The 110,047-nt window shown below is 67.1% G+C and carries 114 protein-coding genes, 1 tRNA gene, 1 pseudogene, 1 riboswitch and 1 other annotated feature (1 of these 118 cut by a window edge); of the genes and pseudogenes, 68 read left to right on the top strand and 48 right to left on the bottom strand.

Going from position 1 to position 110,047, the window contains the following annotated elements; translation table 11 throughout:
• Window positions 1-89 precede the first annotated feature (89 nt).
• Window positions 90-1,604 carry a methyl-accepting chemotaxis protein gene (locus tag WC597_RS06575; RefSeq protein ID WP_372692521.1) on the bottom strand — a complete coding sequence of 505 codons (1,515 nt, stop codon included), beginning with the start codon at window positions 1,602-1,604 and terminating at the stop codon, window positions 90-92.
• Window positions 1,605-1,808: 204 nt separating this feature from the next.
• Here WC597_RS06575 and fliI point away from each other — a divergent pair, with 204 nt between their 5' ends.
• From fliI to WC597_RS06590, 3 genes are all read left to right on the top strand, one after another.
• On the top strand, window positions 1,809-3,152 hold the full coding sequence (fliI, locus tag WC597_RS06580; RefSeq protein ID WP_372692522.1) for a flagellar protein export ATPase FliI: 1,344 nt from the start codon (window positions 1,809-1,811) through the stop codon (window positions 3,150-3,152).
• A gap of 7 nt (window positions 3,153-3,159) precedes the next feature.
• The gene (locus WC597_RS06585) at window positions 3,160-3,570 is read left to right on the top strand and encodes a flagellar FliJ family protein (protein WP_159846005.1); all 411 of its coding nucleotides are present in this window, start codon (window positions 3,160-3,162) and stop codon (window positions 3,568-3,570) included.
• 182 nt (window positions 3,571-3,752) lie between these two features.
• Window positions 3,753-4,826: an endo-1,4-beta-xylanase gene (locus WC597_RS06590; RefSeq protein ID WP_372692524.1), complete on the top strand. Its 1,074-nt coding sequence runs from the start codon at window positions 3,753-3,755 to the stop codon at window positions 4,824-4,826.
• Window positions 4,827-4,906: 80 nt separating this feature from the next.
• Here WC597_RS06590 and WC597_RS06595 read toward each other — a convergent pair whose 3' ends face one another.
• Complete coding sequence (locus WC597_RS06595) at window positions 4,907-5,155, bottom strand: hypothetical protein (RefSeq protein ID WP_372692525.1); 249 nt, start codon at window positions 5,153-5,155, stop codon at window positions 4,907-4,909.
• Window positions 5,156-5,245: 90 nt separating this feature from the next.
• Complete coding sequence (locus tag WC597_RS06600; RefSeq protein WP_372692526.1) at window positions 5,246-5,446, bottom strand: hypothetical protein; 201 nt, start codon at window positions 5,444-5,446, stop codon at window positions 5,246-5,248.
• Between the two features lie 195 nt (window positions 5,447-5,641).
• On the opposite strand from WC597_RS06600, the gene WC597_RS06605 reads away from it, so the two are divergent.
• From WC597_RS06605 to WC597_RS06615, 3 genes are all read left to right on the top strand, one after another.
• Complete coding sequence (locus WC597_RS06605; RefSeq protein ID WP_372692527.1) at window positions 5,642-6,358, top strand: response regulator; 717 nt, start codon at window positions 5,642-5,644, stop codon at window positions 6,356-6,358.
• On the top strand, window positions 6,346-7,668 hold the full coding sequence (locus WC597_RS06610; protein WP_372692528.1) for an ATP-binding protein: 1,323 nt from the start codon (window positions 6,346-6,348) through the stop codon (window positions 7,666-7,668). The genes WC597_RS06605 and WC597_RS06610 overlap by 13 nt, the downstream gene beginning before the upstream one ends.
• An 85-nt stretch (window positions 7,669-7,753) precedes the next feature.
• Window positions 7,754-9,118 carry a serine hydrolase gene (locus tag WC597_RS06615; RefSeq protein WP_372692529.1) on the top strand — a complete coding sequence of 455 codons (1,365 nt, stop codon included), beginning with the start codon at window positions 7,754-7,756 and terminating at the stop codon, window positions 9,116-9,118.
• Window positions 9,119-9,302: 184 nt separating this feature from the next.
• Here WC597_RS06615 and WC597_RS06620 read toward each other — a convergent pair whose 3' ends face one another.
• A complete protein-coding gene (locus WC597_RS06620; protein WP_372692531.1) occupies window positions 9,303-9,686 on the bottom strand; it encodes a hypothetical protein in 384 nt (127 codons plus the stop codon).
• Window positions 9,687-9,865: 179 nt separating this feature from the next.
• Entirely contained in the window at window positions 9,866-10,567 is a 702-nt protein-coding gene (gene ctrA, locus WC597_RS06625) for a response regulator transcription factor CtrA (RefSeq protein WP_135193504.1), read from the bottom strand.
• A 381-nt stretch (window positions 10,568-10,948) separates the two neighbouring features.
• Here ctrA and WC597_RS06630 point away from each other — a divergent pair, with 381 nt between their 5' ends.
• The 3 genes from WC597_RS06630 to WC597_RS06640 all read left to right on the top strand — a co-directional run bounded on the left by WC597_RS06630 (window position 10,949) and on the right by WC597_RS06640 (window position 12,874).
• Window positions 10,949-11,305 (top strand): chromosomal replication initiator DnaA, encoded by a 357-nt coding sequence (locus WC597_RS06630; RefSeq protein WP_372692532.1) that lies wholly within the window; start codon window positions 10,949-10,951, stop codon window positions 11,303-11,305.
• On the top strand, window positions 11,302-12,012 hold the full coding sequence (locus tag WC597_RS06635; protein ID WP_372692533.1) for a DUF6456 domain-containing protein: 711 nt from the start codon (window positions 11,302-11,304) through the stop codon (window positions 12,010-12,012). Before WC597_RS06630 ends, WC597_RS06635 begins: the two co-directional genes overlap by 4 nt.
• A gap of 121 nt (window positions 12,013-12,133) precedes the next feature.
• Window positions 12,134-12,874, top strand: coding sequence for a hypothetical protein (locus WC597_RS06640; RefSeq protein WP_372692534.1), 741 nt, complete (start codon window positions 12,134-12,136; stop codon window positions 12,872-12,874).
• A 4-nt stretch (window positions 12,875-12,878) separates the two neighbouring features.
• Here WC597_RS06640 and WC597_RS06645 read toward each other — a convergent pair whose 3' ends face one another.
• Window positions 12,879-13,547, bottom strand: coding sequence for a hypothetical protein (locus tag WC597_RS06645; protein WP_372692535.1), 669 nt, complete (start codon window positions 13,545-13,547; stop codon window positions 12,879-12,881).
• 60 nt (window positions 13,548-13,607) lie between these two features.
• Window positions 13,608-14,054, bottom strand: a complete 447-nt coding sequence (locus tag WC597_RS06650) for a SufE family protein (protein ID WP_372692537.1) — start codon at window positions 14,052-14,054, stop codon at window positions 13,608-13,610.
• Between the two features lie 161 nt (window positions 14,055-14,215).
• Here WC597_RS06650 and WC597_RS06655 point away from each other — a divergent pair, with 161 nt between their 5' ends.
• The 4 genes from WC597_RS06655 (at window position 14,216) to WC597_RS06670 (ending at window position 17,336) form a co-directional block, all read left to right on the top strand.
• Complete coding sequence (locus tag WC597_RS06655) at window positions 14,216-15,907, top strand: ATP-binding protein (protein ID WP_372692538.1); 1,692 nt, start codon at window positions 14,216-14,218, stop codon at window positions 15,905-15,907.
• 73 nt (window positions 15,908-15,980) lie between these two features.
• Entirely contained in the window at window positions 15,981-16,502 is a 522-nt protein-coding gene (locus tag WC597_RS06660; protein WP_372692540.1) for a hypothetical protein, read from the top strand.
• A 166-nt stretch (window positions 16,503-16,668) separates the two neighbouring features.
• A complete protein-coding gene (locus WC597_RS06665) occupies window positions 16,669-16,965 on the top strand; it encodes an autorepressor SdpR family transcription factor (RefSeq protein WP_372692541.1) in 297 nt (98 codons plus the stop codon).
• Window positions 16,962-17,336 carry an ammonium transporter gene (locus WC597_RS06670; RefSeq protein ID WP_372692542.1) on the top strand — a complete coding sequence of 125 codons (375 nt, stop codon included), beginning with the start codon at window positions 16,962-16,964 and terminating at the stop codon, window positions 17,334-17,336. The genes WC597_RS06665 and WC597_RS06670 overlap by 4 nt, the downstream gene beginning before the upstream one ends.
• Here the strand turns inward: WC597_RS06670 and WC597_RS06675 are convergent.
• Window positions 17,333-18,193, bottom strand: coding sequence for a hypothetical protein (locus WC597_RS06675; RefSeq protein ID WP_372692543.1), 861 nt, complete (start codon window positions 18,191-18,193; stop codon window positions 17,333-17,335). The genes WC597_RS06670 and WC597_RS06675 overlap by 4 nt on opposite strands.
• A gap of 55 nt (window positions 18,194-18,248) precedes the next feature.
• Here WC597_RS06675 and WC597_RS06680 point away from each other — a divergent pair, with 55 nt between their 5' ends.
• The 3 genes from WC597_RS06680 to WC597_RS06690 all read left to right on the top strand — a co-directional run bounded on the left by WC597_RS06680 (window position 18,249) and on the right by WC597_RS06690 (window position 20,861).
• Window positions 18,249-18,578 carry a DUF1491 family protein gene (locus WC597_RS06680; protein WP_372692544.1) on the top strand — a complete coding sequence of 110 codons (330 nt, stop codon included), beginning with the start codon at window positions 18,249-18,251 and terminating at the stop codon, window positions 18,576-18,578.
• Window positions 18,579-18,751: 173 nt separating this feature from the next.
• Entirely contained in the window at window positions 18,752-19,951 is a 1,200-nt protein-coding gene (locus tag WC597_RS06685; protein ID WP_372692545.1) for a DNA cytosine methyltransferase, read from the top strand.
• On the top strand, window positions 19,941-20,861 hold the full coding sequence (locus tag WC597_RS06690) for a XamI family restriction endonuclease (protein ID WP_372692546.1): 921 nt from the start codon (window positions 19,941-19,943) through the stop codon (window positions 20,859-20,861). Before WC597_RS06685 ends, WC597_RS06690 begins: the two co-directional genes overlap by 11 nt.
• On the opposite strand, the gene lepA is transcribed toward WC597_RS06690, so the two are convergent.
• Window positions 20,858-22,666, bottom strand: a complete 1,809-nt coding sequence (lepA, locus tag WC597_RS06695) for a translation elongation factor 4 (protein WP_372692547.1) — start codon at window positions 22,664-22,666, stop codon at window positions 20,858-20,860. The genes WC597_RS06690 and lepA overlap by 4 nt on opposite strands.
• Before the next feature lie 196 nt (window positions 22,667-22,862).
• Here lepA and WC597_RS06700 point away from each other — a divergent pair, with 196 nt between their 5' ends.
• Both WC597_RS06700 and WC597_RS06705 read left to right on the top strand, forming a co-directional pair.
• A complete protein-coding gene (locus WC597_RS06700; RefSeq protein WP_372692549.1) occupies window positions 22,863-24,008 on the top strand; it encodes an efflux RND transporter periplasmic adaptor subunit in 1,146 nt (381 codons plus the stop codon).
• A 12-nt stretch (window positions 24,009-24,020) separates the two neighbouring features.
• Window positions 24,021-27,113, top strand: coding sequence for an efflux RND transporter permease subunit (locus WC597_RS06705; RefSeq protein WP_372692550.1), 3,093 nt, complete (start codon window positions 24,021-24,023; stop codon window positions 27,111-27,113).
• 216 nt (window positions 27,114-27,329) lie between these two features.
• Here WC597_RS06705 and WC597_RS06710 read toward each other — a convergent pair whose 3' ends face one another.
• The 3 genes from WC597_RS06710 to nhaA form a co-directional block, all read right to left on the bottom strand.
• Window positions 27,330-27,707 (bottom strand): hypothetical protein, encoded by a 378-nt coding sequence (locus WC597_RS06710; RefSeq protein ID WP_372692552.1) that lies wholly within the window; start codon window positions 27,705-27,707, stop codon window positions 27,330-27,332.
• Between the two features lie 178 nt (window positions 27,708-27,885).
• Window positions 27,886-30,537 (bottom strand): TonB-dependent receptor, encoded by a 2,652-nt coding sequence (locus tag WC597_RS06715; protein ID WP_372692553.1) that lies wholly within the window; start codon window positions 30,535-30,537, stop codon window positions 27,886-27,888.
• A 205-nt stretch (window positions 30,538-30,742) separates the two neighbouring features.
• Window positions 30,743-31,987 carry a Na+/H+ antiporter NhaA gene (gene nhaA, locus WC597_RS06720; protein ID WP_372692555.1) on the bottom strand — a complete coding sequence of 415 codons (1,245 nt, stop codon included), beginning with the start codon at window positions 31,985-31,987 and terminating at the stop codon, window positions 30,743-30,745.
• 373 nt (window positions 31,988-32,360) lie between these two features.
• On the opposite strand from nhaA, the gene WC597_RS06725 reads away from it, so the two are divergent.
• From WC597_RS06725 to WC597_RS06790, 14 genes are all read left to right on the top strand, one after another.
• A complete protein-coding gene (locus WC597_RS06725) occupies window positions 32,361-33,773 on the top strand; it encodes a protein adenylyltransferase SelO (protein WP_372692556.1) in 1,413 nt (470 codons plus the stop codon).
• A gap of 123 nt (window positions 33,774-33,896) precedes the next feature.
• Complete coding sequence (locus WC597_RS06730) at window positions 33,897-34,424, top strand: DUF2975 domain-containing protein (RefSeq protein ID WP_372692557.1); 528 nt, start codon at window positions 33,897-33,899, stop codon at window positions 34,422-34,424.
• 12 nt (window positions 34,425-34,436) lie between these two features.
• A complete protein-coding gene (locus tag WC597_RS06735; RefSeq protein ID WP_372692558.1) occupies window positions 34,437-34,655 on the top strand; it encodes a helix-turn-helix domain-containing protein in 219 nt (72 codons plus the stop codon).
• 97 nt (window positions 34,656-34,752) lie between these two features.
• Window positions 34,753-35,193 (top strand): hypothetical protein, encoded by a 441-nt coding sequence (locus WC597_RS06740; RefSeq protein ID WP_372692560.1) that lies wholly within the window; start codon window positions 34,753-34,755, stop codon window positions 35,191-35,193.
• The gene (locus tag WC597_RS06745) at window positions 35,190-35,387 is read left to right on the top strand and encodes a helix-turn-helix transcriptional regulator (RefSeq protein WP_372692561.1); all 198 of its coding nucleotides are present in this window, start codon (window positions 35,190-35,192) and stop codon (window positions 35,385-35,387) included. Before WC597_RS06740 ends, WC597_RS06745 begins: the two co-directional genes overlap by 4 nt.
• 57 nt (window positions 35,388-35,444) lie before the next feature.
• Window positions 35,445-36,416 carry a TraB/GumN family protein gene (locus tag WC597_RS06750; RefSeq protein ID WP_372692562.1) on the top strand — a complete coding sequence of 324 codons (972 nt, stop codon included), beginning with the start codon at window positions 35,445-35,447 and terminating at the stop codon, window positions 36,414-36,416.
• Between the two features lie 198 nt (window positions 36,417-36,614).
• Window positions 36,615-37,031 (top strand): DoxX family protein, encoded by a 417-nt coding sequence (locus WC597_RS06755; protein ID WP_372692563.1) that lies wholly within the window; start codon window positions 36,615-36,617, stop codon window positions 37,029-37,031.
• 354 nt (window positions 37,032-37,385) lie between these two features.
• Window positions 37,386-37,868 (top strand): MerR family DNA-binding transcriptional regulator, encoded by a 483-nt coding sequence (locus WC597_RS06760; protein WP_135193530.1) that lies wholly within the window; start codon window positions 37,386-37,388, stop codon window positions 37,866-37,868.
• A gap of 3 nt (window positions 37,869-37,871) precedes the next feature.
• Complete coding sequence (locus tag WC597_RS06765; RefSeq protein WP_372692564.1) at window positions 37,872-39,656, top strand: acyl-CoA dehydrogenase C-terminal domain-containing protein; 1,785 nt, start codon at window positions 37,872-37,874, stop codon at window positions 39,654-39,656.
• Window positions 39,657-39,839: 183 nt separating this feature from the next.
• Window positions 39,840-41,003, top strand: a complete 1,164-nt coding sequence (locus WC597_RS06770) for an acyl-CoA dehydrogenase family protein (protein WP_372692566.1) — start codon at window positions 39,840-39,842, stop codon at window positions 41,001-41,003.
• A 62-nt stretch (window positions 41,004-41,065) separates the two neighbouring features.
• A complete protein-coding gene (locus WC597_RS06775; protein WP_372692567.1) occupies window positions 41,066-41,311 on the top strand; it encodes a type II toxin-antitoxin system Phd/YefM family antitoxin in 246 nt (81 codons plus the stop codon).
• On the top strand, window positions 41,308-41,568 hold the full coding sequence (locus WC597_RS06780) for a Txe/YoeB family addiction module toxin (protein WP_372692568.1): 261 nt from the start codon (window positions 41,308-41,310) through the stop codon (window positions 41,566-41,568). Before WC597_RS06775 ends, WC597_RS06780 begins: the two co-directional genes overlap by 4 nt.
• A complete protein-coding gene (locus WC597_RS06785) occupies window positions 41,565-42,401 on the top strand; it encodes a 16S rRNA (uracil(1498)-N(3))-methyltransferase (RefSeq protein WP_372692569.1) in 837 nt (278 codons plus the stop codon). Before WC597_RS06780 ends, WC597_RS06785 begins: the two co-directional genes overlap by 4 nt.
• Before the next feature lie 134 nt (window positions 42,402-42,535).
• The gene (locus WC597_RS06790) at window positions 42,536-43,897 is read left to right on the top strand and encodes a glutamate--cysteine ligase (protein ID WP_372692571.1); all 1,362 of its coding nucleotides are present in this window, start codon (window positions 42,536-42,538) and stop codon (window positions 43,895-43,897) included.
• Here the strand turns inward: WC597_RS06790 and WC597_RS06795 are convergent.
• On the bottom strand, window positions 43,894-44,631 hold the full coding sequence (locus WC597_RS06795) for a hypothetical protein (protein WP_372692573.1): 738 nt from the start codon (window positions 44,629-44,631) through the stop codon (window positions 43,894-43,896). The two genes, WC597_RS06790 and WC597_RS06795, sit on opposite strands and share 4 nt — an antisense overlap.
• Window positions 44,632-44,742: 111 nt before the next feature.
• On the opposite strand from WC597_RS06795, the gene WC597_RS06800 reads away from it, so the two are divergent.
• From WC597_RS06800 to WC597_RS06830, 7 genes are all read left to right on the top strand, one after another.
• Window positions 44,743-46,314, top strand: a complete 1,572-nt coding sequence (locus WC597_RS06800; RefSeq protein ID WP_372692575.1) for an ATP-binding protein — start codon at window positions 44,743-44,745, stop codon at window positions 46,312-46,314.
• A gap of 55 nt (window positions 46,315-46,369) precedes the next feature.
• Window positions 46,370-46,624 carry a type II toxin-antitoxin system ParD family antitoxin gene (locus tag WC597_RS06805; protein ID WP_372692576.1) on the top strand — a complete coding sequence of 85 codons (255 nt, stop codon included), beginning with the start codon at window positions 46,370-46,372 and terminating at the stop codon, window positions 46,622-46,624.
• On the top strand, window positions 46,621-46,941 hold the full coding sequence (locus tag WC597_RS06810) for a type II toxin-antitoxin system RelE/ParE family toxin (RefSeq protein WP_372692577.1): 321 nt from the start codon (window positions 46,621-46,623) through the stop codon (window positions 46,939-46,941). The genes WC597_RS06805 and WC597_RS06810 overlap by 4 nt, the downstream gene beginning before the upstream one ends.
• Window positions 46,938-47,687, top strand: coding sequence for a DUF72 domain-containing protein (locus WC597_RS06815; protein WP_372692578.1), 750 nt, complete (start codon window positions 46,938-46,940; stop codon window positions 47,685-47,687). The genes WC597_RS06810 and WC597_RS06815 overlap by 4 nt, the downstream gene beginning before the upstream one ends.
• A 76-nt stretch (window positions 47,688-47,763) precedes the next feature.
• A complete protein-coding gene (locus WC597_RS06820; RefSeq protein WP_372692580.1) occupies window positions 47,764-48,825 on the top strand; it encodes an NAD(P)-dependent alcohol dehydrogenase in 1,062 nt (353 codons plus the stop codon).
• A gap of 130 nt (window positions 48,826-48,955) precedes the next feature.
• Window positions 48,956-49,681, top strand: a complete 726-nt coding sequence (phbB, locus tag WC597_RS06825; protein ID WP_372692581.1) for an acetoacetyl-CoA reductase — start codon at window positions 48,956-48,958, stop codon at window positions 49,679-49,681.
• Between the two features lie 99 nt (window positions 49,682-49,780).
• On the top strand, window positions 49,781-50,485 hold the full coding sequence (locus tag WC597_RS06830) for a DUF4908 domain-containing protein (RefSeq protein ID WP_372692739.1): 705 nt from the start codon (window positions 49,781-49,783) through the stop codon (window positions 50,483-50,485).
• 265 nt (window positions 50,486-50,750) lie between these two features.
• On the opposite strand, the gene gloB is transcribed toward WC597_RS06830, so the two are convergent.
• On the bottom strand, window positions 50,751-51,473 hold the full coding sequence (gene gloB / locus WC597_RS06835; RefSeq protein ID WP_372692583.1) for a hydroxyacylglutathione hydrolase: 723 nt from the start codon (window positions 51,471-51,473) through the stop codon (window positions 50,751-50,753).
• A gap of 46 nt (window positions 51,474-51,519) precedes the next feature.
• Here gloB and WC597_RS06840 point away from each other — a divergent pair, with 46 nt between their 5' ends.
• The 5 genes from WC597_RS06840 to WC597_RS06860 all read left to right on the top strand — a co-directional run bounded on the left by WC597_RS06840 (window position 51,520) and on the right by WC597_RS06860 (window position 56,183).
• A complete protein-coding gene (locus WC597_RS06840) occupies window positions 51,520-52,263 on the top strand; it encodes a methyltransferase domain-containing protein (RefSeq protein ID WP_372692584.1) in 744 nt (247 codons plus the stop codon).
• Window positions 52,264-52,323: 60 nt separating this feature from the next.
• Window positions 52,324-52,836, top strand: coding sequence for a histidine phosphatase family protein (locus tag WC597_RS06845; protein WP_372692585.1), 513 nt, complete (start codon window positions 52,324-52,326; stop codon window positions 52,834-52,836).
• Window positions 52,833-53,177, top strand: coding sequence for a DUF952 domain-containing protein (locus tag WC597_RS06850; protein ID WP_372692586.1), 345 nt, complete (start codon window positions 52,833-52,835; stop codon window positions 53,175-53,177). The genes WC597_RS06845 and WC597_RS06850 overlap by 4 nt, the downstream gene beginning before the upstream one ends.
• Entirely contained in the window at window positions 53,174-54,220 is a 1,047-nt protein-coding gene (locus WC597_RS06855) for a quinone-dependent dihydroorotate dehydrogenase (RefSeq protein WP_372692587.1), read from the top strand. The genes WC597_RS06850 and WC597_RS06855 overlap by 4 nt, the downstream gene beginning before the upstream one ends.
• 70 nt (window positions 54,221-54,290) lie before the next feature.
• Entirely contained in the window at window positions 54,291-56,183 is a 1,893-nt protein-coding gene (locus WC597_RS06860) for an ATP-binding protein (protein ID WP_372692588.1), read from the top strand.
• Here WC597_RS06860 and WC597_RS06865 read toward each other — a convergent pair.
• Both WC597_RS06865 and WC597_RS06870 read right to left on the bottom strand, forming a co-directional pair.
• Window positions 56,159-56,587 (bottom strand): very short patch repair endonuclease, encoded by a 429-nt coding sequence (locus tag WC597_RS06865; RefSeq protein ID WP_372692590.1) that lies wholly within the window; start codon window positions 56,585-56,587, stop codon window positions 56,159-56,161. The two genes, WC597_RS06860 and WC597_RS06865, sit on opposite strands and share 25 nt — an antisense overlap.
• Before the next feature lie 54 nt (window positions 56,588-56,641).
• On the bottom strand, window positions 56,642-57,127 hold the full coding sequence (locus WC597_RS06870) for a peroxiredoxin (RefSeq protein ID WP_372692591.1): 486 nt from the start codon (window positions 57,125-57,127) through the stop codon (window positions 56,642-56,644).
• Window positions 57,128-57,253: 126 nt separating this feature from the next.
• Between WC597_RS06870 and WC597_RS06875 the strand changes: the two genes are divergently transcribed.
• The gene (locus WC597_RS06875; protein WP_372692592.1) at window positions 57,254-57,823 is read left to right on the top strand and encodes a YqgE/AlgH family protein; all 570 of its coding nucleotides are present in this window, start codon (window positions 57,254-57,256) and stop codon (window positions 57,821-57,823) included.
• Window positions 57,824-57,847: 24 nt separating this feature from the next.
• On the opposite strand, the gene WC597_RS06880 is transcribed toward WC597_RS06875, so the two are convergent.
• The 5 genes from WC597_RS06880 to WC597_RS06900 all read right to left on the bottom strand — a co-directional run bounded on the left by WC597_RS06880 (window position 57,848) and on the right by WC597_RS06900 (window position 63,579).
• A complete protein-coding gene (locus WC597_RS06880) occupies window positions 57,848-58,684 on the bottom strand; it encodes an outer membrane protein (protein ID WP_372692593.1) in 837 nt (278 codons plus the stop codon).
• Window positions 58,685-58,821: 137 nt separating this feature from the next.
• Entirely contained in the window at window positions 58,822-60,522 is a 1,701-nt protein-coding gene (locus WC597_RS06885; RefSeq protein WP_372692594.1) for a bifunctional protein-serine/threonine kinase/phosphatase, read from the bottom strand.
• A 138-nt stretch (window positions 60,523-60,660) separates the two neighbouring features.
• Window positions 60,661-62,328: a bifunctional diguanylate cyclase/phosphodiesterase gene (locus WC597_RS06890; protein WP_159846184.1), complete on the bottom strand. Its 1,668-nt coding sequence runs from the start codon at window positions 62,326-62,328 to the stop codon at window positions 60,661-60,663.
• Between the two features lie 31 nt (window positions 62,329-62,359).
• On the bottom strand, window positions 62,360-62,938 hold the full coding sequence (locus WC597_RS06895; RefSeq protein WP_372692595.1) for a GNAT family N-acetyltransferase: 579 nt from the start codon (window positions 62,936-62,938) through the stop codon (window positions 62,360-62,362).
• Between the two features lie 35 nt (window positions 62,939-62,973).
• Window positions 62,974-63,579 (bottom strand): TetR/AcrR family transcriptional regulator, encoded by a 606-nt coding sequence (locus WC597_RS06900; RefSeq protein WP_372692596.1) that lies wholly within the window; start codon window positions 63,577-63,579, stop codon window positions 62,974-62,976.
• Window positions 63,580-63,626: 47 nt separating this feature from the next.
• Between WC597_RS06900 and WC597_RS06905 the strand changes: the two genes are divergently transcribed.
• The 4 genes from WC597_RS06905 (at window position 63,627) to WC597_RS06920 (ending at window position 68,998) form a co-directional block, all read left to right on the top strand.
• Window positions 63,627-64,463 carry a metal-dependent hydrolase gene (locus WC597_RS06905; RefSeq protein WP_372692597.1) on the top strand — a complete coding sequence of 279 codons (837 nt, stop codon included), beginning with the start codon at window positions 63,627-63,629 and terminating at the stop codon, window positions 64,461-64,463.
• Window positions 64,464-64,539: 76 nt separating this feature from the next.
• Window positions 64,540-66,030 carry a DUF1800 family protein gene (locus WC597_RS06910; protein ID WP_372692598.1) on the top strand — a complete coding sequence of 497 codons (1,491 nt, stop codon included), beginning with the start codon at window positions 64,540-64,542 and terminating at the stop codon, window positions 66,028-66,030.
• Window positions 66,027-67,220 carry a DUF1501 domain-containing protein gene (locus tag WC597_RS06915; protein WP_372692599.1) on the top strand — a complete coding sequence of 398 codons (1,194 nt, stop codon included), beginning with the start codon at window positions 66,027-66,029 and terminating at the stop codon, window positions 67,218-67,220. Before WC597_RS06910 ends, WC597_RS06915 begins: the two co-directional genes overlap by 4 nt.
• Window positions 67,221-67,395: 175 nt before the next feature.
• Window positions 67,396-67,459 (top strand) — a sequence feature (sul1 is cis-regulatory element that is thought to sense ions involved in sulfur or methionine metabolism; They are found in Alphaproteobacteria).
• A gap of 60 nt (window positions 67,460-67,519) precedes the next feature.
• Window positions 67,520-68,998, top strand: coding sequence for a SulP family inorganic anion transporter (locus WC597_RS06920; protein WP_372692740.1), 1,479 nt, complete (start codon window positions 67,520-67,522; stop codon window positions 68,996-68,998).
• A 7-nt stretch (window positions 68,999-69,005) separates the two neighbouring features.
• On the opposite strand, the gene WC597_RS06925 is transcribed toward WC597_RS06920, so the two are convergent.
• Complete coding sequence (locus WC597_RS06925; protein WP_372692600.1) at window positions 69,006-69,230, bottom strand: hypothetical protein; 225 nt, start codon at window positions 69,228-69,230, stop codon at window positions 69,006-69,008.
• A gap of 236 nt (window positions 69,231-69,466) precedes the next feature.
• On the opposite strand from WC597_RS06925, the gene WC597_RS06930 reads away from it, so the two are divergent.
• The gene (locus WC597_RS06930; protein ID WP_008260410.1) at window positions 69,467-69,679 is read left to right on the top strand and encodes a cold-shock protein; all 213 of its coding nucleotides are present in this window, start codon (window positions 69,467-69,469) and stop codon (window positions 69,677-69,679) included.
• Window positions 69,680-70,249: 570 nt separating this feature from the next.
• Here WC597_RS06930 and WC597_RS06935 read toward each other — a convergent pair.
• The 12 genes from WC597_RS06935 to coxB form a co-directional block, all read right to left on the bottom strand.
• Window positions 70,250-70,672, bottom strand: coding sequence for a BLUF domain-containing protein (locus WC597_RS06935; protein WP_372692602.1), 423 nt, complete (start codon window positions 70,670-70,672; stop codon window positions 70,250-70,252).
• A gap of 72 nt (window positions 70,673-70,744) precedes the next feature.
• A complete protein-coding gene (locus WC597_RS06940) occupies window positions 70,745-71,299 on the bottom strand; it encodes an NADPH-dependent FMN reductase (protein ID WP_372692603.1) in 555 nt (184 codons plus the stop codon).
• Between the two features lie 67 nt (window positions 71,300-71,366).
• A complete protein-coding gene (locus WC597_RS06945; protein WP_372692604.1) occupies window positions 71,367-72,581 on the bottom strand; it encodes a M16 family metallopeptidase in 1,215 nt (404 codons plus the stop codon).
• 50 nt (window positions 72,582-72,631) lie between these two features.
• The gene (locus tag WC597_RS06950; RefSeq protein WP_372692606.1) at window positions 72,632-73,333 is read right to left on the bottom strand and encodes an SURF1 family protein; all 702 of its coding nucleotides are present in this window, start codon (window positions 73,331-73,333) and stop codon (window positions 72,632-72,634) included.
• Window positions 73,330-73,878, bottom strand: a complete 549-nt coding sequence (locus WC597_RS06955; RefSeq protein ID WP_372692607.1) for a DUF983 domain-containing protein — start codon at window positions 73,876-73,878, stop codon at window positions 73,330-73,332. The genes WC597_RS06950 and WC597_RS06955 overlap by 4 nt, the downstream gene beginning before the upstream one ends.
• Window positions 73,875-74,783: a cytochrome c oxidase subunit 3 gene (locus WC597_RS06960; RefSeq protein ID WP_372692608.1), complete on the bottom strand. Its 909-nt coding sequence runs from the start codon at window positions 74,781-74,783 to the stop codon at window positions 73,875-73,877. Before WC597_RS06960 ends, WC597_RS06955 begins: the two co-directional genes overlap by 4 nt.
• Before the next feature lie 271 nt (window positions 74,784-75,054).
• Window positions 75,055-75,492 carry an NUDIX domain-containing protein gene (locus WC597_RS06965; RefSeq protein ID WP_372692609.1) on the bottom strand — a complete coding sequence of 146 codons (438 nt, stop codon included), beginning with the start codon at window positions 75,490-75,492 and terminating at the stop codon, window positions 75,055-75,057.
• Window positions 75,489-76,025 (bottom strand): cytochrome c oxidase assembly protein, encoded by a 537-nt coding sequence (locus WC597_RS06970; RefSeq protein WP_372692610.1) that lies wholly within the window; start codon window positions 76,023-76,025, stop codon window positions 75,489-75,491. Before WC597_RS06970 ends, WC597_RS06965 begins: the two co-directional genes overlap by 4 nt.
• Entirely contained in the window at window positions 76,022-76,195 is a 174-nt protein-coding gene (locus WC597_RS06975; protein ID WP_372692611.1) for a hypothetical protein, read from the bottom strand. Before WC597_RS06975 ends, WC597_RS06970 begins: the two co-directional genes overlap by 4 nt.
• 4 nt (window positions 76,196-76,199) lie before the next feature.
• The gene (cyoE, locus tag WC597_RS06980) at window positions 76,200-77,177 is read right to left on the bottom strand and encodes a heme o synthase (RefSeq protein ID WP_372692612.1); all 978 of its coding nucleotides are present in this window, start codon (window positions 77,175-77,177) and stop codon (window positions 76,200-76,202) included.
• 152 nt (window positions 77,178-77,329) lie between these two features.
• Entirely contained in the window at window positions 77,330-79,012 is a 1,683-nt protein-coding gene (gene ctaD, locus WC597_RS06985) for a cytochrome c oxidase subunit I (protein WP_372692614.1), read from the bottom strand.
• A gap of 15 nt (window positions 79,013-79,027) precedes the next feature.
• Complete coding sequence (gene coxB, locus WC597_RS06990) at window positions 79,028-80,026, bottom strand: cytochrome c oxidase subunit II (protein WP_372692615.1); 999 nt, start codon at window positions 80,024-80,026, stop codon at window positions 79,028-79,030.
• A gap of 254 nt (window positions 80,027-80,280) precedes the next feature.
• On the opposite strand from coxB, the gene WC597_RS06995 reads away from it, so the two are divergent.
• From WC597_RS06995 to WC597_RS07015, 5 genes are all read left to right on the top strand, one after another.
• A complete protein-coding gene (locus tag WC597_RS06995) occupies window positions 80,281-80,625 on the top strand; it encodes a PadR family transcriptional regulator (protein WP_159846234.1) in 345 nt (114 codons plus the stop codon).
• A complete protein-coding gene (locus WC597_RS07000) occupies window positions 80,622-81,236 on the top strand; it encodes a DUF1700 domain-containing protein (protein ID WP_372692616.1) in 615 nt (204 codons plus the stop codon). Before WC597_RS06995 ends, WC597_RS07000 begins: the two co-directional genes overlap by 4 nt.
• Window positions 81,233-82,015, top strand: coding sequence for a GIN domain-containing protein (locus WC597_RS07005; protein ID WP_372692617.1), 783 nt, complete (start codon window positions 81,233-81,235; stop codon window positions 82,013-82,015). The genes WC597_RS07000 and WC597_RS07005 overlap by 4 nt, the downstream gene beginning before the upstream one ends.
• Before the next feature lie 231 nt (window positions 82,016-82,246).
• Window positions 82,247-83,275 (top strand): UbiA family prenyltransferase, encoded by a 1,029-nt coding sequence (locus tag WC597_RS07010; RefSeq protein WP_372692618.1) that lies wholly within the window; start codon window positions 82,247-82,249, stop codon window positions 83,273-83,275.
• Between the two features lie 14 nt (window positions 83,276-83,289).
• Entirely contained in the window at window positions 83,290-84,117 is an 828-nt protein-coding gene (locus WC597_RS07015) for a DUF3298 domain-containing protein (protein ID WP_372692619.1), read from the top strand.
• Window positions 84,118-84,251: 134 nt separating this feature from the next.
• Here WC597_RS07015 and WC597_RS07020 read toward each other — a convergent pair whose 3' ends face one another.
• From WC597_RS07020 to WC597_RS07030, 3 genes are read right to left on the bottom strand one after another with little or no spacing between them, the layout of a single operon-like run.
• Window positions 84,252-85,202 carry an alpha/beta fold hydrolase gene (locus WC597_RS07020; RefSeq protein ID WP_372692620.1) on the bottom strand — a complete coding sequence of 317 codons (951 nt, stop codon included), beginning with the start codon at window positions 85,200-85,202 and terminating at the stop codon, window positions 84,252-84,254.
• Window positions 85,203-85,239: 37 nt separating this feature from the next.
• A complete protein-coding gene (locus WC597_RS07025; RefSeq protein ID WP_372692621.1) occupies window positions 85,240-85,440 on the bottom strand; it encodes a helix-turn-helix transcriptional regulator in 201 nt (66 codons plus the stop codon).
• The gene (locus tag WC597_RS07030; protein WP_372692622.1) at window positions 85,437-85,844 is read right to left on the bottom strand and encodes a hypothetical protein; all 408 of its coding nucleotides are present in this window, start codon (window positions 85,842-85,844) and stop codon (window positions 85,437-85,439) included. The genes WC597_RS07025 and WC597_RS07030 overlap by 4 nt, the downstream gene beginning before the upstream one ends.
• A gap of 127 nt (window positions 85,845-85,971) precedes the next feature.
• On the opposite strand from WC597_RS07030, the gene WC597_RS07035 reads away from it, so the two are divergent.
• Entirely contained in the window at window positions 85,972-86,622 is a 651-nt protein-coding gene (locus WC597_RS07035; protein ID WP_372692623.1) for a methyltransferase, read from the top strand.
• Here the strand turns inward: WC597_RS07035 and WC597_RS07040 are convergent.
• A complete protein-coding gene (locus WC597_RS07040) occupies window positions 86,619-87,182 on the bottom strand; it encodes a type 1 glutamine amidotransferase domain-containing protein (protein WP_372692624.1) in 564 nt (187 codons plus the stop codon). The two genes, WC597_RS07035 and WC597_RS07040, sit on opposite strands and share 4 nt — an antisense overlap.
• A gap of 106 nt (window positions 87,183-87,288) precedes the next feature.
• Between WC597_RS07040 and WC597_RS07045 the strand changes: the two genes are divergently transcribed.
• From WC597_RS07045 to WC597_RS07055, 3 genes and pseudogenes are all read left to right on the top strand, one after another.
• Window positions 87,289-87,678, top strand: coding sequence for a hypothetical protein (locus WC597_RS07045; RefSeq protein ID WP_372692625.1), 390 nt, complete (start codon window positions 87,289-87,291; stop codon window positions 87,676-87,678).
• A gap of 65 nt (window positions 87,679-87,743) precedes the next feature.
• Window positions 87,744-88,598 carry a neutral zinc metallopeptidase gene (locus WC597_RS07050; protein ID WP_372692626.1) on the top strand — a complete coding sequence of 285 codons (855 nt, stop codon included), beginning with the start codon at window positions 87,744-87,746 and terminating at the stop codon, window positions 88,596-88,598.
• 34 nt (window positions 88,599-88,632) lie between these two features.
• Window positions 88,633-89,163: pseudogene (locus WC597_RS07055) on the top strand (phosphoglucomutase, alpha-D-glucose phosphate-specific); the annotation flags it as partial.
• A gap of 107 nt (window positions 89,164-89,270) precedes the next feature.
• Here the strand turns inward: WC597_RS07055 and WC597_RS07060 are convergent.
• Window positions 89,271-90,059 (bottom strand): TSUP family transporter, encoded by a 789-nt coding sequence (locus WC597_RS07060; RefSeq protein ID WP_372692627.1) that lies wholly within the window; start codon window positions 90,057-90,059, stop codon window positions 89,271-89,273.
• Window positions 90,060-90,106: 47 nt separating this feature from the next.
• Window positions 90,107-91,066, bottom strand: coding sequence for a retropepsin-like aspartic protease (locus WC597_RS07065; RefSeq protein ID WP_372692628.1), 960 nt, complete (start codon window positions 91,064-91,066; stop codon window positions 90,107-90,109).
• A gap of 207 nt (window positions 91,067-91,273) precedes the next feature.
• Between WC597_RS07065 and thrC the strand changes: the two genes are divergently transcribed.
• Complete coding sequence (gene thrC / locus WC597_RS07070; protein WP_372692629.1) at window positions 91,274-92,680, top strand: threonine synthase; 1,407 nt, start codon at window positions 91,274-91,276, stop codon at window positions 92,678-92,680.
• A 6-nt stretch (window positions 92,681-92,686) separates the two neighbouring features.
• Here thrC and WC597_RS07075 read toward each other — a convergent pair whose 3' ends face one another.
• The 3 genes from WC597_RS07075 to WC597_RS07085 all read right to left on the bottom strand — a co-directional run bounded on the left by WC597_RS07075 (window position 92,687) and on the right by WC597_RS07085 (window position 96,164).
• Window positions 92,687-93,001 (bottom strand): CsbD family protein, encoded by a 315-nt coding sequence (locus WC597_RS07075; RefSeq protein ID WP_135194776.1) that lies wholly within the window; start codon window positions 92,999-93,001, stop codon window positions 92,687-92,689.
• 478 nt (window positions 93,002-93,479) lie between these two features.
• Entirely contained in the window at window positions 93,480-94,424 is a 945-nt protein-coding gene (thrB, locus tag WC597_RS07080; protein WP_372692630.1) for a homoserine kinase, read from the bottom strand.
• 3 nt (window positions 94,425-94,427) lie between these two features.
• Window positions 94,428-96,164, bottom strand: coding sequence for a homoserine dehydrogenase (locus tag WC597_RS07085; RefSeq protein WP_372692631.1), 1,737 nt, complete (start codon window positions 96,162-96,164; stop codon window positions 94,428-94,430).
• Window positions 96,165-96,580: 416 nt separating this feature from the next.
• Window positions 96,581-96,697: riboswitch (SAM riboswitch) on the top strand.
• A 75-nt stretch (window positions 96,698-96,772) separates the two neighbouring features.
• On the opposite strand from WC597_RS07085, the gene WC597_RS07090 reads away from it, so the two are divergent.
• From WC597_RS07090 to WC597_RS07110, 5 genes are all read left to right on the top strand, one after another.
• The gene (locus WC597_RS07090) at window positions 96,773-97,813 is read left to right on the top strand and encodes a homoserine O-succinyltransferase (RefSeq protein ID WP_372692632.1); all 1,041 of its coding nucleotides are present in this window, start codon (window positions 96,773-96,775) and stop codon (window positions 97,811-97,813) included.
• The gene (gene metB / locus WC597_RS07095; RefSeq protein ID WP_372692633.1) at window positions 97,810-99,003 is read left to right on the top strand and encodes a cystathionine gamma-synthase; all 1,194 of its coding nucleotides are present in this window, start codon (window positions 97,810-97,812) and stop codon (window positions 99,001-99,003) included. The genes WC597_RS07090 and metB overlap by 4 nt, the downstream gene beginning before the upstream one ends.
• A 52-nt stretch (window positions 99,004-99,055) precedes the next feature.
• A tRNA-Glu gene (locus WC597_RS07100) sits at window positions 99,056-99,130 on the top strand.
• Window positions 99,131-99,315: 185 nt separating this feature from the next.
• Window positions 99,316-100,170 (top strand): tetratricopeptide repeat protein, encoded by an 855-nt coding sequence (locus WC597_RS07105; protein ID WP_372692634.1) that lies wholly within the window; start codon window positions 99,316-99,318, stop codon window positions 100,168-100,170.
• A 239-nt stretch (window positions 100,171-100,409) separates the two neighbouring features.
• The gene (locus WC597_RS07110; RefSeq protein WP_372692635.1) at window positions 100,410-100,676 is read left to right on the top strand and encodes a hypothetical protein; all 267 of its coding nucleotides are present in this window, start codon (window positions 100,410-100,412) and stop codon (window positions 100,674-100,676) included.
• On the opposite strand, the gene WC597_RS07115 is transcribed toward WC597_RS07110, so the two are convergent.
• The 4 genes from WC597_RS07115 to WC597_RS07130 all read right to left on the bottom strand — a co-directional run bounded on the left by WC597_RS07115 (window position 100,677) and on the right by WC597_RS07130 (window position 106,159).
• A complete protein-coding gene (locus WC597_RS07115) occupies window positions 100,677-101,621 on the bottom strand; it encodes a hypothetical protein (protein ID WP_372692636.1) in 945 nt (314 codons plus the stop codon).
• 4 nt (window positions 101,622-101,625) lie between these two features.
• Window positions 101,626-102,786: a glutamine-hydrolyzing carbamoyl-phosphate synthase small subunit gene (gene carA / locus WC597_RS07120; RefSeq protein WP_372692637.1), complete on the bottom strand. Its 1,161-nt coding sequence runs from the start codon at window positions 102,784-102,786 to the stop codon at window positions 101,626-101,628.
• Window positions 102,787-102,882: 96 nt separating this feature from the next.
• Window positions 102,883-105,120, bottom strand: a complete 2,238-nt coding sequence (locus tag WC597_RS07125; protein ID WP_372692638.1) for a glycoside hydrolase family 3 N-terminal domain-containing protein — start codon at window positions 105,118-105,120, stop codon at window positions 102,883-102,885.
• Between the two features lie 259 nt (window positions 105,121-105,379).
• Window positions 105,380-106,159: a ZIP family metal transporter gene (locus tag WC597_RS07130; protein WP_372692639.1), complete on the bottom strand. Its 780-nt coding sequence runs from the start codon at window positions 106,157-106,159 to the stop codon at window positions 105,380-105,382.
• Between the two features lie 67 nt (window positions 106,160-106,226).
• On the opposite strand from WC597_RS07130, the gene proB reads away from it, so the two are divergent.
• From proB to WC597_RS07145, 3 genes are read left to right on the top strand one after another with little or no spacing between them, the layout of a single operon-like run.
• Entirely contained in the window at window positions 106,227-107,381 is a 1,155-nt protein-coding gene (proB, locus tag WC597_RS07135; RefSeq protein WP_372692641.1) for a glutamate 5-kinase, read from the top strand.
• Entirely contained in the window at window positions 107,378-108,640 is a 1,263-nt protein-coding gene (locus WC597_RS07140; RefSeq protein WP_372692642.1) for a glutamate-5-semialdehyde dehydrogenase, read from the top strand. The genes proB and WC597_RS07140 overlap by 4 nt, the downstream gene beginning before the upstream one ends.
• A 37-nt stretch (window positions 108,641-108,677) precedes the next feature.
• The gene (locus tag WC597_RS07145) at window positions 108,678-108,887 is read left to right on the top strand and encodes an AbrB/MazE/SpoVT family DNA-binding domain-containing protein (RefSeq protein ID WP_372692643.1); all 210 of its coding nucleotides are present in this window, start codon (window positions 108,678-108,680) and stop codon (window positions 108,885-108,887) included.
• 173 nt (window positions 108,888-109,060) lie between these two features.
• Here the strand turns inward: WC597_RS07145 and WC597_RS07150 are convergent, their stop codons facing one another.
• A protein-coding gene (locus WC597_RS07150; RefSeq protein ID WP_372692644.1) for a membrane-bound PQQ-dependent dehydrogenase, glucose/quinate/shikimate family crosses the window boundary here: on the bottom strand, window positions 109,061-110,047 show its 3' end. The gene runs 1,425 nt beyond the window's last position; the window shows 987 of its 2,412 coding nt (coding positions 1,426-2,412); its start codon lies beyond the right edge, outside the window; its stop codon occupies window positions 109,061-109,063.

Consider the following 110,047-nt stretch of genomic DNA (forward strand, 5'->3'; position numbering starts at 1 on the left):
GAACACCTGACCGGCCAGCAATGGCTCGCCATCGCCGCCATCGTCGCCGCCTCGGTCGGGGCCATCGCGATGACGCGAGCGGACCGGGTTCAGATCGAACCGGCCTGACCCTTATTCCGCTCATCCCACCCCGACGCTGATGTTGAAGCCCCACCCGCATAGGCGCGAATGCGGGCGCGTTCGCGGGCAAGGGGGACGGGGCCGGAACCCTGCGACAGGTCGTGGACCCGTGTCTGAACCTGCGCCTCGCCCGTGTCGAACCGTTCGACCAGTTGGGCCAGTTGCTCGGTCTCGGTCTTCAGGCTCATGGCGGCGGCCGTGGTTTCCTCGACCATCGCCGCGTTCTGTTGCGTGACCTGATCCATCTGATTGACGGCGCTGTTGACCTGGCTCAGACCCGTGGCCTGTTCCTGAGCCGAGGCGGCTATCTCGGAGATCAGGGCGTCCATTTCGGCGACCTTGACCGCGATGGCCGACAGGGCCGACCCGGTCTCGTTGACCAGGTTCACCCCTTGCGCCACCTCCTGGCCCGAGGTGGTGATCAGGGTCTTGATCTGTTTCGCGGCCTCCGCCGAGCGCTGGGCCAGGGCGCGCACTTCGGATGCGACCACCGCAAAACCCCGCCCCGCTTCGCCCGCCCGCGCCGCCTCGACCCCGGCGTTAAGGGCCAGCAGATTGGTCTGGAAGGCGATCTCGTCGATCACGCCGATGATGTCGCTGATCTGGGTCGAGCTGCGCTTGATGCCGTCCATCGCCGCGATGGCCTGGCGCACCACCTCGCCCGAGCGGTCGGCCTCGGCCCGTGCGCCCACCGCGGCCGATGAGGCCTGTTTGGCGCCGTCGGCGCTGCGTTTCACAGTCGCGGTGATCTGATCCAGCGCCGCCGCCGTCTCTTCCAGACTGGCGGCCTGCTGTTCGGTGCGGCGCGACAGGTCGTCGGACGCGCTGGAGATTTCGCCCACCCCGCCCCTCAGGCCCGACACGGCCCGCAGCGCCTGACCCAGGGTCTGGCGCAGGCTTTCGACGGCGGCGTTATAATCGTCGCGCACCCGGACATGCGCGCCCTGCACCGGCGCATCGATACGCGCCGTCAGGTCACCCGCCGACAGCCGCGCCAGGACGCCGGCCAAGGCCTCGACCAGCAGGTTCTGCGCCTGCTCCGCCTCGATCCGCTGGGTCTCGCGGCGCGCGGCCTCCTGTTCTTCGGCCGTGATGTCGATGGCCAGTTTGATGACTTTCGTCGGCCGTCCGTCGGGGCCGAAGACCGGGTTGTAGGAGGCCTGCAGCCAGACCTCGCGTCCCCCCTTGGCCAGACGCCGGAACTTGCGCGCCAGGAACTGACCGGCGTTCAACTCGCGCCAGAAGGCGGCGTAGTCGGGCGAAGCGGCCTCGGCCGGGTCCATGAACTGGCGGTGATGGGCGCCACGGATCTCGTCCAGACTGTAACCCATCGTGGTCAGCAGGTTTGGGTTGGCGTCGATGATCGTGCCGTCCAGGTTGAACTCGATCACCGCCTGGGAACGGCCGATGGCGGCCATCTTGCCATCCAGGTCAATCAGGCGATCCCGCGCCTGAGACTGGTCAAGCCGTCGTTTCGCAAACATGTCCCAACCCCGTCCCCCAGGCGGATGCCCGTTCAGGTTGCAATAGTAGCGCCCCGAATCGTTTCCGAAGTGTTTCGAGGCGGTCGAAAAGTCGCACGTACGACTACTCAGGGACTCTACGTTAAACCCAGGCGCGCGCGCCAACCTTCACCGCTCGTTAACCACGATGGCGCATCTCTGAACCCCTGTTCCTGGGGTCTTTTTTTGCGCAATCTCGTCGCCGCCGTCGAAGCGATCGATCCGCTGGTCGTGACCGGCAAGGTCGCGGGCGTGTCGGGCCTGCTGATCGAGTCGCGCGGCGGCCTGTCGCGTCTCGCCGTCGGCGCCCGGGCCGAGATCAGCCGGCGCGGCCACTCCCCCCTGCCGGCCGAGGTCGTCGGTTTCCGCGATTCCAAGGCCCTGCTGATGCCGTTCGGCCCGGTCGAGGGCGTGGCCCCCGGCGCCGACATCCGCATCATCGACCAGGCCGCCAGCGTGCGCCCCACCACCGCCTGGCTGGGCCGCATCATCGACGCCTTCGGCCAGCCGATCGACGGCAAGGGACCGCTGCCCCAGGGTCCTGCCCCCTATCCCCTGCGCGCCCCGCCCCCGCCGGCCCATTCGCGCGGCCGTGTCGGCGAGCGTCTGGACCTGGGCGTGCGGGCGATGGATGTCTTCACCACCACCTGCCGGGGCCAGCGCCTGGGCATCTTCGCCGGGTCGGGCGTGGGCAAGTCGGTGCTGCTGTCCATGCTGGCCAAACAGGCGACCTGCGACGCCGTCGTGGTCGGCCTGATCGGCGAACGCGGCCGCGAGGTGCGCGAGTTCGTGGAAGAGACACTAGGCGAAGAGGGGCTGAAACGCGCTGTCGTCGTGGTCGCCACTTCGGACGAGCCGGCCCTGAAACGCCGCCAGTCGGCCTATATGACCATGGCCATCGCCGAATATCTGCGCGACCAGGATCTGGAGGTGCTGTGCCTGATGGACAGCGTCACCCGCTTCGCCATGGCCCAGCGCGAGATCGGCCTGGCGGCGGGCGAACCCCCGACCACCAAGGGCTACACCCCCACCGTCTTCACCGAATTGCCCAAGTTGCTGGAGCGCGCCGGCCCTGGCCCTGTGCGTCCCGACGGCACGACGGCGGCGCCGATCACCGCCCTGTTCACCGTCCTGGTGGACGGCGGCGACCATGACGAGCCGATCGCCGACGCCGTGCGCGGTATTCTGGACGGACACATCGTCATGGATCGCAAGATCGCCGAGCGCGGGCGCTTTCCCGCCATCGACGTGCTGAAGTCCGTCAGCCGCACCATGCCCGCCTGCCAGACCCCGCCCGAGCGCGAGCTGAACAAGCGCGCGCGTCAGTGCCTGTCGGCCTATGCCAATATGGAAGAGCTGATCAAGATCGGCGCCTATCGCACAGGCGCCGACCCCATCGTGGACCGCGCCATCGCGCTGAACCCCGCGCTGGAAGATTTTCTGGGTCAGGACAAGGACGACGCCACGCGTCTTTCCGATTCCTTTACCCGGCTAGAGGACATCCTCAATCAAGGCATGATCAGAGAGTGACGACGAAATGACCGCTTGGGCCCAATCCCTGATCCGCATCTCCAACTACGAGGTCGAGACGCTGCAGAAGCGCCTGGCCGAGATCACCGAACGCCGCGCCAACGCCGAGATCCGCATCGCCGTCCTGGACGCCGAGGCCGAGGGCGAACGCAACCGCGCCCGCATGGACGCCGAGGCCGGCATGATGCTGGGCGCCTATCTGAACGGCTGGAAATCCCGCAAGGCTGCGGCCGAGGGCGACCTGACCGTGCTCGACGCCGAGGAAGCCGGCGCCCGCGACGCCCTGACCGGCGCCTTCGAAGAGCTGAAGAAGTTCGAACACGTCGCCGAGACCACCCGCCTCAGCCAGTTGGTCGCCATCGCCAAACGCGAAACCGCCGCCTTCGACGAACTGGGCCTGCGGAAACGTGCGGTCTGACACCCGTCAGATTTCTCCCTCCCCCTGCGGGGGAGGGACGTCGCGCAGCGACGGGGTGAGGGCGGCAGGTCGCCGTCGCACGGATTTAAGACAAGACAGCTCTGTGGGGCGTTGCCTGGCCCGCCCCACCCGGCGTCGGCTACGCCTCCGCCCCCCTCCCCCGCAGGGGGAGGGAAAATAGAATGTCGATCTCCCGCCGCACCATCCTCGCCTCATCTCTGGCTCTGCCCCTGGCCGCCTGCGACCGCTTCGCCTCGGCCGAGCCGACGCCGCCGAACGTCCCGCCGCTGAAATCCCTGATCCCCTGCCCGGTCGGGACCTGTATCAAGGCCAGCCACATCGACGACCCCGACTGGATCACGCTTGCCCGCGCCAACGTCTCCCAGCTCACGCCCGAGTGGGAGATGAAGATGGAATACATCCTGGCCAACGGCCTGGACCATCCGAACTTCGACCGCACCGACCGCATCGCCGCCTTCGCCCAATCCAACGGCATGGCGATGCACGGCCACACCCTGATCTGGTATTCGCAAGGGAAAGAGGCCTTCGCCGGTCTGGACGACGCCGCCTTCGACCGCGCCTTCGACGGCTATATCGCCGCGGTCGCCGGTCGCTATCGCGGCAAGGTCCGCAGCTGGGACGTGGTCAACGAGCCGATCCTGGACGATGGCTCGGCCATGCGCGACTGCCACTGGAGCGCCCGTTACGGCCAGGACGGCTATATCCTGCGCGCCTTCGAAAAGGCCCGAATCGCGGATCAGCAAGCCCTGCTGTTCCTGAACGAATACAATCAGGAAAGCGTCCCGGCCAAGGGCGCGCAGTTCCTGAAACTGGTCGAACGTCTGCTGAAGGCCGGCTGCCCGCTACAGGGTCTGGGACTGCAATCCCACCTGTGGATCGACATCCCAGAGGGCGTTATCGCAGCCTATATGCGCGAGGTCGCCCAGTTCGGCCTGCCGATCCATGTGTCGGAGCTGGACTGCACCCTGCGCACCGAAAACCGGCTGGACATGCGCAGCCAGGCCGACCGCATTGCCGCACAAGGCGCGCGCGTCACCGAACTGGCCTCGGCCTTCGCCGCCCTGCCCAGGGCCCAGCAGTTCGCCTTCACCGTCTGGGGCCTGCGCGACACCGATAGCTGGTATCGCCAGGGCGAAAAGGACGACGGCAAGGACAAGCCCCTGCCCTTCGACAGCTTCGGCCGCCCCAACCCGATGGCGGCCGCCATCGTGGCCGGCTTCAAGACCCCCGCCTGAATACAGGCCTCTGAATACGGAAACGCCCGGCCGTCTTGCGACGACCGGGCGTTTCTTTGCGAGCCGGAGGGGTGTTAGGCTTACTTCTTGGGCTTGGCGGTCACGGTCGCCGGAGCCTGGACCGAGGTCTGGGCCTGGGCCTGATGACCCCGACGATGCGCGCGCGGCGCACGGGCCGACGGCGCGGGCGTCGTGACCGAGGCGGTCGCGGCCGGACGCGCGGTCATGGCGGTCGAGGGCGCCGGGGTCGTGCCTGCGAAGGCTGCGCCGCTGGTCAGGGCGGCGATGGCGACGGCGGAAACGGCGGCGGCGGTGCGGAAGGTTTTCATGTCGATGTCTTTCGTTTGAGGTTCAGAAGTTCAACGTAGTCGGGATCCTGCCGGCCGGGGGAAACCGGCAGTACGTCATAGGCGTCGGGCCTACTTCTTCTTGGCGGGGGTCATCGCCCGGTGATGACGGGCGTGGCTGACCTGGCGATGCGAATGCGCACGGGCCGAGGCGGCGGGGCGGGCGTGAGAACCCGACGACGGGGCGGACGGCGTGCCGGCGAAGGCGGCGCCGCTGGTCAGGATCACCAAGGCGGCGGCGCCGAAAGCGGCGGTGGAACGGAAGGACTTCATGGCGGGTCTTTCTGTGTGTTTTGCGTCCGGCCTCGTGTCGGACAGTCACTGTTTCGGACCGCCGTCCGGCCGGTTCGGGGCCAGTCGGTGTCGCCGCGTGTCGGGCGCGAACAGATTTGTGTCCGACTGTATCCGCCGCGCTTTGGCCATGAGACGGGACGACAGATCGCGCTTCAAACTGCTCGCCGAACGCCAATGTCCCAGACCGCCGCCGCCCCTGTCCTTCTGGTCGTCGACGACGACCGCGAGATCCGCAACCTGTTGTCCGACCATCTGGAGCAGCACGGGTTTCGCACGGTGAAGGCCGCCGACGGCCGGGCCATGAAGGCGGCGCTGGAGGCGGGACCGGTCGATCTGGTGGTGCTGGACCTGAACCTGCCGGACGAGGACGGCCTGTCGCTGTGTCGCGGCATCCGAGCCGTCTCGCGCACCCCGGTCATCATCCTGACGGCGCGGGGCGATCCCATCGACCGGATCGTGGGTCTGGAGATGGGCGCCGACGACTATATGGCCAAGCCGTTCGAGCCGCGCGAACTGGTGGCGCGCATCCGCACCGTCCTGCGGCGCACGGGGGGCGAGGCGACGGCGATGGAGGGGCGTCACGCCGACTTCTCGAACTGGTCGTTGGATATCGCCGCCCGCGCCCTGACCGCGCCGGACGGGCGGCTGGCCCCGCTGTCGGGCGCAGACTTCGACCTGCTGCACGCCCTGGTCAGGAACGGCGGCAAGCCTCTGTCGCGCGAGCGGATCCGCGCCCTGTCCACCGTCGCCGACGCCGACGACCGCGCCATCGATCTGAGGGTCAGCCGCCTGCGCCAGAAGCTGGGCGACGACGCCAGGGCCCCGGCCCTGATCCGCACGGTGCGCAGCCTGGGTTATATGCTGGTCGGACCCGTCACATGGCGCGCTTAGGGGCGCGCCTGACCCCGCGCCACGGCCGGGCCGAGGCCGAGACCACGCGGCTGTTCCTGCTGCTGCTGGTCGGCGCCCTGCTGGCGGCGGGCGTGACCTTCGCCGCCCTGGGCCTGAACCATCGCCATCGCCTGTCCCAGGCCCATGACTTCACCACCGCCGAACGGATCGTGGACCTGGCCGGCTCCAGCGACGATCCCGCCGCCAGCCTGACCGACGGTCTGCCGGACGCGGCCGGTCAGAGGCTGGGCGCGCCCGATCCGTCGCTGACCCATGCGGTGGCCGAGGCGCTGAAGCGGCGGGGCGTCGACGGGGTCTCGGTCAAGGCGTTCGAGGCCTCAGCCGGGGCGTGCGGCGCGGCGGCCGATCGTCTGCGCTGTCGCATCCTGGTGTTGCGTCCGGTCAATGGCGCGCCCGTCCCGGTCGCCATCAGCCTGCCGCCCGCACCACGCCTCTGGACGCTCAGCCGCGAGGCCGTCGCCCTGCTGTTCGCCGGTCTGGCCGCCGTTCTGCTGACTGGCTGGATGGCGTCGCGCCTGGCGGCCGGACCGCTGAACCGTCTGTCCCAGGGCGCCGTCGCCCTCAGCCACGATCTGGACCGCCCGCCCCTGGTCGAGGAGGGCGCGCGCGAGGTGCGCCAGGCCGCCGCCGCCCTGAACGCCATGCAGACCCAGCTGAAGACCATGATCGAGGACCGCACCCGCGTCCTGGCCGCCGTCGCCCACGACCTGCAGACGCCCCTGACCCGGATGCGGCTGCGCGTCGAAAAGATCGAGGACGAGACCCTGCGCACCCAGTTCATCACCGACTTGGCGGGAATGCATCATCTGGTCCGCGAGGGGCTGGATCTGGCGCGGATCGAGACCACGGTCGAGGCCGTGACCCCCGTCGATCTGGACGCCCTGCTGTCCGCCATCTGCGAAGACGCGGCCGAGGCGGGCCAGCCCGTCGCCTTCACTCAGGGCTGCAACGCCGTCGTCCCGACCCGCCCCCAGGCCCTGCGCCGCTGCCTGACCAATCTGATCGACAACGCGGTCCGCCACGGCGGCGATGCAGCCGTTAGCGCCGTCCGGGACGGCCGGACCCTCCGCCTGATCGTGCGCGACCACGGCCCCGGCGTGTCGCCGGACCAACTGGAGCGCCTGTTCGAACCCTTCTATCGCCTTGACCCGTCACGCTCTTGCGACAGCGGCGGCTCGGGCCTGGGCCTGACCATCGCCCGCCGCATGGCCGACCGCGCCGGCGCCCAGCTGACCCTTGCCAATGCCGACGGCGGCGGGCTTGAGGCGACGTTGACGTTCGAGACCTGACAAAAATCCGCCGGGCCTGCATCCAGAACGATCGCTCGACGCCTCTCCCTGAAAGCGTCACCGTGACGCGCTCAGGAGACCGCCCTTGCCCCAGTTCCTTCCCGCCCGTCGTCGCAGCGCGGTCTTGCTGATCGCCTTCAGCGCGCTGGCGTGTGCGGTCGGTCCCGTCGCGGCCCAGGACGTCGCGCGCATGGATCAGGTGGTCCGCGCCTCCAGCGAGGCCGACGCCTTTTCCGGCGCCGTCCTGGTCGCGCGCGATGGGCGCATCCTGCTGGATCAGGGCTACGGCCTGGCCAATCGGGAATGGAACATCCCCAACGACGGCGACACCAGGTTCCGTCTCGGTTCCCTGACCAAACAGTTCACCGCCGTCGCGGTCATGCTGCTGAACCAGCAGGGCAAGCTGGATCTGGATGCGCCGATCAAGACCTGGCTGCCCGACGCCCCAGCCGCCTGGGACGCCATCACCCCGCGCCATCTGCTCAGCCACACGGCGGGCATCCCCAACTTCACCGCCTTCGACGACTATGAGGCGCTGAAAACCCGACCGGCGACCACGGCCGAACTGATCGCGCGGTTCAGCGACCGACCGCTGGACTTCGCGCCGGGCTCGCGTTTCGCCTATTCCAACTCGGGCTATGTCCTGTTGAGCGCCATCATCGAGGCGGCCAGCGGCCAGACCTATGCCGACTTCGTCACCGCCAATCTGTTCGCCCCTCTGGGCATGAGCGACAGCGGCTATGACCGCCACGACGCCATCCTTCCGCGCCGCGCCTCCGGCTATACCCCGAGCGACGACGGCGTCATCAACGCCGACTATGTGGACATGAGCATCCCGATGGGCGCCGGCGCGCTCTATTCGACCACCCATGACCTGCTGAAATGGGAACAGGGCCTGTTCGGCGGGCGGGTGCTGAACCCCCAGTCGATGACCGCCCTGACCACCCCCGTTCGCAGCGGCTACGCCATGGGTCTGCTGGTCACCCAGGCCGACGGCAAAAAGCTGGTCTGGCACAACGGCGCCATCGAGGGTTTCAACACCTATATGGCCTATGATCCGGGCGACCGGACCGCCGTCATCGTCTTGGGCAATCTGAACGGCGAGGCGCCGGACAAGTTGGGCGCCGCCCTGGTGACCCTGGCGCGCGGCGGGACCGTCACCCTGCCCAGCGAACGCCGCGCCGTCGCCCTCTCGCCCGACGTGCTCAAGGGCTACGAGGGCGTCTATAACCTGGCCCCGACTTTCGCCCTGACGATCTCGGTCGTGGACGGCAAGCTGATGGCCCAGGCCACTGGACAGCCGGCCTTCGAACTGACGGCGGAGGCCGAGGACGCCTTCTACCTGACCGCCGTCGACGCCCAGATCACCTTCACCCGCGATGCTGCCAGCGCCGTCGATGGCCTGGTCCTGCACCAGGGCGGCCGCGACATGCCCGCCAAGCGGCAGTGACCGGTCTTGAAATTTCGCCGTTTCAAGGCTAGGTTGAAGGCCTGATCTGATGAGGTGAGAACTCCCTCCTCACACACTCCGTCTCACGACGGCGTAAAGTAGGCGAAAGCCGAAAGAGATGCGGGACCTTGGGAACCCGCCGTCGGATTGGAAAAGAGGCCCCGTCATCGGCGGGGCCTTTTGCTTATGTGGGCAGCCAGTAACCCTTGGCGACGCGGCCATCCAGATCGTGCTGCGACACCCGATAGGTGCTGGCGACGACATATCGCCCCAGGTCGTCCGGCTTGAGCTTGATCGTCACCAGCAGGATCGCCTTGGCGACGGCGATGCGGCGGACCATGACAAAGCCCTCGCGATCCTTCGGCCCCTGCCCCACCCAATCGGGCGCCTGGAGAATCTGGCCGATGTGTCGAATGCAGAGCGCATAGTCGGCAGGATGCCGATCTTCGGCATGTTCCTGAGCCGATGCGGAGAAATGGACGGGAGCAGGGCGCAGAGACCAACCCATCGCATCGTTGACGAGGCTGACCGCCAATGGACCGCAATCGATCGGCTTGTATTTGGCCATCATCCCTTTCGGAGATCGAGATCAGCCGAACATGGCCCCGATAGATATTTCAGGTTGTGGTCGTCGCAGCACTAGACGTCAACCGTCGCGATGCCGGCTCAATCGATGACCTCGACGCCGAAACGCAAAACGCCCGCCGTTTCCGGCGGGCGTTTCAAAATCGGCGGATCGAAGACCGATCAGGCGGCGACGGTGACGACGCTCTCGGACGGGTCGCGCAGCACATAGCCGCGGCCCCAGACGGTTTCGATATAGTGTTTGCCGTCGGCGGCGGTGGCCAGCTTCTTGCGCAGCTTGCAGATGAAGACGTCGATGATCTTAAGCTCGGGCTCGTCCATGCCGCCGTACAGGTGGTTCAGGAACATTTCCTTGGTCAGGGTCGTGCCCTTGCGGAGCGAGAGCAGCTCCAGCATCTGGTATTCCTTGCCCGTCAGGTGGACGCGGTGACCGTTCACCTCGACCGTCTTGGCGTCCAGGTTCACGGCGATCTCGCCGGTGTGGATGATCGCCTGGGCGTGCCCCTTGGAGCGACGGACCACGGCGTGGGTGCGCGCGATCAGCTCGTCCTTGTGGAAGGGCTTGGTCATATAGTCGTCGGCGCCGCCGCCGAAGGTCTTGACCTTGGTTTCGATCTCGTGGCTGCCCGACAGGATCATGACCGGGGTGTTGACCTTGCCGACGCGCAGCTGGCGCAGGACTTCCAGGCCGCTCATGTCCGGCAGGTTCAGGTCAAGAAGAATGAGGTCGTAGTCATAGATCTTGCCCAGATCGATGCCTTCTTCACCCAGGTCCGTCGTATAGACGTTGAAGCCTTCCGACTTCAGCATCAGTTCGATGCTTTGGGCGGTTGCGTGATCGTCTTCAATCAACAGGACGCGCATACGTGCCCCTCCAGGCAAAAGCTTTGCGGTAACCACCCCGACGAACGTCCGGGTAACCTTGTTCGCAAGTTAAGACGTGAAAACCTTAAGAAGGGTTAACGCCATCCGATTGAGTCGAATCTAGGGTGATTTGCGAATCGCCGTCGAGGGGTTGGAGTCAACGATTCGAAATTTATTAACCATGTTGCGCCGGCCGGCGTCGCGCAGCCTGGTCGCTTCGTCCCTTCCATCCACCGACATCCGACATAGGGTCGCCTGCACAACCTCAAGGCGGGCAAGGCGTCACGTCCGGTTTTGACGTGTAATAGGACTTTATTCCTACCTCAAGGTCGGCAGCCCTCTATGCTGCCGTCATCGAAGTGCGAGAGAGGGAGGCGTTTCATGCTGGAGGATTACAGGGTGCCGGTCAGCGAGGAAGACCGGGTCAAGGCGGGGCTGGCCGTCCATCTGGTGGCGGCGCGCACGGGCGCGCAGCCGTCGCAGATGATCGGCGGCGGCCGGATGAACCCGCGCGCCGCCCGGCCGCGCTGGCTGGCCATGTATCTGTCGCACGTCGCCTTCGGCTGGACGCTGGAGCGGGTCAGCCACGTCTTCGGCGTCAATCGCGCCAGCGTCGGAACCGCCTGCCGCTGGGTCGAGGACGAGCGCGAACGGCGTCCCGTCGACGACCTGCTGAACGAGCTGGAGACCTGCATCCAGGGCCTGTACCAGACCCCTCGCCTGGACCTGGCCCAATGAGCCGGCTGCTGGAACGCGCGCGCGGCCTGATTACCCGGCCCGGCGCTTGGCTGGGGGCCGACGGCGGGGTCTATGCGCTGAGACTGTCGGCGGATCGCCGCAGCCGCATCAGCCTGACCCTGACGGAGGCCGAGTTCCGCGCCCTGGTCGATCAGCCGGGCCTGCGCGCGCGACCGGGCGGCGGCTGGACGGCGCGAACGATGGCCGACGAAGCGACTGTCCCTTCTCCCGGCCGTCCCGGCTTCGTCGCGGGCGAGCGCGAACTGATCCAGGCTGACGGCCGCATCGTGCGCCACCGCGCCAATCTTGGCGAAAGCCCCATCGCCTGGCTGGCGCGGCGCAAGGACGCCTCGGGCCGCCCCTGGCTGACCCCGGCCGAGGCCGCCGCCGGCGAGCGTCTGCGGCGCGAGGCCGAACAGGCGATGAAAGGCCCGTCCCTGACCATGCGCTGGGACGCCCTGCCCCACAGCGGATCGGGCACCGCCGCCCGGATGGAGCCGACCGACCGCGCCCTGTCCGCCGCCCGGCGGGTCGAGGCAGCGCTGACCGCCGTCGGCCCGCGCCTGCGCCCCATCCTCACCCGCATCTGCATCCACGGCGACAGCCTGCAACTGGCCGAAACCGGCCTGGGCCTGCGCCGCCGCCAGGGCAAGACGGTGCTGAAACAGGCGCTGCAGGCCTTGGCGGACCACTATGGGATTGGATGATTTGAAACAAAGTGCACAGATTGCACCCCAAAAAATCGGCGCTCGAACACAGCGAGGATTTCCGAAACGGGGCGGCTATGGCATCGCCTTCAGGTTGTCCTGCCCCACCAGAGATCTCCCCATGTCCCGTCCCCTGGCCTGCGCCCTGTCCACCCTGATGCTGGCGACCGCGCTGCCGGCGGCGGCCCAGACGCCCTCTGCGCTCAGAGACATGGTCGGCGCCCGAGCGGGCCAGGCCGAGGGCGAGCTGAACCGTCGCGGCTATCAGGCCACGGATCGGTCCGAGGTCGTCGGCGACGGCCGCATGACCTATTGGCGCAATGGGAACGACTGCGTGTCCATCATGACGCGTGACGGCCGCTACGCCTCGATCAACCAGGCGGGCCGCAGCGAGTGCGGATCGGGCGGATCGGATCGGTCGAACGCCACGGCGATCGCGGCGGGGGTCGCCATCGTCGGCCTCGCCGCCGCCATCGCCGCCCACAACAGCCGCCACCGCGACGCCGACGGCGACCACGACCGGGAATATCAGCGCGGTTACGAGGCCGCCCTGCACGGCGCCGACTACGACGCCAACCACGAGACCGAGGGCTATCACGAAGGCTTCCTGGCCGGCGAGGACGAGGGTCAGAACCGCCGCCACGCCAACAGCGGCTGGATGCAGAACGCCCCATACGCCGCGCGTCAGGCCTGCTCGCGTCGCGCCGACGAGTTCCAGAACCGCCCGTATGGCTCCAGCGTGCCCATCGGCGTGCGCGACCTGGGGCGCGGCGATTTCGAGCTGACGATGGCGACCGGCTCGTATCGTTCGCGCTGCACCGTCTCGGCCTCGGGCGACGTGCGTTCGATGGACCCGTTCTGAGGCTTCAGATCAGGGCGATCGGCACCAGGATCGCCAACAGATAGATCACCGCCCGCACAGCCGCCCAGATCGCGACGCCCGCGCCCTTGGCCTTGGAGACGTTCAGCCGCCGCGCGAACCAGTGCGCCTGGACGAACAGGAACCATCCGGCGCCACCGATCATGATCACGGCGCCGACGGCGTTGGGCAGGTCTGGCCGCCCGAAGATGTCGCCGCCCACCGACACGAAGGCCGCGCAGACGGCCGGCAGATAGCATTGGGCATAGAAGGGCGCGCGCAGGGTCTCGCGGCTGATCCGCTTCTTCTCGTGGCGCAACAGGGTCACGGCGGCGACCAGGGGGATCAGGCTGAAGGCCAGGGAGCGGAACAGAACCAGGTTCTGTTGCGAGGCGAGCAGGATGTGGGTCGTCTCCGACGTCTCTTGCGGCGGCGGCACGTGCAAAGCCAAGGAAATCAGATTGGCCAGGACGATGGTGGCCAGCAGGAACAGCGGCGGGCTCAGCGCGTCGTCGTAACGATGCTCTTCGCTGTCGCCCTGTTCGCGGTCCGAATAGTCCATCGCCGCCAGCGGACCACGCACGATCCGCCACAGGGTCAGGGGATAGAAGACCAGCCAGCTGACGGCCTCGAAGAGAAACTCCTCGAAACTGCGCAGGATCTTCAGCAGGTCCATTCCGCGTCCCTCGTCCACATCCCGCGATGGTGGGTCGTCGGGGCGCCGGTGGCAAGGCCGTTAAGCCAGCGCCGCCTCGCGGATACGCCCGACCATGCTGTTCAGCCCGTTGGCGCGCTGGCGTGTCAGGGCCGACGGCAGGCCCAGCCGGTCCAGCGCCGCGCGGGCGTCGAAGGCCAGGATCTCGTCTGGGGTGCGGCCGGAATACAGCTTCAGCAGCAGGGCGATATTGCCCTTCGACAGGGCGCTGTCGCTGTCGGCGGCGAACCACAGCCGCCCGTCGTCGTGCGTCGTCGCCAGCCAGACCTGGGCCGCACAGCCCGGCACCTTGTTGGTCTCGATCCGGTCGGCGTCGTCCAGCGGGGCCAGCCCCTTGCCCAGTTCGATGACATATTCGATCCGCTGTTCCCAATCGCCCAGCAGGTCGAAGTCCTCGGCCAGTTCGGCCAGGGTCTGGTCAATGCTTTCGGTCGGGGGCGTCTCGGTCGGAGGGGTGCGCGCGCTCATGGCCCGCCAGATAGGCCGCCGGGCCGTTAACGACAACCGGCCGTTTTGTCCCCCGATATTCATGGTGAACGCCGCGATGGGGTTCGCCTTACGGGGGAGCGGCCTCGCTCCGACTCAAGGCGAGGACTAGTCTGGACGCAGACAGAACAACGGCCTGCTGCTTGAAATCCGACGCCCACACCAGATTACAGGAAGACCGACGCCCCCACGAGCAAAGTGGCGCGCCGCTGGTCGCCCTGTGGCACGCCATATGGGCCGTGGCGATCAGCCTGACGGCCTTGGCGGCCCAGATGCTGGACGGGTTGAAGGACGCGCCGCTGGCGGCCCTGCTGATCATGGCCTTCCCCGGCATCTTCGGCGTGGTGCTGATGGTGCGCGACACTGCGGGCCTGCGGTTCGCGACCATGGCCGGCTGGCTGCTGGCCGCCACCGCCTGCGCCGGGCTGACGGGCGGGGCGACTGGCGCCCTGCCGGGCTTGATCGTGATGCCTCTGGCCGCCGGGATCGCCCTCGATCATGGCCGCACCGGCGAAGACCGGCTGACGCGGCTGGGCGCCTTCGCCGTCGGCCTGCCGCTGCTGGCGGGCCTGATCTCGACCTGGCTGAACGGACCGGAAGCGCAGGCGCCGCTGCTGGCCGCCGTCTCGGGCTTGCTGGCCATGGGCGCGATCATCGCCGCCATGCGCCTGACCTGGAGCGAGCGCCAGCGTCGCCTCTCCGACGCCGAGGACGAGGCCGCCCGCGTCGCCGCCCTGCTGGAAGACCAGCCGGCCCTGACCCTGTTGCTCGATCCGTCGGGTCGGGCCGTGGCGACCTGGGGCAATCCGCCGCCCGCCCTGTCAGTGCTGGCGCTCAGCGAGCAGGGGCTGATCTCGGCCGTCCATGCGCCGGACCGCCCCGCCGTGTCCGCTGCGCTTGCCCGCGCCCTGGCGGGCCAGCAGGTCGAGGTCCAGTTCACCCCGCGCATCGCCCTCGATAGACGCGTGGTCATGATCCTGGGGCCGTTCCACAACGACGGCGACCGCCCCCGCCTGATCGCCCAGGCCTTCGACGGCACGGCCCAGTTCGCCCGCGAGCTGGGCCTGGAGACCGCCCGCGTCGAGGCCGAAGCCCAGTCCGCCGGCAAGACCCGCTTCCTGGCCAATATGAGCCACGAGCTGCGCACCCCCCTGAACGCCGTCATCGGCTTCGCCGACATCATGCGCCAGAAGCTATTCGGCCCCCTGCCCGAACGCTACTCCGGATATGCCGACGCCATTCACCAGGCGGGCGGCCACCTGCTAGACCTGATCAACGACGTGCTGGACCTGTCCAAGATCGAGGCCGAACGCTACCAGCTGGCGATGGAGACGTTCGACGCCCGCGACGCCGTGTCCGCCGCCGTCGCCCTGGTCCGGCTCCAGGCCGATGACAAGGATGTGGATCTCGCCGCCGTCCTGCCGTCCGAGCCGGTGAATGTCCGCGCCGACGCCCGCGCCCTGAAGCAGATGGCGCTGAACCTGCTGTCCAATGCGGTCAAGTTCACCCCGGCCGGCGGCTCGGTGACCATCACCCTGGATGCGGACGGCCCGGACCTGGATTTGGCCGTGTCCGACACCGGCGTCGGCATCGCCCCGCAAGACCTCAAACGCCTGGGCCGCCCCTTCGAACAGGCCGGCGGCGCCGACCAGAAGGCCCAAGGCACGGGCCTGGGCTTGTCCCTGGTCCGCTCCCTGACCGAACTGCACGGCGGCCGCATGACCATCGACAGCACCCTGGGCGAAGGCGCGGCGGTGATGATCCGGTTGCCGGTGATGGTGGTGGATGCGAGCGAGGCTGTTGTCGAAGAGATGCCGGTCACGGTCGGGGCCTGATGAGATTGGTCGGCTGGCCCGCTAGTAGGGAAGCCGTCGTTGACCCCGTCCATGATCTATCAGATCATGGAACATGGTTCGACTTTCGCCCCTGCTCGCGTTGCTGTGCATCGGTTGTGTGGCCGATCAGCCCGAAAGCTTGCAGACGGTGGCCGCCTTCGAAGTTCCGCTACCGACAGCAGCCGACAAGTCCGACTTTCTGGCGTTGATGCGCAAGGAAGCCGAAGCGCGGGGCTATCATCTCGATGCTGCATCCGACGACCAATTGAGAGCCTTGTCGCGCGTGTCACCGCTGACTCTTAACGCCTCGATCTGGCGCGGAAACGATGAAGAAATCATGGTCTCTGCAATGGACGGAGCTGACCATCTCGGGCGCGTTTGGATTACCTTTTCAAAGGGCGAGAATCCTCAAAGGTCAGCAGAGTTACAAAGCGCATTGATCCCGAAGATACGACAGCGCTGGCCCGATACGGCTTCGCTACCGATCATGCCTAGCGGAGCCATTCCGCTGGCCAGAGATCTCGTCCGAACGCCGATCGGATACGAAGTGAAGGCTTCGGAAGCGTCAAAATATCAGGCTGAACGGCAGCGGTGATCGGACCGCGACGGGAGAAAACCGACCGTTCTAAACCTACCCCATCGCCAGAAAGCCCAACCCGCCGCGAAGTCGTCGGCCTCGAAGATGGATCGGGCGATGCTGGCGATCCCCTTTCATATCGTCTGCACTTGACATAATTCGACAATTAGCTAATTGTCTTATCATGAGTCAGGTTTTCAAGGCGCTCTCCGATCCGACCCGGCGACGGGTCCTTCAGCTTCTGCGCAAGGGGCCGATGAGCGCGGGAGAGTTGAGCGATGAGTTCGACGTGTCCAAGCCGACCATGTCGGCCCACTTCGCCGTGCTGAAGGAGGCCGATCTTGTGCATGCCGAGAAGGCCGGGAAGTCGGTCATCTACCACCTGAAACTCTCGGTCCTCGAAGAGGCGCTGATGGGTTTCGTCCATTCGTTCGAACGGGGCGCCGAGGCGCCCCATCCCAAGGAGGGAATTTCGCGATGAGAAAAGAACTGATCGAAAGCGTGGCCTGGGCCGGGGGCATCATCGCCCTGTCGCTGGCCGCCACCTTCGCCCTGAAACAGGGATACATCGACGGCGACGCCGCCAGCCGCATCACCCTGTGCGCCACCGGCCTGATGGTCGCCTGGTATGGCAATCGGCTGCCAAAGACCCTGGCGCCGAGCGCCTATATCCAGCGCGTGAACCGGGTCGCGGGCTGGTCCATGGCGTTGAGCGGGCTGATCTATGCAGGCCTGTGGGCCTTGGCGCCCTTCTCGGTCGCCCTGGTCGGCGGATGCGGCGCGATCGTGATCGGCATCGCCGTCACGGTCGGTTACTGCATGTCGTTGAGGACCAGGGCGAAAGCCTCTTAAACCTGCCCCATCGCCAGGAACGCCCGGCCCGCCGCGAAGTCGCCGGCCTCGAAGGTGGAGCGGGCAATGCTGCCGTCGCGGAACAGGAATTCGACGGTGAAGACCTCGCGCGGGTCCAGCGCCGCCAGCGTATCGGCGGCGGCGGCGGGGAACAGCCAGGCCTGACCGGCCGGGCGGCCTTCGGCCAGCAGCATCGTATCGGCGCTGGTCACGCCGGCGGCCCAGAAGGCGCGGCGTTGCGAGACCGGCGGCAGTTCGTGCGCCAGCCATGGACGCGGCGCCACCGTATGGTCGCGCATCACCACCCGCACCCCGGTCGGACGCGACCGCCCCTGCCAGGACACGACGGCCGCCAGCTGGTCGGGCCGATCCATGCCGCCCACCACCCCGAACCGCACCGGCGAGGCGCCGGTCACGGTCGCCTGCATCAACCGCCAGGTCGGGCGGGCGTAGGCGGCGCGGTCCGCGCTCCAGCCCCTGCGCTCGCCGGGAAACTCCATCCGCGCCGTGCGCGACCAGCCGGAAAAGGCGGTCTGGACCCGGCCGCTGACCGTCTTCAGATCGGCCGAACCGCACGGCGTCGTGCCCGCCCGCGCCCGCGCCCGCTGCGCCGTCTCGGCCAGCTGCCGGTCGTTGGCCCCCGCGCGCAGGGCCGCGCCGCGCGCCTGATACGCCGCAGCGGTCAGGGCGGCGGTCAGTTGCGGCTCGAACAGGCCGCAGCGGTCGTTGGCGGCCAGCACGAAGCTGCGCTCATAGAAGCGGTCCTGCGGCGCGGCGAGCGCGACGACGGGGGTCGCGGCGATCAGCACGGCCGAGATCAGAGCTTGGGTCCGTCGGGGGGAAAGGCCTATCCTCATGCCTCGACCCTAGCGGCTCAGCGTTGGGGTTCCGTGTTCGAGCAGGGTTAGCGAATTGCTTCTTTCCAGCGACCTGTGGGTCAGCGCCCTGATCCGCCGCGCCCAGATCGAGGGCGCCTACGCCACCGTGGTCAAGAAGGGCGACGCCCGCGCCGGCTCGGTCATCGTCAAGGCCTACGACACCTCGACCCGAACCGCGCGCCTCTACACCGAGGCCTTCGGAACCGACGGCGACCGCCTGTGGATCCAGCCGGTGACCAGCGACAACGAAAGCGAGCTGGACGCCTATATCGCCCGCCAGCGGGGGTATGACCCGGATCTGTGGGTGGTCGAGATCGAGGACCGGCAGGGGCGGCACTTCATCACAGAGAAGGTGCAGGGGTAGGCGAAGAAAGTCTGCGGGTTTGAGCGAGGCGGACCGTTCGAATCCCCGTAAAGGAGAAACTGCCACACCCAATACGTGAAACAGATTTGTTGTGTTCCACTTATGTTCCTGATAAGTTTAAGGCTCGTTAACCTTCGCATGACGTTATTTGCGAGACACAATTGGGGCGCAGCATGACCGACTTTGTCTCAGTTTTTTCGGGCGCAGGTGGCCTCGACATCGGCCTTCAACGTGCCGGATGGAACTGCCTTTACGCGACCGATTTCGACAAGAACGCGATCGAAACGCTTAAGCTCAATGCCGCTGCGGGGCGGCATCACAGCCGCTGCGCCATCAAACAGGCCGACATTCGCGATCTGACTGGCGAAGAGATGCTGTCTGAAATGGGCAAGCGTCGTGGAGATATCGCCCTGCTGGCCGGTGGTCCTCCCTGCCAGTCTTGGAGTAGCGCTGGCCATCAACTCGGCTTCAACGACCCTCGGGGACGGCTGTTCGAGGACTACCTCCGCGTTGCGAAGGAACTCGAAGTCCGCTGGCTCCTATTTGAAAACGTGCGAGGACTGATCACTGCACGTGGTTCGGATGGCGTTCCAGGCAGCGCACTCGCCGCCATCCGCCAAGCCCTGTTCAGCGCTGGTTGGCAGACGCGGGTCGAACTATTCAACGCTGCGGATTACGGGGCGCCCCAACGGCGAGTGCGCGTGGTTCTGATCGGCTACCGCTTTGGTGATGAGCCGCCCATACCAACGCCATCGCATAGCGACGGAGCCCACTCAGGCCACACGTCCTGGTTGTCGATGGCCGAGGCCTTGGCGGCCGTACCGCCGCTTGAAATCGACGAGATCATTCGGCCTTCTGGGAAGCTGGCGGTGGAACTCGAACAAATTCCTGCTGGTTCGGGTGTCAAAAGTCCGGGCAAGCGCGAAACGACCCGCCCAGGGGGGCATTGGGGTTACAAGCAAGGTGCCTTCGTTGCAGATTTGAAGCGCCCAGCGAGAACGGTCACGGCTAATGCCCAGCAAGATTGGATTCGCGATCCGATCCATGGTTTGCGGCGGCTTTCGCCTCGTGAATGCGCTGCACTGCAGACCTTCCCTGCGGACTGGATTTTCGCTGGCAAGCGCGTCGATCAGTATCGGCAGATCGGAAACGCGGTGCCTCCACTGTTGGCAGAAAAGATTGGCGCGGAGCTACGTCGCCATGTGACCGGCCAAGTCTTGACCCCGAATGCTACGCCTGCCGTTGTGTCTCCCCTGCCTGAAAAGCTTCAGGCTGCAATCGACTACACAGTTCGCGAGCATCGCCGTAATGGTGCATCGCGAATGGCGGCGCCATCGCTGAGAAAGATCGATAGGGAACGACTTGCAGGCTGATCTTGAGGCGGACTATCAGCGCGAACAATGCATGATCGCCGCAAGGCTATATGCAGAGTCGATGTCACCTCCGGCCATGGCTGCGGCATGGTTTCAAGCCAGCTCGGCCGCCTCGACGATAGTTCAAAACACGCTCAATGAGTCTAGTGCCTTGGTTGACATCGCCAAGGCTCTTGAAATTAGAGGCGGACATACGCTGGTTCTGCGCCAGATGCTGGCGCCTCCACTCAGCCAAGATCAGTTCGCTATCGTATGTCGGAGCTACAACAAGGCGCATGAGAACAAGGATCGGCCCATTCCCGTGGAAAAGGCGGCTTTGGTGGCAGAGGCCTTTCTCTCGTTGAGAGATATAAGACTGCTTCCTTGGCTATCTCAAAACCGTGCGCCTACTGCAGAAGAGATCGAGCGTGTCGTTACCGCAGTAACGCCACTACTTGCGTCCCAGATTCATCTAACTGCAAAACGCACATCCAGCTCAAGTGTGCAGGAAGAAGCAGTTGTTGCCCTGCTCACGTCTAAAAATTGGAAACGTTTGCCAAGTCGGCTGGTGGATCGCAGAGCTTCGCTTGGTGCGCGCGAATTCATGAAGAAGACGAGATTTGCCACGAACACGCGGCCTCAAGAAGTAGACATCGCCTGTGGACTCGGTGGCACCGTTGTTCTGGCTATGGAATGCAAAGTCTCGAACGATACGACGAACTCCGTCAAACGCATCAATGACGTGCTCAAGAAAGCAACGGCTTGGCGCCAGCATTGGGGCGAAGGCTTCGTGAAGCCCGCTGCCCTTCTGCAAGGCGTTATAGGATACAAGGATGTCGAACGGCTCCTTGACGCAGACATCGCGGTATTTTGGTCGCACGATCTTCCAAGATTTGAGCGCTGGATCGAGAAAAGCTCCGTTACGCGTTAATCCTCGTCCATCTTCAAGGCCGCGATAAACGCTTCCTGCGGGATTTCGACCTTGCCGAACTGGCGCATCTTCTTCTTGCCGGCCTTCTGCTTCTCCAGCAGCTTCTTCTTGCGGGTGGCGTCGCCGCCGTAGCATTTGGAGGTCACGTCCTTGCGCAGGGCGCGGACGGTTTCGCGGGCGATGATCTTGCCGCCGATGGCCGCCTGGATCGGGATGACGAACAGGTGGGGCGGGATCAGCTCCTTCATCTTCTCGACCATGCCCCGGCCGCGCGTCTCGGCGCGGGCGCGGTGGACCAGCATGGACAGGGCGTCGACCGGCTCGGCGTTGACCAGGATGGACATCTTCACCAGGTCGCCGACCTTGTACTCGGTGATCTCGTAGTCGAACGAGGCGTATCCCTTCGAGATCGACTTCAGCCGGTCATAGAAGTCGAACACCACCTCGTTCAGCGGCAATTCATAGACCACCATGGCGCGGCTGCCGACGTAGGACAGTTCGATCTGCTGGCCGCGACGGTCCTGGCACAGCTTGATCACGCTGCCGAGATACTCGTCGGGGGTCAGGATGGTGGCCTTGATCCACGGCTCGCTAATCGTCTCGATCTGCATCACGTCGGGCAGGTCGGCCGGATTGTGCAGGTCGAGCTCGGAGCCGTCGCGCAGGCCGATCTTGTAGACCACCGACGGAGCCGTCGCGATCAGGTTGAGATTGAACTCGCGGCTGAGACGTTCCTGGATGATCTCAAGGTGCAACAGGCCCAGGAAGCCGCAGCGGAAGCCGAAGCCCAGGGCGGCCGAGCTTTCCATTTCGTAGGTGAAGGACGCGTCATTCAGACGCAGCTTGCCGATGGCGGCGCGCAGGTCCTCGAAATCGGCGGCGTCCACGGGGAACAGGCCGCAGAAGACCACCGACTGGACTTCCTTGAAGCCTCGCAGCGGTTCGGTGGTGGGCTTCTTTTCATCCGTGATGGTGTCGCCGACGGCGGCGTGGGCCACTTCCTTGATCTGGGCGGTGATGAAGCCGACCTCGCCGGGGCCGAGCTGATCGACCGGCGTGTTCTTGGGCAGGAAGACGCCGACGCGGTCGATCAGGTGGGTCGAGCCGTTGCGCATCATCTTGACCCGCATGCCGGTCTTCAAGACGCCGTCGAACACACGCACCAGCACGACGACGCCCAGATAGGGGTCGTACCAGGCGTCCACCAGCATGGCCTTCAGGGGCGCGTTCACGTCGCCCTTGGGCGCCGGAAGCTTGGTGACGATGGCTTCGAGCACATCCTCGATGCCGATGCCTGACTTGGCGCTGCACAGGACGGCCTCGGAGGCGTCAATGCCGATCACGTCCTCGATCTGGGCGCGGACCCGCTCGGGCTCGGCGGCCGGCAGATCGACCTTGTTCAGGACCGGGACGATCTCGTGATTGTTGTCGATGGCCTGATAGACGTTGGCCAGGGTCTGGGCCTCGACGCCTTGCGAGGCGTCCACGACCAGCAGTGAGCCCTCGCACGCCGCCAGCGAGCGGCTGACCTCATAGGCGAAGTCCACGTGGCCCGGCGTGTCCATCAGGTTGAGGACATAGTCCTGACCGTCCTTGGCCTTGTAGTTCAGGCGCACGGTCTGCGCCTTGATGGTGATGCCCCGTTCCTTCTCGATGTCCATGTTGTCGAGCACCTGCTCGGACATCTCGCGCGCGGTCAGGCCGCCGGTGTGCTGGATAAGCCGGTCGGACAGGGTCGACTTGCCATGGTCGATGTGCGCGACCACGCTGAAGTTCCGAATGTTCGAGATAGGGGGAGTCGTCATCCGCGCGCCCCTATCACGCGTAGAGGGCGGGGGCCAGCCGCACGGCCGATCCAGCCCGCGCCTTACGTCACATTAAGCCTTCGCAATAAAGCCTTTCGGCGTTTGAGAAGGTGTCGCGGACGCGGTATGCAGCAGGCCTTCTTCCCCACCGGCGCGAGCCGGCGATCCGCTTCGCCTGCAACCGAGGATTTCCCCCGTGTCCAAGACGACCCGAACCGCCCTGCATTTCGGCGCTGTGGCCCTGTCGGCTTTTCTGCTGGCGAGCTGCGGCGGAAACGGCGAGGAAAAGAAGGACGAGAAGGCCGCAGGCGGTTCGCGCCAGACCGTCAGCGCCGCCACCGTCGTCCAGACCAATCTGAACCGCACCGTGACCGCATCGGGCACCGTCTCGGCCTGGGAAGAAGTGCCGGTGGCGGCCGAAACCGGCGGCCTGACCGCCGTGGCGCGGTATGTAGACGAAGGCTCCTACGTCCGTCAGGGTCAGCCCCTGGTGCAGATGAACGACGTCCTGCTGCGCGCCCAACTGCGGCAACAGCAGGCCCAGGTGCAGCTGGCCGACGCCAATGCGGCGCGCGACGCATCCGCCCTGGATCGCGCCCAGCAGTTGAAGGAGCGCGGCTTCCTCAGCCAGGCGTCGCTGGACACGGCCCTGGCCAACCAGCGCGCCTCGACCGCCAGTCTGTCCGCCGCCCGCGCGGCCCTGTCCGAGACCCAGACGCGGCTCGACCAGTCCACCATCCGCGCACCTGTCAGCGGCCTGATCATCAGCCGCAGCGTGACCAAGGGCCAGATCATCTCGGCCGGGACCGAACTGTTCCGCATGGTCCGCGACGGCCGGCTTGAGCTGGACGCCCAGGTGCCGGAGACCGAACTGGGCCTGATCCGCGCAGGACAGTCGGCGACCGTCACCTCCAGCGAGGCGGGCCAAACCACCGGCTCGGTCCGTATCGTCACGCCCGAGGTCAACGCCTCGACCCGTCTGGGCCTGGCGCGCATCTCCCTGGCGCCCGGCGCCCAGCTTCGCCCCGGCATGTTCGCCCGCGCCGACATCGCCGTCGGCGACCAGCCGGCGACCACCGTGCCGACCGGCGCGGTGCTGTATCGCGAGAACAAGCCCGGCGTCTTCGTCGTGAACGGCGACAGCACGGTCCACTTCCAGCCGGTGACCGTTCTGTCGCGCACCGACGCCCAGACGGCGGTCAGCGGCGTCGCCGTCGGCGCCCGCGTGGCGGTGGACGGGGCCGGCTTCCTGAACGAAGGCGACCGCGTCAACGTCGCCCCCGCCGTTGTACGGGCCGTCGCCGCCCCTGCCCGGCCCGCCGCCCAGCCTGCGGCCAAATAGGATCCGACGACCATGAACCAGATGTCGTCCTGGGCGATCAAGAACCCGATTCCGATCATCCTGCTGTTCCTGCTGCTGACGCTCGGCGGCGTGGTCGGCTTCATGGGAATGCGGATCAATCAGAACCCCGACATCGACTTCCCGCTGGTCGCTGTCACGGCCGCCCGCCCCGGCTCGGCGCCGGCGGAGATGGAGGTCCAGGTCACGCGCCTGATCGAGGATTCGCTGGCGGGCCTGTCGGGCGTGCGCCACATCACCTCCAACATCACCGACGGCGTGTCCTCCACGACGATCGAGTTCGAGCTGGGCACCGACACCGACCGCGCGACCAACGACGTGCGCAACGCCATGACGGGTCTGCGAGCCAGCCTGCCCCAGGACATGCAGGAACCGGCGGTCCAGCGTATCGACATCACCGGCGACGCCCTGATCACCTATGTGGTCCGCTCGCCGACCATGACGCCGGAAGAGATCAGCTGGTTCATCGACAACGAGGTCAGCCGGGGCCTGCTGGCGCTTGGCGGCGTGGGCCAGGTCAACCGTTCAGGCGGGGTGGATCGCGAGATCCGCGTCGAGCTGGATCCGCAACGTCTGGCCGCCTATGGCGTCACCGCCGCCGAGGTCAGCCAGGCGCTGAACAACGTCAACAACAACCTGCCGGGCGGCCGCGTCACCATCGCCGGGTCCGAGCGGGCCGTGCGCACCCTGGGCGCCGCGACATCCGTAGCGCAACTGCGCGACACCCTGGTGCCGCTGGGCGACGGCAAGACGGTGCGTCTGGATAACCTGGGCACGGTCGAGGACAAGTGGAGCGAGCCGCGCCGCCTGGCCCGCTACAACGGCCAGGAGGCCGTCACCTTCAACTTCCTGCGCTCGCGCACGGCGTCCGAGGTCAAGGTCGCCGAAAAGGTCCGGGAAGCGGTCAAGAAGCTCGACGACGCCAATCCCGAACTGACGATCAGCCAGGTCACCGCCAGCGTCGAACAGATCGAGGAAAGCTATCTCGCCTCGCTGGAGGCCCTGCTGCTGGGCGCGGTGCTGGCGGTCATCATCGTCTTCATCTTCCTGCGCGACTGGCGGGCCACCTTCATCGCGGCCATGGCCATGCCGATGTCGCTGATCCCGACCTTCGCCATCCTGGGCCCGCTGGATCAGTCGCTGAACGTGGTGACGCTGCTGGCCCTGTCGCTGACCATCGGCATTCTGGTCGACGACGCCATCGTGGAGATCGAAAATATCGTCCGCCACATGCGCGACGGCAAGCCGCCCTATGACGCCTCGCTGGAGGCGGCCGACGAGATCGGCCTGGCGGTCGTGGCCACCACCGCCACCATCATCGCCGTCTTCGCGCCCGTCGGCTTCATGCCCGGCATCATCGGCCAGTTCTTCAAGGCCTTTGCGCTGGCGGCCTGCGTCTCCGTGGCCTTCTCGCTGCTGGTCGCGCGGACGCTGACGCCGCTGATGGCGGCCTTCATCCTGAAACACACCAACCACGAGGACCGCGATCCCTTCTGGATGTCGGGCTATCTGAAGGCCCTGCGCTGGTCGCTGGGCAACCGGTGGAAGGTGTTGATCCTCGGCATCCTGTTCCTGGTCGCCTCTGTGGGCACGGCGGTCGTGGCCAAGATGTCGTTCGAGTTCATGTCGCCCGGCGACGTAGCCCGCGCCGCCTTCCAGGTCGAACTGCCGCCCGGCTCGACCCTGCGCCAGACCGACGCCGTGGTGCAGCAGGTCACCAAGAAGCTGGAGGCCCGCCCCGAGGTCGTCTCCGTCTATGCCGCCGTCGGCGGTCAGGACGTGACCCAGGCCAATGTCTATGCCGACCTGACGCCCAAGGGTGATCGCGACCTGAGCCAGCAAGCCTTCGCCCGCGCCATGGTGGACGAGCTGAAACAGATCCCCGGCGCCCGCATCCGCGCGGGCATCGCCCAGCAGGGCGGCGGTCCCGGCGACGGCACCAGCTACACCTTCTCGATCCTGAGCGATAACCCGGATGCCCTGAACGCCGCGGCGCGCAAGGTTGAAGAGGAAATGCGCGGGGTTCCCGGCCTGGCCAACATCGTCAACTCGGCCGCCATCGCCCGTCCCGAAATCCTGGTCACGCCGCGTGCCGACGAGGCGGCCCTGGCCGGCGTCTCGGCCGGCGCCATCTCCCAGGCCGTGCGCGTCGCCACAATCGGGGACATCAATCGCAACCTGCCCAAATATAATCTGGGCGACCGCCAGATCCCGATCCGCCTGCAACTGACGCAAGGCGCGCGCGAGGATTTGTCGGTGCTGGAAAACCTGCGCGTGCCGGGCAACAACGGCGCCTCGGTGCCGTTGAGCGCCGTCGCCGACATCCAGTTCGGCGCCGGTCCCGCCACCGTCACTCGCAAGGACCGGTCGCGGATCGCCTCGATCAGCGCCGAGCTGGACGGCATCGCCACCGGCGCGGCCGGGGCGGCGGTCGACCGCCTGCCCTCGGTCCAGAACCTGCCCGCCGGCGTGCGCCAGGTGCCGGCCGGCGACGCCGAGTTCATCCAGGAGATGCTGACCGGCTTCGGCATCGCCTTCGCCTCGGGCATCCTGCTGATGTATGCGGTTCTGACGCTGCTGTTCAAAAGCTTCGCCTATCCGATCACCATCATGGCGGCCCTGCCGCTGGCCATCGGCGGCGCCTTCATCGCCCTGGCCATCGGCGGCGCCAACTTCTCCATGTCGGCCCTGATCGGGGTGCTGATGCTGATGGGGATCGCGGCCAAGAACTCCATCCTGCTGGTCGACTACGTCATCATGGCCGAGCGGGACGGCATGCCGCGCCACGAGGCCATCATGGACGCGGCGCACAAGCGCGCCCGCCCCATCCTGATGACCACCTTCGCCATGGGGGCGGGCATGGTGCCCATCGCCATGGGGGTCGGCGCCGACGTCCAGTTCCGCTCGCCCATGGCCATCGCCGTGCTGGGCGGACTGATCTCCTCGACCTTCCTGTCCCTGCTCTACATCCCGGCGATCTTCACCATCGTCGACGACATCGCCGGCTGGGGCCGCCGCATCCTGCACCGCAAGACGGCCGGGCAACGCGAGCTGGCCAAGCCGAGGCCGGGGACAGTGGTGAAATAGAGAGAGCTGCCGCTTGTCTCCTCCCCGTTCGCCGCTTGGCGAATGGGGAGGGGGACCGCGAAGCGGTGGAGGGGCTCTTGAAGTTCGCACCCCGTCTGGGGTGAAGAACCCCTCCGTCTCCTCGCGAAGAGCTCGGATCCACCTCCCCATCGCTACGCGACAGGGAGGAGACTTTCACGACCTTCTTCTGGCCGAGAAATGGGCGTTGAACCGCTATCAGAGCAAGGGCTTGATCCATCGAATACTGGTCAGATCGACAACTTTCAGGTCGATGTCGTCTCCCGCTGTTGTGCCGTATTGAAAGCCTTCAAGGCAATCTGGATAGCCGTCTTCAAGCCAAAGGATGAAGCCCATGAGCAGGGTTTCGCTGCCCACAGAAACCTCACCATCCGGTCCGTCCAACATACGCTCTGGCCATGTAACTGGCGGCTTGTCCTTCCCCACATCAAACGACGTATAAAAGCCGTGGCCAGTATTATCCCGCTCGGAAATACGAGCGGCAGATAAAAGTTTGCGAAGCGCCTCGCCTATGCCGGGCTGATCATCACAAATGATAGCGAGCACTGTCCGCTCAAGTTCTGTGAACTCTGACATTGGCCCTCCAGAACTAGAGACTACGCGTCACATCGAATGTCGCCTATGGGGCGGACGCGGAAATGAGCGTTCAGTATAAGAACGGCCTTCCCGCTTCCCCCGACCAACACACCCCCAAACAAAAGGGCCGGCCGGTTTCCCGGTCGGCCCTTCGTCGTTCAGCCTTGGGGGCTGACGATCAGTATCTCACTTTCAGAGTGACGCCATAGGTGCGCGGGGCGCCGAGGTAGGCGTTGTAGGTCGCCGTGTCGGTGGCCTGATTGTAGAAGGTGCCGTTCGCCTGGGGCGTCGCTGTGTTGGTGAAGGCCGTGCCTTGTAGAGGCGCGGCGAAGCCGACCTGGGTGTATTTTTCCTGCAGCAGGTTCTGGGCCCACAGGTCCACGGTCCAGCGCTCGTCTTCGGAACCGATCGAGATGCGGCCGTTGACGACGGTGAAGGCGTCCTGGTTCTTGTAGGGCAGCAGGTCCGAGCCGGTGTTGTATTCGGTCGAGTATTTGGCCGACAGGTTGAACCCGCCGCGCAGGCCGCCGCCCAGCGAGCGGTCGAAGGCCAGGGCGCCCGTGACCGACCATTCCGGGGCGAACGAGGCGCGCGCGCCCGGCAGCAGCGACAGCTGCGGGAAGCGGCCGGGGCTGGACAGGTCGCCGGCGCCGAACTGACCGTATTTGGCGTCGGTGTAGGTCACGCCGCCCTGGAACGACAGACCCTCGACCGGGGTGAACCAGACCATGTCGGCGTCGACGCCGCGCGAGGTCAGTTCCGGGATCGATTCCACCACGAAGGCGGTGCCCAGGAAGGTGTTGAGCTGGAAGTTCTCGAACTTCTGATCGAAGTAGGTGAGGTTCAGCAGCATGGTGCGGTTGAACAGGGTGGTCTTGACCCCCGCCTCATAGCTGTCGACCGTCTCGGCGGCGAAGAACAGCGAGGCGTCCGGCGTCACGCCCGTCTGCACCCGATCCATGTTGTAGCCCGCGCCCTTGTAGCCGCGCGCATACGAACCATAGACCATGATCGACGGGTTGAACCGGTAGGACGCCTTGATGGTGCCCGAGATGTCGGTGTCGCTGAACTTCTCCTGGATCCGGCGATTGTCGTAGAGCGGGTTGGACCAGGGAAGGCACAGCAGGCCGAGCGCCGCCGCCGGGGTGGCGACGTTGGCGGTGCCGGGGATCGGCGAGACCGTGCGGTTGGCCGGGTTCTGGTTGGCCAGAGCGCCGCCGCAGGCCGCGCCGTTGCTGCCCAGATTGTCCTGCACGCCCAGCAGCCGCTTGCTGTCATAGGTGTAGCGCAGGCCCAGGTTGATGTCGAAGGCCTCGGTCACCCGATAGGTGTTGTTGGTGAACAGGGCCACCGACTCCGAGCGCTGCGAATAGTGGTCCTGATAGGCCTTGCCCGGCGTGAAGGTCGGGGCGGCGGCGCTGGGCGGCACAGCGCCGATGACGCACAGCGGCTGGCCCGCACCCGCGCCGGCCGTGCCGACCAGGAAGCCGTTCGGGTTGGTGAAGCAGCCCAGGCGCGACGGGCTGGGACCGCCGACGGCGGCCGGCAAAGACGCCGTCAGCAGGAAGGAGGCGAAGGCGTTGTAGTCCGAGCCATAGACATAGCTATCGTCGCGATAGACGCCTTCCTTGGTGGCGAACAGACCGACCAGCCAGTCGAACTTGTCCGTCGTGCCCGCCAGGCGGAATTCCTGCGTCAGGTTGTCGACGCCATAGCCGTTGGAGCCGTCGTTGGCGCGGTACAGGATGTCGGCGCCGGTGTAGTCGAGGTCCATCCCCTGCTGGAACGACCAGTCGCGCCACGAGGTCTGGGACGTCAGGGTGGCGTTGATGCTGGGGAAGTCGATGGTGGCTTCCGCCGACAGCCCCATGTCCTCGATCTCTTGCGGGGTCTCGCGGTTGGAATAGGCCAGGCGCGAGAAGGGCACCGGGCCAAAACCTGCGACGGGCGGCCGCTGACCGGGTCCGTTCGGCGCGGTCAGGGCGGCGATGAAGGCCTGGGTCGGGCCGACGCGGGTCTGGACGGCGGCGCAGCAGAACTCGTCGCGCTTGGTGTAGTCCGCGATCAGGCGGATCGAGGTGTTGTCGCTGGGCAGGATCAGCAGTTGACCGCGCGCGGTCGTATAGTTCTGCGTATTGTCCTGGGTCATGGTGCGCGGACCGTCGCCGACGTTGACGCCGTAGAAGCCGTCACGCTCACGATGGGCGACGAACAGGCGACCGGCGACCTGATCGGTCAGACCGCCCGTGACGGAGACCGAACCGCCGATGGCGCCGAAGTTGCCGCCGGTCAGTTCCGCCGAGATCGACGGATCGAACGACGGGCGCGCGGTGATGATGTTGATGACGCCGGCCGAGGTGTTCTTGCCGAACAGGGTGCCTTGCGGCCCCTTCAGGACCTCGATGCGGCTCAGTTCGCCCAGGTCGCCGAAGCCGACCGAGTTGCGCGAGCGATAGACGCCGTCGATCACCACGCCGACCGAGCTTTCCAGGCCGGGGTTGTCGCCCACGGTGCCGGCGCCGCGGATACGGACGGTGGTCGAGGCTTCCGACTGGGTCGAGGTGACGGTCAGGCCGGGCGTCAGGATCTGCAGATCCTTGATGTCGCGCACGCCGGCGCCGTCCAGCAGTTCCTGCGACAAGGTCGTGACCACGATCGGCACGTCCTGCAGGCTCTGTTCGCGCTTCTGGGCGGTGACGATGATGTCGTCGACGGTCGCCGGGGCGTCCTGCGCGGCGGCGACGCCGGCAAAGCCCCCGACGAGGCCAAAGACGACTGCGCCCACGACAGCGGCGGACACAGTGGTTCTGAGTTGAAGATTGCGGCGCATAGGCGTCCTCCCGGCTGAAGCCACAACCGCACCAGGCGATCACGGCGTTTCCTGTTCCCATCGACGTCCCCTTCTTGGAGGATCGTTCGTTATCGACAGGCTAAGCGCGCTTCGGCCCCCCCGACAAGCGAGCGTTGTTACCCGCGACGATTTTTCGCCGTGGATTCGCCTTTGTGTGTCAGGGAAGAGACATAAAAGCCTGACGTTAGGTCAGTTTTTGCCCATTTTTCGGCCCCAAGGGCTCGACCTCAGGGTGCAGGGCGGCCGGGTCGGTCTGGCGGCGCCGACCGGCGAAACCCAGCACGACGGCCGCCGCGATCGCCGACAAGATCGAGCCGCCGATGACGCCCAGCTTGACCTCGACCTGCTCGGGCGAATCCACCGCGCCGGGGAAGGCCAGGACGCCGATGAACAGGCTCATGGTGAACCCCACACCGCACAGCAGGGAGACTCCATAGACCTGAAGCCAGCTGGCGCCCGTCGGCCGCGCCCCGATCTTCAGCGCCGAGGCCAGCCAGGCGGCGCCCATGACCCCGATCTGCTTGCCGAAGAACAGGCCCAGGGCGATGGCGATGACCAGGGGCGCGAACGCCTGCTCCATCGACAGACCGGCGAAGGACACGCCGGCTTTCGCGAAGGCGAACAGCGGCAGGACGAGGAAGGCGTTCCACGGGTGCAGGTCGTGCATCGCCTCCTTCAGCGGGCTCTGGCCGTCTTCGACGCGGCCCTTGATCGGCACGATCATGGCGAAGGCCACGGCGGTCAGGGAGGTGCTGAGGCCCGACAGCACCGTCAGATACCAGACCAGGGCGAACCCCAGCACCCAGAAGGGCGCGGGAATACGGATTCGGTGCGCCGCGACGGCGCCGACGGCCAGGGCGCCCAGGGCCCAGAGCAGCGGCGTCCAGTTCGCCCCCTCGCTGAACAGCACGGCGATCAGGGCGATGGCGCCCAGGTCGTCGACGATGGCGAGGGTCAGCAGGAAGACCCGCAGCGACGACGGCAGCCCCTTGCCGACGAAACCGAAGATGGCCAGGGCGAAGGCGATGTCGGTCGCCAGTGGAATGGGCCAGCCGGCATGGGGCGCCCCCATGGTCGCGGACAACAGCAGATAGACCGCCGCCGGTCCCGCCATGCCGCCAAGCGCCGCCAGCACCGGCGTCGCCAGCTTGCGCGGGTCGCTCAACTCGCCACGCACGATCTCGTATTTGATCTCCAGCCCCACCACGAGGAAGAAGATCGCCATCAGCCCTTCCTTGATCCAGTCGGAGATCGTCTCCTCCAGCCGGATCGGGCCGATCTGAAGCACGTGATAACTCTTCAGCCAGGCGAAATAGTCCCCGCCCCAAGGCGAGTTGGCGACCACCACGGCGGCGATGGCCGCCAGCGCCAGGGCCGAGCCGGATGCGGCCTCGGTCTTGAGGAAATCGAGTGTCAGTTTGCGCGCCACGGCGGCCTCCATCGAACAACTGAAGCTGTCGTGACGCCAGGTTATCGACGGGCGTCGGACCGGATTCATCGCCCTTTCGGAGCGCGCCGGCCTGGCCGCACGGAGCGACCTGATGGCTGGGGGCAGGATAGGGGATGCGGCCTGCCAAGCCAACCGCCCCTCCCCCTTTCGTCATTCTCCGGCGAGCGCAGCGAGACCGGGGAAGCCAGCGGCGCCGAAGGCGATGCGGCCGCCGCACCATGCTGGGACATCCACTCCGCGACAGGGTCGCGCTCACGCGCGCCGCTGGCTCCCCCGGTCGCTTCGCGCCGGAGGATGACGAAAGAAGAAGAGGACGGTTGCGCTCTCCCCTTCGGACACGCACCTAGCGGCCATGCCCGTCTCCCCCGCCTACCGCCCCGAACCGCGCTTCTTCGACCTGGGCGCGGACTATGCCGATGCGGTTCAGGCCGCGGACTTCCCCAAGACGATCTTGCGGTTCCGCAACGACCGCGCCGCCGCCGAGGTCGGGCTGGAGGGGCTGAGCGAGGCGGAATGGATCGCCGCCTTTGGCCGGTTCGAGCCCCTGCCCGGCCAGCCCGGACCGCTGGCCATGCGCTATCACGGGCATCAGTTCCGCCACTACAATCCCGATCTGGGCGACGGGCGCGGGTTCCTTGCGGCTCAGATGCGCGACGCCTCGGGTCGGCTGCTCGATTTGGGGACCAAGGGCTCCGGCCGGACGCCGTGGTCGCGCGGCGGCGACGGGCGGCTGACGTTGAAGGGCGGGGTGCGCGAGGTGCTGGCCGCCACGATGCTGGAGGCGCAGGGCGCGCCCACCAGCCGGGCGTTTTCGCTGATCGAGACGGGCGAGGCGCTGGAACGCGGCGACGAACCGTCGCCGACGCGGTCCGCCGTCCTGGTGCGGCTGTCGCACAGCCATGTGCGGTTCGGGACGTTCCAGCGCGCCGCCTATCTGGGTCGCCGCGACCAGATCGAGGCGCTGATCGAACATGTCCGCACCCTGTATCACCCCAGCGTCGTCGCCGGGGACGCGCCCGGCCTGCTGACCGCCATCGTCGAGGTCTCGGCGAAACTGACCGCGCGCTGGATCGCGGCGGGGTTCGTGCACGGGGTGCTGAACACCGACAATCTGAACGTCACGGGCGAGAGTTTCGACTATGGCCCCTGGCGGTTCCTGCCCGAATACGACCCGGCCTTCACCGCTGCCTATTTCGACCAGACCGGCCTGTATGCCTTCGCGCGCCAGCCGGAGGCGGTGTTCTGGAACCTGACGCAACTGGCGGGGTGTCTGAAACTGGTCGCCGATGTCGAGCCGCTGACCCAGGCGCTGAACGGATTCGGCCCGGCCTATATCCGCGAACTGCGCGCGGCCTTCCTGATGCGGCTGGGGGTGCGCAGCCTGGGCGAGGCGGCGGATCAGCGGCTGGTGGATGCGACCCTTGCCCTGTTGCGTGAGGGCGGCGCGGCCCTGCGGTGGGAGCCGGTCTTCTTCGACTGGTTCGGCGGCTTCGCGTCGTCGGCGCGCGCCCTGTCGGGACCGCGCGTGAAATCGTATCAGGGCGAGGCCTTCGACGCCTTCCGCTTCGCCCTGCTGGAGCACGAGCCCGACCGCATCGAACGGCTGGAACATCCGATGTTCGCCGCGCGCGAACCGGAAGAGATGCTGATCGACGAGGTCGAGGCGATCTGGGCCGCCATCGCGACCGACGACGACTGGGCGCCGTTCCGCGCCAAGTTGGCCCGGCTAGAGGCCGCCCGCGTCGCCTGGGGCTTCAGCGCGTGACGCCGAACCTTACGAAAGCTTCATCTCGTTTATCGATAATGTTCTTGTCCGTTTATCGATAAATCCATATCGATAGTCACCAAGGCGGTCGCGGAGGGCGACCCGATTGGAAGAGCTATCAAGATGAAACTCGTCGGCAAACGGTCGGCCGCCAGCGCCCTGCGGTGGCTGCTGGGCTTCTTCAATGTGTTCGTGATGCTGGGCGCGGTGGGCATAGGTGTCGTCTTCCTGTTGACACTGGTGATTCCCAGCTTCGGCGCAGGCGTCATAGATGCCCTGAAAGGCGCCCAGAGCGACCCCGGGCATGCTTTCGAAATCACCGGCCGCCTGACCTTGCTCGGCGCCGTTATGGCCTGCGGCTTCACCTGGTGGATCATCAACCGGCTGCGGCGTATCCTGCTGTCGGTCAATCAGGGCGACGCCTTCGAGTTCGCCAATGTCAAACGGCTTCAGGCCGTGGGCCTGGGCCTGATCGGCATTCAGTTGACCGCGCTTCTGCTGGTCTTCGTGGCGCCGCAGAGCATCGGCCAGTCGCCGTCAGACTATGACTTCGACCTGGGGTCCTGGCTGGGCATTCTGGTGGTCTTCATCCTGGCCGAGGTGTTCCGGCAGGGGTCGGCCATGCGCGACGAACAGATGACCACGGTCTGAGAGGGGCGCGCCATGATCATGATCCAGCTGGACCGCCTGCTGCTCGAACGCCGCATGTCCCTGACCGAACTGTCCGACCGCGTCGGGGTGACGATGGCCAATCTGTCGATCCTCAAGACCGGCAAGGCCCGCGCCGTCCGCTTCTCCACCTTGGACGCCCTGTGCCGCGAGCTGGATTGCCAGCCCGGCGACCTGATCGTCCAGACGCCGGGGGTGCAGCCGGAGGACTGACCGAAGGAAAGCATCATTGTCGCGATGTAAATGACGCTTGACTTGCCATTGAAGCAAATCGTAAAGCTCCCTTGTCACAACGACAGGGGAGCTTGTCATGAAACATCTCGAACGCGCCGACTACACCCACGACCAGAAGACCGTTATTTCCATCGCCGCGGCCCTGGCCGCCGTCAGCCTGACCGCCAAGGTCGACACGCCCCTTTGGCCCAGCAGCCTTGGCGCCCCGCCCTCGTTGGGCCTGGTCGTCATGCTGATCGGCCTGACGCTGGCGATGATCCATTATAATGGCGTCTGGTGGCGCGGGCTGGACGAGACGGCGCGCCACGCGCACCGCAAGGCCTGGTGGACGGGCGGCAATCTGGGCGTCGTCGCCGGCGCCGCCGCACTGGTCGTCCTGCTGAGCAAGGGCGTGACCCTGACGGCGCCGCTGCTGCATGGACCCGCCGCCTGGGCGGTGACCGGCTTTCTCTGCCTGCTCGGCGGCCAAGCTGTCGGCTATGGTCTGGCTCTGCCGCTGAATCGAAAGTCCGCATGAGCCGGGTCGCCAATCGCGTGCAGGACCTGCGCAGCCAGCAGCAGCTTTCCGTCGCCCAACTCAGCCAGCGGATCGGTGTGTCACGCCTGACCCTGCGTGCCATCGAAACGGGTCTCTATGCGCCGTCCCTGACCCTGGCGGTCCGCCTGGCCCGCACTCTGAACCATCCGGTCGAAGACCTCTTCGCCGTCTGATCCGGCGGCGGCGCATCCCGCGTCGCGCCACACCCCTTCAAACCAAGGAAAACGACCATGAATCTCCAGATCACTCTGGGGCGCGCGGCTTCGCGCGTCCAATCCATCGGCGCCGGCATGGCGCTGGGCCTCGCCGCCTGGGCCGCCATCTTCGCCGGCGAAGCCTATGCCGAGACGCCCGTCGCACCTCCCCCCGTGGCCTTGGCCCCCATCGCCCGCGCCGCTGGCGACGGCCCGCCCCTCTGGGTCATCCGGGACGCGGATTCCACCGTCTATCTGTTCGGCACGATCCATCTGCTGAAGCCCGGCACGGCCTGGGGATCGGACAAGGTGGACGCCGCCTTCGACAGCGCGACCGATGTCTGGTTCGAGGTCGTCAACCCGGACGACCAGGCCGCCATTGTGCCGATAATCCAGCAATATGGCCTGTCGCCGGAACGCCCCCTGTCCAGCTGGCTGACGCCAGACGAACTGGCGACCCTGGCCAAGGCCGCCCCGGCCGCCGGCTTGACCGCGCAACAGATTGATCCGTTCCGGCCCTGGTTCGCCGCCCTGATGATCGCCACCGGCCCGCTGACGGCGGCGGGTTACGACCCAAAGCTGGGCGTCGAGATGAATCTGCGAACCCGGGCGCTGGCGGCCGGCAAGACCATCCACGGCTTCGAGACCCTCGACCAGCAGATCGGCGGCCTGGCCCGGATGAGCGACGCGGGTCAGATGACCTATCTGCGGCACTATCTGAAGACCTATGACAGGGCCGCCGCCGATCTGGACGGCGTCGTCGCCGGCTGGATCGCAAGCGATCAGGCCGCCATGGCGCAATATGCGCACGAGAACGGACGCGCCATCTCCGAAGAGACGCACCAGATCTTCATGGCGCGCCGCAACGCCGACTGGGCCGAGCAGATCGAGGCCCTGCTCGCGGGATCCGGCACCAGCTTCATCGCCGTGGGTCTCGGCCACCTCGCGGGCGACGACACCGTGCAGGACCTGCTGGCCGCGCGAGGAATCTCGGTGATCCGACAATAGGGCGCCGCGCGTATCGGGGTTGTGGGGCGTCGGGAATCGGACCAGATGCCCCGGCCTGTAACACAAAGTCATCAACCGATGTCATCCGCTGATGTCATCGCCTGATGACAAATATCGAAAGCGCCGCTATATCCCCTCTTGCGAACGGCGACCCCCAATCCGATATCGCGACTGTTACGAAATCAGGTTCCTCCCCCGATGACCACCTCAACCTTCACCACCGCCCCCTCGCGCAGCCGCGCCGCCTACGCCAACATCGCCCTTTGGACGCTGCAGGGCTGGATCGCGATGTTCTTCATCGCCGCCGGCTACGCCAAGCTGACCGAGCCGATGACCAACCTCATCAATCTGATGGGCTGGCCGGCGGTCGCGCCCGAGAACATGGTGCGCGGTCTGGGCGTGGTCGAGATCGTGCTGGCCATTGGCGTGCTCAGCCCTCTGATCTCGTGGCGCATGGGACGCCCGCTGCTGATGACGGCGGCGACCGGCCTGGTCGTTCTGGAATCGACCATGCTGATCGTCCACGCCCTCAGCCAGGACTTCGGCCTGGCGGCGGTCAACGGCGTCCTGCTGGCCTTCACCGTCCCGGTTCTGCTGGGTCGCCGCAGAGCCTAAAGTTCTGGGCCTGATACGGCCTTTCCGAAAGAGATCGAACGCCGGGCCCCATCCCCCCCTCAGTCCGGCGTTTGCGCCCGGAACCTCCCCCCAGGTTCCGGGCTTTTTCCTGGTCGCTGCGACGCCCGCGACAGCGGGCTTGGTGCGAGCGGAACGGTTCGTCACAACGATCACGACGGAGCCACAGCGTGCACAACGACATTCGTCGTGTTCGTCGTGAACCCGCCGTGCCCGTTGTGATGAACGAGGCCCGCCAGCGCGGGTGGCTCGGTTCCAAAAGCACTGATGAAAAAGCTTACCCTTACGTGCGCGTAAACCGCTTCCCTTTACGCGCACGTCAAGTTATGTTGGGTCATGGCCACCGCCGACGACCACCGCACCTATTCCATCCGCCAGCTCTGCCGCGAGTTCGGAGCCACGGCGCGCGCCCTGCGATTCTATGAGGACAAGGGCCTGCTGACCCCTGCGCGCAAGGGCCAGACCCGCGTCTATGACGCCCGCGACCGCGCCCGGCTGAAACTGATCCTGAGGGGACGCCGCATCGGCTTCACCCTTCAGGAGATCCAGGACATGATGGATCTCTATGATCAGAAGGATCACAACGTCCATCAGATGGCCGTGGCCCTGGTGCGGCACCGCGCCCAGATCGCGGCGCTGAAGCAGCAGCTGGAAGACATCGAAGGCGCCATCGAGACGGCCGAACAGGCCTGCAACTGGATGGAATCCAAGCTTTCCGAACACCGCCCCGACCTGCTGCCGGGCGCCGAAGACTATGAGAAGCTGCTGCGCGCGCGTCTCAACCACGACCATCACCACCCCTTCAAAGCAAGAGCGTAATCCATGGCCTACAAGGCGCCTGTCCGCGACTTCACCTTCATCCTGAACGAAGTGCTGGAGATCGACCGCTACACCAACCAGCCGGGCTTCCAGGACGTCTCTTCGGATCTGGTCGGCCAGATTCTGGAGGAAGGCGCCAAGTTCGCCGACGAGGTCATCGCCCCGATCAACAATCCGGGCGACAAGGAAGGGTGTCACTGGGCCGAGGGCGGCGTGGTGACCGGTCCCAAGGGCTGGAAGGAAGCCTACAAGGCGATGTCGGAAGCCGGCTGGATGGCGCTGGCCGCCGACCCGGCCTACGGCGGCCAGGGCATGCCCAGCGTCGTCGCCTCCGCCTTCGGTCAGATGACGGCCGGCGCATCCGCCGCCTTCTCGATGTATCCGGGCCTGACGGCCGGCGCCTATGCCGGCATCCACGCCAATGCATCCGAAGAGCTGAAGCAGAAATACCTGCCCAAGATGGCGACCGGCGAATGGTCGGGCACGATGAACCTGACCGAGCCGCAGTGCGGCACCGATCTGGGCATGGTGCGCACCAAGGCCGTGCCGAACGGCGATGGGTCGTATTCGATCACCGGTCAGAAGATCTGGATCTCGGCCGGCGAGCACGACTTCGCCGACAACATCATCCACACCGTCCTGGCCCGCGTCGAAGGCGCGGTTCCGGGCATCAAGGGCCTGTCGCTCTTCGTCGTGCCCAAGTTCCTGGTCAACGAGGACGGCTCGCTGGGCGAGCGCAACACGTTGGAATGCGCCGGGCTTGAGCACAAGATGGGCATCCACGGCAACGCCACGGCGGTCATGCAGTACGACGGCGCCAAGGGCTGGCTGATCGGCCAGGAAGGCCGCGGCATGAACAACATGTTCGTGGTGATGAACGAGGCCCGCCTGGGCACCGGCCTGCAAGGTCTGGCCATCGGCAACGCCGCCTATCAGGCCGCCGTCGAGTTCGCCAAGGACCGCCTGCAGGGCCGCAGCCTGACCGGACCCAAGAACCCGGACGGCCCGGCCGACTCGATTATGGTCCACCCCGACGTGCGCCGCATGCTGCTGGAGGCCCGGGCCTTCGTCGAAGGCGGCCAGGCCTTCATCCTGTGGACCGCCCTGCACGCCGATCTGGAGAAGTCCGAAGACGAGGCTGTGGCGACCAAGGCCAAGGATTACATGGGCCTGCTGACGCCCGTGCTGAAGGCCTATCTGACCGACAAGGGCTTCCACGTCGCGTCGCTGGGCATGCAGGTCCACGGCGGTTCGGGCTACACCGAACACTTCCCCGCCTCGCAGTATCTGCGCGATGCCCGCATCACCATGATCTACGAGGGCACCAACGGCATCCAGGCGCTGGACCTGGTCGGCCGCAAGCTGCCCGCAGCCGGCGGTCGGGCGATCATGACCTGGTTCGGCGAGATCGACGCCTTCGTCGCCGAGAACAGCGGCAATGAGGCCATCAAGCCCTTCGTCGACGGTCTGGCCGACGCCAAGGCCAAGCTGCAGGATGGCACCATGTGGCTGATGCAGAACGGCATGGCCAACCCGGACAACGCCGGCGCCGCCTCGACCGACTATCTGAACGTCTTCGGCATCACGGCGCTCGCCTATATGTGGGCGCAAATGGCGAAGGCGGCGCAAGCCCAGGTCGAGGCCGGATCGACCGACCCCTACTACGCCACCAAGCTCCAGACCGGCCGCTACTTCGTCGAGCGCATCCTGCCCGACGCGGACGCCCACCTGAAGAAGATGAAGACCGGCGCCGACGTGCTGATGGCCATGCCGGCCGAGGCATTCTGAGGAGCGACGCCCTAACGGCTCTCCCTCCCCCCGCGGGGGAGGGTGGTCGAAGCGAAGCGGAGACCGGGTGGGGGCGGCAGGGCGACACGCACTCCGATCTAGGCCGCTTCACCTTGCCGCCCCCACCCGGCCGCTGCGCGGCCACCCTCCCCGGACGGGGAGGGAGAATGTTGGAGTGACCTCATGAACATCCTCAACAGCCCCGACCCCGATTTCATGCGCGAAGAGGAGATCACCCTCTTCTCCGACAGCGTCGGCAAATGGATCGACGAGCACGCGCCGCCGGAAAAGGTCCAGTCCTGGATCGCCAACTCCAGCGTGCCGCGCGACCTGTGGACCCAGGCCGGGACCGACGGCCTGTTGGGCCTGTCCATGCCCGAGACAGACGGCGGCATGGGCGGCGACTATAGGCACGAGGTCGTGCTGATGCGCCAGCTGGGCTGGAAAGGCGCGGACCATTTCGGCATCTCGCTGCACAACGCCATCGTCGCCCCCTACATATGGCATTACGGCACCGAGGAGCAGAAGGCGCGCTGGCTGCCGCGCCTGGCCTCGGGCGAACTGGTCGGCGCCATCGCCATGACCGAACCGGGCGCCGGCTCCGACCTGCAAGGCATCAAGACGACGGCGGTCAAGTCGGGCAACGGCTATGTCGTCAACGGCTCCAAGACCTTCATCACCAATGGCCAGCTGGCCAACTTCATCATCGTGGTGGCCAAGACCGACCCGGCCGAGGGCGCCAAGGGCACGTCGCTGATCGTGGTCGAGACGGATGGCGCAGAAGGGTTCGAGCGCGGTCGGAACCTGCACAAGATCGGCATGGAGGGGAACGACACCTCCGAGCTGTTCTTCAACGAGGTCAAGGTTCCGGGCGACAACATCATCGGCGGCGGCGAGGGCCAGGGCTTTGTCCAGCTGATGCAGCAACTGCCGCAGGAGCGGCTGAACATCGCCGTCCAGGGCGTCGCCGCCGCCGAGCGCGGGCTGGAGGCGACGCTGGCCTACGTCAAGGAACGCAAGGCCTTCGGCAAGCGGGTGATCGACTTCCAGAACACCCAGTTCAAGCTGGCCGAGGTCAAGACCAAACTGACCGTCGCCAAGGTGTTCGTCGACCATTGCATCGGCCTGCACCTGAAGGGCCAGCTGGACGCCGCCACCGCATCCATGGCCAAATACTGGGTCACCGACATCCAGGGCGAGACCCTGGACGAGATGCTGCAACTGCACGGCGGCTATGGCTATATGAACGAATACGCCATCGCCCAGCTATACAAGGACGCCCGGGTCCAGCGCATCTACGGCGGCACGAACGAGATCATGAAGCTGCTGATCGCGCGGACGCTGTGAAAGTCTGAGACTCACCACTTGCGACAACGTACGGAATCTCGTACATTAGCGGCATGAACGCGATGTCCGTCACCGATCTCCGCAAGAACCTCGCCTCGGCTATCGACCGAGTGACGGCGGATCACGACTATACGATCATTACGCGCGAAGGCGGCAAGCCGGCGGCGGTATTGATGTCGCTGGAGGACTTCGCCTCCTGGCAAGAGACGGAATATTTGCTGCGTAGCCCGGCGAACGCTGAGCGTTTGCGCAAGTCCATCGCCGAACTCGACGCGGGTGGCGGTCAGGTGCGCGACCTGATCGAATGAAGCTGACGTTTCAGGAAGAGGGCTGGGAGGATTATCTCCATTGGCAATCCACCGACAGGAAACTGCTCAGGAAGATCAATGGACTGATCCGTGAATGCCTGCGAACTCCTTTCACGGGGACCGGCAAGCCCGAACCGCTGAAAGGCGAGTTCTCGGGTTGGTGGTCGCGCCGTATCGACCAAGAACACCGACTGGTCTATCGCGCGACTGAAGACACCCTGCTGATCGCTCAGTGCCGCTACCATTACGCCAGATGATACGTTTGCATGTGAAGGGTGACCTGAAGGCCGCCGCCCCCGTCGCGCCGACGTTGGACCAGTCGCGCTATCTGACCCAGGTCATGCGGTTGAAGGTCGGTGACGATCTGCTGGTGTTCAACGGCCGCGATGGGGAGTGGCGCTGTTCCGTCGCTGAAATCCTGAAGAAGGGCGTCATCCTCCGCGCTGATGGACAGGTGCGCGCTCAGACCTTCGGCCCCGATCTGGAGCTGATCGTCGCCGTGGTGAAGAAGGCGCGGGTCGAGACCATCGTCGAAAAGGCCGCCGAACTGGGCGCGCGCCGGGTGCGGCTGGTGCTGACGAAACGCACCAACGCGGACCGTATTCGCCTGGACCGGCTGGACGCCATCGCCGAGGAGGCCGCCGAACAGACCGGCCGCATGGACGTGCCCGCCGTCGATGATCCGATGAAGCTGGACGCCCTGCTGGACGGCTGGGAGACGGGCCGTCGACTGATGTTCTGCGACGAGACCGGCGGCGCGCCGGCGATGTCGGCGCTTATTCCTCCCCCATCGGGGGAGGGGGACCGCGCGCAGCGTGGTGGAGGGGGCCGGCCCCGGACACCGAGCCTGGATCAGGCCCCCTCCACCCCTTCGGGGTCCCCCTCCCCCGATGGGGGAGGATTTGTCGGACAGCCCTGGTCCATCCTGATCGGTCCCGAGGGCGGTTTTTCGCCGGAAGAGGGCGAACGACTGCGGTCCCTGCCTTTCGCCACAGCCGTCTCGCTGGGTCCGCGCATCCTGCGCGCCGACACCGCCGCCATCGCCGCCATGACCCTGTGGCAGGCGGCCGTGGGTGATTGGGAACGATAGGTGCGCCCCTCAAGCAGCGAGCCGCCGCGCGGCGCGCGTCTGGGAAAGAACAAAGCCCTCTTGAGCCTTGCCGTAATCTTGCCCATCTAGCCGCGACACACGGTCGCTTACGATGCGCCCGAAGGGACTGACGCATGACCGACAACACGCCGCTGACCCGGACCGTCCTCATTGAGGCCATGTCCAAGGGGGCCAAGCCCAAGGACCAGTGGCGCATCGGCGCCGAGCACGAGAAGTTCGGCTTCGACAAGACCACACTGGCGCGCCCCGCCTACGAGGGTCCGAACGGCATCAAGGCCATGCTGGAGGGTCTGCAACGCTTCGGCTGGTCGCCGGTCGAGGAGAACGGCTTCCTGATCGGGCTGGAGCGTCGCAACGCCGAGGGCTTCATCGCTTCGGTCAGCCTGGAGCCGGGCGGTCAGTTCGAACTGTCGGGCGCGCCGCTTCTGACCATCCACGACATCTGCAACGAGACCGGCCAACACCTGATGGAGGTCAAGCAAGTCGCCGACCAGATCGGCGTCGGCTTCCTGGGCGCCGGGTTCGACCCGCTGTGGACGCGCGAACAGGCGCCGGTCATGCCCAAGGGCCGCTACGACATCATGCGCGCCTATATGCCCAAGGTCGGGACGCTGGGCCTGGACATGATGCTGCGCACCTGCACCATCCAGGCCAATCTCGACTTCGATTCCGAAGCCGACATGGTGGCCAAGTTCCGCACCTCGCTGGCGCTGCAACCGGTCGCCACGGCCCTGTTCGCCTGTTCGCCCTTCACCGAGGGGCGGCCCAACGGCTTCCTGTCGGCCCGCGCCAATGTCTGGACCGACACCGACGCCGACCGCACGGGGATGCTGGGCTTCGTGTTCGAGGAGGGTTTCGGCTTCGAGCGCTACGCCGACTACGCCCTGAACACCCCGATGTATTTCGCCAAGCGCGACGGCCATTACGTCGATGCCTCGGGCCAGTCGTTCCGCGATTTCCAGGCCGGAAAACTGCCCGCCTTGCCCGGCCAGTTCCCCACGATCAAGGACTGGAACGACCATCTGACCACCCTCTTCCCCGAGGTGCGGCTGAAATCCTATCTGGAGATGCGCGGCGCCGACGGCGGTCCGTGGAGCCGGATCTGCGCCCTGCCCGCCCTGTGGGCCGGCGTCCTGTACGACGCCCCGTCGCTGGCCGCCGCCTGGGATCTGGTCAAGGACTGGGACATCGCCGACCACGAACGCCTGCGCCGCGACGTGACCCGGCTGGGCCTCAAGGCCGAAGTCGCCGGCCGCAGCGTGCGCGACATCGCCGTGGACCTGGTCAACATCGCCAAACAAGGCCTGAAGAACCGCGCCAAATTCTCGGGCGGCATGGTGGACGAGCGCGGCTATCTGTCCGAACTGGAAGACATCGCCGACAGCGGCGTCACCCCCGCCGAACGCCTGCTGGACCTGTATCACGGCGCCTGGCAGGGCGACGTGAAGCGCATCTACGCCGACTTCGCCTATTAGGGCATGGTATAGTCTGAGCAGTCCTGCAGCTTGCTGTCAGGGCGGTATTCGCCTGCCGCCGCGTCGAAGGTGAAGCGGCGGCTGTAGCTGCATTTCGGATCACGCACGGTGACCAGGTCGGCGGGTTTCAAAGGCGGCTTTTCCAGCGAGTCCTCGGAACGCGAGGCGCCGCGCGGATAGGCGGTCGCCGTGGTGACGTAATCGAACACGGGCATGTCGCCCGCCTCGCCTGAGGCCGTCAGCACGGCGTCGAAACTGTATTCGTCGTGACAGGCGCCGGCCCGCTGCTCCATGTCTTCTTCGCTGAAACAGGCGCGGATTATCAACGAACCCCGGATCGGCACGGTCAGCACAGGCGCGGCGCCGGCATCGCCCTTCGCGTCCAGCCGATAAAGACGCAGCTCCGTCGCCTGCCCGCCGCCGCCCGAATACATGCTGCTGCTCCCCATCTCTACCCCGGCCAGATATCCGCCGTGCGCCAGCCGCATCAGGCCGACCCAGGGCTGATAGGTCTCTACCTCGCCCGACGCATTTTCCGGCGGGGTAGGCAGGGCGTCGGGTGTGCGCACGACAGGGCTGAAGAATGGCTCGCCGCCGCGCGTCTCGTATACCAGACCGACGCACAGGCTCTGATCGGCTGTACAGGCCCGGTCGTCGGTCAGGGTCAGCGGTTCAAATCGATCCACGGCTGCCGGGGATTGCAGGGCGGCGATCAGGGCGAGGGCGAAAATCATGGTTCGATCCTAACCGACCCTGCGCAGTGCGCCATCCCGTCATCCTGCCGGGCTGAAAAGGCAAGCTTAACGGATGCGGCCTAACGTGGGTCTCAGTTGAGGGATTGCGTCATGACCTGTTTGCCCGTTGCGACCCTGGCCTTCCCCACCGCCGACGTGGACCTGGACACCTTCTTCGACGTGTCGCTGGATCTGCTGGTGGTGCGAGAACTGGACGGGCGGGTCGTCAAGGCCAGCGCCTCATGGCTCACCATCCTCGGCTATCACCCCGAAGAAATCGAGGGCCGCGACCTGCCCCGGCTCGTTCATCCCGACGACCAGGCCGTCACCCGGCACAGCATCGTCGAGGTCGAAAGCCGTCGCCCCGGCGATCCCGTCCTGGGCCAGATCAACCGCTATCGCCACAAGGCCGGCCATTACGTCACCGTGGAATGGCGCGCGCACCGGCTGGGGAACCGGGTCTATGGCATCGCCCGCGACGTGACGGAAAAGGTCGCCGCCGAGCAGGCCCTGCGCGAGGCCACCGCCGCCGCCGAGGCCGCCAACCACGCCAAGTCCGACTTTCTCGCCAATATGAGCCATGAAATCCGCACGCCCCTGAACGGCGTCATCGGCATCGTCGACGCTTTGTCGCGCACGGATCTGACCCCCGAACAGGCCGAGATGGTGGACCTGATCGGTAGTTCGGGCGTGACGCTGGAACGGCTGGTGTCCGACATTCTGGACGTGTCCAAGATCGAGGCCGGCCATCTGGATTTGGAGACCCGTCCCTTCGACCTGGACGAGGCCCTGGCCGCCCCGCTCGACGTCATGCGCCTGCGGGGCGAGGCCAAGGGCCTGACCTTCGACATCCGCCGCGACGCCGATGCGCGCGGCCTGTTCGTCGGCGACAGCACCCGTATCCGCCAGGTGCTGGACAATCTGTTGTCCAATGCGATCAAGTTCACGCATCAGGGCTCAGTCGGCGTCGCCATCGCGGTTGACGAGGATTCCGACGGCCTGACCCAGTTGACGCTGCGGATCGAGGACACCGGCGTCGGTTTCTCGCCCGATCATGCCGCCCGCCTGTTCGACCGGTTTAGCCAGGCGGATACGACCATCACCCGCCGGTTCGGCGGCACGGGCCTGGGCCTGTCGATCTGCCGGTCTCTGGTCGAACTGATGGGCGGACGGATTTCCGCCGCCTCGACGCCGGGGGTGGGCAGCCGGTTCATGGTCGAAATCCCGCTGACGCGCGCCGCTTCCCTGACCGACCACGATGCGCGACAGCGCGCCCGCGCGGCCGAGGCCGAACGGCCCCTCGCCGCCCTGCGCGTGCTGCTGGCCGAGGACCACCCCGTCAATCAGCGCGTGGTCCAGCTAATCCTGGCGGCCCACGCCATGCAGGTCGTCACCGTCGGCGACGGCGAACAGGCCCTCGCCGCCTTCCAGGCCGAGACCTTCGACCTGGTGCTGATGGACATGCAGATGCCGGGCATGGACGGCCTGACCGCCACCCGCGCCATCCGCCGGATGGAGGCCGACCGCCCCGCCCAGGCCCGCACCCCCATCGTCATGCTCAGCGCCAACGCCATGGCCGAACACCGCGACCAGGCCCAGGCCGCCGGCGCCGACCTCCACGTCCCCAAACCCATCACCGCCGCCAGCCTGCTGGCCGGGATTCAGGCGGTGATGGCGGCCTGACCGACGGGTTGACAAACCTTGCCAAGCGCCCACTCTCTTGAAGAGGAGGCCGACCATGGCGACGATGAACATCTCCCTGCCCGATCCGATGAAGGCCTGGGTCGAGGAACAGGCGAAATCCGGCCGCTACGCCAATACGTCCGACGTGGTGCGCGACTTGATCCGCCGCGAGCAGATCAAGGCCGACAAGATCGCGCACATGCAAAGGCTGATCGATGAAGGCCGGGCCAGCGGCGTGAGCGACATGACCATGGCGGATATTCGCGCCGAAGCCCTTTCTCGCATCGCCGCGCGGCGTAAGGCGGGATGAGCGGCTATAGGCTGTCGAAGGAGGCGAGCGAGGATCTCGTCGCCATCTATATTCAGGGTCACGACCAGTTTGGTCCGCGACAGGCCGACCGCTATCAAGACGAACTCGACGCCTTGTTTCGGCGGCTGGCGGCATCGCCCGGCATGACTCGACTGCGTCTGGAATATGATCCGCCCGTGCGGGCGTTCGCCTTCAAGGCCCATGTCATAATCTATGATCAGGAACCGGACGGGATTCTCATACAGCGCGTTAGGCATGGACACGAAGATTGGCAGGGCGATCCTCACGGATCCAACGACGAACGGAGCGAACCATGACCCACTCCATCCATGTCGGCGTCGGCGGCTGGACGTTTGAGCCGTGGCGCGGGGTCTTCTATCCCGAGGGCCTGATTCAGAAACGCGAGCTGGAATATGCGGCGTCGAAACTGACCTCGATCGAGATCAACGGCACCTATTATTCGACCTTCAAGCCCGATAGCTGGCGCAAATGGCGTGACGAGACGCCGGACGGTTTCGTGTTTTCGGTCAAGGCCAGCCGCTACTGCACCAATCGCAAGATCCTGTCCGAAGGCGGCGAAAGCTTCGACAAATTCCTGTCCCAGGGCCTGACCGAATTGGGCGACAAGCTGGGGCCCATCAACTGGCAGTTCATGGGGACGAAGAAGTTCGACGCCGAGGACTTCGAAGGCTTTCTGAAGCTGTTGCCCAAGGAAAAAGACGGGGTCCGCCTGCGTCATGCGCTGGAGGTCAGGAACCCCACCTTCGCTGTCGAACAGTTCTACGACCTGGCCCGCAAATACGGCGCGGCAATCGTCTATGCCGTCGATGACGAGGAGCCGACCTGGCCCCAGATCGACGAGGCGACCGCTGACTTTACCTACGCCCGGCTGATGTCCAGCCGCGAGGACGAGCCGACCGGCATGACGGCGGTCGAGCTGGATGCGGTGGCGGATCAGGCCAAAAACTGGGCGAAACGCGGCGAGGTGTTCGCCTATTTCATCTCGGGCGCGAAGGCGCGGAACCCGGCGGCGGCTCAGGCGCTGATCGGCAAGCTGAAATAGCCGTCCGCATGCTTGCGGACCTGCGCCCGCCGCCTCATCTGAGGCTGGCTCACTGCAAAGCCTGAAGGACTTTCCCATGCCGATCGCCACACGCGCCTTCGCCGCGACCGCCGCCGACAAGCCGCTGACGCCCTATAGTTTCGACCGTCGCGATCCCGGCCCGGACGACGTGCTGATCGACGTCAAATACTGCGGCGTCTGCCATTCGGACCTTCATGCCGCGCGCAGCGAGAGCGGCCGTTCGACCTATCCGCTGGTGCCGGGTCACGAGATCGCCGGCCTGGTGAAGGCCGTCGGGTCGAACGTCACCCGCTTCAAGGAAGGCGACCGGGTCGGCGTCGGCTGCATGGTCGACAGCTGCCGCGAATGCGCCTCGTGCCAGGAAGGCGTCGAGCAATATTGCGTCCCCGGCTTCACCGGCACCTACGGCGGCAAGGACAAGAAGGGCGGGACCAGCGAGACGATCACCCAGGGCGGCTATTCCGACCACATCACCGTCGATCAGCATTTCGTCCTGTCCATCCCCGACAGCCTGGCGCTGGATGTCGCCGCCCCCCTGCTGTGCGCCGGCATCACCACCTATTCGCCGCTGAAGGAATGGGGTGTCGGACCGGGTTCCAAGGTGGCGGTCATCGGCCTGGGCGGCCTGGGCCATATGGCGGTCAAGCTGGCGGCGGCCATGGGGGCGGAGGTCACCGTCCTGTCCACCTCGGACCGCAAGAAGGCGGACGCCGAGCGGATGGGCGCCAAACACTTCCTGATCAACTCCGACAAGGACGCGATGAAGGCGGCGGCCGAAAAGTTCGACCTGATCATCAACACCGTCTCGGCCACGCACGAGATCGCCAGCCACGTCCAGCTTCTGGCGCGTGACGGCACCATGATCATGCTGGGCCTGACGACCGAGGGCCTGCCGGTCTTCGCCCTGCCGCTGCTGTGGCGTCGTCGCCGCATCGCCGGTTCGCTGATCGGCGGCATCAAGGAGACGCAGGAGATGCTGGACTTCTGCGCCAAGCACGGCATCGCCTGCGACATCGAGACCATCGCCCCGGACCAGATCAACGACGCCTATGAGCGGATGCTGAAATCCGACGTGCGCTATCGCTTCGTGATCGACATGGAAAAGCTGGCGGCCTGATCCCTGAAAAACGCGACGGAAGCATGAAACTTCCGTCGCGTCAGATTCACGCCTTGCGCGGTTTCGCTCCCTCGTTAATCCTGAACCCCGACAAGGCCTTCCAAGGGCCTGGATAGGGACAGGAGACGATATGACGCGCGTAGCTTTCGTGACGGGCGGGACCCGGGGCATCGGCAAGGCCATCGTTCAGCGGCTCAGCGAGGACGGTTTCAAGGTCGCCGCAGGCTATTCCGGCAATGACGAGGCCGCCCAGGCCACGGCCAAGGCGCTGGGCGTCATGGTGGTCAAGGGCAATGTCGGCAGCTTCGACGACTGCGCCCGCGCGGTGCAGGAGGTCGAGGCCGAACTGGGCCCCATCGACATCCTGGTCAACAACGCCGGCATCACCCGCGACGGCTTCTTCCACAAGATGAGCCACGACCAGTGGTCCGACGTGATCCGCGTCAACATGGACAGCGTGTTCAACATGACGCGACAGGTCATCAACGGCATGCGCGACCGGGGCCACGGCCGGATCGTCAACATCTCCTCGATCAACGGCCAGAAGGGTCAGATCGGCCAGACCAACTATTCCGCCGCCAAGGCTGGCATGATCGGCTTCACCAAGGCGCTGGCGCTGGAGAATGCGCGCAAGGGCGTGACCGTGAACTGTATCGCGCCCGGCTATATCGACACCGAAATGGTCGGCGCCATGGATCCCAAGGTGCTGGAAGGCATCATCAGCCACATCCCCGTCGGCCGCCTGGGCAAGGGCGAGGAGATCGCCGACATGGTGTCCTGGCTGGTGGGGGAGCGTGCCGGATATGTCACAGGCTGCACACTCTCGTTGAACGGCGGTCAGTACCTGGTGGGTTGAGGGGCCTTCGCCCAAAATCCGCCGCGCGGCGCTTTCATCAAGTCTCTCATGAAGTTGTTGGGATCGGTCACGGCGAAAAAATCGCCACGCGTGACTGCGATGGCGGTCGCCGCCATCGCAGTCATCGGCTTCAGCCTGACCGCGCCTGCCGTTTCCCACGCCCAATCCGGCCGTTCGGTTCCGCCGACGGCCCGCTATGTCGCCAGCAACGGCCAGGGCTTCATCCTGGACACCTCGGGGTCACGCGCCCTGTTGCGGTTCGAGCGGTCGACCGAGGTCTGGGTCCTGCGCGCCACGCCCGCGCCGCGCGGCGACATCATCTATCGCAACGACAACGGCGATCAGGTGCTGAAGGTCACGCCGAACGGGGCCGTGACCCTGTATACGACCGCCGCGCCCCAGGGCTCGCCTGCCTCGCGCGCCGGCGATGCGCAAGGCCTGGCCAATGCGGCCATGACCGGCGCCCAGCTGGTCGACTATTTCATGCGCCAGAGCTATCGTGCCAGCCATGCGATGGGGCGGCTGATCGTCATCGACGTGGACATCCAGCCCGGCTCGGAACAGGTCGCCGCCGACACTGTCTCGGCCGCCAGCGACGCCATCGTGCGCATGGCGCGGTCGTCCAACCTGCGGTCTCAGGTCGAGCGGGTCCGCCGCGTCGTGGTGTCCGATCAGGGCCGTCCGTCGGTCACCCTGGTCCAGGGCACCTTGCGGATCGTCATCGACGCCGACGCCGGCATCGCCGGACGCCCGTCGTCGGCCCGGATCGTGCGGGTCGTGGGCGGCGAGGCGCTGAATCGCTGAATTCTACTTTGGGTTCGGCGGAGGCGGGCCGATGAAAACCATTGGCGCGATTCAAGAAGGGGTTCATCACAGCGATCACGACGAGGTCACGACGAACACGACGGAGCCTTGCCGGTTCGGAAAATCTTGATGGCCTGCGGCGCAGCGTAGCCGCAGTGTCAGCGACGGCCTGGCCATGAGGTCGGGCAGCAGACGCGCGTTCGGCGCCGTCGTGATCGTTGTGACCTCGTCGTGACCGTTGTGATGAACGCCTTCGCCAGCGCCTCTAAAAAACGTCCTTGCCCGCCCGGCGCGCGGCGAACTGAGCCGCATCCGTCGCGGTCATGAACGGGTTGAACCGCTTCTCCACCCCTATCGTCGTCGGCACGGTCGGTTCGCCCCGGTCCCGCGCGGCGAATATCGCCTCGGCATGCGACAGGGTTTCGGGCCTATCGTCCAGGCTCAGGGTGAAGCGGGCGTTGGACGCCGTATATTCGTGCGCGCACCAGATCACGGTCTGATCGGGCCAGGCCTTCAGCCGTTGCAGACTGTCGAACATCTGCTCGGGCGTACCTTCGAACAGACGGCCGCAGCCCAGGGCGAACAGGGTGTCGCCGGTGAATGCCAGGGCATCCGCCGGCGCATGAAACACCACATGGCCCAGGGTGTGGCCGGGCGTCAGGGTGACCTCGAACCGCGTATCGCCCACCATCACCACGTCGCCGTCGGCGACCACCCGGTCCAGCGGCGCGACCTTGCGCACCTCCTCCGGCCCGACGATCTCGCAGCCCATCTCGGCCTTCAACCGTTCATTGCCCTCGGTATGATCCGGGTGCCAATGGGTGTTCAGGATCAGGTCCAGCCGGCCCCAGCCCAGGCCTTCCAGCTCCTCCAGAATCCGCGCCGCATCGGGCGTATCAACCGCCGCCACCACGCCCGTCGCGGCGTCGCGGATCAGGAAGCCGTAGTTGTCGCTGCGGCAGGGGAACAGATGCACATCCAGGGTCATGCCGCCATCCTAGCAGCAGGGCCGCCGACAGGCCTATAGTGCGCCCATGCGGCGCAGCATCGACGAGCTTCGAACCTTCTACGGCGAACCGACCGGCGCCCTGGCGCGGCGTCTGGTGGCGCGACGGCTGGACGACGCCTGGGGCGAGGCGGCCGATTGCGACGTGCTGGGCATCGGCTATGCGACGCCGTGGCTGGACGCCTTCGTCGGCGCCCGACGCGTGGTCGCGGCCATGCCGGGCGGCCAGGGGGTCGAGCACTGGCCCTCGGTCGGGCGCAACCGCACCCTGCTGGTGGACGACCGCCGCCTGCCCTTCCCCGCCGGATCTTTCGACCGCATCCTGCTGGTCCATGCGCTGGAGGAGGCGGACGATCCCGCCGCCCTGCTGCTGGAGGCGGTGCGGGCGCTGGCGCCGACCGGGCGGATCATCCTGGCGGCGGCGGCGCGCGGCGGCCTGTGGGCGCGGGCCGACAACACCCCCTTTGGCCACGGTCGGCCCTTCACCCGACGCCAGCTGGAAGGGCTGGTGCGCGACGTGGGGCTGGAGCCCATGGCCTGGTCCCAGACGCTGTATGCGCCGCCCTGGGCGCCGATGCTGGCCTTGGCGGACGGGTTCGAACAGGTGGGCCGCCATGTGTTTCCCGGCGCCGCCGGCCTTATCCTGCTGGAGGCCTCGCGCCAGAACTATGCCCGCATCCGGCCCAGCGGCCATGCTCAGCGTGTCGCCGCCCCGGCCTTGACGCCCCAGCCAGCCGCCTCGCTTTCGTCGCGACGAAAGCCGCACACCTGACGCGGAGTTGACCCTCGCCCCATCTGGTCGGCGAGGCGAAACCGCCTTATGGCGAAGATCATGCACCGACTGATCCTGATGCGGCACGCCCAGGCCGAAACCTCCGCCCCTTCCGGCGGCGGCGACGAGGCCCGCCCCCTGTCCGCCGCCGGCCGCGCCGAGGCCCTGCTGATGGCGCGCACCCTGGCCGAACGGGGGCTGAAGCCCGACCTGGCTCTGGTCTCCAGCGCCGTGCGCACCCGCCAGACCTGGGATCAGATGCACGACGCCTTCGGCGACGTCGAAGTGCGCGACGAGGCCGCCCTGTACAACGCCGGCTCGGACGTGATCCGCCGCTTCGTCGAAAACAGCGAGGACGAGGCCGGCTGCCTGCTGATCCTGGCCCACAATCCGGGCGTCCATGTGCTGGCCGCCGAATATCTGATCGAGAGCGCCGCCTCGCCGGCTGTGGTGGACAAGCTGTCGGGGGGCTTTCCCACCGGCGCAGCCGCCCTGTTCACCGTCGATGTGGCGGGCCGCTGCACCTACGAAGGTTTCCTGACGCCGCGGTCGCTGGGCGCGCCGTCAGCATGAGCGACATAGCCTACAAGATCGTCGACGCCGCCGAATGGCGCGCCGCCGTCGCCGAGGGCCGGTATGACGGCGCGCCTGTCGATCTCGCTGACGGCTACATCCACATGTCCACCGAGGCGCAACTGGCCGAGACCGCACGGCGTCACTTCGCCGGTCGCGGCGACCTGCTGTTGCTGACGGTCGATCTGAGCCGGTTCGGCGACGACCTGATCTGGGAGCTGTCGCGTGGCGGCGACCTGTTCCCACACCTCTATTCGCCCCTGCCTGTCGCCGCCGTCACGGCGTCGCGCGCTCTGTCCGTCACGGCCGACGGCGAGACGGCGTTCGAGGACGACAAATGAGTCTGGCGAATGTAGGCACCGTCCTGTTGCGACGGCTGGACCCGGAACAGGCGCACCAGTTGGCGATCAAGGGGCTGGCTTTGGCTCCCCTGCCCGCGCCGCCCGCCGACGATCCGATCCTGCACACGCGTCTGGCGGGTCTGGACCTGCCCAATCCGGTCGGTCTGGCGGCGGGGCTGGACAAGAACGGCGAGGCCCTGCGCGGCCTGTCGCGCCTGGGCTTCGGCTTCGTCGAATGCGGCTCGGTCACCCCGCGCGCCCAGGCCGGCAATCCCAAGCCCCGCCTGTTCCGCCTGACCGAAGACCGGGCCATCATCAACCGGATGGGGTTCAACAACGCCGGGCTGGACGCCTTCGCCGCCCGGTTGGATCGCCGTCCGTCGGGCGTGGTCATCGGCGCCAATCTGGGGGCCAACAAGGACACCGAGGACAAGGCGGCCGACTATGTCGCCGGCCTGACGAAACTGGCGGGTCGCGCCTCCTATTTCACCGTCAACATCTCCTCGCCCAATACGCCGGGCCTGCGCGCGCTTCAGGGCCGCGAGCAACTGGACGACCTGCTGGGTCGCATCGACGCCGCTCGCCCGACGGCCGGCCCCGACCGCGTGCCGGTCTTCCTTAAGATCGCGCCCGACCTGATCGCCGACGAGATCGGCATGATCGTCGAGGCCTCGCTGGCGCACCGGATCGACGGCCTGATCGTGTCCAACACCACGCTGGAACGCCCTGAGACCCTGCGGTCGCCCGACGCGCACGAGACCGGCGGACTGTCCGGCGCCCCTATCCGTCCCTTTGCGGAGAAGGCCCTGCGCGCGGCGGCCGAGGCGGCGGGCGGCCGCCTGCCCCTGATCGCGGTCGGCGGCATCGACAGCGGCGCCGAGGCCTATGCCCGCATCCGCCTGGGCGCCACGGCGGTCCAGATCTATTCCGCCCTGATCTACGAGGGGCCGGGCCTGGTCACCCGTATCAAGCGCGACCTGGCCGCCCGTCTTCACGCCGACGGTTTTTCCACAGCAACCGAAGCGGTCGCTTCCGGCCGTTGACGGAGCGTTAGGCTCGACCGGCATACTCTCGCCGATGCGAACGACCGGCGTTCGCCATTCGAGGGCCTGCATGAAATCGACCGTCGTCGATAAGGCTGAAAACGGCTGGGCCGCCGCCGTACGCCTGCGTCGTGGCGCGCTGCTGCAACGCATCGCATCGAGCTGGGCGGTCGCCCTTGTCGTCACGCCGATGGTGGGCGTCTGGTTCAGCCTGAGCTGGGCGGTGCTGTATATGGCCGTCCAGGGCGTCGAACTGGTGGTCTTCGGTCCGGTCACGCGCGGCGACAGGGACGAGATGTCCACGGCGCGCAAGGTCGCCGGCTGCATCGCACTCGCAGTCAGCGCCACGGTGTTCGGCGGCCTGTCCCTGGTGATGTGGCAGATCGGCGGCCCTCTGGGCGGGGTCTGCGCGGCCCTGATGCTGCCGGCCATCATGCTGTCGTCCATGACGACCGCCGCGCGTTGCCAGCCGATGATGATCGCCAGCCTGGCGCCGCAGCTGCTCTATCTGATGGCCACCCCCTTCTTCGCCTATTCGTTCGGCGCGCCCGCACCGCTGGTGATGACGGCGGCGGCGACGGTGGTCCTGTACGCCTTCTACGTCGTCGTCACCTGGCAACGGATGAGCGACGCCACGACCGATCTGATCCGCGCCCATGCCGAGGCCCAGGACCTGCGCCTCACGGCCGAACGCAGCCTGGCCGATCACACCGCCTTCCTGGCCGCCGTCGGTCACGACCTGCGCACGCCCATCGGCGCCATCCTGACCGGCGCCGCCGAACTGCGCGCGCCCGACGCCCAGTCTCGCGCCAGCGCCAACCTGATCACCGACGCCGGTCTGATGATGAAGGCCCTGCTGGACGACCTGCTGGACCACAGCCGCATCGGCGCGGGCCGCATGACGGTCGAGGCCAACGACTTCGACCTGCGTCAGATGCTGGCCCAGACGCTTCGACTGTGGCGCGGCCCGGCCGACGCCAAGGGCCTGAGGCTGCGTGTCGAGGGCGCGAACGGCGTCCCCCGCCAGGTCAAGGGCGACGTGATGCGCATCCGTCAGGTGCTCAACAACCTGATGTCGAACGCGATGAAGTTCACCGAAGAAGGCCAGATCACCCTGCGGGTCCAGGCCTGGTCCGAGGAACCGTCGGGCTACGCCCTGCTGTTCGAGATCGTCGACACCGGCCCCGGCATGACGACCGACCAGTTGGCGCGCCTGTTCACCCCCTTCGACCAGACGGCCGACGGGGTTACCGCCCGCTATGGCGGCTCGGGCCTGGGCCTGGCGATCAGCCGCAATCTGATCGACCTGATGGGCGGACGCCTGACGGTGCGCAGCACGCCCGGCCAGGGATCGCGCTTCACCGTCTCCCTGATCCTGCCCAAGGGCGAGGACGCCGAGCCGATCGCGGAAATCGTCGAGGAAAGCCGCCTGGACATCGCCCGGTCGCTGCCCCCCTTGGCGCCCGCAGCCCAGGCTGTCGTTGCACCCGCCCACGCACCTGAACTGGCGCCAGCCCCCGCACGCGTCGAAGCGAGGGCCGAGCCGAACGACACGGACGACCAGCCCCTGCGCCTTCTGGTCGTGGACGACCACGACATCAACCGCCGCGCGGTGCAGCTGATCCTTCAGCCGCTGGGCTGCGAGATCACCACCGCCGCCGATGGCCTGATCGCCTTGCAGCGCTGCGAGGAAGCCGTCTTCGACGTCATATTCATGGATGTGCGCATGCCCGAACTAGACGGGCGCGAGACCACGCGTCGCCTGCGCGCCGGCGGCGGACCCAACGCCCGCACGCCCGTCGTCGCCGTCACCGCCGACACCGCGCCCGAGGATGTCGCGGCCTGTCAGGCGGCCGGCATGGCCTATTTCGTCTCCAAGCCCCTGACGCCCACGGCGCTGATCGGCTCCCTGCAACACGTCCTGGACGAGACCGCCGCTCAGGCCCGGACCGAGGCCGCCTGATCCCTGACGGCGGCGACCAGGGTCGCGGCGAAATCCGGCCCACGCATCTCGCATTCCCACACCGTCACCACGCGCCAGCCTGACGCCTCCAGCGCCTGAACGGCGGCGGCGTCGCGGGCGCGATTGCGGGCGATCTTGGCGATCCAGTAGTCGGCGTTGGTCTTGGGCTGGCGCGCGCCGCGCGCACAGTCGTGGCCGTGCCAGAAACAGCCGTGGACGAACACGGCGACCCGGCGGCCCTTCATCACGACATCCGGCCGACCGGGCAGACCCATACCGCCCAGCCGATAACCGATCCCGGCCGCGCGCAGGATCCTGCGCACGGCCAGCTCCGGCGACGTGTCCTTGCCCTTCACGCGATGCATCACGGCGCTGCGCTTCTCGGGGCTGAACACATCGCTCATTACTTGCGTCGATCCAGGCTCAAGTAGCAAAGCGATAGCCTGGATCGACCCCCATCAGAGCTGCGCGAGCAGATGCTCGGCCGAGGAGACCTTGAACTCGCCGCCCTGTTCGATGTTCAACTGCTCGACCACGCCGTCCTTGACCAGCATCGAATAGCGTTGCGAACGCTCGCCAAGACCGAAGCCCGAACCGTCCAGCACCAGGCCCAGGGCCTTGGTCAGTTCGCCGTTGCCGTCGGCCAGCATGACGATGCTGTCTTCGGTGATGTCCTGGCTGTCGGCCCAGGCCTTCATGACGAAGGCGTCGTTGACCGAGATGCAGGCGACCGTATCGACGCCCTTGCCCTGGATGTCGGACAGGTGATCCTTGAAGCCTGGCAGGTGGCGTGCCGAGCAGGTCGGGGTGAAGGCGCCGGGCACGGCGAACAGGGCCACGGTCTTGCCCGCGAAGATGTCGGCGGTGCTGACGGGCTTGGGCCCTTCGGCGGTCGCCTGGGCGAGGGTCGCGTTCGGGATGCGATCGCCGATCTGGATGGTCATGATTGTCTCGCTGAGGTTGGGGCTGACGGGGTTCTAGACGCCGTCAGCGACACATAGAGAGCGCCGCCGGGACCGCAAGCGTCCGCTCGACTTGCAAGCGCCGCTTTCGCGACCGATGATCGGATCATGAGCCAAGCCTCCACCCTGACCGGCCGCCTGCTGGTCGCCATGCCCGGCATCGACGACCCCCGGTTCGAACACGCCGTCATCCTGATTTGCGCCCACGGGCCGGATCACGCCATGGGCCTGCGGCTGGACCACCCGGCGCCGGGCGTGGATCTGAAGACGGTTCTAGACAAGCTGGAGGCTCCGGCCCCGGACCAGTCGATCGGCCGTGCGGTCCTGATGGGCGGGCCGGTCGAGCGCGAGCGCGGCTTCGTGCTGCACACCGACGACTGGATGATAGGGGACGACAGCCTGCCCTTCGGCGACGGCCTGGCCATGACCGGCACGCGCGAGGCCCTGGCCGCCATGACCGACGCGGTCTCGGGGCCAAGCCGTTCGGCGCTGCTGCTGGGCTATGCCGGCTGGGGCGAGGGGCAGTTGGAGGGAGAGTTGGCCGAGAACGTCTGGCTGACCGCCGACGCCGATCTCGATCTGATCTTCGACGGCGAACACACGTCGAAATGGACCCGCGCCTTGGCCCAGATGGGCGTGGACGCGGCCATGTTGTCCAGTCAGGGCGGCAGAGCCTGAGCTCAGCCGCCCCATTTTTAGGACCTAGAAGCGGTAGTTCATGCCGATGCGGAACATGTGGGTTCCGAACTTGCCGTTGCTCCGGATCATGTCGGTGCCCGTCGTGTTCGGGGCCGAGATGAAGGGGTTGGCAACCGGGGTCGTGCCATTGTTGCCGACGCGGATCACCGGGCTTTCGACGTCCAGCGAGGTGTACAGGTATTCGCCGTTGACCGTCAGGCCGCGACCCAGCGCGTATTCCACGCCGCCGCCGGCCTGCCAGCCGTCACCGTCGTCGCCTTCGCTGGTTTCGGTGAAGCTGTTGGCCTGGTTCGAGGTGCGGAACTTGTTCTCGAACTTGCCATAGGCGTAACCGCCGGTGCCGTAGATCAGGGCCGGGCCATAGGCGTAGCCCAGTTTGAGACGGGCGGCCGCCGTGCTCTCCAGTTCGCGCGTGAAGGTGTAGAAGGCCGGGGTGGTCGAGAAGCCCGTCACCGAGTCCTGCACATTGTTGACGCTGTATTCCGCCAAGGCGCCGACGACGAAGTTGCCGAACTGCATGTCGTAGCCGGCGCGGACGCCCGCTTCGACGCCGTCGTTGTCGTCACGGCAGCCGGTGCCGGGCGCAGTGCTGGTCGCCATGCCGCCGCAGAAGCCGGGGCTGAAGGCGTTGGCGCCGAGGGCGGTCGAAACCTGATCGCCGTAGCGGCCATCCAGATTGCGGTCGAAGCCGAGGTTTTCGTCGCCGTCGTCGTTCGACTGGTTGTAACCGCCGAAGATGCCGACGTAGGGGCCGGACCAGTCAGGGGCGACCGATTGCGCCAGGGCGGGGGTGGAGACCATGGCCAGCGCCAGGGCGCTGGATGCGAGAGTCTTGATCATTGGGGAGGCTTTCGTGCCAAAAGTGCGGGCGCGATATCCCCGCTCGCCGTCACAAAAGCCGAACGCGGCCACAGGTTCCCTGACGTCGCATCGCTAAATGTCGCACATCCAAACGCTTAATCTGGACGTATGGGGGCCTAACGCGTCGCCATCGACACCAGCAGCGCCAGCAACAGCAGCAGGCTGACCCCCTGCCAGAACCGCACCGGATCGCGCTCGATCAGGGACAGCTGGCGCGGTGGCGGGGCGGCGACGGCGCTGCCGGTTTCCAGCACGTGGATCAGCTCCTCCACATCCTCGAACCGCTCGTTTGGATCGACGGCGACGGCGCGCATGATGGCCGCCTCCAGCCAGGCGGGCATGTCCGGCCGATGCCGCGTCGGCGGAACGGGCGCCCGGTCGAAGCGCGGCGCATCGGCCGGATCGACCTCGCCCCACGGATAGGTGCGGGTGAACAGCCGATACAGCGTCACCCCCAGGGCGAACTGGTCGGTGGCGGCGTTGCCGCTCTCGCCCGCATACATCTCGGGCGCCTTGTAGCCGGCGGTGCCCGGCGCCTCGGCCTCTGCGAACTCCTCGGCCAGCCGCAGACGCGCCACCCCCAGATCGACCAGCTTCAGCCCGTCGTTGGTCTCCAGGATCACATTGTCCGGCTTGATGTCGCGGTGGGTCACCCCTGCCCGGTGCAGGGCCGACACCGCGCGCGACAGACGCAGGGCCACGCCGATCCCCTCTGCGATCTCGAACGGCCCCTCCTCCGCCAGCCGCGCGTGCAGGGTCTGACCGGCATAAAATGGCTGGGCGATATAGAGCCGGCTCTGGCGGCCGGCATCCAGGCTCAGCACCTTGCCGACGAAGGGGCTGTCTATGCGCCGGCCGATGAAGGCCTCGCGCAGGAAGGCGGTGCGCGCGCCATGCTCGGACACCACGGCGGGCTTGGGGAACTTCAGCACCACCATGCTCCCGTCGCCCAGCGTGTCCTTACCCAAGAACAGCCGCGTATAGCGCCCGTCCGCGACCAGCCGCTGCAAGGCGAAGCCGTCGACATTGTCGCCCACGGCGGGCGGCGGCAGGATGGCCAGCCCTTCCGCCTCGGCCGTGATCGCTTCCCAGTCGGGCGCGCCGGTGCGAACCACGTCGATGACGATGGCGGTGGCGTTGTCGCGCGCGCCCGCCGCCTCGACCTCGGCCAGGATCGCCTTGGCGTCCGCATCGGGCGAACTGCGTCGTCCCAGCAGGCCCGCGATCACCGCATCGGCCAGCACCCCATGCACCCCGTCGGTGGTCAGCAGCAGCCGGTCGTGCGGCTCCAGCCGCAGCTGACGCACGTCCAGCTTCACGTCCGCCTCTATGCCCACGGCGCGGTACAGCACATGGCTGAGCCCCTGCTGAGAACGCGTATGATCCTCCGTCAGCCGCGTCAGAACGCCGTCGCGGAAATGCCAGGCCCGGCTGTCGCCCACATGAAGCGCCGTCGCCTCGCGCCCGCGCAGGATGACCGCCGTGAATGTGGTCGCCGCCCCCTCCATCGCCGGATCGATCCTGCCGCGCGAATGGAGCCAGCGGTTGAAGCCCCTCAGCGCCTTGATCCCGTTGGCGGCGATGCCGTTCAGCGGGTTTTGGTCCAGATAGCCGTCGATGAAGCTGCGCGTCGTCAGCTCCGCCGCCATCCGCCCGGCCTTGGACCCCGACACCCCGTCGGCGATCACCGCCACGACCCCATGCTCGCGCTGCTCGGCCGCCGTGCCGATATGGACGCCGCCGAAATCCTGATTGTCCGCCTTGGGCCCCTGCAAGGTCGCAAAGCCGGCGGCGATCTCCAGTCTGGCGTCGGTCATGGCGGCTCCCCCGATCCGTCATCCTCGCCCTTGTGGCGAGGATCCAGACTCCCGGCGTCGGCCGGGGCTCACCGTCCGCGACGGAGTCTATGGATCCTAGGCACAAGGCCCAGGATGACGAAACCTGGAAAGTTAATTCTACGCCGACCGCTGCTTCAACGGCGCGGTCCCGTCGGCCAGGCTCTCGGCTAAATAGACTTCGGCCTCCTGAGCCGGCAACGCAGGCGCATAGCCGAAGCCTTGGCCGTAGTGGCATTGGGCGTCCAGCAGCAGGCGGGCCAGTTCGGCGTTCTCGACGCCTTCGGCGACGACTTCCAGCGACAGGTCGCGGCCCAGGTTGACCACCGACTTGACGATCTTGGCCGAGCCTTCGTCCTTATTCATCGTCAGCACGAAATAGCGGTCGATCTTCAGCGTATCGAACGGCAGGCGCGCCAGATAGGACAGCGACGAGAAGCCGGTGCCGAAGTCGTCCAGCGCCAGCGACGCCCCGACATCCTTCAGCGATTGCAGCACCTCGGCGGCGTGCGCGGTGTCGCGCATGATGTCGCCCTCGGTGACCTCCAGCTTCAGCGCGCCCTTGGGCAGGCCGGTTTCCTTGATGATGCGCGCCACGTCTTCGCACAGGTGCGGGCGTTCGATCTCGCCGACCGACAGGTTGACGCTGCAGAACATCTTGCCCGCCAGCGGATGGCGTTCGATCCATTCGGCCAGTTGCCGCGCCGACTGGGTCATCATCAGCAGGCCCAGGTCGTTCATCATCCCCAGATCGGCGGTCAGGCCCAGAAACTCGTCCGGCGGCACCAAGCCACGGCGCGGGTGACGCCAGCGCGCCAGGGCCTCGAAGCCCGCCACCGCCCCGGTGTTCAGGTTCACGATGGGCTGGAAGAAGGGCACGATCTCGCCGCGCACGAAGGCGTTCCTGAGGTCCGCCTCCAGCGCCAGACGGCTGAGGCTGTCGCTCTCCAGCGCCCGGCCATAGGCGGCCGATCCGCCGCGCCCGGCGCCCTTGGCCGATTCCACCGCCAGCTCGACCCGGCGCAACAGTTCGGCGGCGTCGGGCGCATCCGGCCCGCCCTCCACCATCACCGCCCCGATGGAGACGGTCGGATAGATGTCGAAGCCCGCCACCCGCAGCGGCTGCTCCAGCGCGTCACGCACGCGATAGCTGGTGTGCGAGGCGGTCTTGGGCACGATGATGGCGAACTCGTCCTCGCCGATCCGCGCCGCCGAGGCGTCCTTGTTGAAGGCGGCGGCCAGGCGCGAGCCCAGAGCCGACAACACCAGGTCGGTCCGCTCATGCCCCAGCGCCTCGTTCAGGCGCCTCAACCGGTCCACGTCGCCGACCACGATCTCGTATTCGCCCGGCTGGGTCAGAACCTCGCCCACGCGCGCAATGAAGGCGCGACGGTCCAGCAGGCCTGTCAGAGTATCGCGATCCGATCCGGCGAACTTGGTCTCCAGCGCCACGACGCCGGCGGCGCGCAGTCCGTCCTCCAGCCAGACGCCGCGCCACAGGCAGGTCTCGGACCCGCGCATCCGCAGGCGTACGGCGACCTCGGCCCCCTCGTCCTGGGGCTTCAGCATGCGTTCGGCCAGGCTGCGATCCTGCGGCATGGCCAGGGCCACGAAGCCGGCGGCCGTGCATTCCGGGGCCAGCGGCCCCAGCCCCAGCGACCGCGTCGCGCCGGTGAAGCGCAGCTCGTCCGTCGCCGGCGTCCAGACCCACAGGGCCGTGTCGGCGGCCGCCAACGCCTCGATGGCGGTCGTGGCGTCCCAGGCCAGCGATCGGGATCGTGGTGTCACGCGTCTCGCCCTTCCAGACGGCCCCCGGCCGTCAACGCTCGTCCTCGACCAGGCCGAACAGCAGATGATCTGCCCACTCGCCGTTAATTTTCAAATAAGCGCGAGCCCGACCTTCGTTGCGAAAGCCCGATTTCTCCAGAACCCGACGCGAACCGTGGTTGCTCGGCAGGCAGGCCGCCTCCAGCCGGTGCAGTTTCAGCTTCTCGAACGCATAGCCGACCACCGCCTGCACCGCCGCCGTCGCCACGCCCTGACCGGAATGGGGCTGGCCGACCCAGTAGCCCAGCGTCCCCGTCTCTGCGACGCCGCGCCGCACGTTCGACAGGGTCACCGCCCCCGCCAGGGTCTTGCCGCCGTCCACCAGCACGAAGAAGGGCCAGGCGTGGCCCAGCTCCATCTCGCGCGCATAGATGGACAGCCGGCGCCGGAACGCCGCCTTGGTCAGGTCGTCGTCGGGCCAGGCCGGCTCCCACGGTTGCAGATAGTCGCGTGATCCGTCACGCAGCGTGGACCAGGCGGCATAGTCGCCCGCGCGCGGCGGCCGCAGCAGCACGCCGTCGCCCCGGACCACCGGCCCGGCCACATCGCTCATCCAGTCCAACAGGGCCATGACGCCTCATACAACAGGACGACTGTGGCCTGAACTCACGGTTCCGCCAAGACTGTCGCCGTCAGCTTCAACGCCAGTTCGCGGCCCAGACCGTCGGGCGCGCCCAGCATCGGCGTCAATATTTCACCGATCAGCCCCTCGGCGAACGCCATATAGGCCGCCGTCATGACCAGCGACCGCGCCCGTTCGGCCGCCCGGGGATCGTCGGGCGCCATGGCCGCCAGCCGGTCGGCCAAGTCCCGCACCACCCCGCCGAAGCTTTCCGCCCGCCCCTGTTCGCGCGCCAGGGCCAGCCAGGCCGCCATCTGCGACGCCCCGCCCTTGCCGAAGGCGTCGAAGACGACGGTCATCAACCGATCCGGCTCCACGCCCTCGCGCCCTTCGCCCGATCCTTTGTTCAGGCCGGCCTCGATCCGTTCGGCCAGATCGCGCACCATCGCGTCCATCAGCGCGCCCTGAAGCCCGGCGGCCGAGCCGAAATGGTGGATCAGATTGGCGTGGCCCACGCCCATCCGCTCGCCCACCGCCTTCAGCGTCACCGCCGCCGGGCCGCCGGACAGCAGCAGGTCGCGCGCCGCTTCCAGCGCCTCTTCGCGCGCTACCGCCCCGCGTCGCCGCTTCACCGGACTATTAGTTGACATTGATGTCAGTTAACTCCATATTCCGCTCGAAATCGAGGAGCAGAACCATGGCGAAATCCGCCACCCCCGCCGACCTCCAGATCAAGCCGCGCGACCTGCATATCGACCGCGAGGCCCCGACGCCACGCTGGTGGCTGAACGGCGACCCGTTCGGCACGGCAGTGATGAACGCTCTCAGTCTGACCTTTCCCGACGGCGAGCGGTTCTTCATCCAGTCGGTCAAGCGGTTCGCCAAGGATACGCCCGCGAACCTGGCCGCCGACATCCGCGCCTTCACCGTTCAGGAAGGCGCCCATACGCGCGAACACATGGCCTTCAACGCCATCACCGCCCGCGCCGGCTACGAGACCGCCGAGATCGAGGCCTATGTCACGGCCCGCCTCGACCTCGCCCGCGCCCGCCCGGCAATCGCCCAGCTGGCCGCCACCATGGCGCTGGAGCATTTCACCGCCGCCTTCGCCCATCGGCTTCTGGCCGACCCGGACCTGCTGAAGGGCTCGCCCCCCGACCTGGCCCGCCTGTGGCGCTGGCACTCCATCGAGGAAATCGAACACAAGGGCGTGGCCTATGACGTCTTCCTGCACGCCACCCGCGACCTCAGCCCGCTGAAGCGCTGGCGGTTGCGACGCTGGGCCATGTTCCTGACGACCCTGCTGTTCACCCGAACGGTGCGCGAGACGACCCTGATGCTGCTGAAACAGGACGGCATCGTCGGCTGGAAGGCGCGGTGGGGCCTGTTCCGCTGGCTGTGGCTGAAGCCGGGCCTGTATCGCCGCATGCTCGGGGACTATGTCGCCTTCTACAAACCCGATTTCCACCCGTGGCAGGTGGACGACCGCGACCTGATCGCCGACGCCGAGGCGGGCCTGGCCCAGCCCGCCTGATCCTTTGATCCGATCTCGCGACGGAGTTTACGCACCGACTGCGTTACACTCTGCGGGGACGGACCAGGAGAAGGCCATGGCTTCATCACCGACCGACGCCGCCATCGCCCTGACCCGCCTGGGTCTCGGCGCCAGGCCTGGCGAGATCGAACGCGTCGCCGCAGATCCGCGCGGCTGGGCCACGGCTCAGATCCGGCCCCAGGGCGCGCCACAGCCGTCCGGCCAGTTTGCCGACACCGCCGAACGCGTCGCCCAGTATGTCGACTATCAGAGCGACGCCGGTCAGGTTCGCCGCGACCGGCGCCCGCCCACGTCCATGGCGTCAGACACGGCGCAGACCGCGTCCGCCGCCGATCCCCAGGCCGTCGCCCGGCGCGAGGCCCGTCAGGCCGCGCGTCGCGACATCACCCAGGACACAGCCCAGGAGTTTCTGGCCCGCGCCCAACTGGGCGCCACGACCGACGACGGGTTCGCCGAGCGGTGGGCGCTGTTCTGGGCCAACGCCGTCACCGTCTCGGCCGTCAAGTTCGCCAGCGGCGCCTTCGTCGGCCAGTACGAGCGCGAGGCCATCCGCCCCCACGTCTTCGGCCGGTTCGAGGATCTGGTCCTGGCCGCCGAACAGCATCCCGCCATGCTTCTATACCTGGACCAGGCCCGCTCGGTCGGTCCCGACAGCATGGCCGGCGCGCGCCGCAACGCCGGGCTGAACGAGAACCTGGCCCGCGAGATGATGGAGTTGCACACCGTCGGCGCGGACGGCGGCTATACCCAAGGCGACGTGACCGAACTGGCCCGCGCCCTGACCGGCTGGTCGATCCCTACTGCGCGTGACCAAGGCCAGACCGCCAACCCTTCTCCCAACAGGCCCCGTCGGGCCCGAGCGATGGCGAACCAGATCGAGCCCGGCCCCGACGGCTTCGTCTTCCGCGCCAATGTCCATGAACCGGGCGTCCGCACGGTGATGGGCAAGACCTATCCGGCGTCGGGCCTGGCCCAGGGTCAGGCCATCCTGCGCGACCTGGCTCGCCATCCGGCGACCGCCAAACGCCTGTCGCGCCGCCTCGCCGCCCATTTCGTCGCCGACGACCCGCCACCGGCCCTGGTCGCCCGGCTGGAAGACGCCTGGACCCGATCCGGCGGCGACCTGGCCCAGGTCGCCCGCGCCCTGATCGATGCGCCCGAGACCTGGACGCCCCAGCCCGCCAAGATCAAGACGCCCTACGACTTCGTCGTCTCCACCCATCGCGCCCTGGGAACCCGGCCCCAGCGGATTCAGCCGCTGCGTCAGGCCCTGCTGGACATGGGCCAGCCGCCGTTCGCCGCCCCCTCGCCCGAGGGCTGGCCCGACGCGGCCGCCGACTGGGCCGGTCCCGACGCCCTGGTCAAACGGCTGAACTGGTCGCGCACCGCCGCCGACGCAGCCCAGGCGGCGGACCCGAACGCCCTCGCCGTCGCCGCCCTCGGTGCGCGCCTCAGCGAGCGCACGCGCCTCGCCGTCGCCCGCGCCGAAAGCCGGCCCGAGGCCCTCACCCTTCTCTTCATGTCGCCGGAGTTCCAACGCCGATGACCGCCCTCAATATGAACCGCCGCCGTCTGCTGGCCGCCGCCTCGGCCGGGGTCGGCCTGGCCTTCGCCGGACGGGTCGCCGCCCAGACCAACGGCCCGGCCAACAAGCTGGTCGTCGTCATTGCGCGCGGCGCCATGGACGGCCTGTCCGTCACCGTCCCCTATGGCGACCCCAACTACGTTCCGCTACGTGGCGGCCTGGCCATCGCCGCCCCTGGCGAGGCGAACGGCGCCCTGGCGCTGGGCGAAGGTTTCGGCCTGCATCCGGCGCTGGCCGGCCTGCACGACCTGTATGGCCTGGGCCAGATGCGGTTCGCGCCCGCCGTGGCCCTGCCCGTCCGCATCCGCTCCCATTTCGATGCCCAGGACGTGTTGGAGAACGGCGGCGAGGGTCTGCGTCAACAGACCGACGGCTGGCTGAACCGCGCCATCGTCGCGGCCGGCGGCACGTCGCTGAAGGGCCTGTCGATCGGCGCCCAGACGCCGTTGATCCTGCGCGGCGACGCCCCCGTCTCCAGCTGGGCGCCGGGCGGACAGGTGCGCGGCGGCGACCGCATCGCCTCCCTGCTGCAGGATCTCTATGTCGAGGATCCGATGCTGGGCCAGAACCTGGCGCGCGGCCTGGCGACAGAGGAACTGGTCGGCCAAGGGCAGAACATGGACGGCGACGAGGCGCGCGTACGCCGCAACGACGTCCAGGGCCTGGGTCGCGCCGTCGCCCGCCTGATGACCGGCGCCGAGGGGGCCGACATCGTCGCCGTCTCGCTGGACGGCTGGGATACCCACGCAGGCCAGAAGGCGCAGCTTCAGACACGGCTGACCGGCCTGGATCAACTGGTCACGGGCCTGAAGGACGGGCTGGGCGAGACCTGGTCGCGAACCGCTGTCGTCGTTGCCACCGAGTTCGGCCGCACCGCCCGCGCCAACGGCACGCAAGGCACAGACCACGGCACCGGCTCGTCGCTGTTGCTGGCGGGCGGGGCGATCAAGCGCGGCGGCCCCATCGGCGACTGGCCGACCCTGGCCGACAACCGTCTGTTCGAGGACCGCGACCTGGCGCCGACGATGGACATCCGTTCGGTGTTCAAGGGCGTGCTGCGCGATCATATGGGCCTGGACCGCGCCGCCCTGGACGCCCGCGTCTTCCCCGCCAGCGCCGCCGAGGCGCCGGCGATGGACGGCCTGGTTTAGAGCCTGATCGGCTGAGGTGGAATCGCTTCGCGATTCCGCTGATGCCGTGAATCAGGCTCCAGATTGATGCTGGAGCGAAATCTGAGCTGAGTTGGACTGCGTCCAACTCAACCGATTTCGCTCTAGCCGCCACGCTTGCTTTTCGCGGCGCAACGCCGCATCAGGACGCCATCACCTTGGACCCGGCCCTGTTCGCAGGCGACGGGTGGCTATCCCCGCCGCCGATCCGCTGGGAAACCGAACCGCCTTGAAACCGAACCATCGGGCGCGGCTCATCCAGATGAAATCCTGAAATGTCCATCATCGCCTCCGCGCGCCAGCAATGGCTCGCCAATCCTCGCCGCGACCTGCTGGCGGGGACCGTCGTGGCCCTGGCCCTGATCCCCGAAGCCATCGCCTTTTCTATCATCGCCGGCGTCGATCCGGCCGTGGGCCTTTACGCCAGCGTGGTCATCGCGGTGACCATCGCCTTCGTCGGCGGGCGTCCGGCCATGATCTCGGCCGCGACCGGGGCCATGGCCCTGCTGATGGTTACCCTCGTGCGCGACCATGGCATCGAATATCTGTTCGCCGCCTCCATCCTGTGCGGCGTGTTCCAGATCGTCATCGGCCTGCTGAAGCTGGGCCGCTACATCAAGTTCGTCAGCCGCAGCGTCATGACCGGCTTCGTCAACTCCTTGGCGATCCTGATCTTCCTGGCCCAGATGCCCGAGCTGATCGGCAGGGGCTGGATCACCTACGCCCTGGTCGCGGCGGCTCTGGTGGTCATCTACGGCTTTCCCCGCATCACAAAGGCCGTGCCCTCGCCCCTGGTCGCCATCGTCGCCATCAGCGCGGTGGTGATCGTGATGAAGCTGGACGTGCGCACCGTCGGCGACATGGGCCAGATGCCCACGACCCTGCCGATGTTCCACCTGCCCGCCGTCCCCCTGACGTGGGAGACGTTGGCCATCATCGCCCCGATCTCGGCGACCCTGGCCTTCGTGGGTTTGCTGGAAAGCCTGCTGACCGCCAATCTGATCGACGACATCACCGACACCCCGTCGGACAAGGATCGCGAGACGCGCGGCCAGGGCATCGCCAACATCCTGTCGCCCCTGTTTGGCGGCATGGCCGGCTGCGCCATGATCGGCCAGTCGATGATCAATGTGGGGTCGGGTGCGCGCGGGCGGCTGTCCACCCTGTGGGCCGGTCTGTTCCTTCTGTTCCTGATGCTGGTGCTTCAGGACTGGGTCGCGCAGATCCCCATGGCGGCCCTGGTCGCGGTCATGATCATGGTCTCGGTCGGGACGTTCGACTGGTCCTCGTTGCGGAACCTGCGCAGCCTGCCCTTCCAGTCTTCGGTGGTCATGATCGCCACCACCGTCACGGTCGTTTTGACCCACGACCTGTCAAAGGGCGTGATCCTGGGCGTGCTGCTGTCGGCGGTCTTCTTCATGCGCAAGGTCGGCAAGACGATCACGGTCACCGAGATCGAGACGCCCGAAGACGGCGTGCTGCGCTACCGCGTGTCAGGTCAGCTCTTCTTCGCCTCGGCCGACCTGTTCGCCGCCAGCTTCGAGCACCATGGCCATCCCACACGCGTCGAGATCGATCTCAGCGACGCCCATCTGTGGGACCTGACCGGCGTCGCGGCCGTTGACAAGGTCGTCTTCCGCTATCGCCGCCAGGGCGCGCAGGTCGAGGTGGTGGGCATGAACGACGCCGCCCGCACCCTGGTCGCGCGAGTGGGGCGGTTCGAGAAGATGCATCTGCCGGACGGGGCCGGCGCGCATTGAGGTCGCGTCAGGCGGCGCCGGACGCCTGTTCCGCCTCGGCGTTGGCGGCGTCCGGCTTGGGCATCTTGCAGATGCGGTTCAGGTCGGCGCGGATCGAACTGCCCTGAAAATGCGAGATCTCGGCGCCGGAATAACCCTCTCCGGACAAGGCCTTGACGACGTCGCCGGTGTTCAGACAGTCGGGCGAACGGGCGAGCTGGTAAGCGCGCTCCACGACGTGAGTGCGGTTCATGATGGGAGCCTTTCGTGCCCCTAACAACGTCCGCCAAGCTAAACCGTTCCGGCCGTTGAATTTCCTTCACATCGCCCGCGCTTGCATCCGTCACAAATATCTGCGCACATAGGCTTCGTCGATCTCTCTGCGTAACGCCCACTCTCTCTGCGAACGCACGAGTCAAGGCCGCTCCCATTCAGACCCGACAGGCCGCAGGGGCGTTCCCTCGGTCAACTTCTAACGGAGGTCTCAAAATGGCTACCGGCACTGTTAAATGGTTCAACCCGACCAAGGGTTACGGCTTCATCCAACCCGACGACGGCGGCAAGGACGTCTTCGTCCACATCTCGGCCGTCGAAGGCGCTGGCCTGCGCGGCCTGGATGAAAACCAGAAGGTTTCCTACGAACTGGAACGCGACAAGCGTTCGGGCAAGGAATCGGCTGGCCAGCTGCAAACCATCGGCTGATTTCAGCTTCACGGCTGATATGGCGACGGCGGCTCCTCACGGAGCCGCCGTTTTCAATTCCGGGTCTAGGCGGCCTTTAGCTCGGGCTCGTCTGCGAACGACTGGTCGGCAGGCTCCGTGGTGCAATCCACAGCCCAAATCTCCTTGGGATCGACCGTCGCGGCTGGGCGGGCTGCATCTCTTCGTTTCATATGGGCGCCCAGACCTACGAGCAACGACGCAAGAAAGCCGCCGAGGTCTAGAACCTGATGGTCGAAGTGATCTTCATCTTGATAGAGAGGCACATGGGTTCGCGTCCAATAACGCTGTTCCCCATATCAGCGTTCGACAGAGTATTTCGTTCCATTTTACTTATCGGGATCGAAATTCGAACCTTTAACGGTTGTGGCTTTTAGCGCCCATTTACGCGACATCGACGACACCATTGTATTGTTACGATTGCCGCGCCGATGATTGATTTCCGGCCTCGAAGAAATACTTCCCGACGAAGGCCGACTTCCATCCCCGCTCACGACGATCGTCAGGGCAGCAGTCTGGATTGCGAAACCCGACTTCATTGACGTTGCAGACCTATACGTGCGGGCCGCTTTCGGCCTTCTGCTCGCCGACCAGTTCGAACAGGAGTTCGGTCAGATCCGTCATCGAGGGCGTTCTATCGTCGATGATCGCAACCAACCTGACCTGTCCATGAGGCGTGAAGCGCGGCGCGATCATGGCCCAGTCGGCAAAGCGCCGATGCTGGATCGGCACGCGATCCACGATCACCATGTCGCAGTGACGCGTATCCATCGCGAGCTTCAACACCAGGACATCCAGCGACCCGTGCGACCCTTCCAGGACCTGGGCGAAGCGGGATGATGTGAACGCCAGGGCTCCGGTGATGTTGTTGGCCCGGTTGTTTCGAACCGACTGCTCGACGATGTCGGAGACGCCAATCAGCGCCTCCGCAGGCCGCGTCGAGCAGCTGACGTAAGCCAGTCGTTCCAATACCATTGGCTTTCGCCCCCCGATGCAGAGACGTGGTCACCTTCCACCGAGAGAGTCGAGTCGGCGCTCAGGCCGACCTCAGCCCTTCGTCTTGTCGATCCACGCCGCAAAGGCGTCCGTGAAGCTCTTCAGGAACGCCCTCGTATCGTCCTTCTTCAGCTTGCCGTCGTCGTCCAGCAGGTCGGCGACGTTGCCGATATAGGCCTCGGGCTGCTGCATCGTGGGCATGTTCAGGAAGACCAGGGGCTGGCGCAGGTGGTGGTTGGCGCCGAAGGCTCCGATAGCGCCGGGCGAGACGCTGACGATGGCGGCGGGCTTGCCCTGCCAGATGCTGTGGCCATAGGGGCGCGAGCCGACGTCCAGGGCGTTCTTCAGCGCGCCGGGGATCGACCGATTGTATTCCGGGGTCACGAACAGCACGGCCTGCGTGGTCTCGACCTCCTCGCGGAACCGTTCCCAGGCGGGCGGCGGGCTGTCGGTTTCCAGGTCGGGATCATAGAGCGGCAGGTCGCCGATCTCGATGGGTTCGATCTCCAGCCCCGGCGCCGCGAGCGCCTTCAGCTCCAGACCGATGGCGCGGGAATAGGATCCCTTGCGCAGGCTGCCGACGATCAGGGCGACGCGGACGGGCATAGGATTCTCCGGGGATGGGGGCGGGTTCAAGCGTCAGCATAACCGATCCGCGCGCCAGGATGTTCCGTCAGGGCTTGAACAGAGCCGTCGCGAATGCCTCGCCTGCCGGTCCCGCCGACTTCGGCCCCAGCACGGCGCTGGCCGCCTGGCCCGAGGCCAGCAACCGCCCGCCGACCGCCCGCACGTCCTCGACCGTCTGGGCTTCCAGCTGTTCGGTCATCGACAGGCTGGAGCGCGGCGCGCCGAAGATCAGGGTCTGGGCGGCGTTGCGGCCTGCCCGGCTCATCGGGTTTTCGTCCGACATCCACAGACCGGCCTTCATTACCGCCTTGGCCCGCGACAGTTCCTTTTCGGTCGGGCCGGTCTCGGCCATGGCCCGCACCTCGGCCGCCGCCACCTCGGCCAATTCCTTGGCCCGGTCCGCCGCCGCGCCGGCATAGATGCCCAGCACGCCCGTGTCCTCATACGGCTCCTGATAGGCGTCGATGGCGTAGGCCAGGCCCCGCTCCTCGCGCGCGCTCTGGAACAGGCGGGAGGCCATGCCCCCGCCCAGGATTTCGCCGAACAGCCGCATGGCCGACAGGGCCGGATCGGTCGCCGACAGGGCCGGCAGTTGGAACACCAGATTGGCCTGTTCGATCTTGCGCGTCAGTTTCGCATGGCCGCCGACGAAGGCGGCCGGCGCGGGCGCCTCGACCGGGGTCGCGACCGCATCGCCGAACCAGCGCTCGGCCAGGGCCAGCAGTTCGGTCTCGTCCACTGCGCCCGACACCGACACCACCATCCGGTCGGGCGAATACAGCCGCGCGCGCCAGGCCTCGACGCTGGCCTTGTCCGCCGGCTTCAGACTGTTGATCGAGCCCAGGATCGGCCGACCCAGCGGCTGGCCGGTGAAGGCGCGGGTCTGGACCATTTCGAACACATGGTCGTCGGGCGTGTCGAAGGCCTCGGCGATCTCCTGGGCCACCACGTCCTTCTCGCGCTCGATCTCGGCGGGGTCCAGCGTGGGGCGGAACACCAGGTCCGACAGCACCTGCATCGCCAACGGCAGCGACCCGTCCAGACCCCGCACCTCGAAACTGGTCCGCTCGTATCCGGTGGAGGCGTTGATCGTGCCGCCCTCGGCCTCGATCCGCTCGACGATCTCGCGCGCGGCCATGTCATCGGCGCCCTTGAATACCAGATGTTCCAGCAGGTGCGACCAGCCGGATCGATCCAGCGGCTCCCACCGCGCCCCGCCCTTGACGGTGACGACGACAGCCAGGGTCTTGAGCCCCGGCATGGGGTCGCAGATGACGCGGACTCCGTTCGACAGGGTGTGGAGCGTAGCGGTCAGGGGGTGTCTTTCTTCATTCGGCGTCGAAGCAGGGCCACATAGAAGCCCGCCAGCGCGATCGCCAGTCCGAACCACGTTAGGGCGTATCCGAAATGATTGTTGGAAAAGGCCGCCGGCGGCGCGGACGGCCTAAGCGCCGGAAACTCGGGATTGACGGCGGTGACCGCGAACACAGCCTCGGGCCGCACCGGCCCCGTGACGTTCAGCGCCTTGGCCATGGCGGCCGTGTCGCGGGCGTAGAAGCGGCCGTCCCTCGGCGCAGGGCTCATGGCGCCCGGCTTGTCGAAGGTGCGGAACTCCCCGACCATCACCAGCGGCAGGGTCGTCTCCACCACGCGCGGCCGCGCGGTCACCCCGTCGCCGACGAAGCCCCGGTCGATCAGCAGGCTGAAATCGGCCCCCGCCGGCTTGCACGCCGAGATCAGCCGAACCCCGGCCTCGCCGTCATGGATGGACTGAAGCTCGATGAAGGGCGCGCTGGCGAGGCCCGGACAGACGATCAAGGCCTTGCGGAACTCCAGATCGCCCGCGCCCAGAACCTGGTCCAGCGGCGCAGGCGGTTTCGCCGCCGCCGCATCGGCCGCCGCGATCAGGCCTTCCTTCCACTTCAGCCGCTCGACCTGCCACACGCCCAGGCCGATCAGCAGGATCAGGGCGAGGACCGTCAGCACGGTCAGTATCCAGGGAAAACGTCTCATAAATCCTCCTCCGTGGAGCGCAGCGGAACGGGGGAGGGGGACCGCGAAGCGGTGGAGGGGGCGGAACCTCGCACCGAGTCTGGGGTCGCCCCCTCCACCACGCCAGGCGTGGTCCCCCTCCCCCGCTCCGCAGGGGAGGATCCATCCACCTGATTCCGGTATTGCAGGCCGATCATTAGCCCCCGCCCCGGCCGCATCAAGGCCAGCGACAGGGCCACGACCAGTGGCAGCCAGACGATCAGATGCACCCACATCGGCGGATGGTATTTGATCTCGACGAACAGGGCCGAGAACCCGACGATAAAGCCGGCGATCTGCATGATGAAGCTGGCCGGGCCGTCACCCGTCTGGATGGTCGTGTAATCCAGGCCGCAGACCGCGCAGGCGGGCGCCACCTTCAGAAAGCCCGCGAACAGCGCGCCCTGCCCGCACCGGGGACAGCGCCCCCGCATCGCCGCGCGAACCGGGGTGTCGCAAACGACGACGGCGCGGGACGATCCCTCGTCCCGCGCCGCCTCAAGGTCTTCAGGACCGTCTTGGATCAACCGAAGACGACATAGACGAAGGCGAACAGGAACAGCCAGACCACGTCCACGAAGTGCCAGTACCAGGCCGCCGCCTCGAAACCGAAATGCTTCTGCGGAGTGAAGTCGCCGGCTAGCAGGCGGATCAGGCAGACCGCCAGGAAGATGGTGCCGATCAAGACGTGGAAGCCGTGGAAGCCCGTCGCCATGAAGAAGATCGAGCCGTACAGACCCGAGTTGATCGCTTCTTCGTTGAAGAACAGCTTCTCGTGCAGGATGTGCTGATACTCATAGGCCTGGACGCAGGTGAAGATCACGCCCAGCGCCACGGTGATGCCCAGGGCGATCTTGGCGCCCTTGCGGTCGCCGACCTGGATCGCGTGGTGCGCCCAGGTGACGGTGCAGCCGCTGAGCAGCAGGGTCACGGTGTTCAACAGCGGCAGCTGCCACGGCGACAGCACCTCGACGCCCTTGGGCGGCCAGGTCGACCAAGCCTTGGCGGTGTCGGCCCAGGTGCCGACTTCCGGCGTCAGGGCGCGGGATTCATGGAACAGCGCCATATCGAAGAACATCCAGAAGAAGGCGACGAAGAACATCACCTCCGACGCGATGAACAGGATCATGCCGTAGCGCAGGCCGATGGACACGACCGGCGTGTGATCGCCCGCCTTGGATTCCTTGATCACGTCCGCCCACCAGCCGAAGGCTGAGATCAGCACGCCGGCCAGACCGGCGAAGAAGACGCCCGGCTTGCCCTCGGCCAAGAAGTTGGCGGCGATCGGGCCGCCATCGGCCGGGGCCAGACCCTTCATCCAGATCACCGCGCCGATGAACATGATGGTCGCAGCGGCGGACGACAGCAGCGGCCAGGGGCTGGGCGGCACCAGGTGATAGTCGTGCTGCGGAGTGGCGTGGGCGTCAGCCATGTATCGCGTCTCTTCGTCGGCCAGAGTCGGTTGTTATAGCGGCTATAGCGTCCCCGTTTGCCCGACGCCAGAGCCGCGCCGCCTTTCGGCCTTGTTCAAGGCTGGGACACGCCGACATCTTTTCTCGTCACCCTCGGGCTTGTCCCGAGGGCCCATGCTGGATGCGTCTCCTATCTCACGGATGTTGCACAAACCGGAGCTCACGACTGGCTTCGAGTCAGACCCGCCGTAGGCTCTCGGGACAAGCCCGAGAGTGACGGTGACTTTGTACTCAGGAGTGGGATGTCTTCAACGCCGCGAACGCCTTGGCGGAAAAGGCTGACAGCGGCTGGGGCAGGTCGTTCAGGTCGAACCAGCCGATATCCGACAGCTTGTCCGGTTCGGTCAGCGTCGTCTCGCCGGTGAAGTCGCGCGTGACATAGATCAGCGACACCCAGTGCTGGCCGTCGGCGGGAATGATCTCTTCGGCCAGGCACAGGAAATCGACGGCGCCGATCTTCAGCCCGCTCTCTTCCTCGGCCTCGCGGCGGGCGGCGTCGATGGATCGTTCCATCAGGTCGACCTTGCCGCCGACGATGTTCCAGAACCCGGCCTCGGGCGCCTTCAGCCGCTTGCACAGCAGCACCCGCCCATCGGCGCGCTGGATCACCAAACCGCAGCCGACGCCGGGAAAATCGACGCCGGGCCTTGCTAGAATGGGCTTGCTCAAGCTTTCGGCGCGTCCGGGGACGGATAGAAGGTGTAGCTCAGGGTGATGTCGCGCACGCCCTTGGCCTCGCGGTCGGCGGCCATTTCGGGGGCGATGAAATACTGCATCGGGAACTGCCGCGTCTCGCCGGGCGCCAGCGTCTGGTCGGTGAAGCAGAAGCATTGCAGCTTCAGGAAATACTGACCCGTCTGTTCCGGCTCGACATTGTAGCTGGCCCGCACGAAGAGCGGCTTGTCCGAGGTGTTGGTCACGTCGAAATAGGCCAGACCCGTCTCGCCGATCCGCACGCGCTGCGTCGACTGTTCGGCCTTGAAGGTCATGGGCAGGCCGCGGACATTGGTGTCGAACCGCACCAGCACCGTCTCGTCCAGAACCGTGTCCGAGGCCTTGTCCGCCTTCATCGTCGTGCCGCCGAAGCCGGTGACCTGGCAGAACATCCGATAAAGCGGCACCGCTGCGAACGCCGCCCCCGTCATCCCCATCACGCCCAGGACGCAGGCGATGGCGATCAGATTCTTGCGGTTCGCGTTCATTTCGTCGTGGTCCCCGTCGCCGCCTCCAGCAGCGCCCGCTCGGTCGCCTGGTTCTGCTGCAGCCGCAGGACGGTGGTGGTGAAGACCAGCACGATGAAGGCGACCAGCGCCGTCGCGATCCAGACGTTGCGGCGCTTGCGCGCGCGAAGTTCCTCAGGCGTCAGACGCATGGTTTTACGCTCCCAGACCGGACAAGGCCTCGACCAGAAGGGCCGAGAACAGGGCCATCAGATAGAGGATGGAAAAGGCGAACAGGTCACGCGCCGGTTTGGCCTGGGCGCGCACATCATACAATGCGGCCTCGCGTCCCACGGCCTCGGCCTTGTCTGGCTCGTCGCCCGCACGCGACCGATAAAGACGCAGCGCCAGACCCAGGAAGCCCAGGCCGCCTGCAACCGACACCACCAGATAGATCAGGCCGCCCAGGCCCACGAAGGCCGGGGCGATAGCGACCGGCACGAACACCAGGGTGTAGAGCAGGATCTGCAACCGCGTGGACTTCGCCCCGCGCGCCACCGGCATCATCGGAATGCCCGCCTTGGCGTAGTCGCCGGCCGAATAGAGCGCCAGCGCCCAGCTGTGCGGCGGGGTCCACAGGAAGATGATGGCGAACAACAGCCAGGCCTGCCACGGCGCATGGCCCGTCGCCGCCGCCCAGCCGATCACCGGCGGAAAGGCGCCCGCCGCCCCGCCGATGACGATGTTCTGCGGCGTCCGACGCTTCAGCAGCAGGGTGTAGAAACCGGCGTAATAGACGATGGTCATGGCCAGCAGGCCCGCCGCCAGCCAGTTCGCATTCATGCCCAGCAGCATGACCGAGAACAGGCTCAGGATGACGCCGAACGCCATGGCGTCGTTCTTGCGGACACGTCCCGCCGCCACCGGCCGGCCGCGCGTGCGCCGCATCAGGGCGTCGGTCTCGCCTTCCAGCGCCATGTTCAGCGCGCCGGCCGCGCCCGCGCCCACGGCGATGCACAGGACGGCGATGGCCGCCACCAGCGGATTGATCGATCCCGGCGCCACCACCAGGCCCGTCGCGGCGGTGAACACCACCAGCGACATCACGCGCGGCTTCAACAGCTGGAAGAAGTCCTCCGGCTGCGCGGTCGAGATGGCGGGTGTGTTGAGGTCAGTCGGGGTCACGATGGTCATCTTCTACACCGTCACCCTCGGGCTTGTCCCGAGGGTCCACGTCTCCGCGATACGAAAAGGGCCTCGAACATTCCGCCCGAGGCCCTTCGCAGTCTTTTGAGTCCGTTTCCGCCGTAGGCCCTCGGGACAGGCCCGAGGGTGACGGAAGGGATTTAGTGTTCTTCTTCCTTGATCACAGGCAGTTCGTTGAACTGGTGCGTCGGCGGCGGCGAGGACAGGGTCCACTCCAGGGTCGTGGCGCCTTCGCCCCACGGGTTGGCGACGCCCGGACGACGACGGATCGCCGCCTCGGCCAGCATGATCAGGAAGACCAGCACGCCGAACGCCGTGATCGCATAGCCGACCGACGAGACGTGGTTCCACAGGGTGAAGGCCTCGGGATAGTCGATGTAGCGACGCGGCATCCCCTGCAGACCCAGGAAATGCTGCGGGAAGAACACCAGGTTCACGCCCACGAACATGATCCAGAAGTGGGTCGCGCCCAGGAACTCGTTGTACTTCACGCCGAACATCTTCTCGAACCAGTAGTAGAAGCCCGCAAAGATCGCGAAGACGGCGCCCAGCGACAGCACATAGTGGAAGTGGGCCACGACGTAATAGGTGTCGTGCAGGCTGTAATCGATGCCTGCATTGGACAGGACCACGCCGGTTACGCCGCCGACGGTGAACAGGAAGATGAAGCCCATCGCCCACAGCATGGGCGTCTTGAAGCTGATGGACCCGCCCCACATGGTGGCGATCCAGCTGAAGATCTTCACGCCCGTCGGCACCGCGATGATCATGGTGGCGGCGATGAAATAGGCGCGCAGATTGATGCTCATGCCGACCGTGTACATGTGGTGCGCCCACACGATGAAGCCGACGAAGCCGATGGCCACCATGGCGTAGGCCATGGCCAGATAACCGAACACGGGCTTGCGGCTGAAGGTCGAGACGATGTGGCTGATGATGCCGAAGCCCGGCAGGATCAGGATGTACACTTCCGGGTGGCCGAAGAACCAGAACAGGTGCTGGTACATGACCGGATCGCCGCCGCCGGCGGGATCGAAGAAGTGGGTGCCGAAGTTGCGGTCCGTCAGCAGCATGGTGATGGCGCCGGCCAGGACGGGCAGGCTCAGCAGCAGCAGGAAGGCGGTGATCAGCACCGACCAGGCGAACAGCGGCATCCGGTGGATCGTCATGCCCGGCGCGCGCATGTTCAGGATGGTGGTGATGAAGTTGATCGCGCCCAGGATCGAGCTGGCGCCCGCGACGTGCAGGGCGAAGATCGCCAGGTCGAAGGCCGGCCCGACGTGGCCCGTGGTCGATAGCGGCGGATAGGCCGTCCAGCCCCCGCCGAAGCCCTTGCCCGGCCCCCCGTCGACGAACATCGACAGGATCAACAGACACCAGGCGGCGACCAGCAGCCAGAACGAGATGTTGTTCATGCGCGGGAAGGCCATGTCCGGCGCGCCGATCATGATCGGCACGAACCAGTTGCCGAAGCCGCCGATCATGGCGGGCATGACCATGAAGAAGATCATGATCAGGGCGTGGGCCGTGACCACGGCGTTGTAGCCGTGCTTGGACTGCTCGACGAGACCCAGCAGCTGGATCGACGAGCCTTCCTTGAAGATCTGGATGCCCGGCTCGGCCAGTTCCCAGCGGATCAGGCCCGACAGGGCGCCGCCCACGATGCCCGCCATGATGGCGAACATCAGGTACAGGGTGCCGATGTCCTTGTGGTTGGTGGACAGGAACCAGCGGGTGAAGAAGCCCACCTTTTGGTCGTCGTGATGATGGTCGGGGGCGTGACCGAGGTCGGTCGCGTCGCGGGTTACGGTAGCGTCAGCCATGTGTCTGCTCGCCTCTTACTGGGCGGCCGACGCGGCGGGCGCCGCGGCGGGAACGGGTTGGGCGGCGGGGACAGCCGCAGCCGCCTCCGGGGTCGCGGCGGCTTCGCCGGCGGCGGGCGTTTCGGCGGTCGCAGCAGCCGGAGCGGCGGCGGCGGCAGGCTCGGCGACCTTGGGGGTCATCGATCCGCCCTTGGAGGCGATCCACTGTTCGAACTGGGCCTGGGTCACGACCCGGATCTCCAGCGGCATGAAGGCGTGGTCGACGCCGCACAGTTCCGAACACTGGCCGTAGAAGACGCCGGTGCGCTCGGCCTTGAACCAGGTGGTGTTGATCCGGCCGGGGACGGCGTCGGTCTTCAGACCGAAGGCCGGCAGGGCGACGGCGTGGATGACGTCGGAGGCGGTGATGACCAGCTGCACGGTCTTGCCGACCGGCACGACCATCGGCTCGGTCGCGGCCAGGCGATAGGGCACGCCCTTGGCCTTGGCTTCCTCTTCCGGGAGCATGTTGGAGATGTATTCGGCGACACCCTGGTCCGGGTATTCATAGGCCCAGTTCCACTGGTTGCCGGTCACCTTCACCGTCAGGTCGGGCGACGGCATATTGTGATAGGCGAACAACAGGCGGAACGAGAACAGGGAGATGAAGACCAGGATCACCACCGGCAGCACGGTCCAGACGATTTCGACCGCAGTGTTGTGACTCCAGCGCGCAGGCGTCGGATTGGACTTCTTGTTGTAGCGGATCACGATCCAGGCCAGCAGGCCCAGCACCAGCAGGGTGATGGCCGTGATGATCGGCATCAGGATGATGTCGTGGAACCAGATGGCGTCGTGCTTCAGCGGCGCAGCGGCCGCCTGAAGACCGATGCCGTTCGGCGTCGGCTGGCCCATCAGATCCTGCGCCCACGTCGGCGTCGCAGCGAACACCGCCAGTCCGGCGCCCAGGACGATCGAAGACGCGCAAGCCGCAGCGCCCTTCAACGTCCCCCGGGCTCGCTTGCCCATCCCCATATGAGACTTCCCCATAAAACCGTTATGCAGCAGACACTTGCGAATGGTTCGCAAGAAATCACACTGGCGCGATTCCCACGCCCGGCGATCTCGGTCACCTATCGGATCGCCTTCGGCTTGCCAAGCGATCAACGCCATTGACGCCCCGAAGCGGCCGCGAACCTGCCTCGATTAAATCGCTGTCATGTTTCGCCAGCTACCTTGCGTCACAAGATACCTTGCCGTAGTCAATGGACATCAACGGGAGAGCCGAGGTGCCTGAAACCATCGAGATACAGCTGAAGAAGGGAGTGCTTGGACTGTGCGTCCTGGCGCTTCTGAACCGGGCGGACAGCTACGCCTACGAGATCGCCAGCCGCCTGTCGGACGCGATCGATATGGGGGAAGGAACCATCTATCCCCTGATGCGCCGCATGCAGTCGGACGGACAGGTGGAGACCTATCTGGTCGAATCCTCCGCCGGGCCTTCGCGCAAATACTACCGACTGACCGAAGCGGGCCGGGGGGCGCTCGCCGCCCAAACCGCCGAATGGTCCGCCTTCACCAAGGCCGTCGACGCCATCGTGGCGAACGACGCCGATCAGGGAGCCGCACAATGACGCGCGCCGAGTTCATCGACCGCTTGAAGGAAGGCCTCGTCGGCCTGCCGACCGCGACCGCCAACGACATCATCGCCGACTATCAGACCCATTTCGACGACGGCATCGCCGCCGGCCGGACCGAGGCCGAGGTCGCCACCGCCCTGGGCGATCCGATCCGCCTGGCCCGCGAGCTGAAGGCCGAGGCCGGCATCCAGCGCTGGCATCAGGAGAAGAACCCCTCCGCCGCCGCCGCCGCCGTCTTCGCGGTCCTGGGTCTGGGGGCGCTGGACATCCTGATCCTGCTGCCCCTGCTGATGGGCGTGGTCGGGACCGTGTTCGGCTTCTTCATCGCCGCCATCGCCCTGTTCATCTGCGGCGGCGTGATCATGGTCGCAGGACCCTTCGCCGGCTTCCCCGGCGGACCGTTCGCGGCGATCCTGATGGGTCTGGGCCTGATGGCCGGGGCCGTCTTCATCGGTGCCCTCTTGGCCATCTTCACCATCTGGCTGGTCAACGGCGTCGTCTGGTTCGCCCGCCTGCACTATCGCCTGCTGAAGCCGGCGCTGGAGTCCTCGCCCAATCCTTCAACATCTGGCCAATCCACCTCGACCTCGGGAGTTTCGGCATGATCCGCACATTGTTCATCATCGCCGGCGCCGCCCTGGTGCTGTGCCTGGTCACCGTCGGCGGCGCCCTCGCCATCGGCGGCCACGACCTCCAGCGCCACGGCTGGGCCTGGACCTTCAAGGACGACAACGGCGAAAGCGTCCGCTTCGAGCGGGTCAAGGGCGGCGGGACCGACGACCTCGGCCCCCTCACAACCCGCACCCTCCCCTGGACCGGCGGAGAGAGCCTGACCGTCGATTCCAGCATCGACGTCGACTACGTGCAGGGCGACGCGAACACCGTCGTGATCACCGGGCCCAAGGGCCTGACCGACCGGGTCCGCCTGGTCGACGGCCGCTTCGATCTGGGCGACGGCGACGAGCGGGTCGTGTTCGGCTGGGACAAGGGCAACTTCTCCGCCCGCTCCGAGCGCGACGAGCTGAAGGTCGTTGTCACCGCGCCCAAGGTGAACCGGTTCACCGCCAACGGTTCCGGCGACCTGCTGATCAACGGCTATGATCAGCCTTCGCTGAGGCTGGACATCTCGGGCTCGGCCGAGGTGACGGCGTCGGGTCGCACCGATGCGCTGGACCTCGACATCGCCGGCTCCGGCGAGGCCTCGCTGGCCAGCCTGACCACCCGCGACGCCACGGTGGACATCTCCGGCTCCGGCGACGCCCGCATCGCCCCCACCGGCGACGTCCGCGTCACCATCGCCGGCTCCGGCGACGTCGCCCTGGCCACCCGCCCCGCCAACCTGAACAGCACGGTTTCGGGATCGGGCGACATCTATCAGGATTGAATACGACCAAGTCTCCTCCCCGCTCTGCGGGGAGGGGGACCGCGACCCGAAGGGCGGCGCGTAGCAGCCAAGCGGTGGAGGGGCTCTTGAAGACCCACTGACATCAGGGATGTATCAAGACCCCCTCCGTCTCTCCGCTGCGCTCCGAGCCACCTCCCCGCGAGGCGGGGAGGAGACGATCAGCGACCGTCCACCCTTCACCCCCCGCCCCATTCCCGCTAAGTCACCCGCATGACTTTCGCCCCCCTTCCCGACGCCGGCGCCAACTGGGTCGACCGCCATGCGCCGGAGGGACTGAAGCCGTGGCTGAAGCTGGGGCGGTTCGACCGGCCCATCGGCATCTGGCTGCTGCTGCTGCCCGGTTGGCAGGGGATCGCCCTGGCCCTGGCCCAGTATCGGCTACCGCCCGGCCTCTATGATCTGTGGCTGTTCGTCGGCTTCGCCATCGGCGCCTGTCTGATGCGGGCGGCGGGCTGCGCCTTCAACGACATCGTCGACCGCGACTTCGACGCCCAGGTCGCCCGTACCGCCCAGCGCCCCATTCCGTCGGGCCGGATCAGCGTCAAACAGGCCTGGGCCTTCGTGGTGGCGTGCAGCCTGATCAGCCTGTTGATCCTGCTGACCCTGCCGACCATCGCCATCGGGCTGGGCGTCGGCTCGCTGGCCCTGGTTGCGGCCTATCCCTTCATGAAGCGGATCACCTGGTGGCCCCAGGCCTGGCTGGGCCTGACCTTTAACTGGGGCGCCCTGATGGGGTTCGCCGCCGCTCTGCCTCTGGCGGCCGCAGCCCTTCTGCTGCCCGCCGATATCGCCGGCGAGTTCCGTCCTTTCCTGTGGTCCCCCGCCAGCGACAGCGGCCATGCCGTCGCCCTGGCCTGGCAGGCCTATATCCCCGCCGTCCTGTTATGGATCGGCGGCGTGTTCTGGACCCTCGGCTACGACACGATCTATGCGCTTCAGGACATCGAGGACGACGCCATGATCGGGGTGAAGTCCTCGGCCCGCCGTCTGGCCTCGGCCGTGCGGCCGGGCGTGGCGATCTTCTATGTCCTGACCGTCGTCACGGCCGCCCTGACCGGCCTCGCCGCCGGCCTGGGTTTGCTGTTCTGGTTGGGCCTGGTCGCCTATGCCGCCCATCTGGCGCGTCAGGTCGCCCGGCTCGACCGCAACGACGGCGCCCTGGCGCTGAAACTGTTCAAGTCCAATCGCGAGGCCGGCTTCATCTTGCTGGCCGCCATCGCGCTCGGATCCCTGGTTTGATGAAGGAGCCTCTCATGTCTCACGCCGCCCGCCTCCTCCTGCTGTCCGTCGCCGTCGCCGCGACCCTGGCCGCCTGCCAGCGCAAGGAGGACAAGACCCAGGCCCCGGCCAAGGCGGCCCCCGCCGCCGTCGCGCCGGCCGTCTCCAACACCCCGGTCGGCTATGACAGCAAGACCCCCTACGCCACCGTCAAACTGACCCTGCCCCAGGCAGTCAAGACCACGCCCGCCCTGCACGCCGCTCTCTATGCCGACATGGTGCGCGACCTGAAGCAGTTCGAGGAAGGCGCCCAGGCCGATCTCAGCGAGGCCGGCGGCGGCCCTAACCCCTATGAGAAGACCATCGCCTTCGCCCCCGGCGCCGAGACCGCCAAACTGGTCAGCCTGGCCCGCACCGATTTCGAGTTCACCGGCGGCGCCCACCCCAACACCAGCTTCGCCTCGGTGATCTGGGACAAGACGACCAACAAGCGGCTGGGCTTCGCCGACCTGTTCCGGCCGGGCGCGGACCTGTCGGTGCTGGACAAGGCCCTGTGCGCCGCCGCCAACGCCGCCAAACAGGCCCGCTCGCCGGGGTCGGAAACCGCCACCTTGGACGGCAAGATGTGGACCTGCCCTAAGGCCGTCTCGACCCCGTTCGTCCTGACGCCGGGCACGACGCCGGGCAAGGCGGGCGGCGTCACCTTCCTGATGGGACCGTATCAGATCGGCCCCTATTCGGACGGCCCCTACTGGATCGCCCTGCCGCAATCGGCCTTCCGCGCCCTGCTCGCCCCCGCCTACGCCGACCAGTTCGACGGCGCCCCCGCCAAGGCCGGCGACGTGACGCCGAAGGTCAACTAAAGCCCGCTCATCCCGGCGAAAGCCGGGACCCAGCGCTTTGGGCGTTCCAACGAATCCTGTCTCGCAGCGCCGTCGATCCGGAACGCCGCGCCTTGCGAAAGAACTGGGTCCCAGCTTTCGCCGGGATGAGCGGATCAGGGGTGCGCCAGGAACCCGTCCACCAGCTCGGCGAACCGCTCCGGCTGGTCCGCCATGATGAAATGCCGCGATCCATCGACCCGGATCAGCGTCGCGCCCGGCAGCGGGGCGTACTGGTCACCCCAGGCTCGGTCCGCCTGGGCGGCAGACGCGCCGCCGTCGGCGTCCGCAGCATAGAGCACCGTGACCGGCAGCCGCATGGCCGCAAGGCCCGGACGGGCGTCGGTCAGGAAGACGTCCTTCATGGCCGCGCCCATGGCCTTTCGGTCCGACTTCGTGGTCCATGCGACCAGCCGCTCTCGCAGCGCCGGATCGCGCGTCATGCCCTGGGCGCCGGCGATCTGGGCCGATCGGAACGCGTCGTCCGACAGGGAAAGAATGCTTCGAACCGTCTGCTCCGCCATCGGCGCCATGGTTTCGACGGTCATATCCGGACCGCGCAGCGCGCCGAAGAAGGGCAGGCTGTCCACGCTCATCAACCGGCCGACGGCCTCGGGATGGGTCTGCGCCAGCCGCAGCCCGATCAGCGCCCCCAGGGAATGGCCGATCACCGCCGGCCTCTCCAGCCCCTGCTCGCGGACATAGCGCGCCAGATCATCCACCACCGGCTGGACGAACGGGCCGTCGCCATGACTCCAGGGCTCGCCTGCAAAGCCGGCCAACTGCACCAGATGCACCCGATGCGTCGCCTTCAAACGCTCGGCCTCGACGCGCCACACCTCGCGCGAACTCCCAAAGCCGGGGATCAGGATCACGTCAGGCCCCGCCCCCACCACCTCGACCGACAGCCGGTCCGAGACAAAGGGCGCAGCAACGGACGCCACAGGGGTCGCGGTCTGAGCGCGGGCCTGATCGTTCGCAACGGCGCAGGCGATCAGAACGCCCAGGATGACCGCCAGGCGCGGAGGGGCGAAGACGCCCCGGCAAGGGCGAATGAGGTTCGACATCACAGTCTCCAATTGTAAGGTTATTCTGACTTTTTAGTCAGCCCGCGTGCGAGTTCTCGAAGATCTCTTCGACCGGCCGTTCGAAGACGGCGGCGATGCGGTAGGCCAAATCCAGCGACGGATCGTGCCGCTCGGTCTCCAAGGCGATCACCGCCTGGCGCGACACCCCCAACGCCTGCCCCATCTGTTCCTGGGTCCAGCCGCGCTCGACCCGCAAAAGCTTCAGACGGTTCTTCATCGGCTGGTCTTTATGAAGGGCGACACGACGCCATACATCGCCCAGAACAGCGGAACGATCAGCCAGGTCTGCATATGGGGCGCTCGGGCGAAACTCTCGCCAAAGCCCCAGAAAGTGGCCACGGCCATCGCAAGGCCCGCCGCCACGATGAACTGTTTGGCGGTCACGCCGCGCACGAACTCGTCGCTCTCGCGCATCAGCGCCAGGGTCGCCCAGATCTGACCGATCACCGGCGCGGACAGCACCGCCGCCAGCCCCCACGCCGCCGGCGTGCCCACGACCTCATCGAACGCGTCCGTCGTCATCATCGACACGCAGATCGCGACATAGGGCACGGAAAACGCCATCGTGCGGATGATATAGCGTCGGTGCGCAGGCGTTCCGCTTTTCCAGGCAGCAAACATCTTGGCTCTCCTTGTGTAAGGACAACCTGACACCAACCCAATGTCATGTCAACCTGACTTTTTGTCAGGCCCGCCCCACATCCCGCTCCCGCTTTGCCGCCGCCGCCCGGACCACTAGGGTGCCCCGATGACCATTCTCGATCCCGCCGCCTTCATCCGCGCCAACACGCGGCTTCAGCCCGTGCCGCATGCGCCCGAAATCTCGTTGTGGCTCGCCGATGAGATCACCCCGATCTGGCGGCTGACGGAGGAGGAACTGGGCGAGATGGGCGTGCCGCCGCCCTTCTGGGCCTTCGCCTGGGCGGGGGGACAGGTGCTCAGCCGCTACATCCTCGATCATCCGCACGAGGTGGCAGGCAAGCGGGTGCTGGATTTCGCCGCCGGCTCGGGCCTGGTCGGCGTGGCGGCGATGCAGGCGGGCGCGGCCTCGGTGCTGTGCGCCGACATCGACCCGTTTTGCCAGGCCGCCGTCGCCGCCAATGCGCGGGCGAACGGCGTGGCGCTGGACTTCACCCAGACCGATCTGCTGGATGCCGCCCCGCCGGATGTCGAGGTCATCTGCGCGGGCGACATCTGCTACGAGCGCCCGATGACCGACGCCGTCCTGGCCTGGCTGGCCCAGGCCCGCGCCAGGGGAACGCGCGTCCTGATCGGCGATCCGGGACGTACCTATTTCCCGCGCACGGGCCTGGATTTCCTGGCCGAATACCGCGTCCCGACCTCGCGAGAACTGGAGGACCAGGAGATCAAGCGGTCCTCCGTCTGGGCCATGCCCTAGGCTGTTTGGCCGTCGTGACGCCCTTCGCCGAATTCCTCGATCATCTTGGCGTTGAAGGCCGGGATGTCGTCGGGCTTGCGGCTGGTGACCAGCCCCCGATCCACCACCACCTCTTCGTCCACGACGATCGCGCCTGCGTTCTTCAGGTCGGTGCGGATGCTCTCGAAGGACGTCATCGTCCGCCCCTTGACCACGCCCGCCTCGATCAGCAGCCACGGCGCGTGACAGATGGCGGCGACCGGCTTGCCCGCATCGAAGAAGGCCCGCACGAACTTCACCGCATCGGCGTCCGCCCGCAGCAGGTCCGGGTTGGCGACGCCGCCCGGCAGCAGCAGGGCGGAATAGGTCGAGGCGTCGACCGCCGCCACTGCCTTGTCCGCCGTCACCTTGTCGCCGGGCGTCAGGTGGTCGAAGCCCTGGAACTCGCCGGCCTTCAGCGAGACGATCTCGACCACCGCCCCCGCATCCTTCAGCGCCTTCATCGGTTCATTCAGTTCGATCAACTCGACGCCGTCGGTCGCCAGGATGGCGACGGTCTTGCCGGAAAGGGTCTGGGCCATGAGGAATACGCTTTCTGTAAAAGGGGGTCGGCGCGATGAACCCACGGCAAGTCAAAGGGTTGCGGCTCCGCTTGGCGCGAACGACCGCCCGCACCACATAATCCCCATGCGATCGATCCTGACCCTGACGGCCTTACTGGCGGCGACCGCGACACCCGCCCTGGCCCAGACCTATCCTCAGCCCGGACAGCCCTACGGCGCCTATCCGGGCGGCGTCCCCGCCGCCATCGCCGACCAGCACCGCTACGAGAACGACCGCCTGCGCTATCGGGCGCAATCGAATGCCGATCAGGCCCGCCAGCAGCAGATCGAGACCCAGCTGCGTCTGCGCGCCATCGAAACAGCGCGCGAGCCGACGCAGCCCTATGCCCTGCCCGCTCGCCCGCTCTACACCCCCGAGCAGGAGCGGGCCTTGGGCGCATCCGCCGCCGAACGCCGCCAGCAGACGGCTCAGGGCATGAGCCAGATCGACGCCTGGCTGGATCGTCGCGACTGACGCATCCCTTCCCTTCCCCCTGCGTTCCGGCCTAGCTTATCGAGGATCGGGCGGAGGGATACGACATGCGCTGGCAAGGTGGACGACAGGGCGGCGGCGGCGTCGAGGATCGGCGCGGCCTGGGCGGCGGCGCCATCGCGGGCGGCGGCGTGGGCGTGGGGGTTTTGGCCATCATCGGCTACCTCGTCTTCGGCATCGATCCGTCCACGACGACCCAGCTCGCCAGCCAGTTCGGCGGCGTCGGCGCAGAACAGCAGCAGGGTCAGACCGGCACGCCCAAGGATCAGGCGGGCCAGTTCGTCGATGTCATCGGCGGCAATATCAACGACGTCTGGGCGCAGAAGCTGAACGGCTATCAGCCGCCCAAGGTCGTCCTTTACGAACAGGGCACTCCGACCGGCTGCGGCTTCGGCCAATCGGCCATGGGGCCCTTCTATTGCCCGACTGACAAGACCGTCTATCTGGACCTCAACTTCTGGCAGGAGATGGAGACCCAGTTGGGAGCCTCCGGCGCCGACTTCGCCCGCGCCTATGTCATCGCCCATGAGTTCGGCCATCATATCCAGACCCTGACCGGCACGTCGGATCAGGTCCGCCAGGCCCAGCAGCGCGCCTCCGGTCAGGCCGAAGCCAACCAGTATTCCGTCGCGCTGGAGCTTCAAGCCGACTGCTACGCCGGCGTCTGGGCCCGGAACGCCTCGGCCGTTTCGAACGGTCAAGTCGCCCTGGATGCTGGCGAGTTCGAGGAAGGCATGAAGACCGCCCAGGCCATCGGCGACGACACCCTGCAACGGCGCAGCGGCGGCCGCGTCTCTCCCGAAAGCTTCACCCATGGCTCTTCTGCGCAGCGGGTGGAATGGCTGCAGCGCGGCTATCAGTCGGGCGACCCCGCATCCTGCGACACCTTCGGCGGCGCCTGACCGCCGCCTGTTCCCGACAACGACTGATTGACTGATTATGCATGACCGCGCCGGCCTGACCGCACGCCCCGAAGACCTGATCGACCTGGATGCCCTGCTCGGCGCCTATGAGACGACGCGGCCCGACATGACCGACCCGATGCAGCGGGTCGTGTTCGGCACCTCGGGCCACAGGGGATCCAGCTTGGACGGCGCCTTCAACGAAGCCCACATCCTGGCTATCGGCCAGGCGATTGCCGAGTATCGCGCTGCGCAAGGCATCGACGGCCCCCTGTTCGTCGGCCGCGACACCCACGGCCTGTCCGAGCCCGCTTGGCGCACGACGTTGGAAGTCCTGATCGCCAATGGGGTCGAGGTCCTGATCGACGCCCGCAACGGCTTCACCCCCACCCCAGCCGTGTCGCACGCCATCCTGACCCACAACCGCACGAACACGAGAAAAGCCGACGGCGTCCTGATCACCCCGTCGCACAATCCGCCCCGCGACGGCGGCATCAAATACAACCCCCCCTCGGGCGGTCCGGCAGGCGGGGAGGCTACCGCCGCCATCGCCGCCCGCGCCTCGGGCACAGAGGACGTCTACAAGATCTACGCCGAATCCTTCCTCGGCCCCGACCACCTGGCGACCGTCCAGGCCGAGGCCCGGGCCGTGGTGGCGACGGCGCTGGCGGGCTAAATCAGGCCCTCGACCCACGCCCTCAACGGGTTGGCGGGATCAGACAGCAGCTTGATCACCATGCCGATGCAGATCACCACCAGCAGCGGGCGGATCAGCTTGGGCCCGAACCGCATGGCCGCGTGCGACCCCAGCCACCCGCCCAGCACCTGACCCACCGCCATGATCAGGCCGATGGCCCACAGCACATGGCCGCCGATGGCGAACACCAACACCGACACCAGATTGCTGGAGAAGTTCAGCGCCTTGGTATGGGCCGTGGCGCGCGTCAGCCCCATCCCCATCAGGGTCACCAGGGCCAGGGCGAAGAACGATCCCGCGCCCGGACCGAAGAAGGCGTCATAGAAGCCGATCCCGCCCGCCACAGCCCCGAAGGCGAAGGGCGTCAGCCGCGCATGAACATCCTCGTCGCTGGCCTTGGGTCCGACTAGGAAATAGACCGCGATCCCCGCCAGCAGCAGGGGCAGCAGCACCATCAGCCAGGTCGCATCGACGAAACTGACCACCACGGCGCCCAGGGCGGCGCCGATGACCGTGGCGATCAGCGGCCATTTCAACAGGGCGAAGTCGATCCGCCCCTTGCGCCAGAAGGTCCAGGTTGCAGACGCCGTGCCGAAACTGCCCTGGATCTTGTTGGTGGCGATGGCCGCCACCGGATTGACCCCGACCGCCAGCAGCACGGGCACGGTGATCAGGCCGCCGCCCCCGGCGATGGCGTCCACGAACCCCGCCGCCACGGCTGCGGCGAACAACAGGGCTATGATTTCCGGGGCAAACTCAATCATGGCGCGGACCTAGGCCGTTCCCCCTCGCCGATCCAGCCTCGATTTCGTCAGGCTCCGACCGTAATCTCCATCGGCCGTTCCACGAACAGGCCCGGCCGGCCCAGATCCAGCGCCAGACGCCGGTTCTCGAACGCCGCCATGCCGACCAGCGCCTTTGGAAAGCCCGGCACGGCGACGTCGTCATATATGGCGACCGTCGCCTGACGATACAGTTCGTCCCCTATCGTCAGGGTGCGGACGATCACCGTCTCCGCCCCCACCACGCCGCCCAGGACGATGCTCTGGCCCGCAGTCCGTTCGCGTCCGTCCAGCAGGCCTGCCGCCTGCGCCGTCTCGCGCGTCACGGCCAGCACCGCCGACGCGCCGGTGTCGATCACCGCATTGACCATCGCCCCCTCGACCGTGATCGCCGCCTGCAACGCCTTGCCCGCTCGCGTCACAGTTATGGACGCCAGCGACGGCGGCGGTGTCCAGCCTTCGCGCGCCAGGAACCGCATCCGATGCTCGGCCGTATCCAGCTCCAGCACAAGCTCGCGCAGCACGTCCTGACCCAGGATCAGCGCCGCCCCCAGCCCCTGTTCGCTCGCTAACGGTCCCAGCCCCAGGATCGCCGCCCGCAACCCGTCCAGCCGCAGGGCACCCACAGGCCCCCCGATGACAATGTCCAGCGTCGTCCCACGCCCCACCTGCGCATCGCCGCCGACGCCGTAGGCCACCATGGGAATATTGAAGACGTTCGTCAGCCCCAGCGTCTCGACCAGCGACCGGTCGATCACCGAATATTGCGCGCCGGAATCGATCAGCGCCCGCACCGGCTTGCCGTTGACCGTCACCTCCACCGTCGGCGTCGCCGCCCGAGGCTCGGCATAGGGCAGCCAGCCGCTCGATCCGCCCGCCGCAAGGACGACCGACGGCCCCCTCCACACCACATGATCGCGCAGCCACCAGGCCCCGCCCACACCGCCGGCGACCAGCCCCAGCCGGATCAGAAGATCGCGTCGTCTCATCGCCCAGACATGGACCGTCGCGACGACCGACGCCAGCGGGGGAATGGTCGCAACGCCCTTTGGGCAAGAACATGCGCTCAACGCTTGTCAGAAGTCGAAGCCCGGCGACCAACGCGCCACAACATGCGAAAACCCGACAAAATCATCCCTGATGCAGGCAGAAACCGGATGACGCCGCCGCCCTGTCTGGCTACGACCTCAACCATCATGAGCACCTCCAGCGCCCGCTACGTCTCGACCAGAGGCCCAGTTTCGAACCTGGCGCCCGAAACCGATTTCTCCGACGCCCTGCTGCGCGGCATCGCCCCCGACGGCGGCCTCTATATGCCGAACGCCTGGCCGACCCTGTCGCCCGACGTCTGGACCGGCGCGCCCGACTACAAGTCCATCGCGCTCCAGGCCATCGCCCCCTTCATCGGCGACGCCCTGCCCGCCGGCGCCCTGGACCGCTCCCTGGACCGGCTGACCGCCGGTTTCGACCATCCGCTGGTCACGCCCCTGGTCGAGCTGGAGCCCGGCCTGTTCGTGCTGGAGCTGTTTCACGGCCCGACCGCCGCCTTCAAGGACCTGGCGATGCAGCTGGTCGCCAGCCTGACGGACGAAGCCCTGGCCGCCTCGGGCGAGCGCCTGACCATCCTGACCGCCACATCCGGCGACACCGGCGCCGCCGCCGTGCGCGCCTTCGCCGGCGCGAAATCCGTCGATCTGGTCGTGCTCCACCCGCTGGACCGCGTCTCGCCGGTGCAGCGCAAACAGATGACCACGGTCGAGGCCGACAACGTCCTGAACCTGGCCGTGCGCGGGGACTTCGACGACTGCCAGCGCCTGGTGAAGAGCCTCCTCGCGGACGAAAGCCTGCGCCAACGTGGCCGCCTGTCCTCGGTCAATTCGATCAACTGGGCGCGGCTGGCCGGCCAGATTCCCTACTATGTCTCCGCCACCGCCCAGCTTGGCGAGCCCGCGACCTTCGTCGTGCCGACCGGCAACTTCGGCGACGCCTTCGCCGGCATCGCCGCGACCAAGATGGGCCTGCCGTCCAACGGCTTCGTCGCCGCCGTGAACCAAAACGACGCCCTGGCTCGCGCCATCAACGACGGCCTCTATTCGCGCCGCGCAGCGGTCGAGAGCGGCAGCGTCTCGATGGACGTCCAGGCGCCGTCCAACTTCGAACGTCTGGTGTTCGAGGCGACCGGCCGCGACGCCGAGGCCACGCGCACCGTGTTCGAGACCTTCGCCCGCGACGGCGCCGTCGCCTTCGATCCCGCCCTGCTGGCGGCTTTGCGCACCCAGGTCGGCGCCGTCTCCATCGACGAGACCGAAACCCGCGCCGAGATCGCCCACGCCCATGAGGCCTGGGGCCGCGTCGTCTGCCCGCACACGGCCGTGGCCCTCGCCGCCGCCCGCCGCCAGGACCGCTCCAAAGGCCCTGTCGTCGCCTTGTCCACCGCCCACCCGTCCAAGTTCGGCGCCTTCGTCTCGGATGTTCTCGGCTTCGAACCCGAGTCCGCAAACGTCATCGCCGCCCTGGGCGACAAGCCCGAGCGGTTGACGGTGATTGATGGGACGATAGAGGCGGCGGTGAACGCCGTGGCGGCCTTTTCAGGCCGCCACTAAACGCTTCTAGCGACGACCGCCGCGGGTCAGCATGCCCAGCAGCATCAGGCCGACGCCGGCGACCGACAGGGTGGTGACCAGCGGACGCTTGCGCGCTTCGGCGGCAACGGTGCGGGCCTTGTCGCGGTAATCGGCGGGCACCTTGTCAACCAGGCGATCGACCGAATCCATCGCCTTGCCGAAGGTTTCCAGCGAACGGCCCTTGGCGTCGTTATAGGCGCCCTCGACCTGCATCTTCTGATCGCCGACCAGATTGCCGAAAGCCTTTTGGGCCTTGCCTTGGGCTTGCGAAGCGGCGCCGTTGATTTGTTCGTCGGTCATAGTGTCATCCTTGGGGAGAGAGCGGCGATCTCGCCGTTGCTGCATCAAAAGCCCGGTTACGCTTTCGGTTCCAGCGACGAGCGGACGCAGGGCGACGAACTCGTCTCTCCCTCCCCGTCCGGGGAGGGTGGTCGCGCAGCGACCGGGTGGGGGCGGCCCGGCAGGGACGCACTTGTTGGATCAAGCAAAAGTCTATCAGGCGTCGCCCTGCCCTCCCCACCCGACCTCGCCTGCGGCTCGGCCACCCTCCCCGTCCGGGGAGGGAGAGGGAACGTCGCACCATCCTATATCGGGAAACGAGGAGACTTGATTTCAATCACTTGCCGGCCGACAGCGACATTCGACCTTACAGCTCCGAAAACCGTGGGACACTCTCCCTCCGGTCTTTGACATCGCCGCCACGCACGCTTTCTCAAGGCGCATCCCGTCTGCAGATTGAGACGAAGTGCACACATTGCACCCTGTTTTTCAGCCCGCCTCAGGCCGGCTCCACCGCACGCCAGTGGTCCATGCGGCGCAGGAAAACCGCCGGATCCTTGGGAGTCACCAGGTTGGCCGGGTCGTGGAAGATCCGGTCGTGCAGCCGCGTCACGGTGAACCGCAACGCCGCCGCCTCGCCGAGCCGAGGCAGGGCCGCCCGCTCGGCCGCACTCAACGGCCGCACGGTCTCATAGCCGCGCCGGAACGCCGCCAAAGCCTCCGGCACGGCCCGTCCCTCGGCGTCGAACCCCCAGGCCGACAAGGCGATGGCCAGGTCGTAGGCGAAGGCGCCGGTGCAGCCGAAATAGAAGTCGATGACCGCCGATACGGCGCCGTCTTCGAACAGGATATTGTCCGGAAAATAATCGGCATGGATCGCCCCACCGGGCAGATCATCCGTAAACGGATCACCCAGACGCGCCAACGCCGCTTCGACCCGGTCCAGCAGCACCCGATCCTCTCCCGACGCCGCCGCCGCGCACCGATCCGCCAGCCTGCGCCACATGGCCGGTCCGACCGGGTTGTCGCGTCCCAGTTCGAAATCGGCCGCCATCAGATGCAGCCGCGCCAGCACCGCCCCCGCCGCCGCCTGATCGGCCGCCGACGGCGAGCGCAGCCAGGCGCCGGTCTTCCATTCGATCACCGCCGCCGCCCGCCCGTTCAGCCGCCCCAGCCAGTCGCCCGCCCGGTTCTCGATCGGCGTGGGACAAGCAAAGCCACGCGACGCCAGATGCGCCGTCAGCCCCAGGCAAAAGGGCAGCGACGCCTCGTCCGTTCGCCCCTCGAACAGGGTCAGGACGAAGCGCCCCTGTGTCGTGTCCAGCCGATAGTTGGTGTTCTCCACCCCCTCGGCGATGGCCGTCAGTTCGACCACCTCGCCGATGTCATAGCCGGCCAGGAACCCCCTGGCCTGGGCCAGGGAAACGGGGGTGAAGACGGCCATGACCTAGTTCAGGCCCGCATCGGCGCGGCGCGCCCGCACGATCTCGGCCAGGTCCGCCATGATGCTTTCGGTCGTGGCCCAGCGCCCGGCGCCTCGGCCCCGGCAGCGCCACACCCGGCCGTCGGCGCCGTAAACCTTCAGCGCATTGCCCTCGCCGCGCAGGTTGGAGAACAGGGGATCGCCGTGGTCGGCGCTCAGCGACACCGAGGGGCTGATCACCCCGTCCTTCAGGTGCGCGGCGCCGATCTGGCGCACCCCGCCCTCGGCCGAGGTGGCCTCGGTCAGGTGGTCGCGCGGCACATCGCCGTCGGGAGACCGGCCGAACGCCTCGTGGCACAGCAGCCGCACCTTGGCCGCCGCATCCAGGCCTTCCAGGTCCGACGAGGGGTCTTCCTCCGCAAAGCCCGCCGCGCGGGCGTCGGCCAGGGCCTCGTTGAAGGCCGCGCCGTCGCCCAACCGCTCCAGCATGAAGTTGACCGTGCCGTTCAGCACCGCCTCGAATCCGACCACCTCGCCGGCCGCGCGGGCGGCGCGCACCGTCTCGATCATCGGCGATCCGCCCCCGACCGAGGCCGACCAGAAGATGCGTCGGCCGTGCGCCTGGGCCAGGGCCTGCAGCCCGCCCGGATCGCGGCTGACCGCCTGCTTGTTGGCGCTGGCCACGTCGCAGCCGGCCTCCAGCGCGGCGCGGATCACCGCATGACCCGCCTCGCCTTCCGACAGGGCCTCCAGCACGATGTCGGGCTTCTTCGCCCACAGATCGTCAGCGTTCGCCGTGAACAGCGAGGCCGGACAGGCCACGTCGCGCGCCTTCTTGGGATCGCGCACCAGCACCCCGACCACGTCGTAGCGGGGATCGCTGAGCAACCGCCCCAGCACCCCGCCGCCGACCACGCCGCACCCCGCGACTGCAACCTTCAGCGGCGGCAGGGCGGGCGCGGGTCCGGGCGGAGCCGACTTGTCGCCGATGACCGTGCCGTCGGCCCGGTCCAGCGCCGCCACCTCGATCTCGACCCCCCGGCTTTCGCCCAGGTCGATGGCGTCATGCTGCACCAGCGCCCCGCCCAGTTTGCGCGCCACGTCCCAGGACGCGCGGCGATAGCGCAGGGCCGGGGCCGTATTGTCGTTGGGATCGTGGTCGTAAAGGCCGTCCACATCCTTGACCAACCGCACCTTCTTCAGCCCCAGTTCGGCCGCCAGGAAGACCGCCGTCAGGTCCGATCCGCCGCGCCCCAACAGGGCCACCTTGCCGTCCGGCCGCACCGCGCCGAAGCCGGGAACCACCACCACCTCGTGCCGGTCCAGCGCCTGTTTCAAATGGTCGGGCCGCAGGCCGCTGGGCCGCGAATGCTCGGGCTCGCCTTCCGCGACGATGCCCAGTTCGCGCACCGACAGGGCGCAGGCGTCCAGGCCGATCCGGTCGCAGGCGATGGCCACCAGGGCCGCCGACTTCTCTTCGCCCAGGGCTACATAGCCGGGCAGCAGGTCGTTGGAATGGGCCAGGCCCAGCGCCCGCGCCTCGCCCAGCAGCCGGTCCGTCGCCCCGCCGAAGGCCGAGACCACCGCCACTACCTTCCGCCCCGCCCGCACATGGCCATAGACGGCCGAGGCCACCAGCGGCGCCTCGGCCGGGCTGCGCAGGATGGACGAGCCGAACTTCAGCACGACCACTTCGGGGGCGAGCTGACTGCTGGGGTCGAGGCTCTCGGAAGGTTCTACGACGGCGAGTGAGGCGGACATTGGGGTTCTCGAAAAAAGTCGGGATGGGGTGGGGTGAAATAGAAAAACCCCGCCAGGCGGACCGGGCGGGGTTCGGGTTCTGCGGTTGCCGGGGTTCGGCGCGCTAAACTCGTCCCGCCCGTGAGGGCATGGTGATGGTGGTGGTCGTGCCGGTGGTAATCATGCCGAAACGCGTCGCGGCGAGGCCAGCGACGGTGGAAAGTTCGGCGATGATCGAGCGCTGTTGCACAGGGCTGGTCCGGTTGAAATCTGACCCTAGGGTGATTGGACCACCCCCATCCTGTCAAGCGGCCATGGATGATTTTTTCACGACAGGCTGCTTTTAGATCATTTCACACCCGCCCACATCGCCCGACGGCGACTAATGGCATGAATTTTCCGCTTGACCGGCGCCGCCTGTTTGATCAACGTAAAGTCACTCATCAAGACCAGCCGAGGGATTAGGCCCTTTGACGCTGGGGCAACCATCGGGTCTCACAGCTCGAAACGGTGCCAACTCCTGCGAGATTCTTCGGGATCGCGAGAGATGAGTGGAGCATCGGCGAGACGACGCTCCACGATCTGTCACCGCATCGAGCCTTGCTGAGCGAGAACGATGCGGAACGACGATGACCCTGGCTGAAACCTCCCTGTTCGAAGACCCCGACTGTCGCATCGCGTCAGCCAAGACGCCTGCCCGTGAACGCGGCGGCGCTCGCGATGTCATCGTGCCCATTCCCGCCGACTTCCGCCTGGCCTCGGGCGAACGGCTGAACCAGCCCAATATCGTCGGCCGCCTGCACGGCCGGATCGGCGCGCCCGTCGTCGTCGTCGCCGGCGGCATCTCGGCCGGTCGGTTCGTCCACCGCACCGAGACCAATGGCCTGGGCTGGTGGTCCGGCGCCGTGTCGGTGCGCGGCCCCATCGACCTGAGCCGGTTCCAGGTCCTGGCCGTCGACTTCGCGCCCGGCGCCGAGTTCGTCGAGACCCCCGTCACCATCACCACCCACGATCAGGCCCGCCTGCTGGCCCTGGTGCTGACCCATCTAAAGATCGAGCGCGTCTCCGCCTTCGTCGGCTGCTCCTATGGCGGCATGGTCGGTCTGGCCTTTGCAGAACTGTTCCCCGACTGGGCCGAGCAGTTGATCGTCGTGTCCGCCGCCCACCGCGCCCATCCCCAGGCCACGGCCTGGCGCGGCATCCAGCGCCGCATCCTTCAGTTCGCCGTCGCCGCCGGCCGCCCGGAAGAGGGCGTCGCCCTGGCCCGCGAGCTGGCCATGACCACCTACCGCACAGCCGAGGAATTCCACGACCGGTTCGAGACCACCGCGCCCACGGCCGTCGGCGGCGCCTATCCCGTCTGCGACTATCTGACGGCGCGCGGCCAGGCGTACCGGACCCACACCACCCCGGCCCGCTGGCTGTCGATGTCCGACTCGCTGGACCGCCACAGCGTGACGCCCGAGGCCATCACCACCCCCGTCACCCTGATCGGCTTCACCTCCGACCGGCTGGTGCCGATCGACGACATCCGCGAGCTGGCCGCGCGGTTGCCGACCCTGTGGCGCTTCGTCGAGGCGCCCTCCCTCTATGGCCACGACGCCTTTCTGAAGGAGGACGCCTTCGTCGGCGACATCCTCCGCGCCGCCTTCAAGGATATCAAAGCATGACCCGTCGTCCCCCCGAACGCTCGGCCAATCCGCACACCATCGCCGCCCGCACGGGCGTGGATACGGATACGGCCCACGGCGCGGTCATGCCGCCCCTGTATCTGTCGTCGAACTATTCCTTCGCCGGCTTCGAGCAGAAGCGGAAATACGACTACAGCCGCTCGGGCAATCCCACGCGCGACGTCCTGGCCGAGACCCTGACCGAATTGGAAGGCGGCGCCGGCGCCGTGATCACCGCCACTGGCATGGCTGCGGTGGATCTGCCCCTGACCCTGCTGGAGCCCGGCGACCTGCTGATCGCCCCGCACGACTGCTACGGCGGCACCTGTCGCCTGCTGAACGCCCGCGCCAAGAAGGGCCATTTCGAACTGCTGCTGGTCGATCAGGGCGATCCTGTCGCCTTCGAGGCGGCGCTTGCTCTGAAGCCCAAGCTGGTTCTGGTCGAGACCCCGTCCAACCCCCTGCTGCGTCTGGTCGACATCGCCGACATCTGCACCCGCGCCCATGCGGCGGGCGCCAAGGTCGTCTGCGACAACACCTTCCTGTCCCCGGCGCTGCAGAACCCGATCAAGCTGGGGGCCGACTTCGTCGTCCATTCGACCACCAAATTCATCAACGGCCATTCCGACGTGGTGGGCGGCGCCGTCATCTCGGCCGACGCCGAGGACTGCCAGACCCTGGCCTGGTGGGCCAACTGCACCGGCGTGACCGGCTCGCCCTTCGACGCCTATCTGACCCTGCGGGGCGTGCGTACCCTGTTCGCCCGTATCGAGCGGCAACAGTCCACGGCGGGCAAGATCGCCGAACTGCTGGACGCCCACCCGGCGGTCAAGGCCGTCCACTATCCCGGCCTGAAGTCCCACCCCAGCCACGCCCTGGTCGCCGCCCAGCAGGCTGGCCCCGGCGCCATGCTCAGCTTCGAACTGGAAGGCGGGACCGAGGCCGTGCGCGACCTGGTCGAGGCGCTGGAGATCTTCACCCTGGCGGAATCGCTGGGCGGGGTCGAAAGCCTGATCGCCCACCCCGCCACCATGACCCACGCCGCCATGACGCCGGAACAGCGCGCTGTCGCCGGCATCGGCGACGGCCTGGTGCGCCTGTCGGTCGGGCTGGAGCATGTCGAGGATCTGATCGCCGACCTGTTCCCGGCGCTGGACGCCGTGGTCCCGGCGAAGGCCGAAGCCGCGTAAGTTTTCGCTTGCAGGAGGGACCGAACCGGGGCAAATGCGCCGCCCCGGCCGCGGTCCCTTCGTCTATCGGTTAGGACGTCAGGTTTTCAACCTGAAAAGAGGGGTTCGACTCCCCTAGGGACTGCCACCGCGGCCGGAATCGTTAGAAATCACGCAGCTTCAGCCCAAAAGGGCTGGCTTTTTGTACGGTTCTTTCCACGATATTTCCGCTGCGTTTTCCGCGTTGACGGCGCAACCGGAGCGATACTATTCGCACGTGGATCGTCGAACTTTCGAGTCGTCGTTCTAGGTAGGCTCGGGGGAGGCCCAAGAATGGATCAAGCGATATGTCCGCGCTGCGGCGCGCATGGCAGCAACGTCTCGCATTCTGCGGAATCATGGGAGTGCAGCCTCTGCGGCTACCAGTCGAGTGGATGGGTAGATGAGGCTGCTGCGTTAGCTGAGGATGCGCGAGAAGCGCTTTCGCGAGGTGAAGCTGGCCGAGCAATGCAGCTTGTCGAGGAGGGGCTTAGACTTAAATCTGACGAAGGCGACCTTATCGCACTGAAGGCACAGGTGGAATCGCATCTCTCGGCGCTACGCCGTGGCGATGTCGTCTCGACCGAAAGTCCCGCTGCTTTGATAGAGGCGGAAAACTACCATTTGCAGGCGACCTTCGTGCTGAACGAAGTTCAGGCGAACATTCAAGTCTATGGCAGCAACTCGATGTTGACGGGGGCGAGGCCCGCCAATGTCGATCTCGGCCTTCAATACATCGACCGCAGCCTGGAGCTTTTCCCGGACAATCCAGTCTATCTCAACACGAAGGCATTGTTGCTGTCGGACGGCAAGGGGGACAAGGCAGCAGCCAAGCCGCTATTGGAGCGAGCCGCTGCACTGGCCCCGAGGGATATAAACATCCAGAACAATCTGAAGGCTATTTCGGATAGCGGGTGCTTTATCGCTACCGCCGCATTCGGGACGCCATTCGGGGAAGAGCTGCACGTCTTGCGTGGCTGGCGAGATCGAGTGTTGCTTCAGCGTCGATCAGGTCGAGCATTTGTTTCGGCTTACTATGCTGTCAGCCCAGCTATTGCCGATACGATCCGGGGAAACGGCCTCGCGAAGGCCGTAACCCGAACCCTTCTTCGACCGCTGATCGCTTATTTGAAGCGCCATTCTAAATAATCGTATGCCGGGCGAGTGGGCCATTAGAATGCGGTCACGGGCACCCTCAAAGGTAATTTGGTCTAAAGTGCTCCGATGCCGGATTAAGGTTTCAGTAACCATTCTGTCCGGAACCGGGCATTAAGTGTTTCGATTCATGGACTTTTTTCGGACGCACTCAGGAACTATCCACAGGGATTGTGGTTAACCCACCGTTAGCTCGGCGCAGAAGCGCCTCTCCCTCCTGAACCGAGACACCCATGTTCATCGCCATCGCCCGCCCGGCGGTGGAGCCCCAAGGCCCCGACGCCGTCGCCGTCCCCGGCTCTCCCGCCATCGCCGAACTGTCGCCCCGCGCCCTGCATGCGCGCCTTCTCGAAAACGCCGCCCTGCGCAGACTGCGGGGGCAGGAACGCCGCCGCGAACAGCGGATGGACGACGCCGACTATTGGCTTCACGCCGCCCCGATCGCCGTCAGGAAGGCCAGCGCCCTGCGTGAAGAGCGCAGCTTCGCGCCCTTGCCTTAATCAGCGCAGTTCGGGCGTCCGGCGCCGCAGAGAGGCCTTCAGCTTCTCCAGCTTCTGGCCCGCCGACTTGGGCCGCACGCGCTTGCGGTGCTCCAGCCCGCCGCCCCACAGGGCATGGACAGGCGCGTCCAGATGCGGATGGCGGTCGTGCTGGTGGACGATGGGGCTGACGCTTCCGTCGGGATTGACCACCTTGCCGCCCGCAAACGTCAGAGCATCGCCCGGCGTCAGGCCCAGGGTCGCCACGCGGCCGTAGTTGGCCCGGATCGACGCGCCGACCAACCCCTGATGGATCGCCATGTTGAAGCCCGCCTGATCGGCGCCGAAGGCTCCACCGAACTCCGAACGCGGCGTCGCCGCCAGCGACAGGATCAGCCGCGACAGGCGCGAGACCTCGGCGCGCGGCCCCAGGATCGTGCCGACGCACAGACAGGCCATGTCGGCTAAAGACGCCGCGATCCCGTCGCCGAACAGGGCGCGCAGATATTTCATGTTGAAGGCGTGCTCGGCCAGCGGCGCCCCGGCCTCGACGAAGGCTTCCAGACCCTCAGGCGCCGGCGCGAACGGCGCGGCCTGGAAAATCACGTCGCGCACGTCGCAGGCCAGGGCCGCGCCGGGACGATCCCCCAGCAGACCGGCGAAGGCCACGAACCGCTGCATCACCGGATGGGGCGCCCATCCGCGCCAGACGGGCGCATCAACGGCGGTCACGTCATTCTGGGCCAGGAAGGCGCGCAGGGCCGGCTCGGCGTCCACGACCAGGGCGACCGGACCGTCGAACACCGCCCGCAGGGACAGGACGAAGGGGGCGATGTCGGCGGCGTCGTATCCGGTGGCGTAGCCGACCACCACGTCGCCGTCGGGCAGGGGCGCGATCCCGCGTCCGACCTCCAGCGCCTGGGCCAGCCAGTCCAGATAGTCCGACCGGACAGCTCCCTGTTTCATGGCGTCAGCGCGGCCCCATCAGGTCGGCGAACCGGTCGAACAGATACAGGCTGTCGGTCGGTCCGGGCGAGGCCTCGGGGTGGTGCTGAACGCTGAAGATCGGCTTGTCCTTGACCGCGATGCCGCAGTTGGTGCCGTCGAACAGGCTGACGTGGGTTTCAGTCACGGCGTCGGGCAGGCTGTCGCGATCGACGGTGAAGCCGTGGTTCATCGACACGATCTCGACCTTGCCGGTGGTCAGGTCCTTGACCGGATGGTTGGCGCCGTGGTGGCCCTGATCCATCTTCACGGTCCGGGCGCCCAGGGCCAGGGCCAGCATCTGGTGACCCAGGCAGATGCCCATCAGGGGTTTTCCGCTGGCGACCAGCTTTTGAATCTCGGGGACGGCGTATTCACCGGTCGCGGCCGGATCGCCGGGGCCGTTCGACAGGACCACACCGTCGGGATTGCGGGCCAGAACCTCTTCAGCCGTCGTCGTCGCCGGAACCACCGTGATCCGCGCGCCGGTCGAGGCCAGGGCGCGCAGTATGTTGCGCTTCACGCCATAGTCGATGACGACAACGTCCTTGCGCCCTTCAGTCTTCGGGTGACCTTCCGGCCATTCCCACAGGCCCTCGTCCCATTCGAACGCCTGCAGCGTCGAGGCGGGCTTGGCCAGGTCCAGGCCGACCAGGCCGGTCCAGGCCTTCGCTTGGGCGACCAGGGCATCCAGGTCGAACTCGCCGTTCGGATCATGGGCGATGACCGCGTGGGGGGCGCCCTTGTCGCGGATGATCTTGGTCAGGGCGCGGGTGTCCACCCCGGCCAGACCCACCACGCCGCGACGCTTCATCCAGTCGTCGAAACTGGCGTCGGAACGATAGTTGGCCGGATCGGTCGGCACGTCGCGGAAGATGGCGCCCCGCGCCGAGGTGTCGGATCCGCCGCCGATCTGTTCGATGTCCTCGACATTGGTGCCGGTGTTGCCGACGTGCGGGAAGGTGAAGGCCAGAATCTGGCTCATGTAGGACGGGTCGGTCAGGATTTCCTGATAGCCGGTCATGGCGGTGTTGAAGACCACCTCGCCCAGGGCCGAGCCAGTGGCGCCGACGCCGATGCCTTGCAGGATGGTGCCGTCGGCGAGCGCGAGGACGCCCGTCGCGCCCGGAAGTAGCTTGGTCGTCATGGGCGCGCTCCTAAAACCGAATCCGGCCGATACGAAGGCCGGAGGCAAACGGCGGCGTCGTTAAGCCCTGCCGCCCATTCCGTCAACGTGTCCGGGTCAACGACCATCGGTGATCGAAGCCGGTCCGATCAGCTGGAAAGTCGCCGTCGCCCCGCCCTGGGCGTGGGGCGCCAGCCAAACGTCGAACAGGCCCGGCTCGATGCGCCAGGTCTCGTCCGCCCCGATGAAGCCCAGTTGGCGAGGGTTCAGGGTGAAGGTGACCTTCTCGCTCTGGCCCGGACGCAGCGACACCCGCTTGAAGTCCTTCAGCAACCGCCCCGGCTGGGTCAGGCTGGCGACCCGGTCGTGGATATAGAGCTGAACCAGCTCTTCGGCCGCGCGCGATCCGGTGTTGTTCACGGTCACCGCGACGTCCAGCGTGCCGGCCCACTGGAGCTTGTCGCTCTGCATCTCGATCGGCCCATAGCTGATCGCGCCATAGGTCAGGCCATAGCCGAACGGATAAAGCGCCGTATTGGGCGTCTCGCGATAGCGGGACTTGTATTCCTCGGTGGCCAGATCGGGATTGGCCGGGCGGCCGGTCGTCTTGCGGTCGTAGGAATAGGGCTGCTGGCCCGACTTGTGCGGGAAGCTGACGGGTAAGCGCGCCGACGGGCCGTGATCGCCGAACAGGACGTCGGCGACGGCATGGCCCATCTGTTCGCCCAGGAACCAGGTCACGACGATGGCCTGGGCGTTCTTCACATTGCCTTCGAGCGCCAGGGCGCGGCCGTTGCGCAGCAGGATGACCATGGGCTTGCCCAGGGCCGTCATGGCGTCGACCAGCGCCATCTGCGGCGCTGGCACCACGATCTCGGTGCGCGACTGAGCCTCGCCCGACATATTGGTCGCCTCGCCGATGGCCAGGACGATGACGTCGGCGTCGCGGGCGGCCGCGATGGCCTGGTCGATCCCGCCGGCCAGCGGCGTCTCGACGCCCGAACCGCGTGCGATGGTCAGTTTTTGCGGATCGCTCATGGCCGCACGGAACCCGGCCTCCAGCGAGACGCGACGCTCGGGCGCGCCCCAGATGGTCCACGGTCCCCAGACATTGTCCACGTCGTCGGCGAACGGGCCGATCAGGGCGATCTTCTGGCTCTTGTTCAGCGGCAGCAGGCCGTTGTCGTTCTTCAGAAGCACGACCGACTTGCGGCCCGCCTCGCGCGACAGTTCGATGTGTTCGCGCGCGCCCACCACGGCCTTCTCGCGCACCGGATCGGTGCCGCGATAGGGATCGTCGAACAGGCCCAGCGCCGCCTTGGTGTTCAGGACGCGGCGCACCGCCTCGTCCAGACGCGCCATCGACACCTCGCCACTGGCCACCAGGCCGGGCAGGTGCTCCAGATACAGGCCCGACACCATCGACACATCGACCCCGGCGTTGAACGCCAGGCGCGCGGCGTCGCGACCGTCCTCGGCGAAGCCGTGGGCCACCAGTTCCTGCTCGGAGGTGTAGTCGGAGACCACAAAGCCCTCGAAGCCCCACTCCCCGCGCAGGATGTCGGTCAGCAGCTTGCGGCTGCCCGACGCCGGCACGCCGTTCACGTCGTTGAAGGCGCTCATGATCGACAGGGCGCCGGCGTCCACCGACGCCTTGAACGGCGGCAGGAAGACCCCGCGCAGCGTCTGCTCGCTCATGTCGGTGGTGTTGTATTCCATCCCGCCGACGGCGGCGGAATAGGCGGCCATGTGTTTGGCGGTGGCCAGGACGGCGTCGCGGTCGTCCAGCCCCTTTTCACCCTGGAAGCCGCGCACGCGGGCGGCGGCCAGCAGGTTGTTCAGCAGAACGTCCTCGCCGGCGCCCTCGACGTTGCGGCCCCAACGCTGGTCGCGGGCCACGTCCACCATGGGGGCGTAGGTCTGGTGCACGGCCGACGCCGCCGTCTCGACCGCCGCCGCCCTCGCGGTGCGCCGCGCCAGTTCGGTGTCGAAGGCGGCAGCCTCCGCCAGCGGAACGGGGAAGATGGTGGACAGGCCGTGGATCACGTCCGCCGCGAACAGCAGCGGGATCTTCAGCCGGCTCTCTTCCATCGCCACCTGCTGGATCTGGCGGCCCGTCTCGGCGCCGATGCCATTGAACAGGCTGCCGACCTTGCCTTCGCGGATCAGGGCGGTGACGCGCGCGGGGTCCCCCGTGCCGTCCAGCGGGTTCACCGCCGTGGGCATCCAGCGGAACGGATCGGCCAACAGGTTCAGTTGTCCCGCCTTCTCCTCGACAGTCATGGCCGCGATCAGATCTTCGATCTTCTGGCGGTGACGCGCGACGGTGCGGGACGCTTGGGCGGATACAGGCATTGGGAACACTCCGGCGCCCATCAGGGCCAAAAGCCCCAGGCCAGACAAGAAATTTCTACGGGAAGCCGCAGGCTTGAGAGGTCGCGTCATTTAAGCTGGCGCTCATTCCGGGGGACACATCGAGCAGCGAGAACGCAGGCCTAGCCTCTCGCGCCCGACGGCTTCAACCCCCGCCGGCCATGTAAATCGATGTAACGCCCCGGTGCGCGGTCACGCCGCGTTTCATGCACGGGCCTCATTTCCCGCTTCATCCCCCGCTTCATCCCAGGGCGATGTCCAGGAACATCATCCCCACCAAGCCGATCATCAGGCCGATCATCGACCCCTCGCCCTTGGACTTCTCGCGGGTCTCGGGAATGATCTCGGCGGTGACGACATAGATCATGGCCCCGGCCGCCAGACCCAGACCCCACGGCAGGGCGCCGGGCAGCAGATCGACCACGCTGGCCCCGATCAGACCCCCGACCGGCTCGACCAGCCCCGACGCCACGGCGGCCAGGAAGGCGGGCCAACGCCCATAGCCCAGAGTCGCCATCGCCGCCGATACCGCCAGCCCCTCGGGCATGTTCTGGATGCCGATGCCCAGGGCCGTGGACAGGCCTTGATGCATGTCGCCGCCGCCGAAGCTGACGCCCACGGCCGCGCCCTCGGGGAAGTTGTGCAGGGTGATGGCGATGATGAACAGCCAGATGCGCCGCGATAGGTCGCGCGACCCCGCCGGCCCGATGGCCAGCATGTCCACCGGCGCGAACCGGTTCATCAGGCCGATCACCGTCGCCCCGATCAGCACCGCCGCCCCCATGACGCCGGCCGCCGCCGCCTGGCTGGACCCGCCGGCCTGCAGCACGTCCACGCCGGGAATGATCAGCGAGAAGAAGGACGCCGCCAGCATGACCCCGGCGGCGAAGCCCAGCAGCGCGCTCTGGGTCTGAACCCCCGGCCTCTTGACGAACAGCAGGGGCGCGGCGCCGACCGCCGTCATCATGCCCGCCGCCAGACTACCGAGACCGCCAGCGGCGATCGGGGAAAGGGATTCCATCATCCGCCTGCATTGCGGCGCGACGCGGCAAGAGACAAGCCCGAACCGCCGCGTTAGAGAAAGCTTCATGTCCCAGGCCGCCCTCCCCGCAAGCCCGGACGCTGCATCGGCGCTGAGCGCCGCCCGGCGCGTCGTGGTCAAGATCGGTTCGTCCCTGCTGATCGACGCCGCAACGCGTCAGCCGACGCACGACTGGCTGGCCGCCGTCGCCTCCGATCTGGCGGCGTTGAAGGCCGAGGGCCGCGAGGTCATCGTCGTCTCCTCCGGCTCCATCGCTCTGGGGCGCGGGCGTCTTCCCGGCCTGGGCGCCCGGCTGGAGGACAAGCAGGCGGCGGCCTCGGTCGGACAATCCCTGCTGATGGCCGCCTGGTCCGAGGCCCTGGCCCCGCATGGCCTGATCGCCGGCCAGGTGCTGCTGACGCGCGACGACACCGAACGCCGCCGTCGCTGGCTGAACGCCCGCGCGACGATCCAGGCCCTGCTGACCCACGGCGTCATCCCCATTGTCAACGAGAACGACACGGTGGCGACCGAGGAAATCCGTTACGGCGACAACGACCGGCTGGCGGCGCGCACGGCCCAACTGGCGCGGGCGGACCTGCTGATCCTGCTGTCGGACGTGGACGGCCTCTACACCGCCGATCCGCGCCGCGATCCGAACGCCGCCCACCTGCCGCTGATCGAGACCCTGAGCCCCGACATCCTGGCCATGGGCGGTGGCGCCAACGCCGAGGCGGGCGTGGGCACGGGCGGCATGGCGACCAAGCTGGCGGCGGCCCAGATCGCCCGCTCGGCCGGATGCGCCACAATCATCGCCTCGGGCCAGACCCTGTCGCCGCTCAGCGCCATTCGCGACGGCGCCCGCGCCACCCTGATCGCCGCACCCGACGGACCGATGGCCGCCTACAAACAATGGATCGCCGGCAGCCTGTCGCCCGCTGGAACCCTGACGCTGGACGCCGGGGCCGTCACGGCGCTGAAGGCGGGCAAGAGCCTGCTGCCCGCCGGGGTCACCGGTGTCTCGGGCGGCTTCGAAAAGGGCGACTGCGTGCGTCTGATCGACCCGGACGGCCGTTCGGTCGGCGTAGGCCTCGCCGCCTACGCCGCCGACGAGGCCGCGCGCCTTCGCGGCCGACGCTCGGAAGAGATCGAGACCCTGCTGGGCTATCGCGGGGCCTCGGTCCTGATCCACCGCGACGACATGGTGCTGGACGACCGATGACCGATCTGAAGACCCGAATGCTCGACCTGGGCCGGCGCGCCCGCACGGCCGCCGTGCTCCTGCGCGAAGCCCCCGCCGCCGCCCGCACCCGCGCGCTGAAAAGCCTGTCCGCAAGGCTGGCGGCGGCCGAGCCGGCCCTGCTGGCCGCCAACGCCCGTGACGTGGACGCCGCCCGCGCCAATGGCATGACCGAGGCCCTGATCGACCGGCTGTCGCTGAGCCCCGCCCGCATCGCCGGCATGGCCCAGGCCGTCGCGACCATCGCCGCCGTGCCCGACCCCCTGGGCGTCGAGACCGAACGCTGGACCCCCGCCAACGGCCTGGACATCGCCCGCGTCCGCACCCCCATCGGCGTGCTGGGCGTGATCTACGAGAGCCGGCCCAACGTCACCGCCGACGCCGCGGCCCTGTGCATCCGCTCGGGCAATGCGGCCATCCTGCGCTGCGGCTCGGACTGCCTGCAATCGTCCTTGGCCATCGCCGCCCTGATCGCCGAAGCCCTGGCCGAGGCCGGCCTGCCCGCCGATGCGATCCAGTTGGTCGACACCCCCGACCGCGAGGCCGTGGGCCTGATGCTGACCGGACTGGACGGCGCCATCGACGTCATCATCCCGCGCGGCGGCAAGAGCCTGGTCGCCCGTGTTCAGGCCGAAGCCCGCACGGCGGTGCTCAGCCACCTGGAAGGCCTGAACCACACCTACCTGCACCACGCGGCCGACCTCGACGCCGCCCGCGCCATCGTCCTGAACGCCAAGATGCGCCGCGTCTCGGTCTGCGGCGCGACCGAGACCCTGCTGGTGGACCGGACGGCGGCCGAACGCCTGCTACCCGTCGTCGCCAGCGACCTGATCGCCGCCGGCTGCGAACTGCGCGGCGACGCCGCCGCCCGCGCCCTGGTCCCCGCCATGACGCCCGCGACCGAAGCCGACTGGACCACCGAATATCTGGCGCCCATCCTGTCCGTCCGCATCGTCGATGACCTCGACGCCGCGACAGACCACATCGCCCGCTACGGCTCGGGCCACACCGAGGCCATCGTCACCACCGACACGGCCGCTGCCGAACGGTTCGCGGCGCGTGTCGACAGCGCCATCGTCCTGATCAACGCCTCGACCCAGTTCGCCGATGGCGGCGAGTTCGGCTTCGGCGGCGAAATCGGCATCTCCACCAACCGCCTGCACGCGCGGGGGCCCGTTGGGGCGGAGCAGCTGACCACCTACAAATACGTCGTGCGCGGCCAAGGCCAGATCAGGGCGTGAATTTGCATGCAGGCGGCTTTCCCCTCAACTTCGACGCATGATCACCAGCCGCCTGACATCCAAAGGCAAGACCACCATCCCGCAGCCCGTGCGCGCCGCGCTGAACCTGCGGGACGGTGACGAACTGCTGTACGAACTGCAGGGTGACCAAGTCGTGCTGACCAAGGTGCAACAAACGCCGGAAGCCTTTGCCATCTTCGACGAATGGCACAGCGAAACTGACCGCAAGGCCTACGCCACGCTTTGACTTCTCCCTCCCCGTCCCGGGAGGGTGGCTGAGCCGCAGGCGAGGCCGGGTGGGGGCGGCAGGACGTCCAGCACCAACTCCAAAAGGCAAAGGCGGCTCGTTTCCGAGCCGCCCCCACCCGGTCGCTGGCGCGACCACCCTCCCCCGAGGGGGAGGGAGATTAGTGCGTCAACTCAGCCGCGTCGCGGCAGAGCATAGGCGATCACATAGTCTCCTTCCGGCGTCTCCATGAAGTGATGGCCGGCGGCCACGATCACCAGATACTGGCGGCCGTTCTGCTCATAGATCATCGGGTTGGCCTGACCGCCGGCGGGCAGGACATCGGACCAGACGGTCTTGCCCGTCTCGATATCGATGGCGCGGATCAGGTCGTCGGTCGCTGCGGCGATGAAGATCAGACCGCCCGCCGTGACCACCGACCCGCCGTTGTTCGGCGTGCCGATCTCCAGCGGCAGCATCGAGGGGATGCCGAACGGGCCGTTCTTGCGGGCCGTGCCGAACGGACGGTCCCACAGGGTCTTGCCGCTCTGCACGTCGATGGCGCGGATCCCGCCATAGGGCGGCTCCTTGCACAGCAGGCCGGTGAAGGGCAGCCGCCAGCCCGCATTGACGTCGATGGCGTAGGGCACGCCCATCTGCGGGTCGCCGGCGCCCTCGGCCTTGGAGCCCTCGCCGGTCTTTTCTTCCTGATAGCGAGGGTCGTCGCGCGGGAACCAGCCCCGCTTGTCGGCCTCGGCGCGCGGCACCAGACGGTTGTAGTTGGGCATGTCGTTATAGTTGGCGATGATCACGCCGCGACGCGGATCCAGCGCAACGCTGCCCCAGTCCGAACCGCCGTTGTAGCCCGGATATTCGATGAAGCGACGGTCGGCGGTCGGGGGCGTGAACTGGCCCTGATAGGAGGCCTTCTTGAACTGGATGCGGCAGACCATCTGGTCGATGGGCGACATGCCCCACATGTCCGCTTCTCGCAGGTCGGGCTTGGCCAGCGAGTTGAACAGCGAATAGGGCTGGGTCGCCGCGCGCTGGGCCGGTTCGACGCCGCCGCGCGGGGCCGGACGATCCTGAACCCCGTGCAGAGGCTGGCCCGTGCGGCGATCCAGCACGAAGATCTCGCCACGCTTGGACGGCAGGATCACGGCCGGAACCACGCCGCCTGC

The sequence above is a fragment of the Brevundimonas sp. genome, assembly GCF_041648115.1.
In the GTDB taxonomy this organism is placed as follows: domain Bacteria; phylum Pseudomonadota; class Alphaproteobacteria; order Caulobacterales; family Caulobacteraceae; genus Brevundimonas.

Excerpts from the sequence above, each read along its gene's own strand:
- WC597_RS06575 (WP_372692521.1), bottom strand. The coding sequence starts at position 1,604 with ATGTTTGCGAAACGACGGCTTGACCAGTCTCAGGCGCGGGATCGCCTG.
- WC597_RS06585 (WP_159846005.1), top strand. The coding sequence starts at position 3,160 with ATGACCGCTTGGGCCCAATCCCTGATCCGCATCTCCAACTACGAGGTC.
- WC597_RS06590 (WP_372692524.1), top strand. The coding sequence starts at position 3,753 with ATGTCGATCTCCCGCCGCACCATCCTCGCCTCATCTCTGGCTCTGCCC.
- WC597_RS06595 (WP_372692525.1), bottom strand. The coding sequence starts at position 5,155 with ATGAAAACCTTCCGCACCGCCGCCGCCGTTTCCGCCGTCGCCATCGCC.
- WC597_RS06600 (WP_372692526.1), bottom strand. The coding sequence starts at position 5,446 with ATGAAGTCCTTCCGTTCCACCGCCGCTTTCGGCGCCGCCGCCTTGGTG.
- WC597_RS06605 (WP_372692527.1), top strand. The coding sequence starts at position 5,642 with ATGTCCCAGACCGCCGCCGCCCCTGTCCTTCTGGTCGTCGACGACGAC.
- WC597_RS06610 (WP_372692528.1), top strand. The coding sequence starts at position 6,346 with ATGGCGCGCTTAGGGGCGCGCCTGACCCCGCGCCACGGCCGGGCCGAG.
- WC597_RS06620 (WP_372692531.1), bottom strand. The coding sequence starts at position 9,686 with ATGGCCAAATACAAGCCGATCGATTGCGGTCCATTGGCGGTCAGCCTC.
- ctrA (WP_135193504.1), bottom strand. The coding sequence starts at position 10,567 with ATGCGCGTCCTGTTGATTGAAGACGATCACGCAACCGCCCAAAGCATC.
- WC597_RS06630 (WP_372692532.1), top strand. The coding sequence starts at position 10,949 with ATGCTGGAGGATTACAGGGTGCCGGTCAGCGAGGAAGACCGGGTCAAG.
- WC597_RS06635 (WP_372692533.1), top strand. The coding sequence starts at position 11,302 with ATGAGCCGGCTGCTGGAACGCGCGCGCGGCCTGATTACCCGGCCCGGC.
- WC597_RS06640 (WP_372692534.1), top strand. The coding sequence starts at position 12,134 with ATGTCCCGTCCCCTGGCCTGCGCCCTGTCCACCCTGATGCTGGCGACC.
- WC597_RS06645 (WP_372692535.1), bottom strand. The coding sequence starts at position 13,547 with ATGGACCTGCTGAAGATCCTGCGCAGTTTCGAGGAGTTTCTCTTCGAG.
- WC597_RS06650 (WP_372692537.1), bottom strand. The coding sequence starts at position 14,054 with ATGAGCGCGCGCACCCCTCCGACCGAGACGCCCCCGACCGAAAGCATT.
- WC597_RS06660 (WP_372692540.1), top strand. The coding sequence starts at position 15,981 with ATGGTTCGACTTTCGCCCCTGCTCGCGTTGCTGTGCATCGGTTGTGTG.
- WC597_RS06665 (WP_372692541.1), top strand. The coding sequence starts at position 16,669 with ATGAGTCAGGTTTTCAAGGCGCTCTCCGATCCGACCCGGCGACGGGTC.
- WC597_RS06670 (WP_372692542.1), top strand. The coding sequence starts at position 16,962 with ATGAGAAAAGAACTGATCGAAAGCGTGGCCTGGGCCGGGGGCATCATC.
- WC597_RS06675 (WP_372692543.1), bottom strand. The coding sequence starts at position 18,193 with ATGAGGATAGGCCTTTCCCCCCGACGGACCCAAGCTCTGATCTCGGCC.
- WC597_RS06685 (WP_372692545.1), top strand. The coding sequence starts at position 18,752 with ATGACCGACTTTGTCTCAGTTTTTTCGGGCGCAGGTGGCCTCGACATC.
- lepA (WP_372692547.1), bottom strand. The coding sequence starts at position 22,666 with ATGACGACTCCCCCTATCTCGAACATTCGGAACTTCAGCGTGGTCGCG.
- WC597_RS06705 (WP_372692550.1), top strand. The coding sequence starts at position 24,021 with ATGAACCAGATGTCGTCCTGGGCGATCAAGAACCCGATTCCGATCATC.
- WC597_RS06710 (WP_372692552.1), bottom strand. The coding sequence starts at position 27,707 with ATGTCAGAGTTCACAGAACTTGAGCGGACAGTGCTCGCTATCATTTGT.
- WC597_RS06715 (WP_372692553.1), bottom strand. The coding sequence starts at position 30,537 with ATGCGCCGCAATCTTCAACTCAGAACCACTGTGTCCGCCGCTGTCGTG.
- WC597_RS06725 (WP_372692556.1), top strand. The coding sequence starts at position 32,361 with ATGCCCGTCTCCCCCGCCTACCGCCCCGAACCGCGCTTCTTCGACCTG.
- WC597_RS06730 (WP_372692557.1), top strand. The coding sequence starts at position 33,897 with ATGAAACTCGTCGGCAAACGGTCGGCCGCCAGCGCCCTGCGGTGGCTG.
- WC597_RS06735 (WP_372692558.1), top strand. The coding sequence starts at position 34,437 with ATGATCATGATCCAGCTGGACCGCCTGCTGCTCGAACGCCGCATGTCC.
- WC597_RS06740 (WP_372692560.1), top strand. The coding sequence starts at position 34,753 with ATGAAACATCTCGAACGCGCCGACTACACCCACGACCAGAAGACCGTT.
- WC597_RS06745 (WP_372692561.1), top strand. The coding sequence starts at position 35,190 with ATGAGCCGGGTCGCCAATCGCGTGCAGGACCTGCGCAGCCAGCAGCAG.
- WC597_RS06750 (WP_372692562.1), top strand. The coding sequence starts at position 35,445 with ATGAATCTCCAGATCACTCTGGGGCGCGCGGCTTCGCGCGTCCAATCC.
- WC597_RS06755 (WP_372692563.1), top strand. The coding sequence starts at position 36,615 with ATGACCACCTCAACCTTCACCACCGCCCCCTCGCGCAGCCGCGCCGCC.
- WC597_RS06760 (WP_135193530.1), top strand. The coding sequence starts at position 37,386 with ATGGCCACCGCCGACGACCACCGCACCTATTCCATCCGCCAGCTCTGC.
- WC597_RS06765 (WP_372692564.1), top strand. The coding sequence starts at position 37,872 with ATGGCCTACAAGGCGCCTGTCCGCGACTTCACCTTCATCCTGAACGAA.
- WC597_RS06770 (WP_372692566.1), top strand. The coding sequence starts at position 39,840 with ATGAACATCCTCAACAGCCCCGACCCCGATTTCATGCGCGAAGAGGAG.
- WC597_RS06775 (WP_372692567.1), top strand. The coding sequence starts at position 41,066 with ATGTCCGTCACCGATCTCCGCAAGAACCTCGCCTCGGCTATCGACCGA.
- WC597_RS06780 (WP_372692568.1), top strand. The coding sequence starts at position 41,308 with ATGAAGCTGACGTTTCAGGAAGAGGGCTGGGAGGATTATCTCCATTGG.
- WC597_RS06785 (WP_372692569.1), top strand. The coding sequence starts at position 41,565 with ATGATACGTTTGCATGTGAAGGGTGACCTGAAGGCCGCCGCCCCCGTC.
- WC597_RS06790 (WP_372692571.1), top strand. The coding sequence starts at position 42,536 with ATGACCGACAACACGCCGCTGACCCGGACCGTCCTCATTGAGGCCATG.
- WC597_RS06795 (WP_372692573.1), bottom strand. The coding sequence starts at position 44,631 with ATGATTTTCGCCCTCGCCCTGATCGCCGCCCTGCAATCCCCGGCAGCC.
- WC597_RS06800 (WP_372692575.1), top strand. The coding sequence starts at position 44,743 with ATGACCTGTTTGCCCGTTGCGACCCTGGCCTTCCCCACCGCCGACGTG.
- WC597_RS06805 (WP_372692576.1), top strand. The coding sequence starts at position 46,370 with ATGGCGACGATGAACATCTCCCTGCCCGATCCGATGAAGGCCTGGGTC.
- WC597_RS06810 (WP_372692577.1), top strand. The coding sequence starts at position 46,621 with ATGAGCGGCTATAGGCTGTCGAAGGAGGCGAGCGAGGATCTCGTCGCC.
- WC597_RS06815 (WP_372692578.1), top strand. The coding sequence starts at position 46,938 with ATGACCCACTCCATCCATGTCGGCGTCGGCGGCTGGACGTTTGAGCCG.
- WC597_RS06820 (WP_372692580.1), top strand. The coding sequence starts at position 47,764 with ATGCCGATCGCCACACGCGCCTTCGCCGCGACCGCCGCCGACAAGCCG.
- phbB (WP_372692581.1), top strand. The coding sequence starts at position 48,956 with ATGACGCGCGTAGCTTTCGTGACGGGCGGGACCCGGGGCATCGGCAAG.
- WC597_RS06830 (WP_372692739.1), top strand. The coding sequence starts at position 49,781 with ATGGCGGTCGCCGCCATCGCAGTCATCGGCTTCAGCCTGACCGCGCCT.
- gloB (WP_372692583.1), bottom strand. The coding sequence starts at position 51,473 with ATGACCCTGGATGTGCATCTGTTCCCCTGCCGCAGCGACAACTACGGC.
- WC597_RS06840 (WP_372692584.1), top strand. The coding sequence starts at position 51,520 with ATGCGGCGCAGCATCGACGAGCTTCGAACCTTCTACGGCGAACCGACC.
- WC597_RS06845 (WP_372692585.1), top strand. The coding sequence starts at position 52,324 with ATGCACCGACTGATCCTGATGCGGCACGCCCAGGCCGAAACCTCCGCC.
- WC597_RS06850 (WP_372692586.1), top strand. The coding sequence starts at position 52,833 with ATGAGCGACATAGCCTACAAGATCGTCGACGCCGCCGAATGGCGCGCC.
- WC597_RS06855 (WP_372692587.1), top strand. The coding sequence starts at position 53,174 with ATGAGTCTGGCGAATGTAGGCACCGTCCTGTTGCGACGGCTGGACCCG.
- WC597_RS06860 (WP_372692588.1), top strand. The coding sequence starts at position 54,291 with ATGAAATCGACCGTCGTCGATAAGGCTGAAAACGGCTGGGCCGCCGCC.
- WC597_RS06865 (WP_372692590.1), bottom strand. The coding sequence starts at position 56,587 with ATGAGCGATGTGTTCAGCCCCGAGAAGCGCAGCGCCGTGATGCATCGC.
- WC597_RS06870 (WP_372692591.1), bottom strand. The coding sequence starts at position 57,127 with ATGACCATCCAGATCGGCGATCGCATCCCGAACGCGACCCTCGCCCAG.
- WC597_RS06875 (WP_372692592.1), top strand. The coding sequence starts at position 57,254 with ATGAGCCAAGCCTCCACCCTGACCGGCCGCCTGCTGGTCGCCATGCCC.
- WC597_RS06880 (WP_372692593.1), bottom strand. The coding sequence starts at position 58,684 with ATGATCAAGACTCTCGCATCCAGCGCCCTGGCGCTGGCCATGGTCTCC.
- WC597_RS06885 (WP_372692594.1), bottom strand. The coding sequence starts at position 60,522 with ATGACCGACGCCAGACTGGAGATCGCCGCCGGCTTTGCGACCTTGCAG.
- WC597_RS06895 (WP_372692595.1), bottom strand. The coding sequence starts at position 62,938 with ATGGCCCTGTTGGACTGGATGAGCGATGTGGCCGGGCCGGTGGTCCGG.
- WC597_RS06900 (WP_372692596.1), bottom strand. The coding sequence starts at position 63,579 with ATGTCAACTAATAGTCCGGTGAAGCGGCGACGCGGGGCGGTAGCGCGC.
- WC597_RS06905 (WP_372692597.1), top strand. The coding sequence starts at position 63,627 with ATGGCGAAATCCGCCACCCCCGCCGACCTCCAGATCAAGCCGCGCGAC.
- WC597_RS06910 (WP_372692598.1), top strand. The coding sequence starts at position 64,540 with ATGGCTTCATCACCGACCGACGCCGCCATCGCCCTGACCCGCCTGGGT.
- WC597_RS06915 (WP_372692599.1), top strand. The coding sequence starts at position 66,027 with ATGACCGCCCTCAATATGAACCGCCGCCGTCTGCTGGCCGCCGCCTCG.
- WC597_RS06925 (WP_372692600.1), bottom strand. The coding sequence starts at position 69,230 with ATGAACCGCACTCACGTCGTGGAGCGCGCTTACCAGCTCGCCCGTTCG.
- WC597_RS06930 (WP_008260410.1), top strand. The coding sequence starts at position 69,467 with ATGGCTACCGGCACTGTTAAATGGTTCAACCCGACCAAGGGTTACGGC.
- WC597_RS06935 (WP_372692602.1), bottom strand. The coding sequence starts at position 70,672 with ATGGTATTGGAACGACTGGCTTACGTCAGCTGCTCGACGCGGCCTGCG.
- WC597_RS06940 (WP_372692603.1), bottom strand. The coding sequence starts at position 71,299 with ATGCCCGTCCGCGTCGCCCTGATCGTCGGCAGCCTGCGCAAGGGATCC.
- WC597_RS06945 (WP_372692604.1), bottom strand. The coding sequence starts at position 72,581 with ATGCCGGGGCTCAAGACCCTGGCTGTCGTCGTCACCGTCAAGGGCGGG.
- WC597_RS06950 (WP_372692606.1), bottom strand. The coding sequence starts at position 73,333 with ATGAGACGTTTTCCCTGGATACTGACCGTGCTGACGGTCCTCGCCCTG.
- WC597_RS06960 (WP_372692608.1), bottom strand. The coding sequence starts at position 74,783 with ATGGCTGACGCCCACGCCACTCCGCAGCACGACTATCACCTGGTGCCG.
- WC597_RS06970 (WP_372692610.1), bottom strand. The coding sequence starts at position 76,025 with ATGAACGCGAACCGCAAGAATCTGATCGCCATCGCCTGCGTCCTGGGC.
- WC597_RS06975 (WP_372692611.1), bottom strand. The coding sequence starts at position 76,195 with ATGCGTCTGACGCCTGAGGAACTTCGCGCGCGCAAGCGCCGCAACGTC.
- cyoE (WP_372692612.1), bottom strand. The coding sequence starts at position 77,177 with ATGACCATCGTGACCCCGACTGACCTCAACACACCCGCCATCTCGACC.
- ctaD (WP_372692614.1), bottom strand. The coding sequence starts at position 79,012 with ATGGCTGACGCTACCGTAACCCGCGACGCGACCGACCTCGGTCACGCC.
- coxB (WP_372692615.1), bottom strand. The coding sequence starts at position 80,026 with ATGGGGATGGGCAAGCGAGCCCGGGGGACGTTGAAGGGCGCTGCGGCT.
- WC597_RS07000 (WP_372692616.1), top strand. The coding sequence starts at position 80,622 with ATGACGCGCGCCGAGTTCATCGACCGCTTGAAGGAAGGCCTCGTCGGC.
- WC597_RS07005 (WP_372692617.1), top strand. The coding sequence starts at position 81,233 with ATGATCCGCACATTGTTCATCATCGCCGGCGCCGCCCTGGTGCTGTGC.
- WC597_RS07010 (WP_372692618.1), top strand. The coding sequence starts at position 82,247 with ATGACTTTCGCCCCCCTTCCCGACGCCGGCGCCAACTGGGTCGACCGC.
- WC597_RS07015 (WP_372692619.1), top strand. The coding sequence starts at position 83,290 with ATGTCTCACGCCGCCCGCCTCCTCCTGCTGTCCGTCGCCGTCGCCGCG.
- WC597_RS07020 (WP_372692620.1), bottom strand. The coding sequence starts at position 85,202 with ATGTCGAACCTCATTCGCCCTTGCCGGGGCGTCTTCGCCCCTCCGCGC.
- WC597_RS07025 (WP_372692621.1), bottom strand. The coding sequence starts at position 85,440 with ATGAAGAACCGTCTGAAGCTTTTGCGGGTCGAGCGCGGCTGGACCCAG.
- WC597_RS07030 (WP_372692622.1), bottom strand. The coding sequence starts at position 85,844 with ATGTTTGCTGCCTGGAAAAGCGGAACGCCTGCGCACCGACGCTATATC.
- WC597_RS07035 (WP_372692623.1), top strand. The coding sequence starts at position 85,972 with ATGACCATTCTCGATCCCGCCGCCTTCATCCGCGCCAACACGCGGCTT.
- WC597_RS07040 (WP_372692624.1), bottom strand. The coding sequence starts at position 87,182 with ATGGCCCAGACCCTTTCCGGCAAGACCGTCGCCATCCTGGCGACCGAC.
- WC597_RS07045 (WP_372692625.1), top strand. The coding sequence starts at position 87,289 with ATGCGATCGATCCTGACCCTGACGGCCTTACTGGCGGCGACCGCGACA.
- WC597_RS07050 (WP_372692626.1), top strand. The coding sequence starts at position 87,744 with ATGCGCTGGCAAGGTGGACGACAGGGCGGCGGCGGCGTCGAGGATCGG.
- WC597_RS07060 (WP_372692627.1), bottom strand. The coding sequence starts at position 90,059 with ATGATTGAGTTTGCCCCGGAAATCATAGCCCTGTTGTTCGCCGCAGCC.
- WC597_RS07065 (WP_372692628.1), bottom strand. The coding sequence starts at position 91,066 with ATGAGACGACGCGATCTTCTGATCCGGCTGGGGCTGGTCGCCGGCGGT.
- thrC (WP_372692629.1), top strand. The coding sequence starts at position 91,274 with ATGAGCACCTCCAGCGCCCGCTACGTCTCGACCAGAGGCCCAGTTTCG.
- WC597_RS07075 (WP_135194776.1), bottom strand. The coding sequence starts at position 93,001 with ATGACCGACGAACAAATCAACGGCGCCGCTTCGCAAGCCCAAGGCAAG.
- thrB (WP_372692630.1), bottom strand. The coding sequence starts at position 94,424 with ATGGCCGTCTTCACCCCCGTTTCCCTGGCCCAGGCCAGGGGGTTCCTG.
- WC597_RS07085 (WP_372692631.1), bottom strand. The coding sequence starts at position 96,164 with ATGTCCGCCTCACTCGCCGTCGTAGAACCTTCCGAGAGCCTCGACCCC.
- WC597_RS07090 (WP_372692632.1), top strand. The coding sequence starts at position 96,773 with ATGACCCTGGCTGAAACCTCCCTGTTCGAAGACCCCGACTGTCGCATC.
- metB (WP_372692633.1), top strand. The coding sequence starts at position 97,810 with ATGACCCGTCGTCCCCCCGAACGCTCGGCCAATCCGCACACCATCGCC.
- WC597_RS07105 (WP_372692634.1), top strand. The coding sequence starts at position 99,316 with ATGGATCAAGCGATATGTCCGCGCTGCGGCGCGCATGGCAGCAACGTC.
- WC597_RS07110 (WP_372692635.1), top strand. The coding sequence starts at position 100,410 with ATGTTCATCGCCATCGCCCGCCCGGCGGTGGAGCCCCAAGGCCCCGAC.
- WC597_RS07115 (WP_372692636.1), bottom strand. The coding sequence starts at position 101,621 with ATGAAACAGGGAGCTGTCCGGTCGGACTATCTGGACTGGCTGGCCCAG.
- carA (WP_372692637.1), bottom strand. The coding sequence starts at position 102,786 with ATGACGACCAAGCTACTTCCGGGCGCGACGGGCGTCCTCGCGCTCGCC.
- WC597_RS07125 (WP_372692638.1), bottom strand. The coding sequence starts at position 105,120 with ATGCCTGTATCCGCCCAAGCGTCCCGCACCGTCGCGCGTCACCGCCAG.
- WC597_RS07130 (WP_372692639.1), bottom strand. The coding sequence starts at position 106,159 with ATGGAATCCCTTTCCCCGATCGCCGCTGGCGGTCTCGGTAGTCTGGCG.
- proB (WP_372692641.1), top strand. The coding sequence starts at position 106,227 with ATGTCCCAGGCCGCCCTCCCCGCAAGCCCGGACGCTGCATCGGCGCTG.
- WC597_RS07140 (WP_372692642.1), top strand. The coding sequence starts at position 107,378 with ATGACCGATCTGAAGACCCGAATGCTCGACCTGGGCCGGCGCGCCCGC.
- WC597_RS07145 (WP_372692643.1), top strand. The coding sequence starts at position 108,678 with ATGATCACCAGCCGCCTGACATCCAAAGGCAAGACCACCATCCCGCAG.